Here is a 111,721-nt window from a genome sequence, read left to right on the forward strand (position 1 = left end):
TCGGTCACGTCGCCGATCTCGGTCCAAGTCAGCGCTTCGAATTCGGCTTTGGTATCGGCCGACGACTCGCCGTGAATGTAGACCTTCGTAAGCGTCGTGGAGGTGACGTTCGAAACAGTGGCTTGAGTTGTCATGATCGTGCGCCCCTTACTTCACCTTGAGGAAGCGGAAGGCTTCGGCCTTGGAGACCGCGCCGCCGACACGACGACGCGCACGGAAGCGAACCTCGCCAGTATCTGCAACCGTGTACGGGTCACGCTGTACCGACAGTCCGACACGATCGAAAATGCGAAAATTTGAGAAGTCCGCGAACACGATCGGGACGGCGCCAGCCGCTACGTCGGGAAGATCGGGGAATTCGACAACAGGGCGGCCGAGGATGGTCGGCGGATTGCCCGAAACGAAAGAGTCAGTCCAGAGATACCGGCCGTCAGCATCCTTGAGCTTGCGCACGGCGCCGATGGTGGCGCGGTTCATGGCGAACACGGCATTCGCCGCATAGTAGCCAGGAAGCGAATGATAGAGGTCGATAAGATCGTCGGTGCTGACCTTGGCGGCAATCGCCGTGGAGAGGCTTTCAATCTCCGTGTTGGCCAGGAGGCCAGAAGGCTTTCCGTTGCCATCGCCGAGAATGAACGCACGACCCTCTTCCCGGCCGAACTGCTCGGAGAACTCACTAGAAAGCTCACCTTCCATGTTGAAAGCCGCGTCTTCGAGAAGGCGAAGCGACATATCGGTCATGGCCGCGAGTTCGAAAATCTCAAACTTCTGTTGACCATAGGCCGGCTGCGTCAGCGGACGCGCTTCGGTTTCACCCACCCACTTTGCGGTCACAGTGCCAGTACGCTTCGGAAGGATGATCTCGCCGGCTGTGGTCGATGCGACGCGAGCGAACTGGCGGATCGGCGAGAACCGAACGAGGTTCTTCTCGATCTCATTGAGGAACTGTTCGGGAGCAAGGTATCCGCCCGCCGAGTCCTGAGAGACGGTAAGTGCCTTCACTTCGTCGGCGCCCATTCGCTCGACGCCGCGACGGGCGAACGACTCGAAAGCCTTCCGTTCGATCTGGCCGTCAGTGTTCTCGGAAGAGCCGCCGAGATACGGGCGATTGAGCTTGGCTTCCAGCTTGTCGAGCCGGTCGGCCGCTTTTGTCTCGACGGCCTTGACGCGATCCTCGACGCTGGCCGTCAGGTCGGCAAGCGCCTTCGTAACGATCTCGTTCGCGGTCTCGTCGCCGCCCTCGTCGGCGCTCTTGAGTTCGAAAGCGTTCTCGATGAACGCCATGTGGTTGAGGTGCATTTGGTCTGTCCTTACTGATTTCGGATTACCGTCGCGGCGTTGTAAAGAGCCCCGACGAGCGCGACGGTGCTGCCGGAAGCTTTGGCGGTGTGAATTTGCGCCCCAGGGTGAGCCGGGACCGGCGTCACGCTGATTTCGTGAAGGTCCAGGCGCTGAATCGTGCGGCCGGCCCGAACGCTCTTCGTCGCGGCGCGGTGCATCCCCTTGGCGCCAGAGAACCCGATTGATAGGCCGGTAATGGCGCCAGCTTGGATAAGCGCGCGCATCTCGCGAGCGTCTGCGACATCATCAACGAGAAGCCGGCCCTTCACGACGAGCCCGGCGTTGGACTCTTCGATTGATGTCCAAACGCCGATTGGGCGCTTTGGGTCATGGTAGGCTAGCATCGGGATTGGGACGGAAGCGCCAGCGAAGGCGCCCTTCTCGATCATGTCACCGACGCGATCAGGCGTCCCGAACGGCCACGCAATGCCGGTGATCTCGCCGGCATCATCAACCGAAAGGGCGGCTTTGGTTTCGAGACGGTTCATCATGCGACGATGGTCTCGATTGCGGCGAGCGCGGTGCCGAACTCGTCAAAGGTCGCAAGCGTGAACGAGTAAGCGGCGTTGCGGCGCGCGATCTCAGCGCGAACGCTATTCATGAACTCCACCCGTTCGACCTGCATGGGGTGAGTGACGCCGGAGTCTTGCCGTCCCCAATGGAGCCAATCGTTGCTAGTGCCGCTGGTGAAGTGCTTCCGCATCATGACGGGCTTTCCATCCGCGCTGGTGAACGTCGCGACCATAGAAGGCGCGATGACGCGCTCGTTCTCGCCTGTCAGGACGACCCGGAGATTAGCGTTAAGCGCCCTTCCCCCGTTCAACACGCCATAGACGCGCCACCAGCCGAGACCGGGTTCATGAAATCCGTCGAAATAGCCGGTCGAAGCGTCAGCTTCCTTGAATCCACCGAACTGGTGCTGGTGCCAATTCGGGGTGCCGGTCGCCGGATCGATTGTCGAGCGCTCGACAAGAAAGCCGATGGCGCCAACAGTGCCAGTGATTGCGAGCTTCACTTTGCCCGCGAAGGGCTTCGCAACGGTCTGAAAGCCGACTCCCGAACCCTTGTAGGGAAGCGCGTCTTCGCTCAGCGAGACGAGTTCGGTCTCGCCATGGTCGGGCCTGTTGGTTGGAAGGCAGACGAAACGAGCATCAATCGCAGACGCGAACCGCTCAACGTCCAGGCTATTATCTGCCAAGATTCTCATGCCGACTTTCTCAACAAGCAGCGCTACACGGCCGCCGGTCTTCTCGATTGCGTAGGGAAGCGACTCGATGAGCAAAGCTCCATCGCGGCCGGTCAGAAGCGCGCCGTCTCTGCCGGTGAGGAAGCGAACGTCCTGCCGGGTGAGGGTTACGCGCCACCAGCCGGCGGGGCGCCGGTCAAACTGGTAAACCGCACTTTCGCCGCTGATCGTGCGCCCTTTCGGTTCGATTTCCGTCCACGGGAAGCCGTCCTCGTCAGAGCCGAAAGGCGCATATTCGAAGAGCAAGCCCATCGTGCCAGAAGACAAAAGTGTCATGTCGTCAGGGGCCGAAATGCGGATCGAAACCAAGCCAGAAAGGAAGGTTGGTTCGCTCGGCTCAAGAGGGCTGATAAGGTCGAACTCAGCGAAGGACGCGAGGTAATCGCTCATTGCGCTTCCTTCTCGCCTTCTGCGTCGGTCCCGAAATAGGCCGCGCCGACGATCGACAGCGTGAGAAGGCGAGCCTCGTTAACCGGGCGCGGATAGACGTATGCCGACAGGAGCGCAGCGGCTTCCTGCGGATCGGTGCCACCGCCGATCAAGGCTAGGCGAATGGTCTGGTGAAGATCGGCTAGGCTGTAGTCATCGGAAAGGATGCGCCGCGCCAGGGCGCCGAAGCCGGAGCCGGTCACGCGCTCAAGCTCGAATGCTTGCGCGTTCGGGAGCGCGAAATCCCGCTCTTCGTCACCGAAGAACTGACGATGCGTTGTGCCGGTCATTCGGCTTCCTTCGCCGGTGCCGTTCCGGTCGTCGTGTTGGGATTGAGAAAGGCTTGGCCGCCTTCGTATGGGGCGCGGTTCTCCATCGCCCGAACCTCGTTGGGGTTCAGGATGCGCGAGGCGATGGCCTTGCTGTAGGCTTCGAAGCGAGCGGTGGTGTCAGCCCGGAGAAGGTCGTCGGTGATGAACTCGACGGAGAGGTCTTCGTCGGTGCCAGGGTCGAGAAGGACACGCTCGTAAGCGTCCTGCCATGCTTCGATCCAAGGTAGGAGCGTCAGTTCGCGGAACTGGCGAGCCATTTCTTCCGAGTTGCCCCAGGTCGCCCGGCCGAGTTCGAAAAGAAGATGCGGCGGGATGCCGAAGGCGCGGGCGATCTCGTCAACGGCGAAGCGGCGAAGCTCAAGGAACTGCGCATCGACAGACGAGAAAGAGAAAGGCGTGACGGTCGCGCCATCGAAAAAGATCGCGGCCTTGCCGGAGTTGTCGACGCCTTCCAGGCCAGCGCGGGTGCGGGCGACGACATTCTTGCGGGTAGTCGAGCCGTCCCGGTCAGGGCCAGACGGCGCAGTCGCTTCGGGAGGATATACGATGCCGAATGACGGACGAGCGCCGTTCTGGAAGAGCTTGGCGCCATGCTTCTCCATCGCGAGGGCGAGCGCGATTGCTTCCCGCGCCAGCTTGATCGGAGCGAGACCCTTGAGCCCATCGTGATCGAATAGCAGGGCCGGAAGGTGAAGAACGTCCCGCGCCTCATAGGTGCGGACGCCATTGTTCGTCATCAGCCGATAGACAGGCTCGCCGAAGTCGTTTGCCTCGACGGTCATTGCGGCCGGATCAACGCGAAGGAACTCCACGACGGAGCCTTTCACGCGGTTCGCAATGGCGAAGCCGTTGCCATGCAAGAGCGCGTCCTGCGTCAACTGACGGCGAAGAGCGCCAGCCTGAACGAGCGGCGAGGCGCGACGATGAATAAGACGATAGGCCGGGTGATCGTCTGCGACTTCCTTGCCGCCATCGGTTCGCCGATAGAGCTTCGCCGGCATCGTGCCGAGCGCAGAAGAAATTCGCGTTACAGCGAGGTTCACTGCTGGAACCGTCAAAGAACTCTTAGCGGTTACGAACACGCCGCCATGAGTTCCAGGCGCAGAGATTAGAGCTTCCCAGCCATCATCTTGCGATACAGGCGCGCTCTTCTCTTCGATCCCGAAGAGCTTTCCGAACGACGCTAGGAAGGACAACTTTGACAACGAGAGACAACCGTGTTCATTACTTAACACTATTGTCTCATAGGCTGATTCGCGGCGGCAAGAAAAAAGCGACATAGGAAGTGAATCCCACGTCGCTTTTTATTGTGATCGAATGTGAGCCGCTACGGCATTAGGTGCGAGAGGTCGAGGCCGGGATAAGCGATCTTCTCGATAAGCTCGACACGCTGGGTAAGAGTACCCTGAGACAGCACCCCATAGATGTTGGTTGTAGAAGCTTTGGTATGGCCGAGGATATAACCGAAATCCTCGTTCATGTGACCCACCATGCGGAAGGCGTCAGCTACACCATGTCGAAATGAATAGAGCGAAAGGCCCCTACCCTTCTTCAAACCAATCCGTTCGAGGTAGCGTCCAAACTCGCGCGAGAAGTCGGCTATCATCTGGCCGCGAGCGTTGCGCTTCGCTTCGGGGAAGAGCTTGGCCTCGCCAGCTTCCTTCATGCGAACGTGATGGTCGAGGAAGCCCAGGCGCACAAGTTCCGAGTGGATCGGGACAACGCGCATGGATCCGCGCGTTTTCACGCTCTTCTCGTCGTCGCCTAAGATGGTGATGTGCATGAAGGGAATGCCGTCCTGCGTTCTGACGTCGGCAACGGATAGTTGGGCGATCTCACCGGGTCGTGCGCCGCTGTAGAGCATGATAATCGGCACCCAAAACCGATGGTCGCGGATTGCGACGTTCCCCGGCTTCGCGACGTTGCGCCATTCGTCAGAGCTTAGGCATCCGGTGAAGAGGGGTGACGAGAAGAGCGTCACAAGCTGGTCAGGCTTGAAGGGCGTCGTGGTGATTTTCTTCTCTTTCGCAAGGCTCATGCCTTGCGTCGGATTGATTTGCAGAACGCCGCGCTTCGTCAGCCAGTCGCAGAATGCTCCCAGGCTCGACAGATAGCGATTGATCGTCCGGGGCGTAAGCGTCGGCTTTCCGATGCGCTCGTTTTCCTTCACGATCTCCGGGAGCTTCATCCCAGCGAATGCCTTGGTTTCGGTCGCCTTCACAGGATAGAGTTCCAGAAGGTCCATCCACGCGGCGACGGCCGGCTTGTCGATCCGATGCGCAGGAAAGCCCGTGCCGTGAACCTCAATAAAGCTTCGAATGTCGCGCCGGGCCTGATTCAGAGTGTCGGGAGCCACGCCGTTGGGATTCTGACGCGCGTACTTCTCGAAAAGCTCCATGATCGTTTCGCCCGGCTTTGCGGTCTCGTGAGCCGTGCCGGTCGGCGGGGTGACAACGGGGTCTTTTGACGTGCCGGAATAGTCGCCCGCGTCCCGTTCTAACGAACGCTCAAGATATTGAATTTCAGCCCGCATGAAACGGCGAGCGAGGTCCGTATAGTCAGACGAACCGGGCTTAGTTAGAAGACGGTTTTTCCGAATGAACTCGTCTACCTCGTCGGCGATCAAGGCGAACTCGCCTTCTGTCAGGTGTCGCCGGAGAGTGTCCAGTTTCACGCGGCGAGCATGTGCGTCCCATTCGCGTCCGCCCTTCGTGACAAGGAAGTCAGTGCTTGCACTCAGAACGGCGAGACCATCGCCAAGGTCAAATCCCTCGCGTTGGATCGTCGCGATGGTATCTTCCCTCGCCTTCTCGATCTCGTCGGGCGTCGGCATATGCTGCCGTGCGATCTCGTCGCGTTCCAGCGCGCCGGAATAGTGATCCCAGCCGGCGCGCTCGCGATCTTCTGCCGAGACGTTTTGCCGGGACCGGAGGTCGTCAAACTCCCGGTTCCACTCTTCGATAACGGGCCACATGCGTCGCTTCGCTTCGTCCCGATCCTTCGTTCGGAGCGACTTCTTGCGGAACTCAGCCCCGACGATCTCGCGAAGGTCGAGCGGAACCCGAAGGCGAGCGTAGTAGCTCGCGCCGATCCGAATGAGGTAGGAAACTTGCGACATGTAAGCCCTATGGCTGGGTCGTGTGTACCAGCCGTGTGTACCAGTCGCTTGCGAAAAAGGTCAACGTCTGCAATAGTTTGAAGCGAAACAGGCGCTTAGAAAAAGTTGGATTATGTTCCAGGCGCCCCAGCCATATCTCCTTCAAACCGACCTGGGTTCCACGGAGCATGCGATCCGCAGAACCCTATCAAGCCCGCTAGATCTCATTGCCCGATAAGGTAGCGGCCGTCTGGATCAACGCGAGATGCGTCAGGCCTTGCGGCATGTTGCCGAGGAAGGTGCGCTTCTCGGGATCGATCATCTCGCTGTATATGCCGGAGCCGAGGTCCAGGCCATCCAGCAATGCTCGGAAGCGCGATTCGGCTTCTTCGCGGTGGCCGAGAAGCGCCAGCGCCTCGCAGATCCAGAAGGAACAGGCCAGGAAACAGCCTTCATCCTCTTCGACGCCATTGTAGCGGTAGTGGAACGGACCGGCGGCCAAGTTGCGGTCTATAGCGCGAATCGTCTTCTCCAGCCGATCCTGCCCGTCGAAGCCGAAGCGCACCGCCAATGCCAGGGAGGCGTCATAGGCGTCGCTGCCGGGGAAGAAGAGATAGGACTGCTTCTCCTCGCTCCAGCAATTCTGATCGATCCATTCGGCGATGCGATCGCGCGTGCGCTCCCAGCGGGGCTTGCAGGTGGAGGGAAGATGGCCGCCCCCGGCCAGCTCGGCGGCGCGCGCCATGCCCTGCCAGGCGCTGATCTTCGACATTGTGTAGTGTTCGGTCTCTTCCAACTCCCAGATGCCGGCGTCCTTCTTGCGCCAGCTGTCGGCGCAGATATCGGCCATGCGCGCCAAGACCTCGGCGCTGTGGGGGTCGATGATATGCCCGTCCGCGACGAAGCGGGCCGCCGTTTCGAAAATGTCGCCGAAGACGCCGAGCTGGAGCTGGCCGGCCGCCTGATTGCCACGCACGACGGGGCGGCTGTCGCGATAGCCCGGGAGGTCGATCTCGGTGACGTCCTCGACCAGCTTGCCGTTCAGTTCGTAGCAGACCTGCGGCCCATGCTCCTCCAGGCGGTGGATGAGCCAAGTGAAGGCCGCCTTGGCCTCGGACTTGGCGCCAATCCGCAGGAAGGCCTTGATCGTGTAGGAGGCGTCGCGCACCCAGGCGTAGCGGTAGTCGTAGTTCTTGTGATTGCCGATTCCCTCGGGCAGCGAGGTCGTGGCGGCGGCGGCGATCGCGCCGGTCGGAGAATAGAGCAGGAATTTCAGCGCCAGCGCGCTGCGCATGACCTCTGGCGCGAACTTGCCGTCGTAACCGATCTCCTCCGACCACTCGCGCCACTCCTTATCGGAGACATCGATGCGCCGATCGATCTCCTCCATGGTCGCGACGACCAACGGTTCGTTCTGGCCGGCCAGGATGGCAACGATCTCTCGCCTGCCCGCCTCCACGCGGAACCGCGCCTCGATCCCGTCGTCGCCCTCCTCGACCATTTCCACGCCATCGGAATGACGGAAGAGGCCGAGAACGTCTCCGGCATGAAAAGTCGTCGCGTTGTCGTTGCGGGAGAAGTAGGGGCAGATTGAATTGGCCCGCGTGCTGAACCGCAGGCGGACGCGGAACTCCACGGAGCCATCCAGCCCTTCGACCCGCCGAGCCAATTCGCACCAAGGCAGGCGACCGCCGGGGCCCGTGTTGACGGACTCGGTCAGGACGGCCCGTCCGCTGGCGGTGGTGAAGATCGTCTCGTGGACATTGCTGCCTTCGCGATAGCCGCGTTCGACGGAGAAGGGCTCCGTCGGCGTGACAGAGAAGGACCCGCCCTCACCTTCCGCCAGAAGTCGATCGAACATCGGAGGCGAGTCGAGATTGGGGACACACCACCAGTCGATGGAGCCGTCGGCGCCGGAAAGCGCGACGGACCTTCCGTCGCCCAGGGCGGCATAGGCGCAAAGCGGGAGATATCCGAGATCGGCACGATTCGGAAAAGGCCCCTTGCGGGGATAGGGCTTGAGCATGAAACGCCACTCGGCTCGACCGGACACGACTGAAAGAAGCCGACGCCGACTGTTGATCACGCAAGCCGAATGCCTGGAGGGCCGACCGGGTTTCACGAGCGCGCATCGGTCGCAGGGTTTGCGACGGGAACGCTTCAAACCGTCATTACATTCGAAAGCACGGCTCCGAAAATGCCTGCGAACATTCGATACAACAAGCAAGGAATTTTCGGAGAAGTGGTCGGAGCGAGAGGATTCGAACCTCCGACCCCCTGAACCCCATTCAGGTGCGCTACCAGGCTGCGCTACGCTCCGACTGATGAACTCCGTAGAAGATGGGGCTCTCGAAAGCAAGCGATTTCGGCGCGTTGTTCGAACCAACGGTGAGAAACCGGGGAAAGGTCGAATTGCTCTTGGCTGCGCTGTCCGGCTGCAGTGAGGCGGTGCATCGGCGGCCCACAAAACCGGGTCTGCAGACAACGGACATCTGGCGCAGGCGCACGCGCATGCGCAAAAGCTATGTCAGGGATGGGAAACGCGCAAAGCGCCATGGCGGGTCTCGACTCGAGACCCGCAGCCGTCAGCGAACCTGATCGAGCAGCCGCTTGAGTTCCAGCAGCTCGAGAATCACGCCGTTGAGGCGTGTCGCGGCGTCGCCGGACAGAGCGGGCGAACCGACGAGGATGTCGCCTTCGCGTTCACGCCGCAGAAGGTTGGACAGGCCGCCGCGCGGCTTTTCCGGCACGTAGACTGGCATGGATTCGTCTGCGGTCTCGTCGATTTCGTCCGGCTCGGAATTCGCCCCGCCACCCGCGCGGCCGGACTGAAGACGCTCCAGGCCGCTGAGATCGCCGCCACCGATCGCCATGACGGCGCGCGGCCCGCTTTCTCTCAAGATGCGCTGAACGCCGCGGATCGTGAATCCACGGACATAGAGGAGATATCGGATGCCCTTGAGCAGCTCGACATCGTCCGGGCGATAATAGCGGCGGCCCCCGCCGCGCTTCATCGGCCGGATCTGAGGGAAACGCGTTTCCCAGAAGCGCAGCACATGCTGCGGCAGGTCGAGATCTTCCGCGACTTCGCTGATGGTTCGAAACGCGTCGGCGCTCTTGTCGGTCATCCCGCGCGCGCCATCACTCGGCCGCCTTCAGAACCGGCTGGGCGGTGCCACTGCGCCGGTCATGCGCCGCGAGGATGCGGTCCTTCATGACGTTGGACGGCTTGAACACCGCGACGCGGCGCGGCGAGATCGGCACTTCCTCGCCGGTCTTGGGGTTGCGGCCCACGCGCTCGTTCTTGCTGCGCACGAGGAAGGAGCCGAAGGACGAGATCTTCACGGCCTCGCCCTTGGCGATCGTCGTGCAGATTTCTTCCAGAACCGATTCCACGAGATAGGCCGACTCGGTTCGCGAGAGGCCAATCTTCCGGAACACCGCCTCGGCGAGATCGGCCCGCGTCAACGTCCTGTCTCCCATGCGCTTCCCCTGCTCAACTGCCAAGCGCGCCACCGTCCCATGCCCCCAAAGCCAATCGGGAACGGTTCGCCCTGCTGATCGAAAATACCGAAAACCGTAGCGCAATCAAGCCTTCAGCTTACCAGCGGACGACCACCGCGCCCCAGGTGAAGCCGCCGCCCATCGCTTCGAGCAGCACGAGATCGCCCTGTTTGATGCGGCCGTCGCGGCAGGCGACGTCCAGCGCCAGAGGAATAGAGGCAGCGGAGGTGTTGCCGTGCCGGTCCACCGTCACCACCACCTTCTCCGGCGCGATGCCGAGCTTCTTGGCCGAAGCGTCGATGATCCGCCGGTTCGCCTGATGCGGCACGAACCAGTCGATGTCCTCGGCCGAGATGCCGAGCGTGGAGAAGGAATCCTCCACCACGTCGGTGATCATGCCGACCGCATGCTTGAAGACCTCGCGCCCTTCCATCCGAAGATGGCCGATCGTCCCGGTGGAGGAGGGGCCGCCATCGACATAGAGCTTTTCGAAATGGTTGCCGTCCGAGCGCAGCTTGGCGGTGAGCACCCCTCGCCCCGCCTCCTCGGCTTCCTCGCGCCGCTCCAGAACCACCGCCGCCGCACCGTCGCCAAACAGAACGCAGGTCGTGCGGTCGGTCCAGTCGAGGATGCGGCTGAAGGTTTCGGCGCCGATCACAAGCGCGCGGCGCGCCAGCCCCGAGCGCAGATGCAGGTCGGCTGTGGTCAGCGCGTAGACGAAGCCGCTGCACACGGCCTGCATATCGAAGGCATAGCCGGCCGTGATGCCGAGCCGGCGCTGGATCTGCACGGCCGAGGCGGGGAAGGTGTTGTCGGGCGTGGCGGTCGCCACGATGATCAAATCGATGTCGGTGGGCTGGAGGCCGGCGGCCTCCAGGGCTTGGCGCGCCGCCTCCTCGCCAAGCGAGACCGTGGTCTCGCCTTCACCCGCGATATAGCGCTGGCGGATGCCGGTGCGCTGCTGGATCCATTCGTCGCTCGTGTCGACCAGCGCTTCCATCTCGGCATTGGGCATCAGGCGGCGCGGCAGCGAGGAGCCGGTGCCCAGGATCACGGAACGGGTGACGGTCATTGAAGCGCTTCTTTCGATTCGGAGGCGGCGAGCGCTCCCAACTCGGCCGCCGCGGCGACCTGCGTGTAGACGTCGCTGATGTCGGCCTCGATCTTGGCCAGCAATCCGTTGGCCGCCATGGCATAGGCCACGTCGATCGCAGCCGCCGTGCCTTCCGCATCGGAGCTGCCGTGGCTCTTGATGACGACGCCGTTCAGGCCGAGAAACACGCCGCCGTTGACCTTGTTGGGGTCCATCTTGTCGCGAAGCCGGTCGAACGCGCTCTTGGCGAAGAGATAGCCGATCTTGGCCATCCAGGTCCGCGTCATCGCCGCGCGAAGATAGGATGCGATCTGCTTGGCCGTCCCTTCCGCCGTCTTCAGCGCGATATTGCCTGTGAAGCCCTCGGTGACGACGACGTCCACCGTGCCCTTGCCGAGATCGGTGCCTTCCACGAAGCCGCGATATTCGAGGCCCGCGATCGGCGTTTCCTTCAGGAGACGGCCGGCTTCCTTGACGTCGTCCTGGCCCTTCACCTCTTCCACGCCGATATTGAGGAGGCCGACGGTCGGCCGCTCGATATGGAAGAGCGCGCGGGCCATGGCCGCGCCCATCACCGAGAAGTCGATGAGTTGCTGGGAGTCGGCGCCGATCGTGGCGCCGACATCGAGCACGATGCTCTCGCCCCGGATGGTCGGCCAGATGGCGGCGATGGCCGGCCGCTCGATATTGGCCATGGTGCGCAGGCAGAACTTGGCCATGGCCATGAGCGCGCCGGTGTTGCCGGCCGAAACGGCGACATCCGCATCGCCCGTCTTCACGGCCTCGATGGTCTTCCACATGGAGGACTTGTTACGCCCCTGGCGCAGCGCCTGGGACGGCTTGTCATCCATGCGAATGGAAACGTCGCAGTGATGGAAGACCGAACGTTCGCTGAGCTTGGGCAGGCGCGCGAGAACCGGGCGCACCGCCTCTTCCTGTCCGAACAGAATGAAGCGGACATCGGGGTGGCGCTCCAGGGCGATCTGCGCTCCTGCCAGGACCACTTCGGGCCCGTGGTCGCCGCCCATGGCATCCAGGGCGAGAGTGATGGAGGCTTTCGAATCCAAGATTGGCTCGCTTTCAACAATCCGGCATCCGGCCGGCCTTAGAAACAGGCGCGATCGCGCGCCCTCGCAGCTGGCGGCGCTCGCGGGCGCCGCCCGAATTCACTTGGGCGTCTTGAACTGGCTGAGCGCGGCGAAGGGGGAAACCCGCCCTCCATCCGGCTCGGGGTCCGTGTCGATCTCCTCAAACTCGACGCCCTCGGAGCGAGGATAGGGATCGAGCGCCAGACCCACGATCTCCGTGAGATAGGCCCCGAGATCGATCCGGTCGCCGGTGAAGGTCTCGGGGATATCGGCGCCTTCCGGGTCGAGATGCAGCTCGCCATCGTCCTGCGGCGCGATGCGCGACAGCCGCGAGCCTTCAGGCACGAAGATCACTTCGACGCGCTCGTCCATCTTTTCCCGGACGGGGTCGGTGGTGACGACGCAGGCCTGCGTCACCTCGGCCTTGAACCGGCCATCGACTTCGACGCCGTCGCGCTTCCAGCGGCGAACCGTGAGATCGGCCTCCAGCTTCTCGACGGACAGGATGCCGAGCAGATCCGCCAAAGCCGCGCGCTCGTCCGCGCTTGCCTCGAATCGAACCGGCATCCCGTTCTGCGGCAGCTTGGTGACGGCGACCTCCAGCTTGAGAGGGGCCGGCTCAATGGTCGGGTCGGGGCGGTTCATGGAGCGTTCGTTCCGTTCTGAGACTCAAGTCGTCCGGCCAGAAGCCGGTCGGTGGGGATGGCGGCGTACCACGTCGCCTCTTCCATCATATGGTGAGCGAGGTCGGGTGCCGCATCCGGGTGCCCGCCCGGGGCGTCGACGAAGGCTCCAGCCCGCAGGACCTCTGCAAGAGCCGACCTATCACCTGCCGAAAGCGGCCCTTCCATGGCGCCGACGCGGGAATAGAATCGCGCCGCCAGCGCCCGCATCCGCTTGGGCACGGCGAGATAGCCGATGCCGATCTCGCGCAGCGAATGGTCGAGATCGGTCATGAACCGGTCTACCAGGTCTTGCGACAGCGCCGAGAGCGCGGGCTCTTCGCCGCATCGACGCAGGAGAAGAAACACCTCAATGCATAGGGATTCGAAGCGGCCCATCACCGTGTCGGGAAGGCCGCCCGCCTCGAAACGATAGGCACGACGCGCCCGGGCGACGACCTGTTCCCAGATCGCCTCGACGACCACGCGGTTCCGACGCCTGCGACGGAAGGCTTCGAGCATTCCGCCCCCTTTTTCCTGATCCTCAATCCGGTTCGCACGGGCGCGGCGCGATTGCAACGTTTCCCAAGGTGCTTTACCAAGACGCCATGTTTTTCAGGGGCAATTGCCTCAATTTCCGACCAAGTCGGGCCTATGCGGCGAAGAGTGCCTTATGCGTCCGGGGGAGTAGCGCCAGCGTGAGCGAACAGAAAAGACCTTTGCGTTGCGTGGCTCTGGTGGCCGGACTTGGAGCCAGCCTGGCGCTCGGCGCCTGCCAGACCTCGCAGGTCTACAATCAGGGCTACATTGTCGACGAGCAGACGCTCGCGCAGGTCCCCGTCGGATCGAGCCGTGAGCAGGTGCTGCTGGCGCTCGGCACGCCCTCCACCACGGCGACGTTCGACAACGAAGTGTTCTACTACATCTCACAGAAGCGCGTCCGCCCGGTCGCCTTCATGAACCCGCGCCTCGTCGAGCAGCGGGTGCTGGCGATCTACTTCAGCAAGAACAACACGGTCGATCGCATCGCCAATTATGGGCTCGAGAACGGTCGCCTGTTCGACTTCATCTCGCGCACCACGCCGACCGGCGGTCGCGACACCAGCTTCCTCGGCTCGATCCTGTCCGACAGCGGCCCGAGCGGCGGCGACATTCTGGACAAGCTCGGCAAGTCGAGCGTTTCGCCGGGACGCTGAACGACTGTTGGGCGGCGTGAAGCCGCCCTCTTCATACGAAAAAGGCCGCCGGCTTCGTGCCGCGCGGCCTTTTTTGCGATTCGATGAGAAAACGGTTTGAGGGAGGCTCGGCCTCCCCGCCCGATCAGTCCACCGAGCGAGCTTCCTGCCCCCGGCCTTCGCCACGCGAACGGCGCGCCACGCGGTCGAGCACCGCGTTCACGAGGCGCGGCTCGTCTTCGCTGTAGAAGGCCTTGGCGATGTCGACATATTCGCTGACGATCACGGCGGTCGGCACGTCCTTGCGGCTCGTCACCTCGTAGGTGCCGGCGCGCAGGATGGCGCGCAGCGTCGTGTCGAGGCGCGACAGCGGCCAGTCGGAGGTCAGCGAGGAATGAATCAGCGGGTCGATCGTGGTCTGCGCGCGCACGACACCCGATACGATGTCGCGAAACCAGGCGGCATCCGCCTCGCGATAGGTGTCGCCGTCGAGCTCCTGGCCAAGACGGAAGGACTCGTATTCCGCCACGGTTTCCAGGAGGCTCGTTCCGCCAACATCCATCTGGTAGAGCGCTTGAACGGCGGCGAGGCGGGCGGCGCCGCGCTTGTTGGCGGGGCGGACGTTCTGGGGGTCGGACATCGATCAGGCCCCGAATCGCTGGCGAAGGGCGATCATGGTCAGAGCCGCTTCGGCCGCTGCCGCGCCTTTGTTCTTGCGATCGGGCCGGGCGCGCTCAAGGGCCTGCTCCTCGTTCTCGACCGTCAGGATGCCGTTGCCGATGGCGACGCCGTCCTGCACCGTCAGATCCATGATGGCGCGGCTGGATTCGTTGGAAACGACCTCGAAGTGATAGGTCTCGCCGCGCAGCACGGAGCCGAGCGCGACGAACCCGTCGAAATCGCGCCCACCCTCTTCCGCGCCGGCCAGGGCGAAGGCGATGGCGGCCGGGATCTCCAGCGCGCCGGGAACGGTCACGACGTCATAGGTCGCGCCGGCGGCGTCGAGATGCGCCTTGGCGCCTTCCAGCAGGAAGTCTGCGAGGTGGTCGTAGAACCGGGCTTCGACGATCAGGATATGCGGCGCGGACATGGGCGAGGACCTTCCAATGAGCAAAGCGGCGACGCTCGGCTACGGGAGGGACCGGGTCGGCACGCGAATTTCCAACAAACGCAAGGGCCGGCCGGCATAGCCGATCGGCCCTGAACTCATGGGGCGCCAGGGCGACCCGCGATCAGGCGGGCCGGCCGGCGCCGAACAGACGCTCGGCATAGCGTGCAATCTGGTCCACCTCAAGGTTCACCGAATCGCCAACCTGCTTTTCACCCCAAGTGGTTACTTCGAGCGAGTGGCGAATGAGGAGCACGTCGAAGCGGTCACCTTCCACGCCATTCACCGTCAGCGAGGTGCCGTCGAGGCAGACCGAGCCCTTGGGGGCGACGTAGCGCGACAGGTGCGGTGGCGCCTCCAGCGTGAAACGAACGGCCTCACCTTCGTCTTGGCGCGCGACGATGCTGGCCTGCCCGTCGACATGGCCGGACACGAGATGGCCGCCGAGTTCGTCGCCGACTTTCAGCGCGCGCTCCAGATTGAGCCGCGTGCCTTCCGCCCAGCTGCCGGCGGTGGTGAGGCGCAGCGCCTCTTCCCAGGCTTCCATCTCGAACCAACGGCTGTTGGTGCCGGTTTCCGGCAGCTTGGTCACGGTGAGGCAGACGCCGGAACAGCTGATCGAGGCGCCGATCAGGATGGTTTCGGGATCGTAGACGGTCTCGACCCGGAAGCGCCGTCCCTCGTCCAGCGCCTCCGTGGAAACGACGCGCCCCACATCGGATACGATTCCGGTAAACATCAGACTCTCGTCCTTTTCCATTCGACCCAGCGATCGGGTCCAAACTCTTCGCTTCGCTCGGGCGTGAAGCCGCCAAGCGAGGCAAGTTGCGCCGGCACGGGAATGCCTGGCCCGCCGATCGCGCGCTCGGAACGAACCGAAACCACCCGGTCCACGAGATCGGCTCGAAGGAAAGCCTCCGCCAGGAGCGGCCCGCCCTCCAACAGCAGGGAGGAGATCCCGAGCGGAACGAGGCTTGCCAGGAAGTCCCCCAACCCGCTCTCAGTCAGGGGCAAGATGGTGCAGCCCTTCGCCTTGAACGGAGCGAGGCGCGCCGCCCCGGTTTCGCCCGTCGCGATCAGCGTCGGCACGAGGCCCGCCGTTTCCACAAGTGGGTGATCGAGAGGCAGCCGCAAGCGGCGATCGAGCACGATGCGGCGCGGCGAGCGCGACTCAAGCCCTGGCAGGCGGCAGGTCAGAAGCGGGCGATCAGCAAGGGCCGTGCCGGCGCCGATCAAAATCGCGTCGTTTTCCGCCCGGAGGAGATGCGTCTGCCGGCGGGCGACCGGCCCGGAAATCGCGACCTGCCCTTGGCCAACACGGCCGACGAACCCGTCCGCCGACACGGCCATCTTGAGGGTCACGAAGGGTCGAGCGAGGCGCAGGCGCGACAGGAAGCCCTCGAAGGGTCGTTCGCCCTCAGTGCCGGACGGGCACTGCTCGACCTCCACGCCGGCGGCGCGGAGCATGGCGGCACCGCGTCCGTCGACGCGCGGATCGGGATCGGACGCGGCAAAGACGACCCGGGCGATCCCGGCTTCGATCAACGCCTCGGCGCAAGGAGGGCTGCGGCCGTGATGGGCGCAGGGCTCCAGCGTGACATAGGCGGTCGCGCCGCGCGCGGCCGATCCAGCCTGCGCCAGCGCCACGCGCTCCGCATGAGGCCGACCGCCCGGCGCCGTTACTCCGCGCCCGACGATGTGACCGTCCGGCGCCACGATGATGGCGCCAACGGACGGGTTGTCGGCGGTCAGTCCGACATGGCGCCGCGAGAGCCGGATGGCGGCTGCCATCCATCGCTCGTCAACCGCCCTCACCTCAAGCCCGTTCATCTTCGGCAGAGACGATCGGGTCGCTCTTCAATTCCTCGATCACCGATTCGAAATCGCGCGCCTCGCGGAAGTCGCGATAGACCGAGGCGAAGCGAACATAGGCCACGTCATCGAAATGACGCAGGGCATCCATCACGAGGCGGCCGATCAGCTCGGAGGGAATGTCGGTCTCGCCGCTCGATTCGAGCTGGCGCACGATGCCGGAGATCAGACGCTCGACGCGCTCGGTGTCCACCGGGCGCTTGCGCATCGCGGTGTGGACGGAACGCGCCAGCTTGTCGCGCTCGAAAGGCACGCGCCGGCCGGACTTCTTCACCACCATGAGCTCGCGCAGCTGCACGCGCTCGAACGTGGTGAAGCGCCCGTTGCAATCAGGGCAGACCCGCCGGCGACGGATCGCCCCGCCATCCTCGGCGGGGCGCGAGTCCTTCACCTGGCTGTCCTGCGATCCGCAGAAGGGACAGCGCATGAAGCGCCGTCAGCCGAGGCTGGAATAGATGGGGAAGCGCGCGGTCAAAGCCTCGACCTTCGCCTTCACCCCGGCCTCGATCGTGGCATTGCCCTCTTCCGAGTTCGCCGCCTTCAGGCCGTCCAGCACTTCGACGATCAGGCGCCCGACCTCCTCGAACTCCGCGACGCCGAAGCCGCGCGTCGTCGCCGCCGGGGTGCCGACGCGGATGCCGGACGTGATGGTCGGCTTTTCCGGATCGTTGGGAACGCCGTTCTTGTTGCAGGTGATCGCGGCCCGGCCGAGCGCGGTTTCCGAGACCTTGCCCGTCAGCATCTTCGGGCGCAGGTCCACCAGCATCAGATGCGTGTCCGTGCCGCCCGAGACGATGTCGAGGCCACCCTCGCGCAGCACGCCGGCCAGCGCCCGCGCGTTGTCCACCACGGCCTTGATGTAGGTGCGGTAGCTCGGCTGCAGAGCCTCGCCGAAGGCCACGGCTTTGCCGGCGATCACATGCATGAGCGGGCCGCCCTGCAGACCGGGGAAGATCGCGGAATTGATCTTTTTGGCGATGTCCTCGTCGTTGGTCACCACCAGGCCGCCGCGCGGGCCGCGCAGGGTCTTGTGCGTCGTGGACGTCGCGACATGGGCGTGCGGGAACGGGCTGGGATGCTGGCCACCGGCCACGAGGCCGGCGAAATGCGCCATGTCCACCCAGAAGAAGGCCCCAACAGCATCCGCGATCTGGCGGAAGCGGGCGAAATCGATCTGGCGCGAATAGGCCGAGCCGCCGGCGATGATGATGTCGGGCTTGTGCTCATGCGCGAGACGCTCGACCTGATCGTAGTCGATCAGCCCGGTTGCGAGATCCAGCCCGTACTGAACGGCGTTGAACCAGCGGCCGGAAAGATTGGGCTTGGCGCCGTGCGTGAGGTGGCCGCCCGCGTCGAGGCTCATGCCGAGGATCGTCGCGCCGGGCTTGGACAGCGCCATGAGCACGGCTTGGTTGGCTTGGCTGCCGCTGTTGGGCTGCACGTTGGCGAAGCCGCAGTTGAAGAGCTGCTTGGCGCGGTCGATCGCCAGCTGCTCCACCACGTCGACGAACTCGCAGCCGCCGTAGTAACGGCGCCCGGGATAACCCTCGGCGTATTTGTTGGTGAGAACCGAGCCCTGCGCTTCCAGGACGGCGCGGGAGACGATGTTCTCCGAGGCGATGAGTTCGATCTCGTGCTGCTGGCGATGCAGTTCGTCGCGCATGGCAGCGAAGAGATCGGGGTCCAGCGTCGCGATGCCGTCGCTGAAGAACGGGTCGTGACGGGTCGACGTGTCCAGGGCATGGGCTTGCGACATTGAGACCTCCTGATCGCGGCCGGAAACGATCTTCTCCGGCTGAGTTCGGCGCCTTACCATGTTCCCGCGACGTGGCCAACCGTCTGGCGCGCAAGTAAAAAAGCCGGGCTTTTCAGCCCGGCGTCGCCTTTATCCTTGTGCCCGCATTCAGTAAGGCAGGTCGGCGCTTGCCTGCTCGCCCGCCGAATAGGCGGTGGTCTGAAGCCGGTTCATGGCGAGCTGCGCGTCGCCGTCGAGATGGTAAATGTCGTCGCGGAACTGCACCACCGTCGGCTCGGTCGCCCAGGCCGTCAGATAGGTGAAGTGCAGCGGCACCGGGTTGGTGAAGTTCACATCCTGGCGCGTGCGGGCCGAGATGGTCTTCTCGATCGCGGCGCGGTCCCAGCCCGGCGTGTCGCGCGCCAGCCAGACAATGAGATCGCGCACGTTCTGAACGCGCACGCAGCCCGACGACTCGAAGCGCATGAGCTGCGAGAAGACGCTCTGCTGCGGCGTGTCGTGCATGTAGACGGAATAGGGGTTCGGGAAGTTGATCTTCACCGAGGACATGGCGTTCATCCGGCCCGGATTCTGGCGGAACAGATATTTCACCGCCTCCTCGGAATGCCAGTTGATCGACTCCGGCGGGATCACGCCGCCATCGGGACCATAGATCACGATGTCGTTGCGCGTGAGATAGGTCGGGTCCTTCTGCATGAGCGGGATGATGTCCTTGCGGACGATCGAGGCCGGCGCATGCCAGTAGGGATTGAGGTTGAGATTGGTGATCTTGGAATCGAGGATCGGCGTCTGCCGGTCGATCTTGCCGACCACCGCCGTGTGGCGCTGCACGACGCGGCCGTTCTCGACCGCCTCGATCGCCGCCGCGGGAATGTTGACCATCACGAAGCGGCCGGGATCCAGCTGAATCTTCTGGAGGCGATCGATGTTCTTGTAGAGCTGGTTCAGGCGCACGTCGGCGGGCACGTTCAAGGCCTTGAACGTGTATTCGCCCACCGCGCCGTCCGCCGGGAGTCCGTGGCGCGCCTGGAAGCGCTTCACGGCCGCGTCGACATAGGTGTCGAAGGCGGTGGAGCCGCCGGCCTGGCGGTCGAGATCGCCAGACACGGCCAGACGCTGGCGAAGCGCGGCGACGGCCTGACCCTGCGCGCCGATCTCCATCTTGCCTTCGGCCGGAACGCTGGGCCAGCCGCCGGCCGAGACGATCTGCTGATAATGGCCGACCGCCGACTGCATGGCCGAGATCGTGTTGGGCGAGAAGACCGGCTGATACGAGGCGACGTTGCGCACGCTGGCGGCGCGCGTGTCGAACTGGTCCGTCCAGCCGCCGCGATTGGGCGCGGCCAGAACGCCGTCGAGCGCGCTCTGGGCGCGCGCCGTCCCGGCAAAGGCCGCCGCCCCGGCCGCCGTCGCCGCACCCGCCAGGAAACGGCGCCGCGACATGCCTTCAAGCACCCGGTCGGACCTGCTCTTCGTCATGAAATCCCCTCGATACGTTTCTCGCCCGTTCGCGCAGACCCTTCCATAAGGGCCGCGTGGTAAACCAACCGGAAACAGGCGGCACACGAACTCGCGAGCGGAAGGCCGCGAGTGACATGGCCTTGAAAGCGCATCGAAATAGGGCGAAAGCGTGGATCAGGGGCGACGAGACGGCGCCCCGCTCAAGAGTTTGACGCCCTGTTGCCCAAACGCCCCGGAGAACGGGTCGTCGAACATGGAAAGGCCCTGCAACCGGGAGGCCGGTCGCAGGGCAAGTTGGAAGAGGCACGGACTGGAGGACGTGCCCGTCCCGCACGCCTTACAGGCGATACATGATCGAATCGTTCCAGAAGCGGTCGAGGCGCTGGAGGGACTTGTTCATCTTCTGGAACTCCCCCTCGTCGAGCCCGCCCACCTTGTCGATCGAGCCGATGTGGCGATCGTAAAGCTCGGCGACGATTTCGGCGACTTCGCGGCCGGCCTTGGTGAGCGAGACGCGCACCGCGCGGCGATCGACACGAGACTTCTGGTGGTCGATGAAGCCCAGCTCGACCAGCTTCTTCAGATTGTAGGACACGTTCGAGCCGAGATAAAAGCCGCGCGAGCGCAGCTCGCCGGCGGTCAGGACCGCGTCGCCGATATTGAACAGGAGCAGGGCCTGGACGGCGTTGATGTCGGTGCGCCCGTTGCGATCGAACTCGTCCTTGATGACGTCAAGGAGCCTGCGGTGCAGGCGTTCCACCAGCTGGAGCGTTTCGAGATAGAGCGACTTCAGTTCCACCTTCTCGACCGGGGGCTGAATCTCGCGGCGGGCGGGCGTCGATGACATGAGAACGGCTCCGTTGTTGCTTGGCGTAGGTCTCTTTCGACCTCTTCTTGTGTCCCAAGCTACAGAACCCCTCTAAAATTCGACTTAAACGTCGGCGTTAACGAAATCTAGCCTTGGCCGTTTACGATTGTTGCTTAACAAGCCCTAACCGTGTTCGGTCGAATTTCGTCAGGACTGTCGGCGCGATTCGAAGTAGGCGACGATGCGCAGCATGGCGAGCAGGGCCAACCCCGTGAGGTTCAGCGAAACCGGCAGGATGTCGGCGCCAAACAGCTGCGGAAAGGCGAAATGCATGGTCCCTTCGACCAGCGTAAGCAGCACCCAGATCACCGATCCCCAGGAGGCCAGCATCCAGAGGCCGATGCCGGCAACGGGATAGAGCACCGCCAGCGTCGGCGCGGCGAAGCGCCACCAGACAGGCATGAGGTCGAAGCGCCAGAGCGGCCCGTCGAACACGCCGATCAGCCGCGCCCAGTAGAAGAGGCCCATGCCGAACAGGGCAAGCCCCGCGATCCGGCAGAGCCAGACCGTCAGGGTCCGGTTCAGCGTCTTCTCGCGGTCCTGTTTGAAGGGTTCGATCGTCATCGCCGCCGTCCGTCACCTCCCCGACGGACGCTCGAAACGTCGAAACTCGCTACTGCCATGCATCTGTCCCGTCTCGCGGCCGACCTTCAAGCTCGGTCCGCCTTGCGCAAGAGGTAGACCATATCCCGGCGGGATGGCAGGGCGGACGCGATTTTTCCCGGTGCACGGTTTCGTCAGGCGGGTCCGGTCGCTAAAGAAGCCCTGAGAGTTCGAGGCAGGCCTTCGCCCCCTTCTCCGACGCCTGTTTGCCCGACATCAGCATGAGCGGCCCGACATGAAGAACGACATCACGCTTTCGCGCACCATCGATCAGGTCACGGGCGGCACACGCCTTCGACGCCTGCGCCAGACGGAATGGGTTCGCCGCCTCGTGCGCGAGAGCGATGTCGGCGTCAACGACCTGATCTGGCCGATCTTCGTACGCGAGGGCGAAGGCGAGCCGGAGCCCGTGCGCTCCATGCCCGGCGTGTTCCGCTATTCCGTGCGCGGCTGCGTCGAGGCGGCGGAGCGCGCCGCCGAGCTCGGCATTCCCGTGATCGCCCTGTTCCCCTTCACCAACCCGGACCTTCGCGACGAAAACGGCACGCAGGCGCTCAACCCGGACAATCTCGTGTGCCGCGCCACGCGCGCCATCAAGGCCGCCGTTCCCGAGATCGGCATTCTCTGCGACGTGGCGCTCGATCCCTATACCAGCCACGGCCATGACGGGTTGGTTCGCGCCGGGCGCATTCTCAACGACGAGTCGGTCGAGGTTCTTTGCCGACAGGCCTTGGTGCAGGCCGAGGCGGGCTGCGATATCATCGGGCCGTCCGACATGATGGACGGACGCGTCGCCTGCATCCGCTCGGCGCTGGACGGCGCGGGGCTGCGCGACACGATGATCATGTCCTATGCCGCCAAATACGCCTCGGCCTTCTACGGCCCGTTCCGCGACGCCGTCGGCTCCACCGGCGCGCTGAAGGGCGACAAGCGCACCTATCAGATGGACATGGGCAACCGCGACGAGGCCCTGCGCGAGGCCGCGCAGGACATTGCCGAGGGCGCCGACATGATCATGGTGAAGCCCGGCCTGCCCTATCTCGACATTCTCGCCAAGCTGGTCGAGGAGTTCCGGATGCCGACCTTCGCCTATCAGACCTCGGGCGAGTATTCCGTCATCATGGCGGCGGCCGAGAATGGCTGGATCGACGGCGACCGGGCGATGTTCGAATCGCTCCGGGCCTTCAAGCGCGCCGGCGCCAGCGGCATCCTCAGCTATTTCTCGCCGCGCGTCGCCGAGGCGCTCCAGCAGCGCTGAAGCTCTATCAGCCGCGCCGAACGTGTTGAGTTTCGGCGATGGGGTTCCCATTTCCTACAGCGAAGGACATTGGAACCCCGCGCCCATGAGCAACGCCGCCACCTACAATCCCGCCTCCACCTGGCTCGACGAACCGCGCGCCTATCGCAGCGTGCGCACGCGCCGGAGCTTGGCCTTCCTGGTGGACTACACCATCGTCCTGATGCTCTGTGTCCCCGCCGTCTTCGTGATCGGCCTTCTCGGCGTGCTGACGCTGGGCCTGGGATGGATGCTCTATGCGATTCTGTTTCCGCTGGTGGCGCTGCCCTATGTGACCTTCACGCTCGGCAGCGCGTCGCAGGCGACGCCCGGAATGCGGATGTTCGATCTGCGCCTGGAGCGGCTGGACGGCAAGCCGGTGGACCCGGCGCTGGGCGCCGCGCACAGCATCCTCTTCTGGGCCGCCGGCGCTCTGACCTCGGGCTTCATCGTGCTCGTAGCGCTTTTCACGCCGCGCAAGCAGCTGTTGCAGGACCTCCTGCTCGGAACTGTGGTGGTGCGTCGGGGCTGAGAGTCCCTGCGTCGGAAAGGCCGTCCCTTACGGTCTTTCCAACACGCGCGTCAGGTCTCACATTGGTATGACAGGCCGGCGCGCTTCTTGCGCCGGCGGACAGACGACGAGGCGGTCGCAGATCCATGACGGCGCATCCCCAGACCCCGCAGTTCTTCCTGACCTCGCCTTCGACCTGCCCCTATCTCCCCGGCCAGCTCGAGCGGAAGGTGTTCACCCACCTTGTCGGACACAGGGCGCCCGATCTTCTGGATCTCCTGACTCAAGGCGGATTCCGCCGCTCGCAGAACATAGCCTATCGCCCGGCCTGCGAGCGCTGCCGGGCCTGCGTCTCGATTCGGATTCTGGTGGACGAGTTCCGGCCGACCAAGTCGATGAAGCGCGTGCGGCAGACGAATTCCGATCTGGTCGGCCGCATGGCCGAGGCGGAACCGACCTCCGAGCAATATGCCCTGTTCCGCCGCTATCTCGACACGCGTCACACCCATGGCGGCATGTCGGAAATGTCGGTGCTGGACTACGCCATGATGGTGGAGGACAGTCAGGTCGACACGCGGCTGATCCAGTATCGCCTCAAGGGGCCGGACTCCGCCTTCTCCACGCGCTCGGACGGCGATCTGAAGGCCGTCGCCCTGACCGACGTGATGGGCGACGGCCTGTCGATGGTCTATTCCTATTTCGACCCCGACGAGGCCGACCGGAGCCTGGGGACCTTCATGATCCTCGACCACATCGAACGGGCGCGCGAGATGGGCCTGCCCTATCTCTATCTCGGCTATTGGGTCGATGGGTCCCGCAAGATGGACTACAAGATCCGCTACCAGCCGCAGGAACATCTCCTGCCCAAGGGCTGGGAGCGCTACGACCCCCAAGCCCAGCGCCAGCCGGCGAGCCTCGAGGCGCCCGCCGAGCCGGCAGCGGTTCCGCCGATCAGGTGAAGCGGCCGCTCTTGGGGAAGCCCTTGGGAACGAGGCGTCCAGCCTGCGCCCTGTCGCCCCGCCATTCCAAGAGATCGGCTTCCGAGCGCTGGTGCTGGCGACCGGCTGTATCGGTCCAGGTCAGGCCTTCCGCTAGGCTGAAAATTTTTACGTCGAGCAGCCCGCCATCGGCGTAGCGCTGGAGGCGTACGCCTTTGCCGCGCAGCATTTCCGGTACCTGCGCCAGCGGGAAAACCACCATCTTGCGGTTCTCGCCCACCACGGCCACCATGTCGCCGGTGATGCGCTCGGCCTTGGCGAGGCGCGCGGGCTCGCCGACGTTCAGCACCTGCTTCCCCTTGCGCGTGCCCGACACCAGTTCGCCCTCGGGCACGACGAAGCCGTTGCCGTCGGTCGAGGCCAGAAGCCTCTTTTGCGCGGGGTCGGCGACGAAGCCGAGCACGAGATCCTGGTCGTCCTCCAGCTCGATGAGGAGGCGCATCGGATCGCCCTGCCCGCGCCCGCCCGGCAGTTTGTCGGCCGACAGCGTGAAGGCGCGGCCGTTGGTGGAAAGGAACACGAGCTTGTCGGTGGTGAGCGCCGGGAAGGCGAATTTCAGCGAGTCGCCCTCGCGGAAGCCGAGCGTAGAGAGATCGACCCCGTGCCCCTTCATGGCGCGCAGAAAGCCCTTCTGAGACAGGACGACGGTGATCGGCTCCTTCTCGATCAAGGCGACGGCGATGTCGTCCAGCGAGCGCTCGGGCGCGTCGGCATAGACCGTGCGGCGCTTGCCGAGCTTGGTCTTCTTGGAGAAGGTCTCGCGAACCTCGCGGATCTCGCCGGCAACGCGCTGCCATTGCAGTTCCGCCGAGGCGAGCAACGCCTGCTTGTCGGCGCGCTCCTCCGAGAGCTGGTCGAATTCGCGCTTCAGTTCGAACTCCTCCAGCTTGCGCAGCGAGCGCAGGCGCATATTGAGGATTGCTTCGGCCTGCATGTCGCTGAGCTCGAAGGTCCGCATCATGACCTGCTTGGGCTCGTCCTCCTCGCGGATGATGCGGATCACCTCGTCGAGGTTCAGGAAGGCGATGATGTAGCCGGCCAGGATTTCCAGCCGCCGCTCGATCTGGTCGAGCCGATGCTGCGAACGGCGGATCAGCACCTCGCGCTGATGCGCCAGCCATTCGCTCAGCACCTCCTTCAGCGACAGGACCTTCGGCACCTTGCCGCCCGACAGGACGTTCATGTTCAGAGGAATGCGCGATTCGAGGTCCGTCAGCCGGAACAGCGATTCCATCAGAAGTTCGGGATCGACCGTGCGGGATTTGGGCTCCAGCACGACGCGCACGTCCTCGGCCGATTCGTCGCGAATGTCGGCGAGAAGCGGCAGCTTCTTGGCCATGAGCAAGTCGGCGATCTTCTCGATCAGCCGCGACTTCTGCACCTGAAACGGAATTTCGGTGACCACCACGACATAGCCGCCGCGCCCCTGCTCCTCGCGCTCCCACTTGGCGCGCACGCGGAACGAGCCGCGCCCCGTCGCATAGGCTTCGCGGATCACCTCCGGACCGTCCACCACGACGCCGCCGGTCGGAAAGTCCGGCCCCTGAATGAAGCGCAGCAGCGTGTCGAGATCGGCCTCGGGCTGCTCGATGAGCTTGAGCGCCGCGTCGCAGATCTCGGCCGCGTTGTGCGGCGGGATCGAAGTCGCCATGCCGACGGCGATGCCCGATGCGCCATTGGCCAGGAGATTGGGGAAGGCGCCGGGAAGAACGATCGGCTCCTCGTCCTCCTCGTTGTAGGTCGGCTTGAAGTCGACGGCGTTCTCGTCGATGCCGCGCAGGAGGAGCGTGGCAACCTCTGTCATGCGCGCCTCGGTGTAGCGCATGGCAGCCGCGCTATCCCCGTCGATATTGCCGAAATTGCCCTGCCCGTCGATCAGGGGATAGCGGATCGAGAAGTCCTGAGCGAGGCGCACCAGCGCGTCGTAGATCGAGGCGTCGCCATGAGGATGGAACTTGCCCATCACATCGCCGACGATGCGGGCGCATTTCTTGTAACCCTGGTCTGGGTCGAGCTTTAGAACGCGCATGGCGTGAACGATGCGTCGATGCACCGGCTTCAACCCGTCGCGCACATCCGGCAGCGCGCGACCCATGATGGTCGACAGCGCATAGGCGAGATAGCGCTCTTCCAGCGCCGTCTTGAGGTCGATCGGTTCGATGTCGCCGCCGCTGGCGGGAGGATCCACAGGCTTGCCCATGCGGGCTCGTTACCGCAAAGCCCGGCCGCGAACAAGGGAAGAACAAATCGGGACCAGAGCCTGCGGCCGGGGTCGACAACCATGGGAAGACAAAGCCTGGGCGCGGGCTTACACTTGCGGTGGAATCGGCCATATTACGGCCGAGTTCGTGCTTTGCATCAGCCAGGGCCGCCCCGTGCCGGCGCGATGCCTCGTTGATCCGTTCGAAAGGGTGTCTCCTTCATGACTGCTTCGCGCTCCCGCAGCCTTCTGGCGGGTCTCGCCCTGGTGCTCGCAGGCTCCTCGTCGGCCTTCGCAGTGGATGGGCAGGCCTTCGCCGATCGACTGAAAGCGGTCATGGCCGACCAGTCCACGGCCCTTGCCTATACCGGCGTCTCCACGGACGACGACGACGTGGTTCTCAAGGGCGCGCAGGTCACCCCGAAGGGTGCGGGCGCGCAGCCCGTGTCGCTCGGCGACATTCGCTTCGAAACCGTGACGGGCTCGACGCCGGACGGCTGGCGCGTCGCCCGCGTGCAGCTTGCCGATGTCGACCAGAGCGAGGACGGCACGCGCGTCACCCTTTCGGGAATCGCCGCCGAAGGCATCCAGATCAAGGGCACCAACGACAAGGCGGCCGCCCTGTCTCCGATCTTCTTCGACCGCGCGCAGATTAACAATGTCGCGGTGGAGCGGCAGGGCAAGACCGTCGCGACCGTCGAGAACGGCCGGGTCGAGAATCTTCCGACGGCAGGCGGTGGCTATCGCGCCAATTTCGGCATCGGGCGCTTCCTGCTGGACGCCACGGCGGCGAGCGACGGCCCCGAGCCCTCGCCTCTCGTGGCGCTCGGCTATCCCCAACTCACCGGCGATCTCACCGGCTCGGGCGCCTGGGACCCGGCGACCGGCGCGCTGACGCTCGACCCGCTTCAGCTGGAGGTCGACAATGCCGGCGCCCTGTCCTTCTCCTACACGATCACCGGCTACACGCCGAGCTTCATCCAGTCCCTCGCGCAGCTGTCCGACCAGATGAAGGCCTCGCAGGGCGCCAGTGACGGAACGGGCATGGCGGTGATCGGCCTGATCTCGCAGCTCTACCTTCGCTCGGCCGAGCTTTCCTTCACGGACCGCTCGCTGACCGGCAAGCTGCTCGACTACTATTCGGCTCAGAACAAACAGACTCGGCCGGAGCTGGTGGACCAGCTGGTCAGCGCCCTGCCGCTGGCCCTGGCCTATCTGCAGAACCCGGAGTTCCAGGCGCAGGTGACGGCGGCGGTGCGGGACTTCCTGCAGAACCCGCGCACGCTCAACATCTCGATCGCTCCGCAGAACCCCATTCCCGCGACGCAGATCCTGGGCGCGGCCATGGGCGCGCCGCAGACCCTGCCGCAGGTCCTGAACCTGTCGGTGCGTTCGGGCAACTAAGCCTCCCTGCCTCAAGAGACATGACGCCGCGTCCGGGAAACCGGGCGCGGCGTTTGCGTTCGGATGGGATGACCGACGCACCCCTTATCCTCACTCTCGACATGGACCCGGCGAGCTTCCAGCGCTTTGACACCGAGCGCCGCCGCTTCTTCCCGCCTGAGCGCAACGTCCTCGCGGCGCATCTCACGCTGTTCCATGCCCTGCCCGGCGCGGAGGAGCCAGGCATCGTCCGCCATCTCGCCGCGCTCGCGGCCCGAACGGACGCGCTGCCTTTCACCGTGCCGGGGCTTCGCTCGCTGGGGCGCGGCGTCGCCTACGAGGTGGATTGCGACGGGCTTCTGATGCTGCGACGCGGCCTCGCAGCCGAGTGGAAACACTGGCTAACCCCGCAGGACGCGCAGGGGTTTCGCCCGCATGTGACGGTACAGAACAAGGTTTTGTCGGACGAGGCGCGCCACCTTCTGGAGGCGCTGCGCGCGGGCTTCCAACCCTTTGAAGGCTCCGGTACGGGCCTTCGTCTCTGGCGCTATCGCGGCGGCCCGTGGGAGGCGGCCGGCACCTTTCCCTTCGCGGCGCAGGCGGCATGAAAAAGGGCGCAGAAGCGCCCTTTCTCGTCCATCAGTCGGCAGGCTCGCTCAGGCCTTGGGTGCCTGCGGCATCGGGCGAAGCTGAAGCTCGCGCAGCTGCTGCGGCGCGGCCGGGGACGGCGCGTTCATCAGGAGATCGAAGGCCTGCTGGTTCATCGGGAACAGCGTGATCTCGCGCAGGTTCTTGGCGCCGCACAGAAGCATCACCACACGGTCGATGCCGAAGGCGCAGCCGCCATGCGGGGGAGCGCCGTACTGGAACGCGCGGTACATGCCGCCGAAGCGATCCTCGACGTCCTGCTTCGACAGGCCGACCATCTCGAAGGCCTTGACCATCAGATCGGGCGACTGGTTGCGGATCGAGCCGGAAGCGATCTCGAAGCCGTTGCAGACCGCGTCGTACTGATAGGCCTTGATGGTCAGCGGGTCCTGGCTCTCAAGCGCTTCCATGCCACCCTGCGGCATCGAGAACGGGTTGTGCGCGAAGTCGATCCGCTTCTCGTCTTCGTTGTATTCGAAGAAGGGGAAATCCACGATCCAGCAGCATTCGAACCGGTCGCGGTCGACGAGGTTCAGCTCCTCGCCGGCGCGCGTGCGCGCCTCGCCCGCGAACTTGTAGAACTTCGAGGGCTCGCCCGCGACGAAGAAGCAGGCGTCGCCATCGCCGAGGCCGAGCTGGGCGCGGATCGCGTCCGTGCGCTCGGGGCCGATATTCTTGGCGAGCGGCCCGGCGCCTTCCAGCGTCTCGCCTTCCTTGCGCCAGAAGATGTAGCCGAGGCCCGGCTGGCCCTGGCCCTGCGCCCAGCCGTTCATGCGGTCGCAGAAGGCGCGGCTGCCGCCGGTCTTGGCCGGGATCGCCCAGACCTCGACCTTCGGGTTCGCGGCGATCATGCCGGCGAAGACCTTGAAGCCAGAGCCCGCGAAATGATTGGTGACGGCCTGCATCTCGATCGGGTTGCGCAGGTCCGGCTTGTCGGAGCCGTATTTGCGGATCGCCTCGTCATAGGCGATGCGCGGCCACTCCTTGGTGACCGGCTTTCCTTCCGCGAACTCCTCGAAGATCTGGGTGATGACCGGGGTCATCGTGTTCCAGACATCGTCCTGCGTGACGAAGCTCATCTCCATGTCGAGCTGATAGAACTCGCCCGGCAGGCGGTCGGCGCGGGGGTCCTCGTCGCGGAAGCAGGGCGCGATCTGGAAGTAGCGGTCGAAACCCGCCACCATCAGAAGCTGCTTGTACTGCTGGGGCGCCTGCGGCAGCGCATAGAAACTGCCGGGGTGGATGCGGCTCGGCACGAGGAAATCGCGTGCCCCTTCCGGCGAGGAGGCCGTCAGGATCGGCGTCGTATATTCGGCAAAACCCGCCCCCGACATTTCGCGGCGCATGGCGGCGATGATCTGCGTGCGCTTGACGATGTTCTTGTGCAGCGTGTCGCGGCGCAGATCCAGGAAGCGATACTTGAGACGCACGTCTTCCGGGTAGTCCGGCTCGCCGAAGACCGGCAGCGGCAGTTCCTGCGCCTGCGCCAAAACCTCGATCTCACGGGCGAAAATCTCGATCTCGCCGGTCGGCAGCTTGGTGTTGACCGTCTCGGGCGTGCGGGCCTTCACCTCGCCGTCGACGCGGATCACCCATTCCGAGCGCACCGTCTCGGCGGTCTTGAAGGCCGGGGACTCGGGGTCCACGACGATCTGCGTCAGGCCGTAGTGATCGCGCAAGTCGATGAACAGAAGCCCGCCATGGTCGCGCACGCGGTGGACCCAGCCCGACAGGCGAACGGTCTGGCCGACCTCGGACGGGCGCAGGGCGGCGCAGGTGTGGCTGCGATAGCGGTGCATGGCGATCTTTCTCCGAGCCTCGGGATGGGCGAGGCGCTCCGTGGCCGCGCCCTCGAGGACGCCACCTGTTTTTGCGCGGGAAAAGCACATCAAGCGCCCGCCCTGTCAAGTTTTGCGCGCAAGCGCGGCTTTCCTTCGCGCTCGCGCATCGTTTAAGGATCGAAGCATGGAGCCGATCACCACCACCGCCGCCCTTTCCGATGCCTGCCGCACCCTCGCCCGGGCCGAGTTCGTCACCGTGGACACCGAGTTCATCCGCGAGACCACCTTCTGGCCCGAGCTCTGCCTCATCCAGATGGCGTCCGACGAGCTCGCCGTGCTGGTGGACCCGCTGGCCGAGGGAATCGACCTCAAGCCCTTTTTCGAGCTGATGGCCGATCCGTCGGTTCTCAAGGTCTTCCATGCCGCGCGGCAGGATCTCGAAATCATACACAAGCTCGGCGGGCTCATTCCCGCGCCGCTGTTCGACACCCAGGTCGCCGCCATGGTCTGCGGCTTCGGCGAGTCGATCGCCTACGACCAGCTCGTCGCCCGCACCACCAAGGGCCATATCGATAAGACCTCGCGCTTCACCGACTGGCGCCGCCGGCCGCTCTCCACCGAGCAGCTGGAATACGCGCTGGGCGACGTGACCTATCTCCGCGACGCCTATCGCTTCCTCGCCAAGGCGCTGGCGGTGGAGGAACGCGAAAGCTGGCTGGCCGACGAGATGGCCATCCTGTCCGATCCCGGCACGTACGACATCCACCCCGACGACGCCTGGAAGCGCCTGAAACTGCGCATACGCAAGCCGATCGAGCTGGCGGTGCTGAAGGAGATCGCCGCCTGGCGCGAGCGCGAGGCCCGGACGCGCGACCAGCCGCGCTCGCGCGTGTTGAAGGACGACGCGCTTTACGAGATCGCCCAGCAGCAGCCGCGCGACGAACAGGCGCTGTCGCGCCTGCGCACGGTCTCCAAAGGCTTCGAGCGCTCCTCGGCGGGCCGCGAGATCCTGGCCGCCGTCGCGCGCGCCAACGCCATTCCGAAGGCGCAGCTGCCCCCCATCCCCAAGCCCCCGGCCCTGCCCGAAGGCACGGCGGCGGCGGTGGAGTTCCTGCGGGTTCTCCTCAAGATCGTGGTGGAGGAGCGCGGCGTCGCCGGCCGCCTGATCGCCTCGAGCGACGACTTGGAGAAGCTCGCCGTGGACGGTGACAAGGCCGACGTGCCGGCGCTCCAGGGCTGGCGGCGAGACCTGTTCGGCGCCCGCGCGCTGGAACTTTTGGCCGGTCGCACGGCGCTGGTCTACCGCAATCGCAAGGTCGAGATCGTCCAGCTCTGAACGAAAAAAGGGGCGGTGCCCGTGGCGCCGCCCCTTCTCAAATCATCATTCTCGCGGTGCGCTCAGCGCACGTCGAAGCGCAGCGTCCGCTCCACGACCTTGGCGAAGGCCTGCAGGCGTGCATCGGGGCGCTCTCCGAGCAGCGGCTCCAGATCGCGCGGCACCACGAGCGAGAAGCCGCCGCGCGGGTCTTGCTTCCAATAGAGGCGGCCGAGAACGCCGGGCATGGCCGCAGTTAGCAGGTAGCTGACCCGGAACAGCGAGGCGAGAACGCGCGCGAGATAGAGAAGGCGCGGGTCGAGCACGCTGCCGATGGATTCCAAGACGCCCGCATCGAACTCGCCTTCGTAGCGATAATAATTAGCGAGCGCGAGATAGACGCGGCCGGGATGGTCCACCGCCGGGATATTGGCGTTCACGATGATCGACAGGCTCTGGCGGCCGCGATAGTCGGGATGGGCGCGCCAGGAAATATCGGTCAGCAGACAGGCCGCCTTGCGCAGGCGCGATTCGTAGAGCGTCTCGTTGATCGACAGCGCCTCGAAGGTGCGGGTCGACCAATCCACCAGTTCCTCGTTGTGAATGGGCGAGCGCGAGCGCAGGAAGGACAGCTCGATCGCCGATTCCAGAAGCGGGTCCCGCGCCTTCTCGTCTTCGCTGAGGCGCGAATGAAGATAGCCTTCGCGCACGCCATAGGCGGACAGCACGATTTCTGACGGCTTCAGCTGAGAGATCACCGCCTGCATAGCGACGGCGCCGAAGGCGAGCAATTGCCGGCGATTGCGCGAGATTGCCCCGATGCCCGGCAGCTTGTCCGGGTCGTTCTTGGCGACATTGGCGAGGAAGCTCTCGACTTCCGCCGGCCGAACCCGGTAGCCATGCATGACATGGACGGGATAATTCGACTGCTCCATGTGCAGCTTGAACAGGTTCCGCCACGTGCCGCCCACGGCATAGAAGGGCCGCCCGGCGGCGATCGCCGCGAAGTCCGAGTTCGCCACATGGCTCTCGGCAATGGAGCGCGCCTTCGCAATGTCGTTGCCCGAGAGGTCCTGCAGGCGCAGGCCGCCCAGGGGCATGGTGATGCCCTTGCCGATCCGTCCGTCGGCGACCTCGACGATCTCCAGGCTCCCGCCACCAAGATCCCCGGCGATGCCGTTCGGCGAATGGAAGCCGGCGATCACGCCTTCGGCCGCGTAATGCGCCTCGTCGGCGCCGGAGAGAATCGTGATGGGGCAGCCGAGCGCAGCTTCCGCCGCAGCCACGAAGTCCGGTCCGTTCGCCGCCTCGCGCGCGGCGGCCGTGGCGATCGGATGGATCTCGGTCACGCCGCTCTGATCGCACAGGGTGCGGAACCGCCGCAGCGCGGCGAGCGCGCTGGCGACGGACTTGTCGTCCAGCCGGTTGGTCTGCGCGATGCCGCGCCCCAGACCGCTCAGGACCTTTTCGTTGAAGAGGGTGGTGGGGGCCCGGACATTGCCCTCGTAGATAACGAGTCGAACCGAGTTCGATCCGATATCGACCACCGCCACCGGGGCACGGCCGGGTATCCGGCCGTGCGGGTGGAGGAGATCAATCGAAGCGTGAGTGCTCGGCACGCTGCCTTGCGATGAGCTTGGGTGCATTCGACTTCAGGGCCTTCCCCCGACCCGAGAGGCTCGGATTGGTCATGAAATAGCGCTGGGCGTTGAACGGCTGCTCACCCTCGGAAGGCGCGATCCGTCGCGACGTACCGTCGGCAAGGACGGACCAGCTCTGTTGGTTGTCGAGAATATTGGCGAGCATGATCTGCGACAGGACCTGGCTGTGGACGGTCGGCGTCGTGATCGGAATCAAGGTTTCCACTCGCCGGTCCAGGTTGCGCGGCATCATGTCCGCCGAACCCATGTAGACGATCGCCTTTTCCGAAGGCAAGCCGTGCCCCGCGCCGAAGCAGAAGATGCGGCTGTGCTCCAGGAAGCGGCCGACGATCGACTTGACGCGGATGTTCTCCGACAGGCCGGCCACGCGCGGCTTGAGGCAGCAGATGCCGCGCACCACGAGATCGATCTCGACGCCGGCCTGGCTGGCCCGATAGAGCGCGTCGATGATCTGCGGGTCGACCAGCGAGTTCATCTTCATCCAGATCTGGCCCGGACGCCCCGCCTTCTCGTGCTCGATCTCCTCCTCGATGTGCTGGAGGATGCGCTTGCGCAGCGAGAGCGGCGACATGGCGAGCTTGCGAAGCTCCGTCGGCTCGGCATAGCCGGTGATGTAGTTGAAGATATGCGCGACATCGTAGGCGATGTCGGGGTCGATCGTGAAGTAGCTGAGATCGGTGTAGATCTTGGCCGTGATCGGATGGTAGTTGCCCGTCCCCACATGGACGAAGGAGGTCAGCTTGCCCTCCTCCCGGCGCACCACGAGCGAGAGCTTGGAATGCGTCTTCTTCTCGATGAAGCCGAAGACGACCTGCACGCCGGCGCGCTCCAGATCGCGCGCCCAGCGTATATTGGCCTCTTCGTCGAAGCGCGCCTTCAACTCCACCAGCGCCGTCACCGACTTGCCGGATTCGGCGGCGTCGATCAGCGCACGCACGATCGGCGAGTCGTTGGAGGTGCGGTAGAGCGTCTGCTTGATGGCGACGACGTCGGGGTCCCGCGCGGCCTGGCGCAGGAACTGCACCACCACGTCGAAGCTCTCGTAGGGGTGGTGAATCACGATATCCTTTTCGCGGATGGCCGCGAAACAATCGCCATTGTGCTCGCGAATCCGCTCGGGGAAACGCGGGATGTAGGGGTCGAACTTCAGGTCGTCGCGCGGCAGCTTGACGATCTGCGAGACCGAATCCAGCGCCAAGAGGCCGTCCATCACGGAGATGCGGTTTTCCGCGACGCCGAGTTCGCCGGCCACGAAATTGCGCAGCGATTCCGGCATGACATGATCGAACTCGATGCGGATCACGGAGCCGCGACGGCGCCGCTTCAACGCCGTCTCGAACAGACGCACGAGATCCTCGGCCTCTTCCTCGACCTCGATGTCGGAGTCGCGGATGATGCGGAACGTGCCCTGGCCCTTCACCCGGTAGCCGGGGAACAGCTTGGAGATGAAGGTCGCGACGACGCTTTCGAGCGGTACGAAACGCGCCTCGCCCTCTTCCGTCAGCGGCAGTTCCACGAAGCGCTGGAGCGCAACGGGCAGGCGCAGAAGCGCGTTCATCCCTTGCGAATCACGCTCGCGAACGAGCGACAGGGCCATGGTGAAGCCGAGATTGGGAATGAAGGGGAACGGGTGCGCCGGGTCGACCGAGAGCGGCGTCAGGACGGGGAAGATCGACTCGTTGAAATGGCGCTCCAGCCAGGCCCGGTCCTCGCGCTTCACGTCGCCCGCCCCGACGATCGAGATGCGCGCGGCGCGCAGGTCCTTCACCAGCGAGGCGAGCGAGGCCTGCTGGTCCTGCTGCAGGCTGGTGACTTCGGCTAGGATACGATCGAGCTGCTCCTGCGGCAGCAGCCCGTCCATGCTGCGCACCTCCACCTTCTCGCGGACCTGACCGGCGAGACCGGCGACGCGCACCATGAAGAACTCGTCCAGATTGCCGGCCGAGATCGACAGGAAGCGCACGCGCTCCAGAAGCGGATGCGCGGTGTTCTGCGCTTCTTCCAGCACACGGCGGTTGAACTGGAGCCAGGAAATCTCGCGGTTCACGTAGCGGTCGGACGGCAGTTCGCTGACGGCAGGCTCGGCCGCCGGCTGCGACACCGGGATAATGCCGATCGCTTCCATCAGCGGCTGATCGGGCAGCGGCTCGTCGTCGAAGCCTTCCGATTCGAGCTGGTCTTCCTGATCGAGTTCCGAGGCTTCGAGAGCGTCGTCCCCCTCGCCCGCGCCGTCCATGAAGGCGCCCAGCCCTTCGGCTGCGTCCTTGGCGGGCTCCGCCTGGGTCTGGCTCTGCGGATTCTCGGGAGTGATCACGTCGCTCATGCTCAGCCGTCGCCTCAAAAGATACAGTTGGATATTGCCTTAGGGGACCTGCGCGACTGTTTCATGACTGCAGCGCCCTTTCCTCTTCCATTTCCGTCAAGATGCGCCCCACGAGCGTGCGGGAGATGCGCTCCTTGGACGCCAGGGCCTCCAGGTCAAGGCGGCGGATCAGCTCCGCCGCCGCCTCCAGGGAGCGCTCCATGCGCGCCACGGCATAGTCGATCAGCTTGGGCTCAAGCTCGATCTGCCGATCGGCGGCGAGCTTCATCAGGACGCCGGAGAGCAGCATCTCGTCGGGCGCGAGAAGATCCACCACCGTCGCCGCGCGAAGGCGCGACAGGAGATCGGGCAGTTGGAAAGGCAGCGCGGAGGCCGGCAGGCGCGACGTCAGGAGCACGCTGCCGCCGCCGAGCCGAGCCGCGTTCAGGAGCTGGAACAGCTCGGTCTCGTCGAAGCCCGCACTATCGACATTCTCCACCAGCACGGCGAAGGGCGTCTGGCTGATGAGCGTCGCGGCCGGCTCGCGCGGGAGGAGCGGTGTCGCGCCGGCCATTTCGGCCCAGGCCGTGGCGAGATGCGTCTTGCCCGACCCCACCGGGCCGACCACGAGCAGCACGGGATGCGGCCATTCCGGCCAGGCGTCGATCGCCCCTGCGGCCAGGGCATTCCCTTCGCCCACGACCAGATCGTCCCGCGCCAGCGAAGGGGTCGGCGACAGATCGAAGGGGATCTGCGAGGGAGGCCGCCCGGTCAAACCGAGCGCCCCGACTTCGGGTCGAACTGGTTCTTGAGCGCGAGTTCCAGATTGCCTCCCTCGATTTCCTTCGGGGCGCCGACCTCGATCGAGCGCCCGAAATACATCTCGCTTTCCAGATATTTATGAATGGCGAAGCGCACGAGAACCCCGACTGCGGCCGCCGCCGGCACCGCCATCAGCAGCCCGACGAAGCCGAAGATGGCGCCGAAGGCGAAAAGCGCGAACATCAGCCAGACCGGATGCAGGCCGACCGAGGCGCCGACGAGCTTGGGCTGGAGGATGTTTCCTTCCACGAACTGGCCGGTGAAGAAAACGCCGGCCGTGGCCGCGACCCAGATCCAGTCCGGCGCGAACTGGACCAGCGCGACGCCGACGGCGACGATCAGCCCGATGGCCGACCCGACATAGGGAACGAAGGAGATGATGCCCGCGAAGAAGCCGATCAGCAGCCCGAAATTGAGGCCCACCAGCGTCAGCCCGACGGCGTAATAGGTGCCGAGAATGAGGCAGACGCTGCCCTGCCCGCGCACGAAGCCGGCGACGGCGCGATCGATCTCCCGCGCCAGCCGGCGCACGGTGCCGACATGCTGGCGCGGCACGAGCGCGTCGATCTTGGCGATCATCCGGTCCCAGTCGAGCAGGAGATAGAAGGCGACCACAGGCGTCACCACGAAGAGCGAGATGAAGTTGACCACCGCAAGGCTGGACGACCAGAGCGAGGCCACCAACGCCGTCGTGTAGCCGGAGAGCTGGCGCACCAGCGTCTGGAAATCCTGCCGCAGGGTCTGATCATCGCCATTGAAGAAGCGCGAGAGCGATCCGGTGCGAAGTTCCAGCGCCAGTTCCTGCAGCCGGCCGAGATATTGCGGCAGGCGGTCGGCGAAGCTCGAGACCTGTCCGCCGATCACCGGCACGACGATCAGGATCACCAGCGCGATGACGATCACGAAGGCGACCAGGATCAGAAGGCTGGCGGCCAGCCGCGACAGGCCGCGCCGCACCAGCCAGTCGGCGATCGGGTCGAGGAAATAGGCCATGACCATGCCCAGCACGAAGGGCAGGAGGATACCCCGGAACAGCCAGAGCGAAAGGCCGAGGGCCAGCGCCGCCAGACTCCAGAAGAGGACCTGGCGTTTCAGGAGCTTGGCGCGATCATGAACCATCGAAACGGGGCTCCGAAGCGCGAACCGGCGCCGGTGGCGGCCGGCGCGGAACGGCCGGGACTTCGAGATAGGCAGCCGCTCGGTAGGGGGTCAAGCCCTCCGCCCGGTCCTGTGCAGATGGGGGAAAACCAGGGCGTGGCAACCACAAGGCCCGCCGAGCGCCCCGCTCGTTTACCTCGCCTTAACCCAGGCGCGCCGCCGCTTCGACGGATCGGGCGCCGAATGGCCTCTTTCGCGCGCAGAATTGCATTGCGGCCTTGCACGGAAAGTCTTGCCCGCGCGGTTCGATCATGCGAACTCGCCCCAAAGGGGAAAAGCTGCCATGACCGCCGAAACCACGAACGGTTTGACCTATGCCGAAGCCGGCGTCGACATCGACGCGGGCAACGAACTCGTTCAACGCATCAAGCCGCTGGTGCGCTCCACCCGCCGCCCCGGCGCGGACGGGGAGATCGGCGGGTTCGGCGGCTTGTTCGACCTGAAGGCGGCAGGTTTTAAAGATCCCGTCCTTGTCGCGGCCAATGACGGCGTCGGGACCAAGCTGAAGATCGCGATCGACACCGGCCGGCACGACACGATCGGGGTCGATCTCGTCGCCATGTGCGTCAACGACCTCGTCGTGCAGGGCGCCGAGCCGCTGTTCTTTCTCGACTATTTCGCGACCGGCAAGCTGGACCCCGCGCAGGGCGAGGCGATCGTAGCGGGCATCGCGGACGGTTGCCGGCAGGCCGGCTGCGCGCTGATCGGCGGTGAAACCGCCGAGATGCCCGGCCTCTACGCGGAGAAGGATTACGACCTGGCGGGTTTCGCCGTGGGCGCGGCCGAGCGCGGCCGTCTGCTGCCGAGCGCCGAACTGACGGCGGGCGACGTGATCCTCGGCCTTGCCTCTTCCGGCGTTCATTCCAACGGCTATTCGCTGGTGCGCCGCATCGTGGAGCAGGCGGGCGCCGTCTATGACGCCCCCGCCCCGTTCGACGCCACGCGCACGCTGGCCGAGGCGCTGCTGGAGCCGACCCGCATTTATGTGAAGCCGCTTCTGGCCGCGATCCACGCCGGTGACGGCGTCAAGGCACTGGCACACATCACCGGCGGCGGCTTCCCCGAGAACATTCCGCGCGTGCTGCCCGAGCATCTGCGGGCCGACATCGATCTTCAAGCCGTCGCCGTGCCGCCGGTCTTCGGTTGGCTGGCGCGCCAGGGCGGCGTCGCCGAGGCCGAGATGCTGCGCACCTTCAACTGCGGCGTCGGCATGATCGTCGTGGTTGCCGAGGCCGAAGCCGAGGCGGTCGCCGCCATTCTGCGGAACGAAGGCGAGAGCGTCTTCCCGCTCGGCCGCATTCTGCCGCGTGACGGCGAACTGGCTGTCACCTTCAACGGAACGCTCGCCCTGTGAGCGAGACCTTGCCCAAGAAGCGCGTCGCGGTCCTGATCTCGGGCCGCGGCTCCAACATGAACGCTCTGTTGCAGGCGACCGACTTCGCCGGCTTTCCCGGCGAGATCGTCGCCGTCCTGTCCAACAAGGCGGATGCGGGCGGCCTGCGGACGGCCGAGGCGCGCGGCATCGCCACCGTCGCCATCAGCCACAAGGGCTTCGGCTCGCGCGAGGCGCATGAAGAGGCGCTGATCGAAGCACTGGACGCGTTTCGACCGGATGTCGTCTGCCTCGCCGGCTACATGCGGCTGCTCACGCCCCGCTTCGTCGGCCATTACAGCGGGCGGATGATCAACATTCATCCCTCGCTCCTGCCGCTCTTTCCCGGCCTGCACACGCATGAACGGGCGCTGGAAGCGGGCATGCGCCTCCACGGCTGCACCGTGCATTTCGTGACCGAAGACATGGACGAAGGGCCGATCATCGCGCAGGCCGCGATCGCCATCGAGCCAGGCGACACCCCGGACAGCCTGTCCGCCCGCCTTCTTGCCGCCGAGCATCGGCTGTATCCGCACGCGCTCCGGCTGGTGCTGGACGGGCAGGTGCGGATGGAAGGCGGCCGCGCCGTCTTTGCGCATCGCGACGTGGCGTCGGACGCGACGCCGGGCTCGATCCTGGTTTCGCCCTTCGCCTGAACGGTTCGGCCGCCGGTGCGATCCGACGGCCGATGGTTCTCAGAGCGCCCGAACCCAGACGTGATTGTCGTGGAAAGCCGCGCCGCCGAAGGGCGCCGCCGGATCGGCCCCGGTCAGGACATTGATCCCCTCGCCGCGCTCGAAGGCGCCGTTCGGCCAAAGCCCTTCATGGATGAGAACGCCGGCTTTGGCCGCAGCGTCCACCTTCAACGGCAAAACGACCTCGCCACGCCGATTGCCGATTTCCACCCGCTGCCCGTCGATCAGCCCCAGCCGCTCGGCGTCCTCCGGATGCATCTTCAGCTCGGGCTTTCCTTCGCGCTTTCGCGAGCCGTCGGTCTCGGCAAAGGTCGAGTTCAGGAACTGGCGCGCGGGGGGCGTGGCGAGACGGAACGGATGGTCAGCATCGGCCTCCTCGATCAGTTCCGCGTGGTCGGGAAAGCTCGGCAGCTTCTCCACCGGCCCGAGCAGGCCCATGGATTCGGGCGGCCGATTGGGCGCCGAAAGGCCCGCCCAGTCGACACGGAAGCGAAAGCGCCGGTCCGGCGTCTTGAAGCCGCCGATGTAATGCGCCTCCTCGAAGCCGGGCTGCACGTCGAGCCAGCGTTCGGCCTCCAGCCGATCCAGCCCCTCGTAGCCGCTGCGAAGGAGGAGATCGTCGATCAGCTGGCGTTCGGTCAGCCCGAACCCCGGCCGGTCGGCGACGCCGAGCCGCTTGGCGAGTTCCTCCACCACGAAATGGTTGGTGCGCACCGTGTCCGAGGCGTCGATCAGCTTGGGGCCGAACAGGATGTGGCTCTGCCCGCCGCCACGATAGATGTCGTCGTATTCCATCGAGGTCGCGGCCGGCAGAACGAGATCGGCCAGCCGCGCCGTGTCGGTCATGAACTGCTCGTGGACCGCGACGAAGAGATCCTCGCGCAGCAGGCCGCGCACCACGTCGCGCTGCTCGGGCGCGACATTGGCCGGGTTCGTGTTCTGCACCAACATGGCCGTGACGGGCGGCCCGCCGGCCAGCGCCCCGGCATCACCCGTCAGCACCGCGCCGATGCGCGACTGATCGAGATGGCGGATCGAGGGGTCCTCGTCGCCGAGCCCTTCGATCAGCGCCTTATCGAAGCGCCAGAGCGCGCCGTTGTTGTGGAAGGCGCCGCCGCCTTCGACCTGCCAATGGCCATAGACGGTCGGCACCGAGAGCGCGGCATGCATGGCGACCGCGCCGTTGCGCTGGCGCGAGAAGCCGTAGCCGAGGCGGAAGAAAGTCCGCTTGGTGCGGCCAATCAGGGCGGCGAACCGTTCGATCTCGTCGACGGACAGGCCGGTGATGGCGCTCGCCCAGGCCGGCGTGCGGCTTTGTAGATGGGCCTCCAGCCCGACCGGATCGTCGCCATATTGCGCGAGATAGGCCCGGTCGGCCGTGCCGTCGCGAAAGGCGATGTGCATGAGCGCGCAGGCCAGCGCCCCGTCCGTGCCCGGCCGCAGCTTCAGCGCGATGTCGGCCTGTTTCATGGTCGGGTTGTCGTAGATGTCGATCACGACGATCGGGGCGCCGCGCTCCTTTCGGGCGCGGATCGCGTGGGTCATGACGTTGACCTGCGTCGCCACCGCATTGGTGCCCCAGATCACCAAGCAGTCGGATTTGGCCATCTCGCGCGGATCGACCCCAGCCAGATGCCCCGTCCCGGCGACGAAGCCGGTCCAGGCCAGATTGGTGCAGATCGTGTCGAACTCGCCGCTATAACGCTTGGCGTGGCGCAGCCGGTTGATCCCGTCGCGCTGCACGAGACCCATCGTCCCCGCATAATAGTAGGGCCAGACCGCTTCCGAGCCGTGTCGCGCCTCGGCTGCAAGGAACTTCTCGGCGACGAGGTCCAGCGCGTCGTCCCAGCCGATCTCGCGCCAGCCGCCCTCGCCCTTGGCGCCGACGCGCTGCAAAGGCTTCAGGAGCCGGTCGGGATGGTGGACGCGCTCGGCATAGCGGGCGACCTTGGCGCAGATCACGCCCGCCGTGTAGCTGTTGCCCTCGGCGCCGCGCACGCGGCCGATGCGGTTGGGAGCCAGGATCTCCACCTCGAGCGCGCAAGTCGAGGGGCAGTCGTGCGGGCAGGCGGTGAAGCCGATCTTGGGCGGGACGTGCTGGTTCATGGCGCGATCCTATCGCATGGGGCGTGAGGGACCCCAATTCAATTTGCGAATGCGAACCATGAAAATGAGGCCGCCCCTTTCGCGGGAGCGGCCTCTCCGAACCTGAGATCAGGCGGCGTGGGCGTAGCGCGCCACTTCCTCGGGTGTCAGCGAGGGGTAGTCGGTGTAACCGTGCTCGTCGCCGCCGTAGAACGTGTTCTGATCCCACTCGTTGAGCGGGGCGCCGATGCGCAGGCGCGCCACGAGGTCGGGATTGGAGATGAACAGCTTGCCGAAGCAGACGAGATCGATCTCGCCCGCGTCGAGACGCTGTTTGGCGAGGTCCACGTCGTATTCGTTGTTGCCCATATAGGTGCCCTGGAAACGCTGGCGCAGGGCGTGATAGTCGAACCCGTCCTTGCCCCGGTCGCCGCCGGTCTGCCCCTCGATTACGTGGAGATAGAGCAGGCCGCGCTTGTCGAGTTCCTCGACATAGGCGTTGAACAGCGTCTGCTGGTCGCTCTCGCTGGAACCGCCCATCACGGTGACCGGCGAAATGCGGATGCCGACATGTGCCTTGTCCCAGGCCGCGACCACCGCGTCCACGACTTCGAGAGGCAGGCGCATCCGGTTCTCGATCGTGCCGCCGTAGCGGTCCGTGCGCGTGTTGGTGCCGTCGCGCAGGAACTGGTCGAGCAAGTAGCCATTGGCGGAATGGACCTCGACGCCGTCGAAGCCGGCCGCGCGGGCGTTGCGCGTCGCCTTCACGTAGTCCTGAATCAGGCGGGGAAGCTCAGCTTCCTCCAGCGCGCGCGGCTCGACATGGTCCTTGAAGCCTTCTTCCGTGAAGGCCTTGCCGCTCGGCTTCACCGCCGAGGGCGCCACGGGCAGCGCGCCGCCCGGCTGCAGGTCAGGATGCGAAATACGGCCGACATGCCAGAGCTGAAGAACGATCTTGCCGCCCTCGGCGTGGACGGCGTCCGTCACCTTCTTCCAGGCCGTCACCTGCTCGTCGGAATAGATGCCGGGCGTCCAGGCATAGCCGCGCCCCTCAACCGAAATGTTCGTGGCCTCGGAAATGATGAGGCCGGCGCCCGCCCGCTGGCGGTAGTATTCGACATGCATCTCTTTCGGCACGCCATCCGGCGTGGCGCGCGATCGCGTCAGCGGTGCCATGACGGTTCGGTTCGAAAGATGCAGGGGCCCCAGATCGAACGATTCGAAGAGCTTGGTATGGGCCATGGAAAATCCTTTGCGATCGTTTCGCGCGAAGCCGCGCTATCGGCTATCAGAAGCGGATATGGGGGTTCGGGTTCCGCACTGCGGTATGCGACCTGTGAACGCTGCGTCTTCGAAACGGGAAAGAGAACGACGTGAACTACCGCCACGCCTTCCATGCCGGAAACTTCGCCGACGTGGTGAAACACGCCCTGTTCTGCCGGCTGATCAGCTATCTCCAACGCAAGGAGAAGCCGTTCCGCGTCATGGACACCCATGCCGGACGTGGCCTCTACGACCTCGATGCCGACGAGGCGCGGCGCACGGGCGAGGCTGTGGAAGGCATCGACCGGCTCGTGGCCTCCCCCGCCTGGGACGACCCGCTTCTGGCCGAGTATCGCGCGGCGGTGGAAGCGGCGCGGGCGCGCTTCGGCGCCGACACCTATCCCGGCTCGCCCCTGATCGCGCGCCATCTCCTGCGCCGGCAGGACCGGCTCAGCGCCTACGAGCTGCATCCCGTGGACGCCGGGGCGCTGGGCGAGCTCTTCGCTGGGGACAGCCACGTGAAGGCGATCGAGCTCGACGGCTGGCTGGCGCTCGGCGCTCATGTGCCCCCGAAGGAAAAGCGCGGGATCGTGCTGATCGACCCGCCCTTCGAGCGCACCGACGAGATCGAGACGATCGTGGAGCAGCTGGCGCGCGCGCATGCGCGCTGGCCGGGCGGCGTCTATGCCGTCTGGTATCCGATCAAGCGGCCGGCCCAGCACCGCCGCTTTCATGACCTGCTGCGCGAAAGCGGCATTCCCAATATCGTGGCGGCCGATTTTTGGCGCGAGCCGCACACGGCCGAGGAGCGGCTGGTCGGCACCGGTCTCGTGGTCGTGAACCCGCCCTATACGTTCGCGGCCGAGGCGGAGGCGATTTTTGCCTTGCTCCAACCCGTCCTCACCCTTTCGCCGGGTGCGGAATGTGGCATTCATGTGCTGGCCGAAGAATGATTCGGTGCAATATGATGGCGAACTGATGATTCCCGCGCGCCACCCCGCCCGCATCCGAGGAAGCCGCACCATGCGCCGACACCTTTCCGCCCTTGTCAGCCTCGCGGCCTGCGCCGCTGGCACCGCCCCCGCCTTCGCGGCCGACTACTATCAGGCGCCGCCCGAGCGGGCCGTGGTGGTGACCAACGCCCTCGTGCCGGCCTGCGAGAACCCGCGCGTGCTCGCGCAGGTCGAGGACCAGTTCGAATACGGCGCGCCGAACACCGTCCACGCCGCGCTCCAGGTCGTGGAATTTTCCGGCCTCTACGAGAAGGCCTATCAGCCGCGCGCCGGCACCAAGCTGATTGAGCGGCGCTATTGCCAGGGCACGGCGCTGATCTCGTCCGGTGAGCATCGCACGCTCTACTACGTCATCGAATATCCGATGGGCTATGCCGGGGTCGGCTGGCGCGCGGAAGGCTGCGTTCTCGGCCTCGATCCGTGGAAGGTCTACGGCGCGAACTGCGAATCGCTTCGCCGCTTCTGACGGGAACCGTCATGCGCCTGCTTTATTCCAAGCCTTCGCCCTATTCGTCGAAGGTGCGCATGTCCGCGCATCTTTGCGGCCTCGCGCTCGACTGCGTGCCGACCGACACCGGCGCGGAGGGCGACGATCTCCTTTCCACAAACCCGCTCGGCAAGATCCCCGCGCTGGAGCTGGACGACGGCTCGGTTCTCTACGACAGCCGGGTGATCTGCGAGTATTTCGACCGCGCTAGCGGCAATCTCCTGATCCCGCAGACGCTGGAAGGTTGGACGATCTGCAAGCGCATCGAGGCGCTGGCGGACGGGCTGACGGAAGCGGTGATGGCGACGCTCTATGAGGTGCGCTATCGCCCAGAGGAAAAGCGACATCAGCCCTGGGTCGACAAGCAGTGGCGCCGCGCCCATCGCGGGCTCGACGCGCTGGAAGCCGATGTCGCGAACCTGCCCGAGGCGCCGAGCCTGGCGCATTTCGCGGTCGCGAGCGATCTGGGTTGGATTCATCTGCGCTATCCCGGAGCCTTCGAAGAGAAGAACCCGGGCCTCGTGCGCTGGCTGGACGGCTTCTATGCCGCGAACCTGGCCTATGCCGACCTGAAGCCGGTGGCCTGAGAAAAAATCCACCCGCTCAAACACCAACGGCGCCCCGCGGCGCCGTTTTCGTCTTGTGCATCAGGTTCGTTCAGAATTTCAGCGCGAGACCGGCCCGTATCGAATGCTCGTCGAAGCCCGAGGAAACCGACACGTTGCCGAGATCGTAGGTTTTGTTTTCGAAATTCGAGTAGCGATACTCGACGCGCGAGGTGACGCCGTTTGCCACCTTGGCCTCGACGCCAGCGCCGACGGTGTAGCCGACATGGGTCTGGTCGTCGTTGGCGCCTCGCAGCGTCAGCTCCTTGTTGGACACGGCGACGCCGCCCGTCGCGAACAGGAGAATCGGATCGTAGTCGACGCCGACGCGGGCGCGCAACGAGCCGAAGGCCGTGGAATCGGCCGAGATGGGAACGCCGGTCGCGACATTGAACCCACCGGCATCCACGTCGGAAGCGCCGATATCACCTTCGAGACCATAGACGAAGCGCTCGGTCTGCAAGCTGTAGCCGGCATAGACGCCGCCCACGACGCCCTCGCCATTGAAGCTCGCGCCGCTGCTCTGGTCGAAATGGGCGAAGTTGTAGCCGACGAAGCCGCCGGCATAGGGACCGGACCAGGTATAGGCGGGAGCGGCCGGCGCGACGGGCGCGGCCGCCTCGGGCAGGACGGCATCGGCCGCATAGGCACCGGAGGCCAGCAGCGTCAGCGTTGCACCAAGGGCAAAGGTGCGGAACACCTTCATCGATCCCACTCCATTTCCGGCGGGCAGCCCGCCGATCCATCAGGTCTGGTCGGAACGTGCGTTTTCCCGCTCCGTTCCCGAACCTTGGGCTTGCCTCAAAACCTTCGCGAGAAGGTGATTGACAAAGCCCGTGTCCGCTCCATGCGATATAAGCGCGAAGCTTGGGCCTCGCCAATTGCAGCGGGGTGACACCCCCGGGTCAATCGCGCGCAGTCCACCGCCGCGAGTTCGCCATCATGCCCCTCCCATTGCGGCGTCGAAGAATCATATAAGGAACGACCTTGGCCAACGGCCGAACGCGGCGCCGGCGCGGCGCCGCCTTGCGACACAAAGGGCGCGGGCTGGCACCGCGCTTCGGCAGCGAAGACGACATGACCGACGAAGTGATTCCCGAGATCGACGACGAGGACGAGGATTTCGCAGGCGACGAGTTGGAGGCCGATGTCGCCGCCGAGCCGTCCGCCGCAGCGTCGCTGATCGCCGCGATCGAATGGGACGACGGCGGGCGCGACGTCGACCAGACTCTGGTCGGCGCCGAGCTGATCTCCGAATTTCAGAAGCGCCTGCCCAACAGCCCCGGCGTCTACCGCATGTTCGACGAGGCGAACGAAGTCCTCTATGTCGGCAAGGCGAAGTCGCTGAAGAAGCGCGTGGCGAGCTACACCCGCCTCGTCGGCCACACCAACCGCATCATGCGCATGATCCGCGCGACGCGGCACATGGAGTTCGTCACCACCCGCACCGAGACCGAGGCGCTGCTTCTCGAAGCCAACCTCATCAAGCGCCTGCGCCCGCGCTTCAACGTGTTGATGCGGGACGACAAGTCCTTTCCCTACATTCTCGTTTCGGACGATCACGAGGCGCCGGCGATCTTCAAGCATCGCGGCGCACGCTCGCGAAAGGGCAGCTATTTCGGCCCCTTCGCCTCGGGCGGTGCGGTCGGCCGGACGGTCGCCTCGCTGCAACGAGCCTTCCTGCTGCGCACCTGCACCGACTCTGTCTACGAGACACGCTCGCGCCCATGCCTCCTCTACCAGATCAAGCGTTGCGCGGGCCCCTGCACGCGTGAGATCCCGCTGGAGGACTACCAAGCGCTGGTGAACGAGGCGAAGGGCTTCCTCTCCGGCCGCTCCAGCCAGGTGAAGCAGGGCATCGCCAGCGCCATGCAGGAAGCGGCGGAAAATCTCGACTTCGAGCGCGCGGCCGTGTTCCGGGATCGTCTGTCGGCGCTGGCCCATATCCAGGGCCATCAGGGCATCAACCCGCATGGCGTCGAAGAGGCCGACGTCTTCGCCATCCACCAGGAAGGCGGACTGACCTGCATCCAGGTCTTCTTCTTCCGCACCGGACAGAACTGGGGCAACCGGGCCTATTTCCCCAAAGCCGATTCGACGCTTGAGCCCGGCGAGGTTCTGGGCGCCTTTCTCGGCCAGTTCTACGACGACAAGCCGCCCGCCTCGCTGGTGCTGCTGCCGGTCGAGGTGGAGGACGCGACGATCCTGGCCGAGGCGCTGGCAATCAAGGCCGGACGCCGGGTGCAGATCGCCGTTCCCCAGCGCGGCGAAAAGAAGGATCTGGTGGACCACGCCACCGCCAACGCCCGCGAGGCGCTGGGCCGGCGGCTGGCCGAGACCTCCTCGCAGGCGCGCCTCCTCGCCGGTCTCAAGGAGACCTTCGCGCTCGACCAAGTGCCGCGCCGCATCGAAGTGTTCGACAATTCGCACATCATGGGCACCAACGCCGTCGGCGCGATGATCGTCGCCGGGCCGCAGGGCTTTGCGAAAAGCCAGTATCGCAAGTTCAACATCAAGGGCACCGACATCACGCCGGGCGACGATTTCGGCATGATGCGCGAGGTCATGACGCGCCGATTCTCGCGCCTCATCAAAGAGCATGGCGAAGATGGACCCGCTCCCGCCCCCGCGCCGACCGAAGGCGTCGAGCCGGAGGACGCGGTGGAGGCGGCCGACATGCCGGCTTGGCCCGATCTCGTTCTGGTGGACGGTGGCAAGGGACAAATCTCGGCGGTGCGAAAAATCCTCACCGAGCTTGGTATCGCCGACAAGGTGACGACGATCGGCGTCGCCAAGGGCGTCGACCGCGACGCCGGGCGCGAGCGCTTCATCGTGGAAGGGCGCGAGTCCTTCTCGCTGCCGCCGCGCGATCCCGTGCTCTACTTCGTTCAGCGCCTGCGCGACGAGGCGCATCGCTTCGCCATCGGCACCCACCGGGCCAAGCGCAAGAAGGAGCTGACCGCCAACCCGCTGGACGAGATCGGCGGCATCGGCCCCTCTCGAAAGCGCGCCTTGCTGCATCATTTCGGAACGGCGAAGGCGGTGTCGCGCGCGGCCTTCGACGATCTCCTGAAGGTGGAAGGCATTTCGGCCGCCATGGCGAAGACGATCTACGACCATTTCCACGAGCGTCAGTAACCACGCTGGGCGGGGAAGCGCGCTTTCCCGGCGTCAAAAGCCGCCGGCGATGTTGACGCAGGCGCCCCGCCGCGTTTGAACAGGCAATCAGCCAGCCCCTGGCAGGCGCATTCGCCTTCTGCCGCCCATCCGAACCGGACCGAACCCATGGCCTCCAAGGCGCTGAACCTTCCCAACATCCTCACCTATGCGCGAATCGTCGCCGTTCCCTTGGTGGTTCTCTGCTTCTTCGTGGAAGGCCGGCTGCATGGTTCGGACGCGGCGCGCTGGTGGGCGCTCGGCCTCTTCGTCGTCGCCAGCGTGACCGACTGGCTGGACGGCTATCTCGCCCGCGCCTGGCAGCAAACCTCGACCATCGGCCGGATGCTCGACCCGATCGCGGACAAGCTTCTGGTCGCGGCGGCCCTGCTGGTGCTGGCGGCCGACGGCACGATCGCGGGATGGACGATCTGGGCGGCGATCGTCATCCTCTGCCGCGAGATCCTCGTGTCTGGCCTTCGCGAATATCTGGCCGAGCTGAAGGTTTCCGTGCCGGTTACGCGCCTCGCCAAGTGGAAGACGGCGACTCAGATGGTCGCGATCTCCTTCCTCCTGGCCGGCCCGGCCGGCGACGTGATCCTGCCCTTCGTGACGAAATCCGGCATCGTCCTCCTTTGGATCAGCGCCATCATCACGCTCTACACCGGCTACGATTACTTTCGCGCCGGCCTGCGCCATATCGACGTTTAGAGCGTTTTTCCAAGCAAGACTGGCAGGCTTCGCCGCTGGAGAATGCGGCACAATCGAAGACTGCGGGCATTTGCGGTGGATCGTAATCCACCGAAGACGCTCCAGAGTTTCGCGGCGCCTTCCCTTCGCGCCGCGCGCCAGAGGAGGACGGGCATGAAGATCGTTTATTTCGCCTGGATTCGCGAGCGCATCGGCCTCGACGAAGAGGAAGTCGCCCTTCCCGCCGGCATCATCACCGTCACCGACTTTCTCCACTGGCTGAAAGGCCGGGGCGAGAACTATGCTAGCGCGCTCCAGGCGCCCGAGACGGTGCGCGTCGCCCTCGACCAGGAACACACCGAGCATTCCGAGCCGCTGGGCAACTGCCGCGAGGTCGCCGTGTTTCCGCCGATGACGGGCGGCTGAGATGGAGGCCGCCCGCAATTCCGTCCGAGCCGAGCGGATCGATCTCGCAGCCGAGCTGGAGCGCTTCGCGCCGGGGGGCGATGCCGGCGCGGTGGTCACCTTCACCGGCTATTGCCGCGACGAGGGCGGCCGGCTCGCCGCGCTGGAGCTCGAACATTATCCCGGCATGGCCGAACGCGAGATCGGGCGCATCGCCGCCGAGGCGATGGACCGCTGGGAGCTGATCCGCATTCTCTGCATCCATCGCCACGGGATGATCCGGCCGGGCGAGGAGATCGTGCTCGTCGCCTGCGCCTCCATGCATCGCAGGGCGGCCTTCGAAGCGGCGAGCTTCGTCATGGACTTCATGAAGACCCGCGCCCCGTTCTGGAAACGCGAGCATCTCAAGGATGGCACGATCGGCGGCTGGGTCGAGGCCAAGGATACGGACGACGCGGCGAGCGACCGCTGGCACCGGCTCTGATTCCAAAAACAAAAACGCCGGCCCGAGGGCCGGCGTCGCAACAGTCAAATCGATCGGGCTGGGATCAGCCGACGATCTCGGTCTCGGAGAACCAGTAGGCGATCTCTTCCTTCGCCGTCTCGGCGGCGTCGGAGCCGTGCACCGAGTTCTCGCCGATCGACAGGGCGTGGACCTTGCGGATCGTGCCCTCGGCGGCCTGGGCCGGGTTGGTGGCGCCCATCAGCTCGCGGTTGCGCGAGATGGCGTTCTCGCCTTCCAGAACCTGCACGATCGTCGGGCCGGCCGACATGGACTCGACCAGCTCGCCGAAGAAGGGGCGCTCCTTGTGGACGGCGTAGAAGCCTTCCGCCTCGCGGCGGCTCATCCACACGCGCTTGGAAGCGACGACGCGAAGGCCACCCTCTTCCAGCATCTTGGTGATCGCGCCGGTCAGGTTGCGACGGGTCGCATCGGGCTTGATCATGGAAAAGGTGCGTTCGATCGCCATAGGCTCAGGTTCCCTGGGGGTTGTGGGTCGGCCGCTCTATAGCCGCGCCCCCGCGCCTCGGCAAGGACGCGCGCTCAACGCGCTGCCGGAACCCGGCGCGCCGCGCCGTCGTGCAGGTCGAGGCAGCGCTCCACCCAATCCGCGATCGGGTCGCCTTGCTCCAGCAGCTGGAAGGTCGAGACGATACGCACCCACTGGAACGGACTGAAGACGATATAGTCGGCGAAGCGCGGGCTCTGACCGCCCAGAAAGGGCTGGCGCTTCAGTGTCGCGCGCAGGGGCTCCAGCGAGCGACGGAAGGCAGCGAGCTTCTCTTCGGTTCGGCCGTCCTGAATGTCTTCCAGCTTGCGCCCGAAGGCGGCCTCGCGCTTGGCCCGGAAGAAGGTCTGGTTCGGCTGGTCCAAGATGGCGTGGATATCGAGAACCGCGACGGACACGACATAGGGATGGATCGTGCGCTGGGACCAGCTTTCCACGAAGCGCGTGACGCCCTCGCCCGCTTCGCCGCCGAGCAGCGCCGGCCGGTCCGCATGATGCACGTCGAGATAATGGGCGATGGCGAAACTGTCCTGCACCACGGCCTCACCGTCGCGCAGCACCGGCACCGTCCGGTCCACGCCGTTCTCGACGCTGGACACTTCGGTGAAGGAGACCGGCCGCATCTCGTAAGGGAGACCCTTGTGCGCCAGCGCCATGCGCGCCTTCCAGCAATGGGGCGAGAAGGGCCGAGCCGAATCGCGACCGACGAGTTCATAGAGTGCTAGGGTCATAGGCGCCTCCGAAAGAGATCACCCGATGTATCACGAACAACTCGTCACGTTTGCGGCCTATAATCGCTGGGCCAACCAACGGCTCTTCGAGGCGGCCGCCGCTTTGGGGCCGGAGCGGTTCGCGGCCGATCGCGGCGTGTTCTTCCACTCCATGCTGGGAACGCTGAACCATCTCCTCGCCACCGACCGCATCTGGATGCAGCGCTTCACCGGCGCGGGCGAGGCGCCGAGCCGGCTGGACACTGTCCTGTTCGAGACATTCGAGCCGCTGCGCGAAGCGCGAGCGGCGGAGGACGCGCGGATCGAGGCCTATATCGGCTCGCTCAGCGAGGCCGCCCTCGCCGGCACCTTCCGCTACACGCCGATCTCTAAGCCGGTGCCGGTGGAGGGCCGGCTCGGCCCCGCGCTGTTCCACCTCTTCAACCACCAGACCCATCATCGCGGGCAGGCCCATGCGATCCTGACCGGCTTCGGGCTTGCCGCTCCGGGGCTCGACCTCATCGCCTTTATCCGCGAAACCGGGCGCGACTGAGCGACCTTTCGCGCTGCGGCCAAACATGGCACAAGCGCGACCATGCTTCAGATCAACGACTTGTCCGCCCGCGTCGCGGGGCGCCTACTTATCGACCACGCCAGCCTGACGATCCCGAGCGGGACCAAGGCGGGCCTCGTCGGCCGCAACGGCGCGGGCAAGTCGACCCTGTTCCGCGTCATTACCGGCGACCTCGCCTCGGAAAGCGGCAATGTCTCGTTTCCGCGCGGCACGCGCCTCGGCCAGGTGGCGCAGGAAGCGCCGGGCACGCACGAGTCGCTGCTCGAAATCGTGCTGAAGGCCGACGAGGAGCGCGTCGCGCTTCTGGCCGAGGCCGAGACGGCGAAGGACCCCGACCGCATCGCCGACATCCATCTGCGGCTCGCCGACATCGAAAGCCATTCGGCGGAAGCGCGCGCGGCCTCGATCCTGTCCGGCCTCGGCTTCGACGCCGAAGCGCAGGCACGCCCGGTCGGCAGCTTCTCGGGCGGCTGGCGCATGCGCGTCGCGCTCGCGGCCGTTCTCTTCTCGCGGCCCGACCTACTGCTCTTGGACGAGCCGACCAACTATCTCGACCTCGAAGGCACGCTCTGGCTGGAGAATTTCGTCTCCCGCTATCCCTACACCGTGCTGATCATCAGCCACGACCGCGACGTTCTGAACAACGCCGTCAATGCGATCATCCATCTCGACCAGCGCAAGCTCGTCTTCTATCGCGGCGACTACGACAGTTTCGAGCGCCAGCGCGCCGAGAAGATGGAGCTGCTGCAGAAGTCGATCACCAAGCAGCAGGCCGAGCGCAAGCATATGGAAGCCTTCGTGGAGCGCTTCCGCGCCAAGGCCTCCAAGGCGCGCCAGGCGCAGTCCCGCCTCAAGGCGCTGGAGCGTATGAAGCCGCTCGCGGCGATCGTGGAAGAGCATGTCACGCCCTTCACCTTCCCCGCGCCGGAGAAGATCCTCGCCTCGCCCATCATCCGCATGGAAAACGTCGCGGTCGGCTACTCCGCCGAACGCTCGATCCTCAAGGGCCTGAACCTGCGCATCGACGCGGACGATCGGATCGCCCTGCTCGGCGCCAACGGCAACGGCAAGTCGACTTTCGCCAAGCTGATCGCCGACCGGCTCCGCGAGCAGAGCGGCTCGATCACCCGCGCGCCGGGGCTGAAGATCGCCATGTTCGCGCAGCACCAGATCGACGATCTCAGGCCCAACGAGACGGCGGTCCAGCATGTGCGCCGGCACATGCCGGACGCGACCGAGCCCAAGGTGCGTGCTCGCGTCGCGCAGATGGGCCTCGTCACCGAGAAGATGGACACGGTGGCCGACAATCTGTCTGGCGGCGAGAAGGCGCGCCTCCTGATGGGCCTCGCCACGCTCGATGCGCCGAACCTCCTGATCCTCGACGAGCCGACCAACCACCTAGACATCGAAGCGCGCGAGAGCCTCGTGCGGGCGCTCAACGACTATAGCGGCGCCGTGATCCTCATCAGCCACGACCGGCACATGGTGGAAGCCACGATGGACAGGCTCTGGATCGTCGGCGACGGCACGGTGTCGCGCTACGACGGCGATCTGGAGGACTACAAGAAGCTGATCCTCTCCGGCACGCGGGCGGGCGGCGGCAACCAGGGCGAGACGATCGCCGTGGTGGAGTCCCCCACCCTTTCCAAGGTGGATCAGCGCCGCGCGGCAGCCGAGCGGCGCGAGGCGCTGAAGCCCCTCAAGAAGAAAATCTCCGCGCTGGAAATCCAGATGACCCGGTTGCAGCAGACGTTGGCCGATCTCGACGGCAAGCTCGCCGACCCCGCGCTATACACCAAGGAGCCGGCCAAGGCGGCCGACCTCGCCAAGCAGAAGGCCAGTGTCGAGCGCACGCTGCAAAAGTGCGAAGGCGAGTGGCTGGAGTTCACCGAGGAGCATGACGCCGCGATGACGGCTGATTAAAAAAGTTAAGATCGCGTAAGTTGCGAAAAGTTAAGGCAAGCTTGGCCCTCTAGAGCTTGAGCGGGATGGAACCTCCCGTTTATTCTCCCGTTCAGCGCTCGATCGACATGCCTCGATGGCGCGGTCGATTCGGGGTTAGGACCATGCTTCGATCCATTGCGACCTTCTCGCTCGCCTTTCTGGTGGCGGCCGTCCCGGCGACGAACGCGCCGCTGGCGTTCGCCAACGGGCCGATGCCGAATCAGACCGGATACGCGTCGGTCAACGGCATCGACATGTTCTTCCGCGTCTACGGCAAGGGCCCCCCGATCCTGCTGATCCATGGCGGCCTGTCGGACAGCCGCGTGTGGCGGGCGCAGATCGGCGCTCTGTCGGCGGACCACACGATCATCCTCGCCGACAGCCGGGGCCAGGGTCGCTCGACCCGCACCAGCGACCCCATCACCTACGACCTGATGGCCGAGGACTATCTCGAACTGCTGGATCAGCTCGGCATCGAGCAGACCGACCTCGTGGGCTGGAGCGACGGCGGCATCATCGGACTCGATCTCGCGATCAAGCATCCCGAACGCCTGTCCCGCATCTTCATCCAGGCGGCGAACGCGACGCCGGCGGGCGTGAAGCACTACGACCCGAAGACGGCGATCGTCCCCGAGCTCAAGCATTACGACAATGTGGCGGACGAGATACAGGCGCTCTGGGCGAACGAGCCGAACTTCTCGGACGACGATCTCGCCTCGATCAACGTGCCGACCGAGATCGTGATCGGCGATCATGACGAGGCGATCAGCCGCCGCCACACCGAATATCTCGCCAACACCATTCCTACGGCGCGGCTTCTGGTGCTGCCCGATGTCGGCCATTCCGCCCCGCTGGAAGACCCGGAAGGCTATGCCGAAGCTGTGCTCGCCTTCATGGACAAGGAGAGCCCGGTGCTGGATGCCAGCCAGACCGGGTCGATCCGGCAGGCTACGCTTTCTTTACCCAGCGACGATCTTCCGTCTGCTGCCAATAGGTGACGGCATGGCCGGCGGATTTCTCCGCCGTCCACCGCGCCCGCGCCGAGGCGAGCTGCTCGCCGTCGTGCCCGTCGAAGAGATAGACCCCGCGCTCGTAGCCCTCCAGGCTCGATGGCACCGCCCCCTCCACCATGAAGCGCACATGCGGATCGTTGGCGCGCTGTTCCGCCTCGGTGGTGAGGAGAATCGGCTGCAGCGCGCCGGAACTGTCGGCATCGGTGCCGTGCGGTAGGAAACTGTCCTCCCGGTAGACCCAGAGATGCTGATCCAGCGCATCGCGCCGCTCCACCGTCACGGTCTGGACGATCACCCGCCAGCCGCGCGCGACGGAGCGTTCGAGGAGGTCCGGCAGGGCCTCCTCCATCCGGCTTTCGGTGAGATGGTAGAACAGGACCTCCGCCATATCAGCGGGCTTCGTAATGCTCTTCCACCAGACGGTTCAGAAGGCGGACGCCGAAGCCCGAGGCCCAGGACTGGTTGTACTCGTTGCTGGGCGAGCCCATGGCCGTGCCGGCCACGTCGAGATGGGCCCAGGGCACGTCGTTGACGAAGCGCTGGAGGAACTGCGCGGCGGTGATCGACCCGGCGGAGCGCCCGTTGCCGACATTCTTGATGTCGGCGAACTTGCCCTCGATCATCTTGTCGTAGTCCTTGCCGAGCGGCATGCGCCAGACCTTCTCGCCCGTTTCCAGGCCGGCCGCCAGAAGGCGGTTCGCGAGCTCGTCGTTGTTGGAGAAGAGGCCCGCATGCTGGTTGCCGAGTGCCACGATGATGGCACCCGTCAGCGTCGCCAGATTGACCATGAAGCGCGGCTTAAAGCGCTCCTGCGTGTACCAGAGCGCATCGGCCAGAACGAGGCGCCCTTCGGCGTCCGTGTTGATGACCTCGATCGTCGTGCCGGACATTGCGGTGACGATGTCGCCCGGGCGCTGCGCCAGCCCGTCCACCGAGTTTTCCACAAGACCGACCACGCCGATCGCGTTGACTTTGGCCTTGCGCCCGGCCAGCGCGCGCATGAGACCGACAACGGCGGCCGAGCCGCCCATGTCGCCCTTCATGTCCTCCATGCCTCCGGCCGGCTTGATCGACACGCCGCCCGTGTCGAACACCACACCCTTGCCGACGAAAGCGACCGGCGCCTCGCCCTCCGCCCCGCCGTTCCAGCGCATGATGCAAAGACGCGGCGGCGTCGGCGATCCCTGCGAAACGCCGAGCAGGGCGAACATCTTCAATTCGCGTAGGCGAGTCTCTTCGAGAATTTCGATCTCAAGGCCAGTGGCGCCGAGCGCCTCGATCCGGCTCGCATATTCGGTCGTGGTCAGGACGTTGGCCGGCTCGTTGACGAGGTCGCGCGCCAGCCGCACGCCCTCGCCCACGGCTTCCAAGGTCTCAAAATGGGTCTGCGCCGCTTGCGCGTCTGCGAGCGCGATCGTCACGGCGAGCGCGGTGTCGGGCGTTTCGTCCTCGCCGTCCTTGCTCTTCTTGGACTTGTAGCGGTCGAACTTGTAGCCGCGCAGGAGAAGGCCCAGACCGATCGTCGCGGCCTCCCTGGCGCCGGGCTCTGCGCTAGCCCCTTCCGTCCAGATCGTCGCCTGAGTCGCGCCGTTGAGCTTGCCGGCGATCGCGCCGCCGAGCTTCAGCCAGTCCTCTTCGCCCAAGGGCTCACTCGACGCGGTGCCGACGAGGAGGATCTTGTCGAGACCGCTGTCCGCGGGCGCGATCGTCTCGGCGAAGGACAGGCTCTTGCCCTTGAACTTGCCGAGCGAAGCGGCCCTCTCCGCCGCGCTGCGCACGCCCTCCGGCAGCCCCGGCGGGAGCGCCCCGTCCTTGCCAGCCAGAAGCACCAGAACGCCGGACGAGGGAAGGACGGGCGCGGCGAACTGTACGGTCGGCAGAATGGACATGAACACCTCGGTGCGGAAGCAGGGAGCCGGACGGCTCGAAGGAACGGGAACGGCCTTCAAAAGACCGTTCGCCTCTTGCGCATTCTGGCCGTGGAGGGCGCGATTGCAAGGGTGGTCAACATTATAAGAAAGCGGTAACCATTTTTGTTCGCCCTTCTTTAGCCAAGCTGGAGCAGTCTACCGCAGCCAGACATGTCGAACGAACGGGTTCGAGAGCTGCGCCGACAACCGGCGCCCGAAACGGGACTGCCGGAACCAAGAAACGCATGAAGCTTATCGAACGCTACATCTTCAAGCGAGTCGCGCTCTACACCGGTGGCTCGCTGGCCGCGCTCGTCATGATCGTGTGGATCGTCCAGGTCCTCCAGCGCCTCGACATCGTGCGAACCAGCGCCACGGCGGCGGGCGACATCGTCTGGATCGCCCTCATGCTGATGCCGGATCTGGCGGCGGGCGTCATTCCCTTCGCGCTTCTGATCGGCGCCATCCAGGCCCTGAACTCACTGAACGCCGATTCCGAGCGAGCGGTGATCGCGGCGGCCGGCGGCTCGCGCAAGGTGATCTTTAAGCCGATCCTTTATCTCGCCTTCGGCGCGGCGGCGCTGATCGTCATCAACTCGAACTTCGTCGGACCGGCCGCGTCCAGCGCCTTCCAGAACGGGATTCGCGCCATCAATGCCGACGCGATCAGCCTCTTCCTGCAGCCGGGCCGTTTCGAGCGGGTGCAGGATGGGCTGGTGATGAGCATCGACGAGGCACGAGGCCCGAACGTGCGCGGCCTGTTCCTGTCCGACACGCGCGATCCCACGCTGGATCTCACCTATTTCGCCAGGGAAGCGCAGGTCGTGGAACGCCAGGGCCAGTCCTATCTCGTGCTGGACGACGGCCAGCTGCACCGCCGCAACAACGCGGACGGCACGGTCTCGATCATTGAATTCCAGACCTACGCCTTCGACCTCGCCAATCTGCGGCCGGTGGAAACGGGCGACTGGATCCGCATGTCGGAACGCACGACGCGCGAACTCCTGAACCCCGACCCGAACGACAAGGTCTTCCAGCTTCACCCGAACCAGTTCGTGGAAGAACTGGCGCAGCGGCGCACCGACTGGCTCTTTCCCATCGCCTTCGGGCTCTGGGCGCTGGTCGTCGCGGCCCATCCGCGCACCAACCGCCAGGGGCCGGGTGCGGCCATGGCGCTCGGCCTGTCCGGCGCACTGGCGCTCAAGGCGATCGGCTTCGTGTCGCTCTCCTTCATCAACAAGGACCCGCGCTACGCCGCGCTGATCTACTCGCTGCCGATCTCGGCCATCCTGTTCGACATCTGGCTCCTATGGCGCGACGTGAACGTGACGGAAAGCGCCATCGTGCGCCGCACGAGCGACGGGTTCCGCTGGATCGGCCGGCAGCTGGCGCGGCTCCTTCCCTCCGATCGCCGCCAGGCAGGCGCGGGTGGCGCATGAAACGCTCGACCATCAACTTCTACTTCCTGCGCCGCTATCTCGTCAGCTTCATCTCGACGCTGACGGCCGTCTTCGCGCTGACCTATCTCATCGACATGATCGAGGTCAGCCGGCGCGGCGCGGCGGCGGATGTCGGCTTCGCCACGATCGCCACGATCTCGGCGCTGCGCGTGCCCGCCTTCATCGAACAGGCCTTTCCCTTCATCATCCTGTTCTCCTCGATTTTCACGCTGGTGACGCTGAACCGGAAGCTGGAACTCGTGATCGCGCGGGCCGGCGGCATGTCGGTCTGGCAGATCCTGGCGCCCTTCGCCTTCGGCTCGTTCCTGATCGGCCTCGTCGCCGTCGGGCTCTACAATCCGATCGCCGCCTCCGCGCAGGCCCACTCGGCCAAGCTCCAGACGGCAGCGGCCGGCGTCGTCAGCCAGAACTCCGATCGCTCGCCCTGGCTGCGCCAGACGGGCAAGGGCGTCGAATCCATCATCGGCGCCAAGGCGGTGTCGGACGGCGGCGCGACGCTGGGCGGCGTCACGGCCTTCATCATGCGCGAGGAGGGCGTCGTGTCCGAGCGCATCGACGCCGGCCAGGCCCATCTCGAGAACGGCGCATGGCGGATCGAGAATCCGCTGGTCACCCGCGTCGGCTCGCCGCCGGTGCGCGAGGACCTCGTCCTCCTGCCCACCACGCTCCTGCCCGAGTTCATCGAGCAGCGGCTGGCGAATCCGGATGCGATCTCCATCTGGCATCTCGGCAGCAAGATCGAAGTGGCCAGGAGCCTGGGTTACAACGCCGACGCTTTTGCCATGCGCTTCCATGCGCTTCTCGCCCGCCCTGCCCTGTTCGTGGCCATGACGCTCGTCGCGGCCACCGTAGCTGTGCGCTACACGCGATTGGGACAGTCGAGCGGCACGATCGTCGGTGGCGTCGCTGCGGGCTTCGTGCTTTACGTCGTAACGTTCCTGGCGCAGGCGCTGGGAAGCAACTCCGTGATTCCGGCTGTCGTGGCAGCTTGGTTTCCGGTCGTGGCGGCGGGATTGTTCGGGACGACAATCCTGCTCCATCAGGAGGACGGATAGAATGACAGCGAGGGGGAACTCGCGCCGATGGGGGGCCGGGGGTCGGTCGCTTCTCAAGGGCGCTCTCCTGACGGGCGCCGCGATCTCGGCCGTCATGGTCGGGGCGATGGACGCGCGCGCGCAGACATCGCTCGGCGATCTCGGCACTTCCGTCTCGGTGCCCGAGGGAACGCAACTGTTCCTGGAAGCCGACACCGTCACCTACGACAGTGACAAGCAGGTCGTCACCGCTTCGGGCGGCATCCAGATCGACTATGGCGGCTACAAGCTCGTCTCGCGCAACATCACCTACGATCAAGCCGCGCGCCGGCTCGTAGCGTCGGGCGATGTCGAGCTGATCGAGCCCTCGGGCAACAAAATCTATGCCGATTCGATCGACCTGACCGACGATTTCGCCAATGGCTTCATCCAGGCGCTGCGCATCGAGACGCCCGACAACACGCGCTTCGCCGCGGGCCAAGCCGTGCGCCAGAACGGCGACACGACGACCTTCGAGCGCGGCGTCTACACCGCCTGCGAAGCCTGCGAGAAGCATCCCGAGCGCCCGCCCCTGTGGCAGGTGAAGGCGCGCCGTATCGTCTGGGACCAGAAGAACAAGGTCGTGCGCTATTACGGCGCGCGCTTCGAGCTGTTCGGCAAGCCGCTCGCCTATCTCCCCTATTTCGCCTCGCCCGACCCGACCGTGAAGCGCCAGAGCGGCCTGCTTCCGCCGAGCGTCAAATCGACATCGAAGATCGGCGTCGGCCTGCGCGTTCCCTATTACATCGCGATCGACGAAAGCTCGGACGCGACCGTCGCCGGCACTTATTTCACCAAGCAGGGATTCCTGGCCGAGGCGGAATACCGCAAGGCGTTCGAGAACGGCTATTTCACGTTGCAGACCGCCGGCATCGCCCAGCTCGATCCCGGCCGGTTCAGCGACTTCCGTTCCGACACGGTGATCACAAATCTCGATCCGGCCGATCGCGACCGGGGCATGATCGGCACGACCGGCCGTTTCGCCCTCAACGACCAGTGGACCTTCGGCTGGGACGTGCTCGCCCAACGCGACACGAATTTCAGCCATGTCTACCAGATCGAGAATTTCGACCAGCTCTACCGCACCAACGAGATCTACCTCACGGGCCTCGGCGATCAGAGCTTCTTCGACCTGCGCGCCCAGAGCTTCGACGTCCAGACCGAGAACACGCTGACGAACCGCGTGCAGCCCTATGTGCTGCCCTCGCTCGACTATCAGTACATCAACGAGAATCCGGTTCTCGGCGGCCAGCTGCAGGTGGACGCCAACGTCACCAACCTACGGCGCGAGGCGACGAGCCCGGGCTACCTTCTCCTGTGCGACCCTAGCCGCTTCAACGCCGGCACCTGCAACGCGTCGCTCGGATTCCCCTACCGCTCGGACGTGTTCCGGCGGAACGTGCTGGAGGGCGACTACACGCGCTCCAGCGTCGACGCCAAGTGGAAGCGGACGCTGACCACCGATTTCGGCCTTCAGGTCACGCCTTCGGCCAGCCTGCGCGGCGATCTCTACCGCGCCGACATGGAAGCCCAGGGTATTCCCGCGCTCACGACCTCCAGCCTCGGCCTCGGCGGCATCGAGGTGGACGAGTCCGGCGCGCGCGGCATGGCGACGGCTGGCGTCGACGTTCGCTATCCCTATCTGATCGAGACGGCGAATGCCTCGCATGTCATCACGCCGATTGCGCAGCTTCTGGTGCGCCCCGACGAGATGAAGTCCGGCCAGCTGCCGAACGAGGACGCGCAGAGCCTCGTGTTCAACGCGGCCAATCTCTTCGAGGATGACAAGTTCTCCGGCTACGACCGGATCGAAGGCGGCACGCGCGCCAATGTCGGCGTGCAGTATGGCGGCGTCTTCGGCGCGGGCTATGCGATCGACGCGCTGTTCGGCCAGTCCTTCCACCTCGCGGGCGAGAACCCGTTCGCGCAGCCGGACCTCGCGCTGGTCGGATACGAGTCGGGCTTGGAGCACGACCGATCGGACTACGTCTCCTCACTCGCCGTCTCGACGCCGATCGGCGTCAATTTTGGCGCGCAGGGTCGTTTCGACAAGGATGATTTCAGCGTTCGCCGCACGGACTTCATGTCCGGCCTGACCTACAAGCAACTCGATGCCTCGGTGGTCTATTCGCAAATCGCCGCGCAGCCGATCTACAGCTTCCCCGAGGACCGCAAGCAGGTCTCGATCGCCGCGAACTACAAGGTGACGGACCAGATCCGCACCTTCGGCTCGCTGACCTACGACCTCGAGAACGAGACGATGATCAACCGCACCTTCGGCATCGGCTATGCCGACGAGTGCTTCAGCCTCATCGCGCAGTACCAGAACACCGACGACCAGTACCGCCTGACGGATTCGCGAACCAAGCTCATGGTCACGCTTTCGTTCCGCACCCTGGCCCAGGTCGGATACAGCTATGGTCTTGGCTCCACGAATTGATCTGTTAAAAGACCATTGTTTCGCCAAAGCCGTCGCATAGCAGCGATGACGTGCGGCCGGATGACCGGCCGCATTCAGAGCGGGAGATAGGCACACCATGACCGCACGCACCCTTGCCCGACAGTTCGCCGTCTGTTCGGCTCTGGCTGCCCTTCTGCTCACGGGCGGAGTGTCCGCCGCGCCGGCCCAGGCCGCGTCGGAGATCAAGGTCATCGTCAACAAGCAGGCCATCACCAGCTTCCAGATCCAGCAGCGCGCCGCCTTCCTGAAGCTGCGCCGCGCGCCGGGCGGCACGCAGGCGGCGACCGACGAACTGATCGACGAAGCGCTGAAGTCGCAGGAGACCCGGCGTCGCGGCATCCAGATCCCGGATGCGGCGGTGGATGAGGCCTTTGCCCGCTTCGCGCGCGATAACAAGCTGACCGAAGCCCAGCTCGCCGAAGTGCTCGGCCGCGCAGGCTTCTCGGCCAAGGGCTTCAAGGATTACATCCGGGTTCAGATGGGCTGGGGTCAGGCGGTCATCGCCAATGTCCGCCAGACCGAGCGCCTGACCGAGCAGGAAGCCGTGCAGCGCATGATCCAGCAGGGCGGCAAGAAGCCGACCACGACGGAATACACGCTGCAGCAGGTCATTTTCGTGGTGCCGGAGGACAAGCGGGCCTCGCAGCTCGATAAGCGCATGAGCGAAGCCAATGCCATGCGCCAGCGCTTCACCAGCTGCCCCGCGACCTACGACATCGCCAAGGGCTTGCGCGACGTGACCGTGCGCGATCTCGGCCGCATCCCGCAGCCCGAACTGCCGCCACGCTGGAAGGACGATGTCGTCAACGCCTCGCGCGGTCGCACGACCAAGGCGCAGGCGACCGAGCGCGGCGTCGAGTTCATCGCCATCTGCGACAGCCGCTCCGTTTCGGACGATCAGACGGCCGCCATGGTCTTCCAGGCCAACGACATGGAAGCCATGGGCAAGAAGGAGCCCGACAAGGCGTTCCTGAAGAAGCTGCGCGACAAGGCGGCGATCATCCGTCGATAAGCCGATCTCCATGCCAAGCGAACTCGCCGCCGGGCCGGATGGCCGCGCACTTCTGGTCACGGTCGGCGAGCCTTCGGGCGTCGGGCCGGACGTCACGCTTCTGGCCTTTCGCGACCGCGAGACGCTCGACCTTCCCCGCTTCGTGCTCCTGGCCGATCCCGACATGATCGCCAAGCGCGCCGAGCGACTGGGGATCGAGGTGTCGATCCATCGGATCGCGAGCGTGGCCGAAAGCGCGTCCGTGCCGGCTTCCGAACTCGCCGTTCTGCCGCTCGTGAACCATCATCTGGAAGAGCCCGGCCAACTCGACCCGGCCAACGCCGCCGGAACGATCGAGGCGATCGACCGGGCGACGCGGCTCGTCCTGTCGGGCGAGGCCGATGCGCTGGTCACCAATCCGATCGACAAGAAGGCGCTCTACGACGCCGGCTTCGCCCATCCCGGCCATACGGAATATCTCGCGGAACTCTGCGGCACGCTGACGGGCGAAACGCTCCAGCCGGTCATGCTTCTGACCGGCCCCGAGCTATCCTGCGTTCCCGTGACGATCCACATTCCGCTGGCCGAGGTTCCGGCCGCGCTGTCGACCGACCTCATTCTCTCGACCGCCCGCATCGTGATGGCCGATCTTCAGGCGCGGTTCGGTCTCGACGCGCCGCGTCTTGCAATCTCAGGCCTCAATCCGCATGCCGGCGAGCGTGGAGCCATCGGCAGCGAGGACGAGACAATGATACGCCCGGCGGTCGCGATCCTTCAGGCCGAGGGGTTCGATGTGGTCGGGCCGCTGCCCGGCGACACGATGTTCCATCCCGAGGCGCGTCGGCGCTACGACGTGGCGCTCTGCATGTATCACGACCAAGCACTCATCCCCGCCAAGACGCTGGCCTTCGACGAAACCGTGAACGTGACGCTCGGCTTGCCCATCATCCGCACGTCGCCCGATCACGGCACGGCGGGCGACATCGCTGGAACCGGCACGGCGCGGCCCAACAGCTTCGTGGCCGCGCTTCGACTTGCCAGCCGCATGGCGAAGATCGCCCGCGAGACCGGCCTCGACACGCTTGAGGCGGCGTCTTGACCCTCGCCTTCGACGGCCTGCCGCCGCTGCGCGAAGTTCTGGCGGACCACGGCATCGATCCTCGTAAGGCGCTCGGGCAGAATTTCCTTCTCGATCTGAACCTGACAGGGCGGATCGCCCGACAGGCCGGCCCGCTCGAAGGGCAGACGGTGATCGAGATCGGCCCCGGCCCCGGCGGCCTGACGCGCGCGCTTCTCGCCCATGGCGCCGCCCATGTGATCGCGATCGAGAAGGACCCGCGCTGCCGACCGGCGCTGGAGGCGATCGGCGCGCATTATCCTGGCCGCGTCACGCTGGTCGAGGGCGACGCGCTGGAGATAAATCCCGCCAGCCTGACGGACGGCCCCTTCAAGATCGTCGCCAACCTGCCCTACAATGTCGGGACGCAGTTGCTCCTGAACTGGATCACGGTTCCCGTCTGGCCGCCGCGCTGGATCGACCTGACGCTGATGTTCCAGAAGGAAGTGGCCGAGCGGATCGTCGCCGGTGCCGACGACGATCATTATGGCCGTCTCGGCGTGCTCGCGGGGTGGCGTACCCAGGCCGAAATCCTGTTCGACGTGTCGCGCGAGGCTTTCACGCCGCCGCCGAAGGTGACCTCGGCTATTGTCCAGATCGTGCCACGCCCGGAGCCCCTGCCCGTCTCGCTGGCCGATCTGGAAAAGGTCACTGCCGCCGCCTTTGGGCAGCGGCGCAAGATGCTGCGCCAGAGCGTGAAACCGGTCGGCGGCGAGGCGCTGCTGGCCCGCGCCGGCATCGACCCGACACGGCGGGCCGAAACGCTCGAAGTCGCGGAGTTCGTGCGCCTCGCGAACGCGCTTCAATAGAGCAAACGAAAACGGCGCCCGAAGGCGCCGTCAGTCCATTGAGCGCGAAGCCGAACCCTTAGCGTTCCGACGCCTTCGCCGCTTCATCCAGAAGCTGTGTGGTGAAGTCGAACAGGCCAGGCCGCCGATCGCGCCGCAGCCGTTCGGCATTGACGATCGAAAGGACCGCCGAGAAGGCGCGGTCGAGATCGTCGTTGATCACCACATATTCGTAGTCCCGCCAGCGCTCGATCTCGATGCGGGCGTTCTTCAGCCGCATGGCGATCGTGTCCTTGGAGTCCTCGGCCCGGCGCGTCAGGCGCTGGGCGAGCTCGTCCATGGAGGGCGGCAGAATGAAGATCGAGACGATGTCGGTCTTGGCCTGCTCCTGAAGCTGCAATGCGCCCTGCCAGTCGATGTCGAAGAGCATGTCCCGCCCCTCGCGCATCGCCTGCTCGGCCGCCGCGCGCGGCGTGCCGTAGAAATTGCCATGCACTTCGGCCCATTCTAGAAGCGCATCGGACGAGCGCAGCCGCTCGAACTCCTCCACCGTGATGAAGTGGTAATGCACGCCGTCGATCTCGCTCGGCCGCCGCTTGCGCGTGGTTACGCTGATCGAGAGCGAGAACTTCTTGTCGAGTTCGAGGAGATTGCGCGCGATCGTGGACTTCCCGGCGCCGGACGGCGAGGAAATCACCAACATCAGCCCCCGTCGCGCGATCGGCGGATTCGTTTCGACATCCAAGAGAGGCTTCATTCTAGATTCTGAACCTGTTCGCGAAACTGATCGACGACGACCTTGAGCTGCAGACCGATGGCGGTCAGCGAGGCCGCATGAGACTTGGAGCAGATCGTATTCGATTCCCGGTTAAATTCCTGCGACAGGAAATCGAGACGACGACCGACGGCGCCGCCTTCGCCAAGAAGCGCACGCGCGGCGACGATATGAGCGTTCAGCCGGTCGAGCTCTTCCTGGATATCGGCCTTGGCCGCGATCACCGCCGCCTCCTGATGAAGCCGCGCGGGGTCGAGCCCCGTCTCGGTGCCCAGCAAGTCCGTGACCTGCCGGCGCAGTCGCGCCTGGATCGCTGTCAGCGAGCGAGCGGGATCATCACTTGCAGCCTGCGCCAGCGTCTCGATCTCGTCGACCCGCGCCTCAAGAATGGCGCGCAGGGCCGCGCCTTCGCTCTGCCGGGCCGCGACCAACGCGTCGATCGCGGCATCGAGCCCGTCCAGAATGGCCGGCGCGCGCTGGGTAAACCAGTCCGCCGTGTGCGCCTCGTCCGACACCTCGATCACGCCGCGCAGCGCCAGCAAGCCGTCGGCGCGCGGCGGCGCGGCACGGCCGGCCTGTACCAACTCGTCCGAAAGGCGAAGCAGTTCGTTCAGGAAGGCCTGGTTGATACTGAAGTTGGAGAGGTTCTCCGGCCGGTCCAGCGTCAGCGAGACCTGCAGATTGCCGCGAGACAGCCGGGCGCCGAGACGCTTTCGGGCCTCCGCCTCCAGGCTCTCAAAACCCTGCGGCAGGCGCAGCCGCGTCTCCAGACCCTTGCCGTTGACCGAGCGCAGCTCCCAGACGAAGGCCGCGTCGTCGGCCTGTCCCTCGAAACGGGCAAAGCCCGTCATGCTACTGACGGGCATTGTGGGATGTCCTCTCAAGCTCGAAGGGGGCGAGACGCGAAAGTCGCCTCATTCGACCGCCGCTTCCGGTGGCGCCGGTTGGCCACGGCTGGCGGCGGCGCGGCGTTCAATGTCGCGCAGGCGCCGCACGTTGTTGTTGTGCTCGTCCAGCGTGCGCGAGAAGGCGTGCCCCCCGGTGCCGTCCGCGACGAAATAGAGATCGTCCGTGGCGAGCGGATGCGCCACGGCTTCCAACGCCGCGCGGCCGGGATTGGCGATCGGGCCGGGTGGCAGGCCGCGAATGACATAGGTGTTGTAGGGCGTCTCGCTGGCGATGTGCGACTGGCGGATCGGCTCGTCCGACGGCTTTCCCGCTCCGCCCCAGATCCCGTAGATGATGGTCGGGTCGGACTGAAGACGCATGTTCTTCTTCAGCCGGTTGACGAAGACCGAGGCGACATGGGGTCGCTCGGCGTCGATGCCGGTTTCCTTTTCCACGATCGAGGCGAGCGTCACGAACTGGCCGACGTCGGACACCGGCAGCCCGTCCTGCCGCCCCTTCCAGATCTCGGCCACGAGCTTGGACTGCGCCGCCGACATCTGCGACACGAGTTCGGCGCGGCTGAGGCCGCGCGTGAACTTGTAGGTTTCGGGCAGAAGCGAGCCTTCCGGCGCTTCGGGCGGCAGATCGCCCACCAACGCCTCGTCGGCGGAAAGGCGCGCGTAGATCTGCGCCACGGTCCAGCCTTCGGGAATGGTGATCGCGTGGAGGATCGAGTTGCCAGAGCGGATCGTGTTCATCACGTCGCGCATGCTGGCGCCAGGCGCGAACGCATATTCGCCGGCCTTGAGCTGGCCGGCGGCACGCTCGAAGCGCGTCCCGTATTCGAAGATGCGTGCGTCGCTGACGATGCCGTTGCGCTCGAGCGCCGCGGAAATGCCTTCCAGACCACCGCCCTTGGGAACGAGAAAGGTCGCTTCCGTCTGCAGCGGACCCGGCCCGTCGAACTGCGTCTTGCCCCAATAGACGACCGCACCCGCTGCCAGAACCAGCGCCAGGGCGCCACTGAAGCAGAAGCTTAGAAAGGCGACAAAGCTGTTCTTGGCGGATTTGGAGCGGATGCGCCGCTTCGCGGCGGTATCGTCCGCCTGGGAAGGCCGCTCATGGAGGGATTCGTCAGAACCGGTCATCATGAGGTTCCCTTCGACTTGGACCGGACGAGACGCGGCGGCGCCCGGCGCCCCGCTCCTCGATCGCTGAATAGGTCAGGCCAGCGGAAGGCCGAAGGCCCGCGCGGCAAAGCATCCGAACCATCATTCGAATGTGGCAAAAGCCGGTTCGAACGAAGCGCCCGCGTTCACGCCTTGTAGCGGCGCAGGACGAGCGAGGCGTTGGTGCCGCCGAATCCGAAGGAATTCGAAAGGGCCACGTCGATCTGCTTCTCGCGCTTGATCTTGGGCACGAGGTCGATCTGCGTTTCCATCGACGGATCTTCGAGATTGAGCGTGGGCGGCGCGACATTGTCGCGGATCGCCAGCGCGCAGAAGATCGCCTCCACCGAACCAGCCGCACCTAGGAGGTGGCCAATGGATGATTTGGTCGAGGACATCAGCACGTTGGGCGCGGACTCTCCCAGCACGCGCTCGATCGCGCGCAGCTCGATCTCATCCCCGAGCGGCGTCGAGGTGCCGTGCGCGTTGACATAGTCGATCTCGGAAGGCGCGATGCCGGCGCGCTTCAACGCCATGGTCATGCAGCGGAAAGCGCCGTCACCGCTCTCGGCGGGGGCTGTGATGTGATGGGCGTCACCTGACAGACCGTAGCCGATCACCTCGGCATAGATGCGCGCGCCGCGCGCCTGGGCATGTTCCAGCTCTTCGAGGACGACGATACCCGCGCCCTCGCCCATGACGAAGCCGTCCCGACCCTTGTCGTAGGGCCGCGAGGCGACGGTCGGGTTGTCGTTGTAGCTGGTGGAGAGCGCCCGGCAGGCCGAGAAGCCGACGATGGACAAGCGGCCCACCGGCGATTCGGCCCCGCCCGCGACCATGACGTCGGCATCGCCGAGCATGATGAGGCGCGCGGCGTCGCCGATCGCATGGGCGCCGGTCGAACAGGCGGTGACCACGGAATGGTTCGGTCCGCGCAACTTGTTGCGGATGGAGACGTGGCCGGACGCCAGATTGATGAGGCTGCCGGGAATGAAGAAGGGGCTGATGCGACGCGGCCCCTTCTCCGCAAGAAGGAGCGCATTGCGCTCGATGCCCTGGAGACCGCCGATGCCGGAGCCGATCATCACGCCGGTGGCGCACTGATCCTCGTCCGTTTCGGGGTGCCAGTCGGCATCGTCCAACGCCTCGGAGGCGGCCGCCACGGCGTACACGATGAAATCGTCGACCTTGCGCTGCTCCTTGGGCTCCATCCAGAGATCTGGATTGAAGGTGCCCTCGGTGCCATCGCCTTTCGGGATCTGGCAGGCGATCTGACACGGCAGGTCAGACACTTCGAAACCTTCGATTCGACCGGCCGCGCTGCGGCTTTCGATCAAACGTTTCCAAGTGACTTCGACACCGGCGCCGAGAGGGCTGACCATACCGACGCCGGTAATGACGACTCGTCTCATTCCGTACTCATGTGCAGCGGCGGACGCATCCGCCCGAGCGTTAGGCCTGGTTCTTCTCGATGAACTTCACCGCGTCGCCGACCGTCAGGATGGTCTCGGCCGCGTCGTCCGGGATTTCGACGCCGAACTCTTCCTCGAAGGCCATGACGAGCTCGACCGTGTCGAGGCTGTCGGCGCCGAGATCGTCGATGAAGGAGGCGTTTTCCGTCACCTTCTCCTGCTCGACGCCGAGATGCTCGACGACGATCTTCTTAACCCGTTCAGCGGTATCGCTCATAGTCATTCCTCAGTTGGATTGGCTTCCGTCGCTTCGTTAGACGCCGGAGTGTGGTTAATCAAGAAGCGCGCCCAAGTCGGGCGCGCCCGAAATGCCGAACGACGGAGATCGCCCACCTCGGCGGCTTAGCACGGCGCCGCCCCCCATCCAAGGCGGGAGACCGGCGCTTGGGACGCTGGAAACCGTTTGCAAACAACGTGTGCGTTCGCCCCGACTCCAATGCACGGTCAGATCATCGCCATGCCGCCGTTCACGTGCAGCGTCTGCCCCGTGACATAGGCGGCCTGGTCGGACGCAAGATAGAGCGCGGCGGCGGCGATGTCCTCGCCCGAGCCCATGCGACGCATCGGAATGGCGCCCATGATCGCCTCCTTCTGCTTGTCGTTGAGCTTGTCGGTCATGGCGCTCTGAATGAAGCCGGGCGCGATGCAGTTCACCGTCACGTTGCGCGAGGCGATTTCCTGCGCGAGCGACTTGGAAAAGCCGATCATGCCGGCCTTGGCCGCGCAGTAGTTCGCCTGACCGGGATTGCCGGTGACGCCGACGATCGAGGTAATGTTGATGATGCGGCCGTAGCGGCGGCGCATCATCTGGTGCGTCAAGGCGCGCGTCAGGCGGAAGACAGAGGTGAGATCGACCTCGATCACCCGGTCCCAGTCCTCGTCCGACATGCGCACGAAGAGGCCGTCCTTGGTGATGCCGGCATTGTTGACCAGAATGTCGACGCCGCCGAGCGCGGCATCGGCGGCTTCCGCCAGCCCCGCCTGCCCATCGCGCGCGCCGAGATCGGCCGGCAGGACGTGAACCCGGTCTCCGAGCGAGGTGGCAACCTCGTCCAGCTTCTCGCGCCGCGTCCCGTGCAGGCCGACGCTGGCGCCCGCGCCGTGCAGCGCGCGGGCGATCGCCTCGCCCAAGCCGCCGCTGGCGCCGGTGACGAGAGCCTTGCGGCCGGTGAGATCGAACATGGATGCGTCCTCGATTTCGAGTGGAGCCGGCGGGGCGGCTCGAGAAACGTGGCTTAAGGAAGCTGGGCCTAAACGGCGACGAGCTTAGCGAGCGCGGCTTCGACATCGGCCGGCGCGCCGATCGAGACAGCCGACAGGCGCTTGTCGATGCGCTTGGCGAGCCCGGCCAAGACCTTGCCATTGCCGACCTCGAACAGGAGATCGACCTCTGCGTCCGCGAGATAGGTCATGCTTTCGCGCCATCGCACCTGGCCCGTGACCTGCTCGACCAGCCGCTCGCGGATTTCGTTCGGGTTGGAAATCGCCGAGGCCAGGACATTGGCGACGAGCGGCACGCGCGGCGCCTCGATTCGCGCCTCAGCCAAAGCCTCGCGCATCCGATCGGCGGCGGGCTGCATCAGCATGGAGTGGAACGGCGCGGAAACGGGAAGCGGAATGGCGCGCTTGGCGCCCTTTTCCAGCGATAGCGCCATGCCGCGTTCGACGGCGGCCTTGGTGCCGGAAATGACGATCTGCCCGCCGCCATTGTCGTTGGCGATCTGGCAGACGCCGCCCTGCCCGGCCTCAACACAGACCTCGGCCAGGGCCGTCTCGTCCAGCCCGAGAATAGCCGCCATCGCGCCTTCGCCTGGGGCGACGGCAGCCTGCATGGCCTCGCCACGGATGCGAAGAAGGCGCGCGGCGTCGGCCACGGTCAGCGAACCGGCGGCGGCAAGCGCGGAATATTCGCCCAGCGAATGACCTGCGACGAAGGAGGCGCGCGCGCCGAGATCGAAGCCGGACGCCTCAAGGGCTCGCATGGCCGCGACAGAGACCGCCATGAGAGCGGGCTGGGCGTTGGCCGTCAGCGTCAGCTTGTCTTCGGGTCCATTCCAGATCGTCTCGCTGAGCTTCTCGCCGAGCGCTTCGTCGACCTCCTCGAAAACGCGGCGGCTTTCGGGAAAGGCATCCGCTAGATCGCGGCCCATGCCGACGGTCTGGCTACCCTGGCCGGGGAACACTAAGGCAAGCGACATCGCCATCCCATTTGCGGTTGAATTTTCGGGGTGAATGGGGGCAGGCTCGCGGACTGTCAAGTTTGAGGCGAGATTTAAGGGCGCAGGCGGCGCATCGAGACACCGCTCCTTTACCGGTCGAAGGGGTGAGAAATGGCGCTCTCCACGCCCGGCCGATTCGCGCGCCGTCCTTGCCAAGTCCTCCGAAATCGGCTAAGCGCCGCCCGGTATTGTCCGAACCAGCCGGGGGCTGAACGGAAGACGGCTTGCTTTTGCCCGTTGGATGCTTCGCGCATCCGCTTCCCGTGTCCCCGCTCTCGACCGTCTCTAAGAGCGCGCCTTTCCCCATTCGGCCACCCGGCCAACAGGAGAGTCGCAGAGGCTTAGCCGCTGGTTCGACGCAATCGCAACCGAAGGAAAGGCGACACGATATGGCGCTCTACGAGCACGTATTCCTTGCCCGACAGGACATCAGCGGCCAGCAGGTCGACGCACTCGTGGAACAGTACCGCGGTGTGATCGAGGCCAATGGCGGCAAGGTCGGCAAGATCGAGAATTGGGGTCTCAAGACCCTCACCTACCGGATCAAGAAGAACCGGAAGGCCTATTACACGCTGATGAACATCGACGCGCCGTCGGCGGCCGTCGAGGAGATGGAGCGCCAGATGCGCTTCAACGAGGACATCCTGCGTTACCTCACCGTGCGTGTCGAAGCGCACGAAGACACGGCCTCGGCCATGATGCAGAAGCGCGACGACCGTCCGCGTCGTTCGGACCGTGACGGCGGCGACCGCCCGCGTCGCGACCGCGACGACCGTCCGCGCCGTGACGACGACGATCGTCCGCGCCGTCCCCGCACCGAGGAGGCCGCATAATGGTTGACGTGGCTCAGCTCCCGACCCGGCGTCCTTTCCACCGCCGCCGCAAGTCCGACCCGTTCGCGGCGAGCGATTCGCCGAACATCGACTACAAGGACGTCCGTCTCCTGCAGCGCTACATCTCCGAGCGCGGCAAGATCGTTCCGTCCCGCATCACGGCGGTTTCCCAAAAGAACCAGCGCGCCCTGGCCCAGGCCATCAAGCGCGCCCGCTTCCTGGGCCTCCTGCCCTACGTCCTGAAGTAAGCTCAGACCCCTCGGGGGTTCGGCTTGGAATTCGGCGCGCGGCGGCCTGTCCGCCGCGCGCCGAGGCTTTGACGAAACGCTCGCTTTCGGGCGTTTCGTCAAAGCCTCCCGACGATCCGGTTCCGTTAGGCGCCTCCGGTTCGTGACGATCAGCCGAGTTGGGGCCCAGCCGGAAGGCATGGCCCCTAACTGCCATGATGCAGGACAGCGAACCCAAGTCGATGAATCCAAGAGCCCTCCTGATCGGACTGCTGGCCGGCCTCGCCTCGGCCCTTCTGTTCGCCGGCCTGGTGACCCATGCGTTGAGCGCGGTCGGGCTTGCCTTCGTCGCACCGGTTCCGATCCTGATCGCCAGCCTCGGCTGGGGCAGCACCGCTGGCTTCGTCGCCGCGCTGTCCGCCTTCGGTGCGGTCGCCGGTGCGCTCGGCTCGGTCTATGCCGGCCTCTCGATCCTCCTCAGCGTCGGCCTCCCCGCCGCCATTCTCGGCCATATCGCCGGCCTGGCGCAGCCGATCGAGGCCCCGGCGGGCTGGAAGGACAAGGGACCGGCGCTCCTCTGGTTTCCCCTGTCGCGCATCCTCTTCGCGACATGCCTTCTCGCGGCGCTGGGCTGCCTCGCGATGGGCTGGCTGATCGGCTACGACCCGAGCGATCTGGCGCCAGCCGTCGCGCAGGCCCTGTCGAGCGAGGCCGCTTCCTCCGTGCCGCCCGAACAGCTGGCGGAGTTGGCGCGCTTCGTCGTCAACGTCATCCCCTATGCGCAACCGGCCTTCCTGGTGCTGACGCTGGTCGTCTGCCTCTTCGTGTCGGCTGCGATCGTGCGGGCCAGCGGACGACTGCCGCGTCCCAAGGACGACATTCCGGCCAGCGCCGGTCTGCCGCGCATGGCGCTCTTCGCCTTCGCCTTCGCGCTGGCGCTCTGCTTCACCGGCGGCTCGGCGGCGCTGGTGGGCGCCGTGTTCACTGGTGCGCTGGGCTGCGCCTTCACGCTTGTCGGCCTCGCCGTCATGCATCGTCGCTCGCGCGGCCGCGCGGCCCGCGGTCTGCTGCTCTTCACCGCCTATGCGGCGATCGTACTCCTATCGATCCCGCTTCTCGCCTTCCTGGCTCTCGGCTTGTTCGAGACCGCGAAATCGCCGGCCCAAGCGGCCGACACCAACCAACCCCGCTAACCCTTAGGAAAAAGACCATGGACGTCATTCTTCTCGAGCGCATCAACCGTCTAGGCGGCATCGGCGACACCGTTCGCGTCCGCGACGGCTTCGCCCGCAACTACCTCCTCCCGACCGGCCGTGCGCTGCGCGCCAACGAGGCGAACCGCGCTAAGTTCGAGTCGCAGAAGGCCTCGCTCATCGCCCGCAACGAAGAGCGCCGCACCGAAGCCCAGGGCATCGCCGGCACGCTCAACGGCAAGACCTTCGTGATCGTGCGCTCGGCCGGCGAAACCGGCCAGCTCTACGGTTCGGTCTCGGCGCGCGACATCGCCGACCTGCTGCGCGACCAGGGCTTCGCCGTGAACCGCAACGCGGTCGAGCTGAACCTGCCGATCAAGACGATCGGCCTGCACACGGTTTCGCTGGTTCTTCACCCGGAAGTCGACACGGCGATCAAGGTCAACGTCGCCCGCTCGCCGGACGAAGCCGAGCGCCAGGCGCGCGGCGAGCTCCTGACCTCGGCCGAGGCGATCTACGGCAACGACGAGGACGAACTCCTCGAGGACGAAGCCGAAGAGACCGAAGGCGAGACCGAAGAAGAGCAGGCCTGATCCTTAAGATCGGCTGAGCGATCGACCCGGCGGCATTCCGCTGGGTCAAAAATTTCAGGGAAGGCGGGCTGAAAACCATCAGTCCGCCTTCCCTTTTTTGTGAGTTGCGTCATCCTATTCACGATTCGGCCCACACGGCCGCCGGGTGGTCAGGAGGCATTCGCATGTATCCTCTGCTCTCGCTTTTCCTGCGTCGACTCATTCGCAGGGGCGATCTCGTGCTTCAAACCGTGGACGGGACGCGCCATCGGTTCGGAGATGGCAGCGGCCCGCCGGTGGTCATGCGCCTCAACTCTCGCCGCGCCGAGCGCCTGCTGGCGCACAACCCGGCCTTGACGCTGGGCGAGTGCTACATGAACGGCGAGCTCGACATGACCGAGGGCGGGATCATGGGTCTCCTGACCCTCGTCTCGGAGAACGCGGGGGCCGATCCCACGAACGAGGTCTGGATGCGCGCCTGGGAGCGGCTGCGCCTCGTCTGGCGCCGCGTCGTCCAGAACAACGTCCCCGCGCGGGCCCGTCACAACGTCGCCCATCATTACGACCTGTCGGCCGAGCTTTATTCGCTCTTTCTCGATCCCGACCGGCAATATTCCTGCGCCTATTTCGAGCATCCGGACCAGTCGCTCGCCGAAGCGCAGCTCGCCAAGAAGCGCCACATCGCCGCCAAGCTCCTGCTCGACCGGCCGCATCTCGACATTCTCGACATCGGCAGCGGCTGGGGCGGTCTGGCGCTGTATCTCGCCGATGTCGGCGACGCGCGCGTCACGGGCATCACCCTTTCGGAAGAGCAGCTGTCCTGGTCGAGGCGGCGTGCGGTGGAAGGCGGGATCGACGATCGCGTCTGGTTCGAGATGCAGGACTATCGCCATGTCCAGGCGCGTTTCGATCGGATCGTCTCGGTCGGCATGTTCGAGCATGTCGGACGGGATTTCTACGACGCGTTCTTTCGGCAGGCGCATCGCATGCTCAAGCCCGATGGGGTCATGCTGCTGCACACTATCGGCCGGCTGGACGTGCCCGCAAACACCAACAGCTTCATCAGCCGCTACATCTTTCCCGGCGGCTACATCCCCACGCTCTCCGAGATCACGCCGTCACTGGAGCGGGCGGGTCTCTTCGCGACCGATATCGAGGTGCTGAGGCTCCACTACGCCGAGACCTGCCGCGCCTGGCGCTTGGCCTTCGTCGCGCAGTGGGACCGCGCGCGGGCGCTCTACGACGAACGTTTTTGTCGCATGTGGGAGTTCTATCTCGCGATTTCCGAAGTCGGCTTTCGCTGGCAGGGGCTGGCCGTGTTCCAGATCCAGATCACGCGCCGGATCGACGCCCTGCCCATCACGCGGGACTACATGGTGGACGCCGAGCGGCGGCTGCGCGAGCGGGACGCGGTGGCCCTTGCGCCGTCGCTGGAGCGCACCGGCTGAAGGCTTGCGAAATTCACAGCTTATCCACCGCTTGTCCCCGCGTGCGGCGTGGGGACGCGGTGAATCTTTTCCGCCGGGCCTCGCGAAATTGGTCCTCGATGCCGATCTCCTGTAGAAGGGTTCCCTACCCTACGCATGGAGTGCAAGAGAATGGCGGAAGCCGCGCGCAAGTTCGAGGAGGAGCAGCCGCTCTATCGGGAAGCCCCCGCGAACATCGAGGCGGAGCAGGCCCTCCTGGGCGCCATCCTGGTCAACAACGACGCCTATTACATCGTCCATGACTTCCTGAGGCCCGAGCATTTCTTCGAGCCGATCCACCGCGAGATCTTCTCCAAGGCGGGCACGATGATCCGCATGGGCAAGGTCGCGACGCCGATCACGCTCAAGACCTTCCTTCCGGCCAACGACCGCGTCGGCGACATGACCATGGCGCAATATGTGGCGCGCCTCGCCTCCGAAGCCACGACCATCATCAACACGGCCGACTACGGCCGCGCCATATACGATCTCGCCATCCGCCGCTCGCTGATCTCGATCGGCGAGGAGATGGTGAACGTCGCCTTTGACGCACCGGTGGACGCCGAACCGCGCAAGCAGATCGAGGAGGCCGAGCGCGCGCTCTATCAGTTGGCCGAGACCGGGCGCTACGACGGCGGCTTCCAGTCCTTCGGCGACGCCATGGCCCAAGCCATCGAGATGGCGGGCGCGGCCAAGGATCGTGACGGAGGCCTGTCGGGCATTTCCACCGGCATTCGCGAAATGGACAAGCGCCTCGGCGGCCTGCAGCCCTCCGACCTTATCATCCTGGCCGGGCGACCGGCCATGGGCAAGACCTCGCTCGTCACCAACATCGCCTTCAACATCGCCTCGGCCTACGAGCCGGCCGAACAGGCCGACGGCTCGCACAAGGCCAAGAACGGCGGCGTCGTCGCCTTCTTCTCGCTGGAAATGTCGGCCGAGCAGCTGGCGACCCGTATCATTTCGGAGCAGAGCGAAGTCTCCTCCTCGAAGATCCGGCGCGGCAACATCACCGACGCGGAATATTCCAAGCTCGTCGCCTGCACCGAGATGATGCAGAAGGCGCCGCTCTATATCGACCAGACGGGTGGCATCTCGATCGCACAGCTCGCGGCTCGCGCCCGGCGCCTCAAGCGCCAGCGCGGCCTCGACGTGATGGTGATCGACTACGTCCAGCTCATGCAGGGTTCGGCCAAGACGTCCGGCAACCGCGTGCAGGAAATCACCGAGATCACCACCGGCCTCAAGGCTCTAGCCAAAGAGCTGGAAGTGCCGATCCTCGCCCTGTCGCAGCTCTCGCGTCAGGTCGAATCGCGCGATGACAAGCGGCCCCAGCTCTCCGACCTTCGCGAATCGGGCTCGATCGAGCAGGACGCGGACGTGGTGATGTTCGTCTATCGCGACGAATATTATCTTCAGAGCAAGGAGCCCAAGCCCGGCACGGACGATCACATGAAGTGGCAGCAGGAGATGAACGAGGCCAGGGGCAAGGCCGAGGTCATCATCGCCAAGCAGCGCCATGGCCCGACCGGCACCGTTCCCCTCGCCTTCCAGGCGGAGTTCACCCGCTTCTCGGATCTGGCGGAGGAAAGCCATCTGCCCGAGCGGTTCGAGTAGCAAGCAGACCAGACTGACAGCCATGATGCATCCCGTTCTGTCCGCCGTTCCGTTGAGCGGTCGCGGCCCGTTCGTCACGATCGACGGCTGGGCGCTGAAATCCAACTGGCGCCATCTCGCCAATCTCGCTGGCGGCGCGCGCACCGGCGCGGCCGTGAAGGCCGACGGCTACGGGCTCGGCGCGCCGCTGGTCGCCAAGGCGCTGTTCGCGGCGGGCTGCCGCGAGTTCTTCGTGGCCTGGGCCAGCGAGGGCGTTCAGGTGCGCGAAGCGCTGGCCAACACCAATTGCCGCATCTTCGTGCTGCAAGGCATGGACGCGGAAGCGGCCGAGCTGTGCCGGCGCTTCCGGCTCATTCCCGTGCTTTCGACGCTAGAGGACGTGCGCCTCTTCGCGGAGGCCGGCGCCAGCGCCCTGCCCGCGCCGGCCGCGATCCAGTTCGAAACCGGCATGAACAGGCTCGGATTGGACGAGGCGGATGCGCGCAAGGCGCTCGCCGTCGCGCGCCAGGGCGGCTTCGACGTGGCCTTGGTCATGAGCCATCTCGCCTCCGCCGACGATCCTACGTCGGGGCAGAACGAGGAGCAGCGCCAAAGCTTTGAGCGGCTGGCGGCGCTGTTTCCTCACACGGCGCGTTCGCTGGCCAATTCCGGCGGCGTGTTCCTCGGCGCGCCCTTCCATTTCGATCTGACGCGGCCGGGCATCGCGCTCTATGGCGGCGAAACGCGGCTCGATCCGACCGGCGCCCTGCGCCCGGTCGCGACGCTCCATGCCCGGGTTCTGCAGGTCCACACGGCGACGCGCGGCGAGGCGGCAGGCTATGGCGCGACGGCGCGGCTGGACCGTGCGACCCGCATCGCGACGGTCGGCATCGGTTATGCCGACGGCTATCCTCGCACGGCCTCCGGCGTCACCCCCTGGCGCACTGAGGAGCCCGCGCCGGACATGGCGATCGCCGGCCATCGCGCCCCGGTTCTCGGACGGATCTCCATGGACATGACGCTTCTCGACGTGACCGATCTGCCGGAAGACGCCGTGCAGCCTGGCGAGGTCGCGGAGGTCTTCGGCCCGACCATTCCGCTGGACGAAGTGGCGCGGCGCTGCGGCACGATCTCCTACGAACTCCTGACCCAGCTCGGCGCTCGCGTCCAGCGCTTCGCGGTCTGACCGGATGGCGAAGCTCAAGACCTCCTTCATCTGCCAGAATTGCGGTTCGGTCTATTCGCGCTGGATGGGCAAGTGCGAGGCCTGCGGCGAGTGGAACACGATCGTCGAGGAGAACGACACGGGCGGCATCGGCGGCGGTCCGCTGAAGTCGCGCCGCAAAGGCCGCCCGGCCGCGCTGCTGCCGCTGTCGGGCGAAATGGAGGAAGCGCCGCGCATCGTCTCGGGCATTCCCGAGCTCGACCGGGTGACCGGCGGCGGTTTCGTGCGCGGCTCAGCGCTCCTGGTCGGCGGCGATCCCGGCATCGGGAAATCGACTCTCCTGATGCAGGCCGCGGCCGCTCTGGCGCGCGGCGGGCACCGGGTCGTTTATGTTTCGGGCGAAGAAGCGGTGGCGCAGGTGCGCCTGCGCGCCCAGCGCCTGAAAGCCGACGACACCAGCGTCATGCTGCTGGCCGAAACCAATATCGAGGACATCCTGGCGACGCTCGGCCAGGAGAAGCGGCCCGACCTCGTCATTATCGATTCGATCCAGACCGTCTGGACCGACATGGCGGAATCCGCGCCGGGCACGGTGACGCAGGTGCGCTCCGGCGCGCAGGCGCTGATCCGCTATGCCAAGTCGAGCGGCGCGACGGTGATCCTGGTCGGCCATGTCACCAAGGAAGGCCAGATCGCCGGCCCTCGCGTGGTCGAGCACATGGTGGATGCCGTTCTCTATTTCGAGGGCGAAGGCGGGCATCACTATCGCATCCTGCGCACGGTGAAGAATCGCTTCGGCCCGACCGACGAGATCGGCGTATTCGAGATGGGCGACGGCGGCCTTCGAGAAGTGCCGAACCCGTCCGAGCTGTTTCTGGGCGAGCGCAACGGCAAGTCGCCGGGCGCGGCGGTCTTCGCCGGCATGGAGGGCACCCGCCCCGTGCTGGTGGAGATCCAGGCGCTGGTCGCGCCCTCGCCGCTCGGCACGCCGCGCCGCTCGGTTCTGGGCTGGGACGCGCCGCGTCTTGCTATGGTGCTCGCGGTACTGGAAGCCCATTGCGGCGTGCGTCTCGGCCAGCACGACGTCTATCTCAACGTTGCGGGCGGCTATCGCATTCATGAGCCGGCGGCCGATCTCGCCGTCGCGGCTGCGCTCGTGTCGTCGCTGTCGGGTCGGCCGCTTCCGTCCGACTGCGTCTATTTCGGCGAGATCAGCCTGTCGGGCTCGGTGCGTCCGGTGAGCCACGCCGCACAGCGCATCAAGGAAGCCGAGAAGCTCGGCTTCCGGCGCTCGGTCATGCCTTCGACGTCGGGCGAAGCGCCCAAGCCGAGGGACGTGGAGACGCTGGAGATCGAGACCCTGCCGCATCTCGTCGCGGAGGTTGCGGGTCGCCAAATCGAAGTCGAGACTTGATTTTTCGCCGCATCGCACGGCAAAGAACCCTGATCGGGCGGACTGACGCCACCAACAGCCCGCCGAAGGCACGGAACCGATGACCCTGACGCTTCTCGATGCGATCCTCGTCGCCATCATGCTCGTTTCGGCGCTGCTCGCCATGGTGCGCGGCTTCTCCCGCGAGATCCTGTCCGTCCTCAGCTGGGTGGCCGCGGCGGCGGCAGCCTTCTTCTTCTACAAGCAGCTGACGCCCTTCGCCTCGCAATATATCCACAACGAGAAGCTGGCGATGGCTGCCTCGGCCGCCGGCATCTTCTTCGTGACGCTGCTGATCGTCTCCTTCATCACGCTGAAGATCGCGGACTTCATCATCGACAGTCGGATCGGCGCGCTGGACCGCACGCTCGGCTTCGTGTTCGGCGCCGCGCGCGGGCTGCTGCTCGTGGTGGTCGCCATGGTGTTCTTCAACTGGCTGACCCCGCCCGAAGGCGGCAACCAGCCGGCCTGGGTCATGCAGGCCCGCTCGAAGCCGATGCTGGACGAACTCGGCACCAAGCTCGTCGCCGCCCTGCCCGACAATCCGGAAGCCACGATCCGCCAGCGCTTCGAGGGCGCAGCGCAGCAGCCCGCCGGTACGGCCACCCCGGGCAGCCCGGCGGCGTCCGACCAGCCCGCCTCGATCGAGGATGCGATTCAGCAGGAAGAGGAACAGCCGGCGGAAGCACCGGCCAACTGACAGGGCGTCCCGACGATCCGGCGCGCCTGATCGCCGCCACGCGGGACGAACAGCGAGGAAGCGGCGAGCGCCCTTCCTTCCGAACGAAGAGCGGCTCGGGGCGCCAAGGTCCCGGGCCTTTTAGGTTTTTCATTCGTGTTTCAGGAGCCGACCCCCTATATGACAAATGGGTGGCGGCCAGTCGGAAACGGCGTGCAGGGAAAGTTCGAGCGCATGGACGAGACACCTTTCGACGATGACAGCCTGCACGAAGAGTGCGGCGTTTTCGGCATTTTCGGCCGTGCGGATGCGGCGGCGGTGGTGACGCTCGGGCTTCATTCCCTCCAGCATCGTGGCCAGGAAGCGGCGGGCATCGTCTCGTTCGACGGGAAGCAGTTCCATGTCGAGCGCCATGCCGGCCTGATCGGCGACACGTTCACCAAGCAGTCGGTGCTCGAACGCCTGCCGGGCGAGGCCGCGATCGGCCACACGCGCTACGCCACGACAGGCGGCGGCGGCCTGCGCAACGTGCAGCCCTTCTTCGCCGAGCTTTCGGCCGGCGGCTTCGCCGTCGCCCATAACGGCAATCTAACCAACGCCATGACCGTGCAGCGCGAGCTGCAGCGGCGTGGGTCGATCTTCTCCTCCACCTCCGACACCGAGACGATCCTGCATCTGGTGGCCACCAGCGCGGCGCGGCATTTCAACGAGAAGCTGATCGACGCCTTATCTCGGCTTGAGGGCGCCTATTCGCTGGTCGGCATGGCGCCCGGCCGCATGATCGGCGTGCGCGATCCGCTCGGCATCCGCCCGCTCGTACTCGGCGAGCTCGAAGGCTCGCTGATTCTCGCCTCCGAAACCTGCGCGCTCGACATTATCGGCGCCGATTTCATCCGCGACATCGAGCCGGGCGAGATGGTGACGATCACCGACACCGGTCTGGAATCCACCTTCCCGTTCCAGTCGCGCCGCTCGCGCTTCTGCATCTTCGAATATGTCTATTTCGCCCGGCCCGACTCCAATGTCGAAGGGCGCAATGTCTACGAGATCCGCAAGCGGATCGGCGCGGAGCTTGCCCGCGAGAGCAAGGAGATGGGCGACATCGTTGTGCCCGTTCCCGATTCGGGCGTGCCCGCCGCGATCGGCTATGCCCAGGAGGCCAAGCTCCCCTTCGAGCTCGGCATCATCCGCAACCACTATGTCGGCCGCACCTTCATCCAGCCGACCGACTCGATCCGCCACATGGGCGTGAAGCTCAAGCACAATGCCAACCGATCGATGATCGAAGGCAAGCGTGTCATCCTGGTGGACGATTCGATCGTTCGCGGCACCACCTCGCAGAAGATCGTGCAGATGGTGCGCGAGGCCGGCGCCAAGGAAGTGCACATGCGCATCGCCTCGCCGCCGACGCGCGCATCCTGCTTCTACGGCGTCGACACGCCGGAAAAGTCCAAGCTCCTCGCCTCGCGCATGACGATCGAGGAAATGCGGGACTATATCCAGGTCGACAGCCTCGGCTTCGTCAGTATCGACGGCCTTTATCGCGCCTCCTTCGAGCCGGAGCGCAACCCGCACGCGCCGCAGTTCTGCGACGCCTGCTTCACGGGTGACTATCCGACCGCGCTGACCGACTTCGACGGCGCGGACAATGTGCGCCAGCTCTCCATGCTGGGCGGCAACGGCTGAGCGGGTTCAAACCCGCCCTGCCATGAGCTAGACAGGCCGCTTGAAGGCGGCCACCGGGCCGCCCCGAACCGGGGGGCTCAGCGGCTCATGGCAGGACAACTCGAAGGGCGCGTCGCGCTGGTCACCGGCGCGTCGCGCGGCATCGGCTATCACCTCTCCAAGCTTCTGGCGGCGGAAGGCGCGCATGTCGTGGCCGTCGCCCGCACCGTAGGCGGATTGGAAGAGTTGGACGACGAGATCAAGGCGGCCGGCGGCTCGGCGACGCTGGTGCCGCTCGACCTCACCGACATGGCCGGTATCGACCGGCTCGGCGGCGCGATCAACGAGCGCTGGGGCAAGTTGGACGTTCTGGTCGCCAATGCAGGCGTGCTCGGCATCCTGGCGCCGATCGGCCATATCGAAGCCAAGACCTTCGACAAGACGATGACGATCAACGTCAACGCGACCTGGCGCGTCATCCGCTCGGTGGACCCGCTCCTGCGCCTGTCGGACGCCGGGCGCGGCATCGTCCTCTCCTCGGGCGCGGCCCATTCCTGCAAGGCGTTCTGGGGGCTCTATGCCGCGAGCAAGGCGGCGGAGGAAGCGCTCGTTCGCTCCTGGGCCAACGAGACCGTCAACACGCCGCTGAGGGTCAATTCCGTCAACCCCGGCGGCACCCGCACGGCGATGCGCGCCCTGGCCATGCCAGGCGAAGACCCGGCGACGCTGCCGAGCCCGGCCGATGTCGCAGCCAAGATCCTGCCGCTCGCCTTCCCCAGCCTCGCTGAGACGGGCCAGCTGTTCGACGTGCGCAAGAACCGCTTCCTGCGCTATCGCGATCCGGAATGAGTAGGCTCCTCCCGGCGGCCTACGGCAGCCGGGAGGCCCCAACCTGATCGATCAGGCTTCCTCGAAGCCGGTCGGCAAGCCGTCCATGCTGATGAGGTTCTTCTCCCGGCGATAGGCGCGCAAGCCATCCTCGCCCTTGGCGGCGGCCCAGCGATCCAGCGTCGGCCGCTCGCCGGCTGGCTCGAACAGGGGCACGCCGAAACCGCAGGAGGTCTGCACGAGATCCACCGCAAGGAAGACGACCTGCCGGGCGCCAAGCGGCTCGTCGCCACCATAATGGGCGTCGAGAAAGGCGCGGTAGCGCTCCGACCCGCGAAAGGCCACGTCTCCGCTCCCATAAAGGCGCAGGATCAGCGGCGGGCCGTCGAAGGCGCAGAACATGATCGTCAGCCGCCCGTCGGCTTTTAAGTGCGCGGACGTTTCGCTGCCCGAGCCGGTCAGGTCGAGATAGGCCACCTCGTTCGGCCCGAGGCGATGCAGATGGTCGGTCGGGCGCGGCGAGATGTTGACGCGCGTTCCCTCCGCCGCGGAGGCGGTGAAGAAGATGCGCTGCCGGTCGATGAACTCGGCTAGACGCTCGTCGATCGCGGGAAACTGCTTGGCCATGGATGCGACCTCAGGGGTTGGCGCCGGCGTGCGCCTGCTCCTGCCGGCGATAGGCACGGATGGAGAAGGGAATGGCGGCGTAATAGGCGATGGCTGACACCGTCAACGTTTCCCAGAAGAAGCTGAGTAGCAGGCCGATATAAAGAACCACGACCAACACGATCCAGACGAAATGATCGCGCCGCACCGGCAGGCCGATCGTCTTGCCCGAGAAGGTCGGGATGCGGCTCGCCATCAGGAGACCGACGCAGACGAGATAGATCGAGGCGAAGGCGCCCGAGACTTCCGGCATGTTGAAGTTGCCGGCAAACGTCAGATAAACCGGAAACAGCGCGAGTCCCGCTCCCGCCGGCGAAGGTACGCCGGTGAAGTAGGCGCTCTTCCAGGCCGGCCGGTTCGGCTCGTCCAGCATCGTGTTGAACCGCGCGAGACGCAAGGCGCAACCCGCGATGTAGAGGAGCGCTGCGATCCAGCCGATCGAGCCGACCGCGTGCAGCGAATGGGCATAGAGCAGGAGCGCCGGGGCGACGCCGAAGTTGACGATGTCGGCGAGAGAATCCATTTCCGCGCCGAAGCGGCTCTGGCCGTTGACGAGGCGGGCGATGCGCCCGTCGATCCCATCCAGGAAGGCCGCGCCGAGAACCAGCCCCACCGCCAGCTCGAACCGGCCTTCGAAGGCGAAGCGAATGCCCGTCACGCCGGCGCAGATCGACAGGATCGTGATGATGTTCGGCAGGACCTGCCGGAAGGTGACGCGCGAAGCGGGCGCGCGCTGCGTGATCTCGTCGCCCGGGGGGATCGCTCCGCTCATCGGATCAATCCTTGCGCCAGGAGACATGAGCCGTGTTGACGGCGAATTCGGCGATCACCGTTTCTCCGGCGATCGCCGTCTGGCCTTCCGCGACGCGCGCCACCGTGCCGTCCGGCAGGTAGACGTCGAGGCGCGAGCCGAAGCGAATGAGGCCGAAGCGCTCGCCCGCTTCCAGATGGTCGCCGGTATGAGAGAAGACCACGATGCGCCGCGCGATGGCGCCCGCGATCTGGACCACGCCCACCTCGCCGCGCGGGCTCTCGACCACCATGGAGGACCGCTCGTTCACCTCGCTCGCCTTGTCGAGCTCGGCATTGGCGAACTTGCCCTCCTTGTAAGCGATGCGCGCGATGCGACCGCGAACCGGAACGCGGTTCACGTGGCAGTTGAAGACATTCATGAAGATCGAGATGCGCAGCAGCGGCTCTTCGCCGAGGCCGAGCTCGGCCGGCGGCACGACATGGCCGACCAGCGACACGCGCCCGTCCGCCGGGCTCACGACAAGATGATCGGCCACCGGCGTCACGCGCTCGGGGTCGCGGAAGAAATAGGCGCACCAGAGGGTGAGCACGAGGCCGATCCAGAACAGCGGCTCCCATAGGAGCCCGAGCAGAACCGAAGCGACGAAGAAGCCGGCGATGAACGGGTAGCCCGCCCGGTGGATAGGCACCAAGGCGTTTCGGATCGAGGCGATCATGTCCATCGGGGAATTGGTCCTTCGCTGCGCGGCGCGGCAACGAGGCCGTTGCCGCCGGGAACCGACACATAGGGAGAAACGGGCCGGCGCTCAACGCCGTCCCGTCGGGTTTGGCGGCCTGGGACCGCCTTGCGGTCAGACCGTCTCGGCGGGCCGCTTGCGCTCCAGCACACCCAAGGCGTCCGCCTCACGGGCGCGGCGAAGCGTTTCTTCGGCTTCGCTTTCCTCGCGCTGCATGCGCCACATCTCGGCATAAAGCCCGCTCGCGGCGAGCAGGTCGCGATGCGAGCCGCGCTCCACGATGACACCGGCCCGAAGCACGATGATCTCATCGGCGTCCACGATGGTGGAGAGCCGGTGCGCGATGGTCAGCGTCGTGCGCGAGCGCGAGACGAGCTGGAGCGCGCTCTGGATCTCCTGTTCGGTGTGGGTGTCGAGTGCCGAGGTGGCCTCGTCCAACACGAGGATCGGCGGGCTCTTCAGGATGGTTCGCGCGATCGCCACGCGCTGCTTCTCGCCGCCGGAAAGCTTCAGGCCGCGCTCGCCCACCATCGTGTCGAACCCGTCCGGCAGAAGCTCGATGAAGCGTGAGATCTGCGCCAGATCGGCGGCGCGCGTCACATCCTCGTCGCTCGCCGAGGGCCGGCCGTAGCGGATGTTGTAGCGGATCGTGTCGTTGAACAGCACGGTGTCCTGCGGCACGATGCCGATGGCCTTGCGCACGCTTTCCTGCCGGACCTCGGAAATGTCCTGCCCGTCGATCGTGATGCGGCCGGAATCCAGATCGTAGAAGCGAAAGAGAAGCCGCGAGATGGTGGATTTGCCGGCGCCCGAGGGGCCGACGATCGCCACCGACTTGCCGGCAGGCACCTCGAAGGAAACGCCGCGCAGGATCTGCCGCTCGGGATCGTAGCCGAAGCGCACGTCCTCGAAGCGGATGGCGCCCTGCCCGACCACGAGATCCCTCGCGCCCGAACGGTCCTGCACCTCCTGCCGGATATGGAGGAGGTTGAACATCTCCTCCATGTCGGTCAGGCCCTGGCGGATTTCGCGATATACGAAGCCGATAAAGTTGAGCGGCACGGAAAGCTGCATGAGCAGCGCGTTGATGAAGACGAAGTCGCCCAGCGTCTGTGTGCCCGCGCGCACCTCCATGGCCGACATGACCATGGCGATGCCCATGCCGGCGGAGAAGATGACGCCCTGGCCGAAGTTCAGCCAGCCGAGCGAGGTCCAGGTTTCCGTCGCGGCCTTCTCGTAGCGCGCCATGGATCGATCGTAGCGCTCGGCTTCCATGGTCTCGTTGCCGAAATACTTGACCGTCTCGAAATTAAGGAGCGAGTCGATCGCCTTGGTGTTGGCGTCGGTGTCGCTGTCGTTCATCTCGCGGCGGATGGTGATGCGCCAGTCGCTCGCCTTGATGGTGAACCAGCCGTAGAGAACCACGGTTGCGGTGATGACGACGAGATAGGACAGGCCGTAGGTGAAGCCGAAGATCGCCGCCGTCAGCGCGAATTCCAGAAGCGTCGGCAGCGTATTGAGGATCGTGAAGCGCACGATCGTCTCGATGCCCTTGGTGCCGCGCTCGATGATGCGGCTAAGGCCGCCCGTGCGCCGCTCCAGATGGAAGCGCAGCGAGAGCTGATGCATGTGAACGAAGGTTTGGTACGCCAGAATGCGGACGGCGTATTGCCCGACGCGGGCGAAGAGCGAATCGCGCAGCTGGTTCAGCGCGACGGAGACGACGCGGGCAATATTGTAGGCCACGACCAGCGTCACCGCGCCGGTCAGCACCAGCGGCAGCCAGCCGGAGGCTGAGTTCACGCCGTTCAGCGCGTCAGTCGCCCATTTGAAGAAATAGGGAATGCCGACTGTCAGGATCTTGGCCAGCACGAGATAGAAGGTCGCCCAGAGAACGCGGGCTTTGAGATCGGGTCTCTCCTGCGGCCACATATAGGGCCACAGGTTTTTCAGTGTGCGCCACATGGCGCCGCTGTCGCCGGAAACGGCTTGGGGCTTCGTGTCGGACAAGGGGACGATCCAATATGAAGGCGGCAAAGGCCTCGCCGCACCGGCGGCTCCTGCGCCGCCCGCTTTGGATCGGTTCTAGTCCCGCGCCCGGCGGGAGGCCAGTCCCCTTCGCGCTCGGTTTGATGAACGCACCGGCACGCCCACTAAGCCAGAGGGCTCAGCCGTTCTTGTCGGGAACGCGGAAGACCTGGCCGGGATAGATCCGGTGTGGATTGCGGATCTGATCGCCATTGGCGAGATAAATCACGGTGAACCGGCTGCCCTGCCCATAGGCGTTGCGCGAAATACGCCAAAGCGTGTCGCCCTTGCGGATGATGACGCGTGCTTCGACGCGCTTCAGAGCCGGCTGGAGGGTGGCGCCGGATGTGGCCGCGACATCGGCGCTCGCCTCGCCTGATGCAGCAGCGACAGTCGCCTCGGAGGGAGCCGGCGCGATTGCAGCGAGCGGGGCTGTGTCCGGGCGATTGAAGGGAACTTCGACGCGCGCCACGACGCGGCCCGCACCGTCCACCTCGTCGGCGCGCACGACATGATCGCCGACCGCGACGCCCGCCAGGGCACTCGCGATGAACCGATCGCCCGCGCCGCCCTCGGTTTCGGAAACCAGCGCGTCGTCGAGATAGATGCGCACCTTCGAGCGCTCGCTCGCGGCCCCGGCCACGAAGAGCTTGCCGTTCTCGGCCTCGACGGCCTCGACCGACAGCGTCCTCGCCGGAGCGCCAGCGGAGACCGGTGGCGTCGCATCCGGCGCCGGCTGCGCGGAGGAGACCTGCATGCCCGCACCCGACGGGGCGGCCGGCGTCCGATCCTTGGTGGCGGCGGGCTCGGAGGCGGGCTTCACCAGAATTTCCGAAGCCTCGCCCGGCCGCTGCAGCATGACCAGCAGCTCGCTCTCGCGCCCCTTCTCGGGCACGTTGACGATGGCGGTCTCGCCCGACGCGGCGTCGGAGGCGCGGCCGGTGTCGTTCAACGCCAAGCGATGCTGGCCGACGGGAAGCGTGAGATCGAGGGCGAAGGCGCCGCTGGCGTCAGTCTTCACCTCGGCCAGTTGCTCGGTTCCGTTTTGGAGGCGCACGGTGGCATTCGGCGCCGCGCGCCCCGCAACCACGGCCGCGCCATCGGGCTCCACGCGCACGATGTCGAAACTCGGCGCGGGGGCCGTCGTCGCTTCGGCCGCCTGTTCGGCTGGCGCAGTTGCCGAGGGAGCGACCGTCGAGGATGGCGCGACACTCGCCGGCGCCGGCTTCTCGGTCGAAGCGAGCTCCGTGCGCGGTGCTTCGAACAGGCCGAAATGCCAGCCGCCGGCAAACGCGGCGACCGCAATGGCCAATATCGAAACTCCCATACGCGCGTTCATGCTCTTGCCGCCAATTTGAGGTAAAAAATTGATTACTAAGGGAGTTTATCCCCGCAACTTTCCTACGGCAATGCGTTTTGGCGCGGTAAGGTTATCGCGGGGAAGCCGGGCAGTTGCTCGGGTCTTCTCTCACCTCGTCATGGTGACAGCCAAGCAACACGGGCTTGCCTGGATTCACCTTGTCTTCCGTTGCTTGTCACGCCGGGCGGAAACCGCCCTGGACTCCCACCCGGTCGCCAACAGGAGCATCCATGCCTCAGCCCGCCCGTGCGGCCATCCTCTCTCTCGCTCGCGCGCTTGGGTCAAGCGCGATGCTCCTGGCCTGTGTCTCGGTTGCTGAAGCCGAGATGGTGGAGCGGCCCGGACGCTGGATCGGGCGCGTGAATGAGAGGGAGCGCTTGTTCAGCTGGCCGGGCAGCGGCTTCGCCCTCAGATTCCAAGGTCGCCGGTTGGAACTCCGCCTCCAGACCGATGGCGAGAACAGTCTCGTTGCCCAGATCGACGGGGAGCGGCGGCGGATCGACCTCGCGCCCGGCGCTCGAAGCTACACGCTGTTCGATGGTGCTGCCGGTCGACACGACGTGCGGCTATTCAAGCGCACCGAAGGCGATGTCGGCCAAGTCGGCTTTCTCGGCGCCGAAACGGACGGGCATTTCCTTCCGGCCCAGGCGCCGGAACGGCGCGTTCTCGTGATCGGCGATTCGATCTCGGCGGGATACGGGATCGAGGGCGCTGGACCGGACTGCCCGTTTTCGCCGGGCACGCAGGACCAGACGCAGACCTATGCCGCCCTGGCCGCGGCGCGCTTGGAAGCGGAGACCACGACGCTGGCCGCCTCGGGCCGCGGCCTCGTTCGCAATTACAGCGGCGCCCGCACCGGGACGATGCTTGCGCTGATGGACCGCGCCCTGCCCGGCGAAGCGCGGCCGACCGCGCCTGCCCCCGGTCCGTTCGATCTCGTTCTCGTGCATCTCGGCACCAACGATTTCAGCGGAGAGGACAAGCCGGAGGGGTTTGAGAAAGCCTATGTCGAGCTTCTGCAAACCCTGCGCCAACGCTACCCCGAAGCGCCGATCTACGCTCTGCTGGGGCCCATGCTCGGGCCCGAGCCTTTCACTGAAGCGAGCCGGGCGATCGAGGGTGCGGTGGCGAGCCGGCGCGGAGCGGGGGACGAGGCGGTGCGCTTTCTCGCCTTTCCCCCGCCCCCGTCTTCATTCGGCTGCGACTGGCATCCCGGCTTGGCGGCGAACCGCGAAATGGCCGATCGTCTGGTTGCGCGCCTGAAGGCCGATCTGGGCTGGTAGCGCCGGCGGGTAGGGTCGTCGCGCCTAACCCTGCACCGCGTCAGTTCCCGGCTTGGCGAGCCTTGCGTCCGGCCGATGCGCGGCGAGGTTCCGGCCGAGGGCCTGACCGGGTTTCTCGATCAGCCGCCACGTTATCGCCGAGAGGATCAGCGTGCCCACGAGAATGACGAGCAAGACGGCGATCTCGCCGGCCCAGTTATTGGCCATGACCTTGGTGTCCGGCGACACGTCGACAAAGAGCGAAAGCCCCAAGCGCTTCTCCAGCAGCGTTCCGACATTGGTCAGCCGCGCGATGACGAAGGCATGGGTCATGTAGATGGAATAGGACAGGAGCCCGAGAAGCGCGAACGGCCGCGTCTTCAATGCCCGACTGATCGCCCCGCCCTCATGGGCGAAGACGAAGATCGCGGCGGCGAAGACCAGCGGCGCGGCAACGGAAACGCCCGACGTGCCGTAGAGGCTGACGAAGGCGGCGACATACGCGACCGTGGCCAGTTCCGCGACGGTCCAGCGCGCGGCGCGATCCGTGCGGACTTCTATGCGCAACGTGTCCCACAGACGCAGGCGAAGAAACGCGCCGAGCGCGAAACCGGCGAGGCAACGAAGCCAGCCGAAGTCCACATGCGCTTCGATATGACCAAGCCTTGCCAGAAGGAACGCCAGCCCGCCGAACGCGATCACCGGCAGGAGAAACAGCAACTGCCGGGGCAGCCAGACCGCCAACGCGGCGAAGACGAGGTAGGAGACGAATTCGGCGGAGATGCTCCAGCTCGGATAGTTCCAGCCGAGACTCGGCACGAAGCCGAGCGAATGGGTCAGAAGCGCATTGTGCAGAAGGGCGATCGGCGTGCTGCCGCCTTCGCTGGGTATCCCCCGGACGCGAAGGACCTCGAACAGCAGGAACACTAGCAGCATCGCCAGATGCAGGGGGTAGACACGCCAGAAGCGGGATTGGATGAAGGAGGCCCAACGTTTCTGGACGATCAGACGCTCGCCCCAGGCATGGGCAATGACGAAGCCGGACAGGACGAAGAAAAAGTCCACGAACAGGAAGCTGTGGCGCACGAATCCCAACTGCCCGATCGGCCCCGCGATCGGCGCATGGAGAAAGATCACCATCACGGCACAGACGCCGCGCCAGCCGTCCAGCGCGTCGAAGCGCGTGTCCTGTTTCGCGATCACGACAGGCTCGCTCCCTTTGGCTGCTTTCCCTGGAAGCCGCCCGGCGCGGCCGGCGAGGAGCGGGCCGACAGACGCGTGGTGAAGCCGAGCAGAGGCTTTTCGAGCAGTCGGTAGCAGACGATGCCGGCCAGCGCAGCGACGACGGTAAGGAAGGCGACGAAGGGCAAGCCGCCCACAAGCCCCAGCAGCAAGCCGGTGGAACTCCAGACCTTGGCCATGGCCGGCAGGACGATCGCCTGCGTCAGGTACAGCGAGTAGGACGCGTCGCCCAGAAGCAGCATCAGCGGATGGCCGGCCCGGCCGGGGGCGCGCCGGCCCAGCGCCGCACCGCCGACGATCAGCGCCGCCGGCAGGCCGGCTTTCAGAAAGCGCGAGAGCTCGACCGGTTCGAGCCAGACGAGAGCGACGAAGCCGACCAGCGTCACGATCATTCCGGCCCCGGCGTCGATCCGCAAGTTGCGGCGGTAGGCCATACCGATCAGAAGGCCGAGCCCGAATTCGAGAAGGATCGGTTGGGCATAAAAGGCGGGGATCGCAATCCCGGCCTGCCCCAGCCCAACCAGGAGAAGCAGCACGGCAAGGATGATCCAGGCGCGGGCACCGCGAGGCGCGAACAGCGCCGCCGCCATGACGAGATAGAAGGCCATCTCGTAGTTCAGCGTCCATCCCGGAATCAGAACCGGGAAGAGTTCGCCAAGCTTGGGATGGGCCATCGGCACGAAGAAGAGCGAAGCGAGGAGGTGCTTGGGATCGAAGACGGTGGACGACAAAAGGTCGGGCCGCAGCAGCGAGACACCGGCGATGAGGAGCGTCAGCGCCCAGTAGAGCGGCACGATCCTCAAGATGCGCCGTATCATGAACTCGGCAGGACGGGGCTCGGACTTCTCGGCGGCGACGAAGATGATGAAGCCGCTGATGACGAAGAAGATGTCGACGCCGAGCGCCCCCACGCGAAACGGATTGTCCATTCCCGTCTCGCGCCCGAGCAGGTCGAACGCGTGGAACACCACGACCATCAAGGCGGCGATCCCGCGCAGATACTGGATCTGGATGATCATGACGTGCCAGCCTCGTGATGAAGGGAAAGGCTAGCGCAGGATCGTTAACGGGCATTCAATCCCGAAGCGCTACTTGGCGTTTCACCTTCCGCGACGGTTCGGGACAAGATCATGCTGGGAACACCGCCTATCCAAGCTGCAGGGGCCGCCGCGTGACAGCCAGTCTTCGCCGCTGCAAAGCGGTCGTCGCATGATCCGCAACCGGACGATCCTGTTCCTGCACCAGAACTTTCCCGGCCAGTTCCTGCATCTCGCCCGGCATCTGTCGCGCGAGAACCGGGTCCTGTTCCTCAGCCGCAAGACGCCGAACCGCTTGGCGCGGGTGCGGCTGGTCGAATACGATCTGCATCGCGAGCCCGACGCGCGCATCCATCCCTATCTCTCGGGGCCGGAGCGCGGCATCCTGCATGGGCAGGCGGTGGTGCGCGAACTCTTGAAGCTCAGGCGGGAGGGCATCCGGCCGGACCTCATCGTCGGACATACGGGCTGGGGGGAAACGCTCTTCGTCAAGGACGTCTTCCCCGACGTGCCGCTGCTCAGCTATTTCGAATTCTATTACAGCACGCTCGGGGCGGATGTCGGCTTCGACCCGGAATTTCCATCCGACCCGGATCTCAAGTTCCGGCTGCGCATTCGCAACCAGGCCATTCTCTCCTGCCTGGAGGCGACCGATCGCGGCCTGTCGCCGACGCGCTGGCAGCAGGAACGCCTGCCCGCCCCCTTCCGGTCGAAGGTCGCGGTGATCCATGACGGTGTCGATACGGACGCGGTTCGCCCCGGGCAGGAGGCGAGCGTCACGCTGCCGAACGGGCGCAGCTTCGATGCCGCGACGCCTGTCGTCACCTATGTCGCGCGTAACCTGGAGCCCTATCGCGGCTTCCACATCTTCATGCGGGCGGTGCAGCCGATCCTAGATCGCAACCCGGCAGCGGAGGTGATGATCGTCGGAGGCGACGATGTCAGCTATGGCTCGCGCCTGCCCGGCGGCGAGACCTATCGCGAGCGAGCCCTGCGCGAGACGCAAGTCGATCTCTCGCGCGTCCACTTCACCGGGAAGCTGCCCTACGCGACCTATCTGAACCTGCTGCAGGTCTCGGCCGCGCATGTCTATCTCACCTACCCGTTCGTCCTGTCCTGGTCGATGATCGAGGCGATGGCGACGGGTTGCCTGCTGGTCGCCTCGCGCACGCCGCCGGTCGAGGAGGTGATCCGCGACGGCGAGAACGGGCTTCTGGTGGATTTCTTCGATGTCGATGCCATCGCCCAGCGCGTCACGCAGGCGCTGCAGGACCCGGAGCGTTTTCGCCCGTTGCGCGCAGCGGCACGGCGCACGGCGGTGGAGCGCTACGATTTGTCGCGGGTCTGCCTGCCGCAGCACGTCGGGCTTCTGGAGGAGATGCTGGGGTAGCTCGATGGGCTCCCCTTCGATCCCAACCGGCAGCCTGCTAGTTCAGCGCGGCCGCCAGAGCCGGCGCTGGTGCGGGCACGCCGAGGCCCAGGCGATGATGGATGGCGCCGCTGGAATTCACCAAGCCTTCGATCGTGTAACCGCCGAGCGTATTGAGGAAGGCGTTCAAGGCTTCACGCAGCGCCGCGTTCAAGGCGCAGCTGTCGATCAGCGGGCAATCCACCGCGCCGGTCTCGAAGCATTCCGCCATGGCGAAGCTTTCCTCCGTCACTTCCACGACAGCGCGCAACGTGATCTCCCGCGCCGGCCGGGCAAGCCGAATGCCGCCGTTGCGACCGCGCACCGTCTGCACGAACTTGGCCTCCACGAGGGGCTGAAGGATCTTGAACAGGAACAGCTCGGAAACATTGTAGGCCGACGCGATCTCGCCCACCCGGCTCAGCCGATCGGTGTTGGCGGCGCAGTACATGAGAATGCGAATGGCATAATTCGTCTGGCGGGTCAGGCGCATGGCGCACTCCATCGAGGCGCGCCGTATCGAACGGCGAACGCGGTCGTTGATCCCATCATTAGAAGAATTCCAAGTTGAAGGGAAGACGCCCGTACCCGCATGGGGTTGGCGCGGCTTTTGCACGCCGATCGTGACACTTCCGTGTCGCACCGATGCGTTTTCCACGATGCCGGGGCCACGACCCATTGGCGAAGCATTCACTGATTGCTAAGAAATTCGCCATGCCTCTTCGAAGGGCGCGCCTTTCATTCCGCGCAGCGCCCGAAGTTCGAACGAGTTTGGCGCGAAACAAAGGCGTTTCATGGATTATTTTCTTCAACAGCTCATCAACGGAGTGACGCTCGGCTCCATCTATGGGCTGATCGCCATTGGTTATACGATGGTCTACGGCATTATCGGCATGATCAACTTCGCCCATGGCGAGGTCTTCATGATCGGGTCGTTCATCGCGCTGACCGTGTTCCTGATCCTGACCGCCGTCGGGCTTACCTTCCTTCCGCTGGTGCTGCTCATCATGGTGGTCGTCGCCATGATCTTCACCGCGCTCTGGGGCTGGTCGATCGAGCGCATCGCCTATCGGCCGCTGCGCGGCTCCTTCCGCCTCGCGCCGCTCATCACCGCCATCGGCATGTCGATCTTCCTGCAGAACTTCGTGCAGCTTGCCCAGGGCGCGCGCGTCAAGCCGCTGCCGCCGCAGGTTCAGGGCTCGATCGTGCTGACGGACGGCGTGCAGGTCTCCTACATGCAGATCGTCATCGTGCTGACGACGCTCGTTCTCATGGCGGGCTTCACGATCCTGATCACACGCACGCCGCTCGGCCGCCAGCAGCGCGCCTGCGAGCAGGACGCCAAGATGGCCTCGCTGCTGGGCGTCAATGTCGACCGCACGATCTCGCTGACCTTCGTCATGGGCGCCTCGCTCGCCGCCGTCGCCGGTACGATGTACCTTCTCTATTACGGCGTGATCGACTTCTACATCGGCTTCCTCGCCGGCGTGAAAGCCTTCACCGCCGCGGTTCTGGGCGGCATCGGCTCGCTGCCGGGCGCCATGCTCGGGGGCCTCGCCATCGGTCTCATCGAAACCTTCTGGTCGGGCTACTTCTCGGTGGAATACAAGGACGTCGCCGCCTTCTCGATCCTGGCGATCACGCTGATCTTCCTCCCCTCCGGCCTTCTCGGCCGCCCGGAAGTGGAGAAGGTCTGAGATCATGGCCACCACGCCCAACACCCCCTCCTCGTCGCCGGTCGGCGCCGAGCGCGAGTTCGAGAACCAGCGCGACGCCGTGCGGGGCGAAGCGCCCTTCACGCCCGAGCCGGAATTCCGTCTCTCCTTCCCGCAGGCCTTTCGCGAAGCCGCCATCACCGCCGCCATCGTCGGCTTGCTGACCTTGTTCTTCGTGGCGGTGCGCAGCGACATCGCGCCCGGCGGCCTTCTCCTCTACACGCGCTGGGACCTTTGGCTGACCTTCGTCGCCATCGCCTTCGGCGTGCGGCTCGTTCTGAGTCTCGCTTTGTTCCAGCGCCGCGCCGCCGGCGCCTCGGGCAAATCCGCGAAGACGGTGAAGAGCGTCAAGGCCAAGGGCGGCCTGACGATCGGCAGGGTGCTGAGCGCGCTCTTTCTTCTTGTGGCGCTCGTCCTGCCCTTCCTGATTCAGCTCGTCTTCCCCTCCAGCTCGCGCTACCTGATCGATCTTTCGATCCTGATCCTGACCTATGTCATGCTCGGCTGGGGCCTCAACATCGTGGTCGGGCTCGCAGGCCTTCTCGACCTCGGCTATGTCGCCTTCTATGCCGTCGGCGCCTATTCCTTCGCGCTGCTGGCCATCAATTTCGAACTGGGCTTCTGGGTCTGTCTTCCCATGGCCGGCCTCTTCGCCGCTCTCTGGGGCATCATTCTTGGCTTCCCCGTGCTGCGCCTGCGCGGCGATTATCTCGCCATCGTCACGCTGGCCTTCGGCGAGATCATCCGCGTCGTGCTTTTGAACTGGGGCGCCTTCACCGGTGGCCCGAACGGCCTGCTCGGCATTCCCCGCCCGACCTTCTTCGGCCTCGATTTCGGGCGCGGCGAAGGCTCGTTCTCGGCCTTCTTCGGCATTCCCTACGACAGCCTGCACCGCTTCATCTTCCTTTATTACATCATCCTGGCCCTGGCCCTTCTGACGAACTTCGTGACGCTGCGCCTCCGCAAGATGCCGGTCGGCCGCGCCTGGGAGGCGCTTCGCGAGGACGAGATCGCCTGCCGCGCGCTCGGCATCAACACCACGAACGTCAAGCTCACGGCCTTCGCCACGGGCGCCATGTTCGGCGGCTTCGCCGGCTCCTTCTTCGCCACGCGCCAGGGCTTCATCTCGCCTGAAAGCTTCACCTTCCTGGAATCGGCGATCATCCTCGCGATCGTGGTTCTGGGCGGCCTCGGCTCGCAGCTCGGCGTGGTCTTCGCCTCGCTGGTGATGATCGGCGGCATCGAGCTGATGCGAAACCTCACCTTCATCCAGGACATTCTGGGTAACGACTTCGACCCCGGCCGCTACCGCATGGTGCTGTTCGGCGTCGCCATGGTGGCGATCATGGTGTGGAAGCCGCGCGGCCTCGTGTCGTCCCGCCAGCCCTCGGCGGTCTACAAGGAACGCAAGGCCATCGGCGCCGACATGGTGGCGCAGGGCGAGGGACACTGACGATGACGAACGCACAGCCCATCCCCGCCCCCCTCGGTGCCGAGCCGCGCCGCTGGCTCGACGATCCCGTGCTGACCGTCGAGCATCTCACCATGCGCTTCGGCGGCCTGGTCGCCATCAACGACCTGTCCTTCTCGGTCGGGCGCGGCGACATCACCGCGCTGATTGGCCCGAACGGCGCCGGCAAGACCACGGTCTTCAACTGCGTCACCGGCTTCTACAAGCCGACCGAGGGGCGCATCTCGCTGCGCCGCGGGCGCGGCATCACCGACGAGGCCGTGGCCGAGCTCACCCGTTCGGGCGCGCAGAGCCGCAAGACGCCGCAGGGCGAGGTCTTCCTGCTGGAGCGCATGAGCGACTTTCGCATCACGCGCACGGCGGGCGTCGCCCGCACCTTCCAGAACATCCGCCTGTTCGGCGGCATGACCGTGTACGAGAACCTGCTCGTCGCCCAGCACAACGCGCTGATGCGCGCCTCCGGCTTCACGATCGCCGGCCTGTTCGGTCTGCCGGGCTACCGGCGGGCGCGCGAGGCGGCGCAGGATCTGGCGGTGGACTGGCTGAAGCGCACCGCGCTGCTGCATCGGGCCGACGACCCGGCTGCCGACCTTTCCTATGGCGACCAGCGCCGACTGGAAATCGCCCGCGCCATGTGCACCGGTCCCTCGGTCCTGTGCCTGGACGAACCGGCGGCGGGCCTCAACCCGCGCGAATCGGCCGAGCTGAACGAGCTCCTGCGCTCGATCCGCTCCGAGTTCGACACCTCGATCCTCCTGATCGAGCACGACATGGGCGTCGTCATGGAGATCTCGGACCACATCGTGGTTCTCGACTACGGCAAGAAGATCTCGGACGGCACGGCCTCCGAGGTGCGCAACGATCCCAAGGTCATCGCCGCCTATCTCGGCGTCGACGACGAGGAAGTGGAAGCGGTGGAAGAGAAGCTGGACAAGGGCGATGTCGAGGGCGCGGTGCAGAGCGTCCACCTGAGCGGAGGGCCCGAGGCATGAGCATCGCCGACGCGACCCAGAGCCCCGCCATCGTAACGCCCGCCACCCAGCCGCTTCTCAGCATTCGCGGCGTCGAAACGTTCTACGGCAAGATCCAGGCGCTGAAGGGCGTCGATCTCGACGTGAACGAGGGCGAGATCGTCACGCTGATCGGCGCCAACGGCGCCGGCAAGTCGACCCTCATGATGACGATCTGCGGCAATCCGCGCGCCCGCGCCGGGCAGATCCTCTATGCCGGCGAAGACATCGCGCAGCTTCCGACCCACTCGATCATGTCGCGGCGCATCGCGCAGTCTCCCGAAGGACGGCGCATCTTCGGCCGCATGACCGTTCTGGAAAATCTCCAGATGGGCACGACGCTGGTCGGCCCCGCGCATTTCGATGAAGACCTGCGCCGGGTGTTCGACATGTTCCCGCGCCTCAGGGAGCGCGCCTCGCAGCGGGCGGGAACCTTGTCGGGCGGCGAGCAGCAGATGCTGGCGATCGCCCGCGCCCTGATGGGCCGCCCTCGCCTGCTGCTTCTGGATGAGCCCTCGCTGGGTCTGGCGCCCATCGTGGTGAAGCAGATCTTCGAGGTGATTCGCGAACTCAACCGCACGGAAGGGCTCACGGTCTTCCTGGTGGAGCAGAACGCCTTCCACGCGCTTCGCCTCGCCCATCGCGGCTATGTCATGGTGAACGGGCGAATCACCATGAAGGGAACGGGTCGCGAACTCCTCGCCCGCGAGGAGGTGCGCAGCGCCTATCTGGAAGGAGGGCACCACTGATGAATCCCGAAAACGCCCTCCTATGGGAAGTCTCGCTCGTCGAGTTCGTAATCGTGACGCTGGTGATCGGCGGCGGCCTCGCCTTTGCCGTGGGCCGTTCGTCGGCGCGCAGCTGGGGCGGCTGGAGCTTTCTGGTCTTCGGTGTCGCGCTTCTGACGCTGGCGATCCGCTTCCTGCACTTCAGCCTGTTCCACGGCTCGTTCTTCCTGCCGCCGGCCACGTTCGGCACGGCGCTTCATTACGGGCTGGTGGATTTCGTCATCCTCCTCGCCTTCGCGGCGGCCGGGCGGGTGACGATGCGCTCGGCCCAGATGGCGCGGCAGTACCGCTTTCTCTCGGCCACCGAGCGGCGCTGAGCCTCGACTTCACTTTTCGCGCAAAAACGCGTCGAAAACAGGTTTTGCCTATTTTCGACGCGGGAAAGCTGGTCTTTAATCCCTCGACCGCAACAGCTTGAATCCGCTCATGAAGAGCGGACGGGGCGGCCTGAGATCCAATGGGGAAGTTCGACATGAAAAAAGCGTTCCTGGCCGGTGTGGCCTTCAACGTCCTCCTTTCGGGTGCCGCCTTCGCCGACATCACGATCGGCGTCGCCGGCCCGATGAGCGGCCAGAACGCGGCCTTCGGCGAGCAGCTCCGCATCGGCGCCGAGCAGGCGGTGGCCGACATCAACAAGGCGGGCGGCGTCAACGGCGAGCAGATCAAGCTCTCGGTCGGCGACGATGCCTGCGACCCGAAGCAGGCGGTCGCCGTGGCGAACCAGTTCGCCTCGCAGAAGGTGCCGTTCGTGGCCGGCCATTTCTGCTCGGGCTCCTCGATCCCCGCGAGCCAGGTCTATGCCGAAGAAGGCATCGTCCAGATCTCGCCGGCCTCGACCAACCCGGACTTCACCGACAAGCGTGCGGGCGACGGCATCTATCGCGTCTGCGGCCGTGACGATCAGCAGGGCGAAGTCGCCGGCAAGTACATCGCCGAGAACTTCAAGGACGGCGCCGTGGCCGTGCTCGACGACAAGTCGGCCTATGGCAAGGGCCTCGCCGACCAGACCACCAAGTTCATGGAAGCGGCCGGCAAGAAGCCGACGATTTCCGAATCCTACACGGTCGGCGAGAAGGACTTCTCCTCGCTCATCACCAAGATGAAGCAGGCCGACGTCAAGCTGATCTATATCGGCGGCTACCAGACCGAAGCCGGCCTTATCGCCCGTCAGGCGAAGGAACAGGGCCTCAAGGCCAAGGTCATGTCGGGCGACGCGATCGTGACCGACGAATACTGGGCGATCACCGGCGACGCCGGCGAAGGCACGCTGATGACCTTCTCGCCCGATCCGCGCCGCAACCCGCAGGCCGCGCCGATCGTCGCCGAGCTGGAGAAGCAGGGCAAGACGGCCGAAGGCTACGTGCTCTACACCTACGCCGCGATCCAGGCCTGGGCAGAAGCCGCCAAGAAGGCTGGCTCGACCGACTTCGACAAGGTCACCGCCGCGCTCAACAGCGACTCGCTGCCGACCGTCATCGGCGACCTGAAGTTCGACGCCAAGGGCGACGTGACCCTGCCAGGCTACGTCATCTACGAGTGGAAGAGCGGCAAGTACGACTACCTCAGCGCTTCCAAGTAAGCATCGGTTCTCCGGGCGGCGCGCAAGCGTCGCCCGTTCCGGTCTGAGACGAAAAAGCCCGGCCGCATCGCAGCCGGGCTTTTTCGTGTTGTCCGTTCAGCTTGTCTGCCGGGAAAGTCTCCCTCGCCCGTCAGACAAACGCGTTCGTATCAGTGACGCCGCGCGGCATCCTTCAGCGCGGGATAAAGCGCCTGATAGCGTTGGTGCGCGGCGGCGAAGCTTTCCACCAGCGCCGTCTCGGGCTCGAAGCGCGCCGAGATCGGGGGGTCGACCATGACGCTGGCCGGGTCCGCCCCGGTGGCGGCGCAAAGGCCGAGACGCGCAGCGCCGAAGGCCGCGCCGAAATCGCCCGCCGCCGGCAGCGCGATCGGCGTTTCCAGAACGCTCGCCATCATCTTCAGCCAGAGTTCAGAGCGCGAGCCCGCGCCAACAGCGATGAGCTGGCGAACCCAGGAGGCATCGGGCGCGGCGTCGAGACAATCGCGGATCGAGAAGGCGACGCCCTCCATGACGGCCCGCGTCATGTCCTCACGCGTCGTGTCCGCTTCGAGGCCGATAAAGGCGCCGCGCACGGCCGAATCATTGTGCGGCGTCCGCTCGCCCGAAAGGTAGGGCAGGAACAGGAGCCGGCCCGGCGCTTTCAGCTCAGACCCGACCGCCGCCGTCAGCTCGCCCGGTTTTTCCTTCATGACATGCGACAGCCATTCGATGGAGCCGGCGGCCGAGAGCGTCACGCCCATCTGGTGCCATAGGCCGGGAATGGCGTGGCAGAACGTGTGGAGCGCGGTGTCGGGCACCGGATCGTAGCCCGCGCTCGCCGTGAACAGGACGCCGGACGTGCCGAGCGACAGGAAGCCCGTGCCCGGCCGCGTGACGCCGACGCCGCAGGCCGAGGCCGCGTTGTCGCCGCCGCCGCCCGCCACGACGACGCCGGAGCCAAGGCCCCAGCGCGCGGCCAGTTCGGCGCGCAGCGTGCCGCTGACCTCGGTGCCTTCCACGAGGCGCGGCATCTGCTCGACGGTGAGTTCGGTGCGCTCCAACATCTCGCTGGACCAGTCGCGAGCGCCGGTGTCGAGCCAGGCAGTGCCGGCCGAATCCGACATGTCCGACACGGCCTCGCCGGTCAGCCACAGGCGCAGATAATCCTTCGGCAGGAGAACGCGGCGGACCTTGGCGAAGATCGCCGGCTCGTTGCGCGCCACCCAGAGAAGCTTGGGCGCGGTGAAGCCGGGGAAGACGATGTTGCCGGTGATCGCCCGCGACTCTTCGTCGTCGAGCTCGTCGGCTTCCTCGTGCGAGCGCGTGTCGTTCCACAGGATGCAGGGACGTAGCACCGCGTCGTCGGCGCCGATCAGCGTCGCCCCGTGCATGTGTCCGGACAGGCCGATGCCGGTCACGCCGGCGAGCAGCTGCGGATCACGCGCGTTGAGCTCGGCGATCACGGATTCGCAGGCCGCGATCCAGGACGCCGGGTCCTGCTCGGACCATCCGAAATGGGGCCGCTCCACCGTCAAGGCGGCCGTGGCGCTGGCCAGCGGCTTCTGGTTCTCGTCGATCACCAGCGCCTTCAGGGACGAAGTGCCGAGGTCGAGCCCGAGATAATGACCCATGCGAACGCGAAGCCTCCAAAGGCCCGCTTCTTGCCGCGGGCAGATTGCCGTTCCGATCGGCGAGGAAGGGGTCGGCGCGCCATTCCGCGGCCCGGCGCCTTCCCTCGCCCTGCTCTTTCCATAAGGACTTTTCTTTCGCGACGCGACTCTTCGCGCTACAGCAGCCGTCGAAAGACCGGACCGCCGGAAAGCAAGGGATAAGCGCCCATGAGCCGCATAGTCTACGTCAATGGCGCCTATGTGCCGGAAGAAGAGGCCAAGCTCTCGATCTTCGATCGTGGGCTCCTCTTTGCCGACGCGGTCTACGAGGTGACGGCGGTGATCGAGCGCAAGCTGCTCGACTTTCCCGGACACATGGCCCGGCTGCGCCGCTCGCTGGCCGAGCTGAGGCTGCCCTCACCGGCCACGGACGAGGAGATCCTCGCCATTCACCGCGAGCTTCTCCAGCGCAACGCCCTCACCTTCGGCCACATCTATCTCATGGTGACGCGCGGCGCGGCCGATCGCGACTTCGTCTGGCCGAAGGACGGCACGCCGCCGAGCTTCATCCTGTTCACGCAAGCGCGGGACGGCGTAGAATCGCGCGAGGCGCGCGAGGGCCTGCGGGTCGTCAGCGTTCCCGACCTGCGCTGGGCGCGGCGCGACATCAAGACCGTGCAGCTTCTCTACCCCTCGCTTGCCAAGATGGAGGCCAAGCGCCAGGGCAAGGATGACGCCTGGATGGTGGAGGACGGGTTTGTTACCGAAGGCACGTCTAACAACGCCTATATCGTGACCGAGAGCGAGCGGATCGTCACCCGCGCCCTGTCCAACGCCATTCTTCATGGCATCACCCGGGCCGCCATCCTGCGCGGCGCGGCGGAAGCCGGGCTGGAGGTCGAGGAACGGCCCTTCACGCTGGCGGAAGCGCAGGGCGCGCGCGAGGCCTTCGTCACCTCGGCCGGCGCCTTCGTGACCCCGGTGGTGGAAATCGACGGCTTGCCCGTGGGCGACGGCGCGCCCGGCCCGATCGCCCGGCGGCTCCGCGCGATCTATCTCGACGAGGCGCTGCGCACAGGGCTTTGACGCCTTCACCCGCTCTCCCTATGAAGACTTCGTGAAGTGGCCCATTCCGCCGGAGACCCGCCCGTGAGCACCCGCGACATCGTCCTGATCGCCCTGTTTGCCGCCATGATGGCGGTTCTCGGCGCCTTCCCGCCGCTCATGCTGCCGCTGATCGCGATTCCGATCACCGCGCAGTCGCTCGGCCCCATGCTGATGGGCGGCATTCTCGGCGCGCGGCGCGGCGTGCTCGCCATGCTGCTCTTTCTCGTTCTGGTCGCCATGGGCCTGCCGCTCCTGTCGGGCGGCCGCGGCGGTCTTGCGCCCTTCGTCGGTCCCTGGTCGGGCTTCATCTATGGCTGGGTCGCGGCGAGTTTTGTGATCGGCTGGCTGGTGGAGCGGCGCTGGGATCGGCTCGGTCCGGTGTCGGCCTTCGCCATCTGCGCGCTCGGCGGCATCGGCGTCGTCTATGCCGTGGGCGTGCCCTGGTATGCGATGATGGCCAAGCTCGATCTCGTCACCGCCTTCGCTTCGTCCGCGATCGTCTTCATTCCCGGCGATCTCGTGAAGGCCGCGCTGGCGACGGCCGCGATCCTGATCGTCAAGCGCGCCTATCCGCTGATCCAAGGCGGCTCGCTGCGCGCCGCCCGGTCCTGACGCGCGAAAAGGGACATCGCATGATCGAGTTCGATTCGGCGTCGCTCGAGCGGGGCGGCCGCGTGGTTCTCGATCGGCTGGACCTGACGTTGAGCGAGGGGCGGATCGGCGTGATCGGGGCCAACGGCTCCGGCAAGTCGAGCTTCGCGCGGCTTCTCAACGGGCTTCTGCTGCCGACCACGGGCACGGTGCGCGTCTTCGGCCTCGACACGGCCGAGAAGGGGCGCGAGGTGCGGCGCCATGTCGGATTCGTTTTCCAGAACCCGGACAACCAGATCGTCTATCCCACGGTGGGCGAGGATCTCGCCTTCGGCCTGAAGCCGCTGAAGCTGCCCAAGCCCGAGATCGCCGCCCGCGTTTCGCACGCCCTCACCGACGCCGGCCTCGGCGGCTTCGAGGAACGGCTGACGCATGAACTCTCGGGCGGCGAGCGCCAGATGGTGGCGATCGCGGGCGTGACCATTCTTCGCCCCGATCTTCTGGTGCTGGACGAGCCGACGACGCTTCTCGACCGGCGCAACAAGCGCCGCGTCATGGACGCGCTCGCCGTCATGCGACGCCATGTCGTCATGGTGACGCACGATCTCGACCTTTTGGATGGCTTCGACCGGGTCCTGGTGTTCGAGGACGGACGGCTGGCCGACGATGCCCCGCCGGCCCAAGCCATCCAGACCTATCTGGCGCTCACCGCATGATCGGGAGCCTCTACCGGCCGGGGGCAAGCCCGCTTCACCGCGCCTCGCCGGGGGGAAAGCTCGCGGCGCTGGCGCTGTGCGGAACGCTCGTGGTCCTCGTCGGCGATCCGCTTCTGATGGTGGCGCTGTTCTGTCTCAGCCTCGCGCTGTTTCGCGCGGCCGATTTCTCGCTCGTCACGGCGTTGCGGCAGATGCGCCCGGCCCTTCCCGTGCTCGCCGTCCTGTTTCTTTTCCAGCTCTGGGCGGTGGATGTGTCGGCAGCCGCGCTCGTGGTCCTGCGGCTTGGAACATTGCTTCTTCTGGCCGCGCTGGTGACGCTGACGACCCGCGTTTCGGACATGACGGAGACGCTGGAGCGGGCGCTCGGCCCTTTTCGGCGCTTCGGTATCGATCCCGAGCGGGTCGGGCTCGCGATCTCGCTCGCGATCCGTTTTTTGCCGGCGCTCGGCAGCGTGCTCGCCGAGGTGCGCGAGGCGCAGCGGGCGCGCGGGCTCGATCGCAGCATGCTGGCGCTCCTCGTGCCGCTTCTCCTGCGCACCCTGAAGATGGCGGACGAAGTCGCCGAGGCGATCGATGCGCGAAGCTGACGCGGCGCAGCATTTTGGCTGAAAGCGCCTTGACCCGAAGGCCGAGCCGGCCGACTTTCAGGGCATGACGACGATTCGATCTCTCTGCGTTTACTGCGGCTCCGCTTCGGGCCGCGATCCTTCCTACGTGGTAGCGGCCCAGGCGCTCGGCACCGCCATGGCGCATCGCGGCATCCGCCTGATCTATGGCGGCGGCACGCGCGGCATCATGGGCGCGGTGTCCGACGCGGTGATTGCCGCCGGCGGTCAGGTGACTGGCATCATCCCGCGCTTCCTGATCGACATGGAAGCCACGGAAAGCGAGTTGAAACGGCTGGACGAGCTGGTGATCACCGAGGACATGCATGAGCGCAAGCACATGATGTTCGAGCGTTCGGACGCCTTCGTCGCCCTGCCCGGCGGCATCGGCACGCTGGAGGAACTGGTCGAGATCATGACCTGGAGCCAGCTCGGCCGCCATCGCAAGCCGATCGCCATCGCCAATGTGGACGGGTTCTGGGACCCGTTCTCCAGCCTGCTCGACCATATGCGCGAGGCCGGCTTCATCCACACTGCGCATCAGGTTCGCCCGATCATCCGCGATCGGATCGAGGATCTGCTTCCGGCCATCGAGGCGGCGGCGGTTCCTGCCGAGCGCGCCGGCGTCGAAGCGGTGATCGAGCGTCTCTGACGGGCAATCGCAGACGGATACAAAAAGGGCGGCCCGCGAGCCGCCCTTTTTCGTTGAGGCTCGACTATTCCGCCGGGCAGGCTTGGCGAATCGAAACTCGCGCGGGGCGCCGTGCCGCGAACATCGACCAGGTGTAGAGCGCGAGCGCCGCCCAGATGAAGGCGAAGGCTACACCCTGCCACACGCCGAAGGGCTCGCCGAAAACGAACACCGCCGTCAGCGCGATGAAGGTCGGCGCGATGTATTGGAGCAGCCCGACCGTGGTGAAGCGCAGCATGCGAGCGGCGGCGGCATAGAGGATTAGCGGAATGGCGGTGACCGCGCCGGCGCCGATCAGAAGCAGCGTTTCGGGCGCATTCTCAGCAAAATGCCCCTGCCCGCCATTCGCGACCCAGCCGGCCAAAAGCAGCGCCGGCACGAAGAGAATCGCGATCTCGAGAAAGAACCCTTCGCTTGCGCCGACAGGCACGGTCTTGCGCATAAGGCCATAGAGGCCGAATGAGCCGGCCAGCAGCAGCGAGATCCAGGGCAGGCCGCCGGCCTTCACCGTCAGGATCAGGACGCCGAAGGCGGCCAGCGCGATTGCGGCGGCCTGCGTGCGATTGGGCCGCTCGCCGAGGAAGACGGCCGCGAGAAGCACGTTGATCAACGGGTTGATGTAATAGCCGAGCGCAGCTTCGACGCCATGACCGGTGACGATCGCGACGACATAGGTGCCCCAGTTGATCGAGATCAGCCCGGCCGTGATCGTCATCAGCCCGAGAATGCGCGGCGTGACCAGCTGGCCGATCGTCCTGAGCTGACCGCCCTTTGCCAGAATGAGGACGGCGAAGGGCAGAGCCCAAAGAATGCGATGGGCGACGATCTCCACCGGCGAGACATGCGAGAGCGCCTTCATATAGATCGGCAGCACCAGGCCCCAGATCAGAAAGGCGGAGATCGCGTAGACATATCCGCGCGGCGTTTCGGCGGGTTGGTCCGACATGGCGTCACCTTCGGGGCTTTGGGGTCGCGACCCGACTTCTACCAGCCGGGGTGAGCGACGACACCCGATTTCCCGTGATGGATCCATCAACGAAACGAATGGATCAGGCCGGGCAGCGGCGTCTCAATCGTGGTCGGGATGCTGGAAGGATCGGATATCGGCGAGATAGGGATGCTCCCCCGCATCCTCCTGCGTGCTGCGCACCGGCAACGACGGGAGCTCGTCGACATAAGGCAGCTTGCCCTCGCAGCCGAACTGGATTTCAGGACGAACGGCGGACGGGTCGTCGAAGGCGCCGATGCTGAGCGCCGGCCCCTCGGGCGCCTCGTAGGTCAGCGGCGTGCCGCAGTCCGAACAGAAGCCACGCAGCACGTCCGTCGACGAGCGAAACCGATCGGGCTCACGCTTCGTCCAGCGAAGCGTGGCGGGATCGACCGACACGAGCGGGGCGTAGAAGGCGCCGAACGCCTTCTGGCACATGCGGCAATGGCAGATGGAGGCCTTGCCGAGCGCGCCTTCGATGCGAAAGCGCACGGCCCCGCATTGGCAGCCGCCGGTGTGGATGGGTCGGTTGTCGAGGGTCATGGTCGCGCTTCCCGTTGGACAGGCCTTCAGTTGGCGAAACGATCCGTCGCGGCCAGGAGCCGGTCAAGGGTACCGGGCTCGGAAAAGGCGTGACCGGCGTCTTCCACGATCTGCAGTTCCGAGCCGGGCCAGGCGCGGTGCAGGTCCCAGGCCGTCACCGGCGGCGTCACCACGTCGTAACGCCCCTGCACGATGACGGCGGGGATGCCGACGAGGCGTCCGGCCTCGCGGATGAGTTGCCCTTCCTCCAGCCAGAGATCGTGGATGAAAAAATGGTTCTCGATGCGGGCGAAGGCGATCGCCGTGTCGCTGGCGCCGAAGGCCCCGACCCCGTCGCGGATCGTGCGCATCGAGACGGTGCGCGCTTCCCAGTCCGTCCAGCTGCGCGCCGCCTGGGCGCGCACCGCGCGGTCGGGATCGTCCAGCCGGCGATGATAGGAGCGGATCGGGTCCCCCCGCTCTTCCTCGGTGAGCGGCGCGATGAAGTTTGCCCATTCGTCCGGGAAGAGGCGGCTCGCGCCTTCCTTGTAGTACCAGTCGAGTTCGGCGCGCCGCCCGGTGAAGACGCCGCGCAGCACCATTTCGCTCACACGCTCGGGCCGGCTCTGCGCATAGGCCAACGCCAGGGTCGAACCCCAGGAGCCGCCGAACAGCATGAAGCGGTTGAGACCAAGATGGTCCGCGACCCGATCGACATCGGCGACGAGATCGGGCGTCGTGTTGGCGTCCAGCGAGCCCAGCGGCATTGAGCGGCCACAGCCGCGCTGGTCGAACAGGGTAACGCAGTAGCGCGCGGGGTCGAAAAGGCGTCGATGGGCCGGGCTGCATCCGCTGCCCGGCCCACCATGCAGGAAGACCACCGGCTTGCCGGCCGGATTGCCGCATTGCTCGACATAGAGCGTGTGCCCGCCGCCGACCGGCAGCCGCTCAGTGCGGAACGGCTGGATCGGCGGATAGAGCACGCGCGGCGGCTGGATCAACGCTTCAGTTCCCAGGTGGTGACGCGCTCGCCGGTCGCGGGGTCCTTGCCGTCCTTGAGGAGAACGCCTTCCTCGGCGAGCTCGGCGCGGATGCGGTCGGCCTCTGCGAAGTCCCTGGCCTTGAGATGGTCGAGGCGCGCGGCGATGCGCTGGGCGACGTCGTCGCTGACGCCGCTCTCGCGAACCGGATGGATGCCGACCAGCGCCAGGCTCGCCAAGGCCTCGCCCGCCCGCCCCTCGTCGAAGAGCTGGTGAATTCGGCTGATCGCCACCGAACCCGAAAGATCGTCGCTGAGGGCGGCGAGAAACGCCTCGTCCGGCGCCTCGGCGGCCCGGGCGTCGGCCTCCCGGGCGAAGCGCTCCCAGCGGTCGAGTTCGCGCACGGCCTCCTCCAGCCGCGCGGCGGTGAAGTCGATCGGCTCGCGGTAGTGCGTCTTCAGCATGAGGAGGCGCACGGCTTCGCCCGGCCAGCGCCGGCCGCCGACCTTGTCGGTCTCCAGCACGTCAGCGATGGTGACGAAATTGCCCTCGCTCTTGGACATCTTGCGTCCGTCCACCTGCACGAAGCCGTTGTGCAGCCAGACCTCGGCCATCTTCTCGGTGCCATGCGCGCAGCAGCTCTGGGCGATCTCGTTTTCGTGGTGCGGGAAGATCAGGTCGAGCCCGCCGCCATGAATGTCGAAGGTCCGGCCGAGATAGGCCTCGCTCATCACCGAGCACTCGATATGCCAGCCCGGGCGGCCGCGACCCCAGGGGCTGTCCCAGCCCGGCTCCTCGGCGGACGAAAGCTTCCACAAGACGAAATCGCCCGGGCTGCGCTTGTGCGCTTCCACGGCGATCCGCGCGCCGGCCTGCTGCTCGTCCAGCTTGCGATGCGAAAGCGCGCCGTAGCTTGGCATGGAGGAAACGTCGAACAGGACCTCGCCGCCCGCGACATAGGCGTGGCCGCGTTCGATCAGCGTCTCGATCATCGAGACCATGTCCGGCAGGCCGTCGCCGCGCGGCGTAACGAAGCTGGTGGCACGCGGCTCGACGCTGGGCGGCAGCGTGCCGAGCGCGGCCACGTCCTTGTGGAACTGCGCGGCGGTTCCCTCGGTCACGCGCGCGATCGCTTCGTTGAGCGGTAGGTCCGGGTGGTCCCGCAGCGCACGCGCGTTGATCTTGTCGTCCACGTCGGTGATGTTGCGGACATAGATCACCCGCTCCGCACCGTAGAGATGGCGCAGGAGGCGGAACAGGATATCGAAGACGATCACCGGCCGCGCGTTGCCGATATGGGCGAAGTCGTAGACGGTCGGCCCACAGACATACATGCGAACGCGCCGCTCGGCTTCCGGCACATCGTGCGAAGCATGCCAATCCAGCGGCAGGAAGCGCTCCTTGCGCCGCGTCAGGGTGTTGGTCAGGAAAAGACCCCGAAATCCGTCGTCCAAAACCACGTCTCCAGCTGAGCCCGACCGGGCTGAGGCCGTCCTGCTACAGCCAAACGGCCTCGGGCACAAACACCGCGAATTCATCAGCCGGGGGTCGCGGCCGCCTCAAATTCGCCGCGAAGCATTGCGCCGCACTGCGCAAAGTCTTTCGCAGTGCATCATGTCACAATCACGCAACATTCCCGCGCTGCAACGATTTGTTAAGTATAGATTTAGGGATTTTTCAGTCCGACGCCCCTAAACTGTCGCAATCGGAATGCTTCTTTCTTTCATCGCATTAGCAGTGAGCCGCCGTTATGACCCGCGCCAACATCGTCTTCAAATCCCGCAGCGAGCGTGAGCGGGAACGCGAAAACGATCTCCTGAAGAATTATCGCGAGATCGGGATCGCCGCGATCGCCGCCGCCGCGCATGTGTCCTGCCGCAAGGACAAGGGCGCCGAGCCGAAGCGCAAGGCCGCCAACGGTTCGCATACCGACTGATATCTATCGAAGAGCATCGAACCCGCGCGGACCGCATGAACCCCCGCGCGGGTTTGGCGCGCTTTCAGCCCGCCCAGATCGCGTAGATCCCTTCGAACAGGGTGACGCCCGCCAGCGGTCCGACGAAAAGCAGCAGAAGATTGAGGCCCAGGAGCCACATCAGCACCGACTCTTGACGCTCCGTCAGCCGGCGCGGTGGCTTTTCCGGCCATTCCGGCGGCACCCATTCCCGCTTGGTGTCGAGATACATCGGCTCTCTCCCCTCGATGCGGACGAGGCGGAAGGGACACCGCGAGCCCCAGGGGTTGCGGCTTCGCCGGGCGGTACGAGCCGGCGCACCTTCAAACCTTCGTGACACTGAGAGCTAGGCCGTGGGGCAGCCGTCGCAAGGCGCGGCATGGTGCCGCCCCGCGATGGGGAAAGACAGGGGAAGCGCCGAGGCCCTTCCCCCTTTGCGCTCAATGAGAGGCGATGAAGGCGGCCAGAAGATCGCGGGCGGCGAGCGCGTCGCGCCGGTCGATCATCTCGCCGACCGTGTGGATGTAGCGCGTGCCGACCACGATGCCGATGGCGCGTGCGCCGCTGGCGGCTTGCTGCAGCGAAGCACCGTCCATGCCGCCGCCGGCGAGGATCGTGCGCTGCACCGGGATCGACCCGGCCTCGGCCACCGCTTCGAACTCCTCCACCAAGGCGACGTCGGCGATGAAGGACCCATCCTTCAGATGCAGGCCGGCGCCCTTGCCGAGTTCGGTGGTGCGGTCCTTCTCCGGCACGCCCGGCGTGTCGCAGGCGAGCGTGGTGTCGACGCCGATGCCAATATGCGGGCGCCTGGCGAAGGCGACCGTCTTGGCGCCGCGCAGCCCGACCTCCTCCTGCACGGTGAAGGCCACGATCAGCTCGCAGCGATGCGCGCGCTTCTCGTCCACCAGCTTGCGCACGGCCTCCAAGCCCAGCCAGCAGGCGATGCGATTGTCGATCGCCTTGGAGACGATGCGCTCCTCGCCGAGTTCGAGGAAGGGCTCGTCCATCACCACGAAGTCGCCGACGCGGACCTTCTTCTTGGTTTCCGCGCCGAGGCCGAGATCGACGAAGAACTCCGTCGGCTCGGGCACCTTTTTTCGGTCTTCGGGCGAAACCGTGTGGATCGGCTTGCCTTCGGCCATCATGACGCCCTTGTAGTCCCCCTTCGGGGTGCAGACGCGAACGCGCCGGGCAAACAGATTGCGCGGATCGAAGCCGCCCACGGGCGAAACGTTGATGAAGCCCTTGTCGTTGATATGGCTGACGAGAAAGCCGATCTCGTCCATGTGGCAGGCCAGCATGATGCGCTCGGGATTCTCGCCCTCGCCCTTTCGCGTGCAGACGAGATTGCCCATCACGTCGGTTTCGATCGTGTCGAACAGGCCCTTCGCCTCGGCGGCGATGAGGTCGCGCACCCGGTGCTCGTGGCCGGGCACGCCGGGCGTCTCGCACAGGCGCTTGAGAAGATCGATGTTCATGCGGGCAGGCCTTCCTCAACCTATCGGCCCGGCGTGCGCTGCGGCCGGCCGGATCGAGCAAAACGGAAGGGGACGGAGCCAACGGCGCGCGTCCCCCAAGACAAGGTTCTAGAACAAGGACCCCTGCGCGGCCGGCGGCGCGGCGCCCGGGGGTGCGGCGGGTTCCTGCACCTCCGGTCCCATATTGGCAACCGCGTTCACGCGCTCGGACACGGCCATCGCCTCGAAGAGATCGTCCGGCGCCGGCACCATGAGATCGGCGACGTCCCGCACCTCGCTCTCGCGGCAATCCAGCCAGCGCTCGGCGTGATCGGGCGCGATCGTCACCGGCATGCGCTCGTGGATCTCGGACAGCGCCGCATTGGCCGATGTGGTCAGGATCGTGGCCGTGTCGATCTCGCTTCCGTCGGCCGCGAGATAGGTTTCCCACAGGCCGGCAAACGCGATAGGCCCTGGCTGGCGCGGCCGGATGAAGAAGGGCGTGCCGCGCCGGCCGCTTTCGCGCCGCCATTCGTAGAAGCCGCTGGCCGGCACCAGACAGCGACGATGGCGCATCGCGGCCTTGAAGCTGTTGCGCTCATGCGCGCTTTCGGACCGGGCGTTGAATAGAAGCGGAATGGCCGAGGGATCCTTGGTCCAACCCGGAATGAGTCCCCAGCGGGCGAGATGCGCCACGCGGCGCACGCCCCCGTCCTCGGACCGTCGATGCTCGTCCGCTCGCAGGATCAGGATCGGCTGGGTCGGCGCGAT

The 111,721-nt window shown here is 65.8% G+C and carries 108 protein-coding genes, 1 tRNA gene and 1 pseudogene (2 of these 110 cut by a window edge); 50 read left to right on the top strand and 60 right to left on the bottom strand.

Features of this window, described 5'->3' with window-relative positions; all coding sequences use genetic code 11:
* The 15 genes from M673_RS12395 to M673_RS12465 all read right to left on the bottom strand — a co-directional run.
* Nucleotides 1-134, bottom strand: partial view of a hypothetical protein gene (locus M673_RS12395; protein WP_061976346.1) — the 5' portion only. Its footprint begins 364 nt before the window's first position; the window shows 134 of its 498 coding nt (coding positions 1-134); the start codon lies at nt 132-134; its stop codon lies off the left edge, out of view.
* A gap of 13 nt (nt 135-147) precedes the next feature.
* Complete coding sequence (locus M673_RS12400) at nt 148-1,299, bottom strand: phage major capsid protein (RefSeq protein WP_061976347.1); 1,152 nt, start codon at nt 1,297-1,299, stop codon at nt 148-150.
* A gap of 11 nt (nt 1,300-1,310) precedes the next feature.
* Nucleotides 1,311-1,832, bottom strand: coding sequence for an HK97 family phage prohead protease (locus M673_RS12405; RefSeq protein ID WP_148640063.1), 522 nt, complete (start codon nt 1,830-1,832; stop codon nt 1,311-1,313).
* Nucleotides 1,829-2,977, bottom strand: a complete 1,149-nt coding sequence (locus tag M673_RS12410; RefSeq protein ID WP_061976348.1) for a hypothetical protein — start codon at nt 2,975-2,977, stop codon at nt 1,829-1,831. Before M673_RS12410 ends, M673_RS12405 begins: the two co-directional genes overlap by 4 nt.
* Entirely contained in the window at nt 2,974-3,306 is a 333-nt protein-coding gene (locus M673_RS12415; protein WP_061976349.1) for a gene transfer agent family protein, read from the bottom strand. The genes M673_RS12410 and M673_RS12415 overlap by 4 nt, the downstream gene beginning before the upstream one ends.
* Nucleotides 3,303-4,553: a phage portal protein gene (locus tag M673_RS12420; protein WP_187301264.1), complete on the bottom strand. Its 1,251-nt coding sequence runs from the start codon at nt 4,551-4,553 to the stop codon at nt 3,303-3,305. Before M673_RS12420 ends, M673_RS12415 begins: the two co-directional genes overlap by 4 nt.
* Nucleotides 4,554-4,675: 122 nt before the next feature.
* Entirely contained in the window at nt 4,676-6,466 is a 1,791-nt protein-coding gene (locus M673_RS12425; protein ID WP_061976351.1) for a site-specific integrase, read from the bottom strand.
* A gap of 196 nt (nt 6,467-6,662) precedes the next feature.
* Entirely contained in the window at nt 6,663-8,672 is a 2,010-nt protein-coding gene (locus M673_RS12430; protein ID WP_148640064.1) for a glycoside hydrolase family 15 protein, read from the bottom strand.
* 16 nt (nt 8,673-8,688) lie between these two features.
* Nucleotides 8,689-8,765, bottom strand: a tRNA-Pro gene (locus M673_RS12435).
* 265 nt (nt 8,766-9,030) lie between these two features.
* Nucleotides 9,031-9,573 carry a MerR family transcriptional regulator gene (locus tag M673_RS12440; RefSeq protein ID WP_061976353.1) on the bottom strand — a complete coding sequence of 181 codons (543 nt, stop codon included), beginning with the start codon at nt 9,571-9,573 and terminating at the stop codon, nt 9,031-9,033.
* 13 nt (nt 9,574-9,586) lie between these two features.
* Nucleotides 9,587-9,928, bottom strand: a complete 342-nt coding sequence (locus M673_RS12445) for an integration host factor subunit alpha (RefSeq protein WP_061976354.1) — start codon at nt 9,926-9,928, stop codon at nt 9,587-9,589.
* A 118-nt stretch (nt 9,929-10,046) separates the two neighbouring features.
* A complete protein-coding gene (locus M673_RS12450; RefSeq protein ID WP_061976355.1) occupies nt 10,047-11,021 on the bottom strand; it encodes a beta-ketoacyl-ACP synthase III in 975 nt (324 codons plus the stop codon).
* The gene (plsX, locus tag M673_RS12455) at nt 11,018-12,070 is read right to left on the bottom strand and encodes a phosphate acyltransferase PlsX (protein WP_061977821.1); all 1,053 of its coding nucleotides are present in this window, start codon (nt 12,068-12,070) and stop codon (nt 11,018-11,020) included. The genes M673_RS12450 and plsX overlap by 4 nt, the downstream gene beginning before the upstream one ends.
* A gap of 138 nt (nt 12,071-12,208) precedes the next feature.
* The gene (locus M673_RS12460) at nt 12,209-12,775 is read right to left on the bottom strand and encodes a YceD family protein (RefSeq protein WP_061976356.1); all 567 of its coding nucleotides are present in this window, start codon (nt 12,773-12,775) and stop codon (nt 12,209-12,211) included.
* Entirely contained in the window at nt 12,772-13,314 is a 543-nt protein-coding gene (locus M673_RS12465; RefSeq protein ID WP_061976357.1) for a ubiquinol-cytochrome C chaperone family protein, read from the bottom strand. The genes M673_RS12460 and M673_RS12465 overlap by 4 nt, the downstream gene beginning before the upstream one ends.
* 176 nt (nt 13,315-13,490) lie before the next feature.
* Between M673_RS12465 and M673_RS12470 the strand changes: the two genes are divergently transcribed.
* Complete coding sequence (locus M673_RS12470) at nt 13,491-13,988, top strand: outer membrane protein assembly factor BamE (protein WP_061976358.1); 498 nt, start codon at nt 13,491-13,493, stop codon at nt 13,986-13,988.
* Between the two features lie 124 nt (nt 13,989-14,112).
* On the opposite strand, the gene nusB is transcribed toward M673_RS12470, so the two are convergent.
* The 9 genes from nusB to M673_RS12515 all read right to left on the bottom strand — a co-directional run bounded on the left by nusB (nt 14,113) and on the right by M673_RS12515 (nt 21,596).
* Nucleotides 14,113-14,607: a transcription antitermination factor NusB gene (nusB, locus tag M673_RS12475; protein WP_061976359.1), complete on the bottom strand. Its 495-nt coding sequence runs from the start codon at nt 14,605-14,607 to the stop codon at nt 14,113-14,115.
* 3 nt (nt 14,608-14,610) lie between these two features.
* Nucleotides 14,611-15,057: a 6,7-dimethyl-8-ribityllumazine synthase gene (locus M673_RS12480; protein WP_061976360.1), complete on the bottom strand. Its 447-nt coding sequence runs from the start codon at nt 15,055-15,057 to the stop codon at nt 14,611-14,613.
* Between the two features lie 142 nt (nt 15,058-15,199).
* Entirely contained in the window at nt 15,200-15,814 is a 615-nt protein-coding gene (locus M673_RS12485; protein ID WP_061977822.1) for a riboflavin synthase, read from the bottom strand.
* Complete coding sequence (gene ribD, locus M673_RS12490; protein ID WP_061976361.1) at nt 15,814-16,905, bottom strand: bifunctional diaminohydroxyphosphoribosylaminopyrimidine deaminase/5-amino-6-(5-phosphoribosylamino)uracil reductase RibD; 1,092 nt, start codon at nt 16,903-16,905, stop codon at nt 15,814-15,816. The genes M673_RS12485 and ribD overlap by 1 nt, the downstream gene beginning before the upstream one ends.
* Entirely contained in the window at nt 16,892-17,374 is a 483-nt protein-coding gene (gene nrdR / locus M673_RS12495) for a transcriptional regulator NrdR (protein WP_061976362.1), read from the bottom strand. The genes ribD and nrdR overlap by 14 nt, the downstream gene beginning before the upstream one ends.
* Before the next feature lie 9 nt (nt 17,375-17,383).
* A complete protein-coding gene (gene glyA / locus M673_RS12500) occupies nt 17,384-18,703 on the bottom strand; it encodes a serine hydroxymethyltransferase (RefSeq protein ID WP_061976363.1) in 1,320 nt (439 codons plus the stop codon).
* A 147-nt stretch (nt 18,704-18,850) separates the two neighbouring features.
* Nucleotides 18,851-20,182 carry a L,D-transpeptidase family protein gene (locus tag M673_RS12505; protein WP_061976364.1) on the bottom strand — a complete coding sequence of 444 codons (1,332 nt, stop codon included), beginning with the start codon at nt 20,180-20,182 and terminating at the stop codon, nt 18,851-18,853.
* A 319-nt stretch (nt 20,183-20,501) separates the two neighbouring features.
* Entirely contained in the window at nt 20,502-21,011 is a 510-nt protein-coding gene (ldtR, locus tag M673_RS12510; protein WP_061976365.1) for a transcriptional regulator LdtR, read from the bottom strand.
* 168 nt (nt 21,012-21,179) lie between these two features.
* On the bottom strand, nt 21,180-21,596 hold the full coding sequence (locus M673_RS12515) for a DUF6163 family protein (RefSeq protein ID WP_061976366.1): 417 nt from the start codon (nt 21,594-21,596) through the stop codon (nt 21,180-21,182).
* 274 nt (nt 21,597-21,870) lie between these two features.
* Between M673_RS12515 and hemB the strand changes: the two genes are divergently transcribed.
* The 3 genes from hemB to M673_RS12530 all read left to right on the top strand — a co-directional run bounded on the left by hemB (nt 21,871) and on the right by M673_RS12530 (nt 24,381).
* Nucleotides 21,871-22,893 (top strand): porphobilinogen synthase, encoded by a 1,023-nt coding sequence (hemB, locus tag M673_RS12520; protein WP_061976367.1) that lies wholly within the window; start codon nt 21,871-21,873, stop codon nt 22,891-22,893.
* Between the two features lie 85 nt (nt 22,894-22,978).
* Complete coding sequence (locus M673_RS12525) at nt 22,979-23,443, top strand: RDD family protein (protein ID WP_061976368.1); 465 nt, start codon at nt 22,979-22,981, stop codon at nt 23,441-23,443.
* A 125-nt stretch (nt 23,444-23,568) separates the two neighbouring features.
* Nucleotides 23,569-24,381 carry an arginyltransferase gene (locus tag M673_RS12530; RefSeq protein ID WP_061976369.1) on the top strand — a complete coding sequence of 271 codons (813 nt, stop codon included), beginning with the start codon at nt 23,569-23,571 and terminating at the stop codon, nt 24,379-24,381.
* Here the strand turns inward: M673_RS12530 and parC are convergent.
* The gene (gene parC, locus M673_RS12535) at nt 24,374-26,620 is read right to left on the bottom strand and encodes a DNA topoisomerase IV subunit A (RefSeq protein WP_061976370.1); all 2,247 of its coding nucleotides are present in this window, start codon (nt 26,618-26,620) and stop codon (nt 24,374-24,376) included. The genes M673_RS12530 and parC overlap by 8 nt on opposite strands.
* A gap of 222 nt (nt 26,621-26,842) precedes the next feature.
* Between parC and M673_RS12540 the strand changes: the two genes are divergently transcribed.
* Together M673_RS12540 and M673_RS12545 are read left to right on the top strand one after the other, a co-directional pair.
* On the top strand, nt 26,843-28,024 hold the full coding sequence (locus M673_RS12540; protein ID WP_061976371.1) for a hypothetical protein: 1,182 nt from the start codon (nt 26,843-26,845) through the stop codon (nt 28,022-28,024).
* 68 nt (nt 28,025-28,092) lie between these two features.
* The gene (locus M673_RS12545; RefSeq protein WP_082639426.1) at nt 28,093-28,611 is read left to right on the top strand and encodes a 2'-5' RNA ligase family protein; all 519 of its coding nucleotides are present in this window, start codon (nt 28,093-28,095) and stop codon (nt 28,609-28,611) included.
* A gap of 48 nt (nt 28,612-28,659) precedes the next feature.
* On the opposite strand, the gene aspS is transcribed toward M673_RS12545, so the two are convergent.
* Complete coding sequence (aspS, locus tag M673_RS12550) at nt 28,660-30,450, bottom strand: aspartate--tRNA ligase (RefSeq protein ID WP_061976373.1); 1,791 nt, start codon at nt 30,448-30,450, stop codon at nt 28,660-28,662.
* Nucleotides 30,451-30,616: 166 nt separating this feature from the next.
* Between aspS and rnd the strand changes: the two genes are divergently transcribed.
* Nucleotides 30,617-31,768, top strand: coding sequence for a ribonuclease D (gene rnd, locus M673_RS12555; RefSeq protein WP_061976374.1), 1,152 nt, complete (start codon nt 30,617-30,619; stop codon nt 31,766-31,768).
* Between the two features lie 62 nt (nt 31,769-31,830).
* On the opposite strand, the gene M673_RS12560 is transcribed toward rnd, so the two are convergent.
* The 4 genes from M673_RS12560 to M673_RS12575 all read right to left on the bottom strand — a co-directional run bounded on the left by M673_RS12560 (nt 31,831) and on the right by M673_RS12575 (nt 37,651).
* Entirely contained in the window at nt 31,831-33,366 is a 1,536-nt protein-coding gene (locus M673_RS12560) for a Ppx/GppA family phosphatase (protein WP_443111185.1), read from the bottom strand.
* Nucleotides 33,341-35,731, bottom strand: coding sequence for an RNA degradosome polyphosphate kinase (locus tag M673_RS12565; protein WP_244493166.1), 2,391 nt, complete (start codon nt 35,729-35,731; stop codon nt 33,341-33,343). The genes M673_RS12560 and M673_RS12565 overlap by 26 nt, the downstream gene beginning before the upstream one ends.
* Nucleotides 35,732-35,792: 61 nt before the next feature.
* Nucleotides 35,793-36,485 carry a hypothetical protein gene (locus tag M673_RS12570; RefSeq protein ID WP_061976375.1) on the bottom strand — a complete coding sequence of 231 codons (693 nt, stop codon included), beginning with the start codon at nt 36,483-36,485 and terminating at the stop codon, nt 35,793-35,795.
* On the bottom strand, nt 36,482-37,651 hold the full coding sequence (locus M673_RS12575; RefSeq protein WP_061976376.1) for an AI-2E family transporter: 1,170 nt from the start codon (nt 37,649-37,651) through the stop codon (nt 36,482-36,484). Before M673_RS12575 ends, M673_RS12570 begins: the two co-directional genes overlap by 4 nt.
* Nucleotides 37,652-37,973: 322 nt before the next feature.
* Here M673_RS12575 and purM point away from each other — a divergent pair, with 322 nt between their 5' ends.
* Complete coding sequence (purM, locus tag M673_RS12580) at nt 37,974-39,044, top strand: phosphoribosylformylglycinamidine cyclo-ligase (protein WP_061976377.1); 1,071 nt, start codon at nt 37,974-37,976, stop codon at nt 39,042-39,044.
* Entirely contained in the window at nt 39,041-39,718 is a 678-nt protein-coding gene (gene purN / locus M673_RS12585; protein WP_274534659.1) for a phosphoribosylglycinamide formyltransferase, read from the top strand. Before purM ends, purN begins: the two co-directional genes overlap by 4 nt.
* A gap of 39 nt (nt 39,719-39,757) precedes the next feature.
* Here the strand turns inward: purN and M673_RS12590 are convergent, their stop codons facing one another.
* Nucleotides 39,758-41,863, bottom strand: coding sequence for a molybdopterin-containing oxidoreductase family protein (locus tag M673_RS12590; RefSeq protein WP_061976378.1), 2,106 nt, complete (start codon nt 41,861-41,863; stop codon nt 39,758-39,760).
* 108 nt (nt 41,864-41,971) lie between these two features.
* A complete protein-coding gene (locus M673_RS12595) occupies nt 41,972-43,084 on the bottom strand; it encodes an alkene reductase (RefSeq protein ID WP_061976379.1) in 1,113 nt (370 codons plus the stop codon).
* 131 nt (nt 43,085-43,215) lie between these two features.
* Between M673_RS12595 and M673_RS12600 the strand changes: the two genes are divergently transcribed.
* The 3 genes from M673_RS12600 (at nt 43,216) to M673_RS12610 (ending at nt 45,192) form a co-directional block, all read left to right on the top strand.
* A complete protein-coding gene (locus M673_RS12600; RefSeq protein ID WP_061976380.1) occupies nt 43,216-44,058 on the top strand; it encodes a 23S rRNA (adenine(2030)-N(6))-methyltransferase RlmJ in 843 nt (280 codons plus the stop codon).
* A 70-nt stretch (nt 44,059-44,128) separates the two neighbouring features.
* Nucleotides 44,129-44,584: a hypothetical protein gene (locus tag M673_RS12605; protein ID WP_244493167.1), complete on the top strand. Its 456-nt coding sequence runs from the start codon at nt 44,129-44,131 to the stop codon at nt 44,582-44,584.
* An 11-nt stretch (nt 44,585-44,595) separates the two neighbouring features.
* Complete coding sequence (locus tag M673_RS12610) at nt 44,596-45,192, top strand: glutathione S-transferase family protein (protein WP_061976381.1); 597 nt, start codon at nt 44,596-44,598, stop codon at nt 45,190-45,192.
* A gap of 70 nt (nt 45,193-45,262) precedes the next feature.
* On the opposite strand, the gene M673_RS12615 is transcribed toward M673_RS12610, so the two are convergent.
* Complete coding sequence (locus M673_RS12615; RefSeq protein WP_061976382.1) at nt 45,263-45,916, bottom strand: outer membrane protein; 654 nt, start codon at nt 45,914-45,916, stop codon at nt 45,263-45,265.
* Nucleotides 45,917-46,287: 371 nt separating this feature from the next.
* Between M673_RS12615 and uvrC the strand changes: the two genes are divergently transcribed.
* From uvrC to M673_RS12635, 4 genes are all read left to right on the top strand, one after another.
* Nucleotides 46,288-48,348: an excinuclease ABC subunit UvrC gene (gene uvrC, locus M673_RS12620; RefSeq protein ID WP_244493168.1), complete on the top strand. Its 2,061-nt coding sequence runs from the start codon at nt 46,288-46,290 to the stop codon at nt 48,346-48,348.
* Nucleotides 48,349-48,495: 147 nt separating this feature from the next.
* The gene (pgsA, locus tag M673_RS12625) at nt 48,496-49,077 is read left to right on the top strand and encodes a CDP-diacylglycerol--glycerol-3-phosphate 3-phosphatidyltransferase (RefSeq protein ID WP_061976383.1); all 582 of its coding nucleotides are present in this window, start codon (nt 48,496-48,498) and stop codon (nt 49,075-49,077) included.
* 153 nt (nt 49,078-49,230) lie between these two features.
* Complete coding sequence (gene moaD, locus M673_RS12630) at nt 49,231-49,482, top strand: molybdopterin converting factor subunit 1 (RefSeq protein ID WP_061976384.1); 252 nt, start codon at nt 49,231-49,233, stop codon at nt 49,480-49,482.
* Nucleotide 49,483: 1 nt separating this feature from the next.
* A complete protein-coding gene (locus M673_RS12635; RefSeq protein WP_061976385.1) occupies nt 49,484-49,945 on the top strand; it encodes a molybdenum cofactor biosynthesis protein MoaE in 462 nt (153 codons plus the stop codon).
* A gap of 64 nt (nt 49,946-50,009) precedes the next feature.
* On the opposite strand, the gene ndk is transcribed toward M673_RS12635, so the two are convergent.
* Both ndk and M673_RS12645 read right to left on the bottom strand, forming a co-directional pair.
* Nucleotides 50,010-50,432, bottom strand: coding sequence for a nucleoside-diphosphate kinase (gene ndk / locus M673_RS12640; RefSeq protein WP_019995658.1), 423 nt, complete (start codon nt 50,430-50,432; stop codon nt 50,010-50,012).
* Nucleotides 50,433-50,506: 74 nt separating this feature from the next.
* Entirely contained in the window at nt 50,507-51,202 is a 696-nt protein-coding gene (locus M673_RS12645; protein WP_061976386.1) for a glutathione S-transferase family protein, read from the bottom strand.
* 25 nt (nt 51,203-51,227) lie between these two features.
* Here M673_RS12645 and M673_RS12650 point away from each other — a divergent pair, with 25 nt between their 5' ends.
* The 3 genes from M673_RS12650 (at nt 51,228) to M673_RS12660 (ending at nt 54,697) form a co-directional block, all read left to right on the top strand.
* Entirely contained in the window at nt 51,228-51,734 is a 507-nt protein-coding gene (locus M673_RS12650) for a DinB family protein (protein WP_061976387.1), read from the top strand.
* A 42-nt stretch (nt 51,735-51,776) separates the two neighbouring features.
* A complete protein-coding gene (locus tag M673_RS12655) occupies nt 51,777-53,678 on the top strand; it encodes an ABC-F family ATP-binding cassette domain-containing protein (RefSeq protein WP_061976388.1) in 1,902 nt (633 codons plus the stop codon).
* Between the two features lie 143 nt (nt 53,679-53,821).
* The gene (locus M673_RS12660; protein ID WP_061976389.1) at nt 53,822-54,697 is read left to right on the top strand and encodes an alpha/beta fold hydrolase; all 876 of its coding nucleotides are present in this window, start codon (nt 53,822-53,824) and stop codon (nt 54,695-54,697) included.
* On the opposite strand, the gene M673_RS12665 is transcribed toward M673_RS12660, so the two are convergent.
* Together M673_RS12665 and M673_RS12670 are read right to left on the bottom strand one after the other, a co-directional pair.
* Nucleotides 54,648-55,100, bottom strand: a complete 453-nt coding sequence (locus tag M673_RS12665; RefSeq protein ID WP_061976390.1) for a DNA polymerase III subunit chi — start codon at nt 55,098-55,100, stop codon at nt 54,648-54,650. The genes M673_RS12660 and M673_RS12665 overlap by 50 nt on opposite strands.
* 1 nt (nt 55,101) lies before the next feature.
* Complete coding sequence (locus tag M673_RS12670; protein WP_061977828.1) at nt 55,102-56,601, bottom strand: leucyl aminopeptidase; 1,500 nt, start codon at nt 56,599-56,601, stop codon at nt 55,102-55,104.
* A 266-nt stretch (nt 56,602-56,867) separates the two neighbouring features.
* On the opposite strand from M673_RS12670, the gene M673_RS12675 reads away from it, so the two are divergent.
* From M673_RS12675 to rsmA, 6 genes are all read left to right on the top strand, one after another.
* Nucleotides 56,868-58,061 carry an LptF/LptG family permease gene (locus M673_RS12675; RefSeq protein ID WP_061976391.1) on the top strand — a complete coding sequence of 398 codons (1,194 nt, stop codon included), beginning with the start codon at nt 56,868-56,870 and terminating at the stop codon, nt 58,059-58,061.
* Nucleotides 58,058-59,137, top strand: a complete 1,080-nt coding sequence (gene lptG, locus M673_RS12680) for an LPS export ABC transporter permease LptG (RefSeq protein ID WP_061976392.1) — start codon at nt 58,058-58,060, stop codon at nt 59,135-59,137. Before M673_RS12675 ends, lptG begins: the two co-directional genes overlap by 4 nt.
* Nucleotide 59,138: 1 nt before the next feature.
* Entirely contained in the window at nt 59,139-61,595 is a 2,457-nt protein-coding gene (locus M673_RS12685; RefSeq protein ID WP_244493169.1) for an LPS-assembly protein LptD, read from the top strand.
* Nucleotides 61,596-61,692: 97 nt separating this feature from the next.
* The gene (locus M673_RS12690; protein WP_061976393.1) at nt 61,693-62,628 is read left to right on the top strand and encodes a SurA N-terminal domain-containing protein; all 936 of its coding nucleotides are present in this window, start codon (nt 61,693-61,695) and stop codon (nt 62,626-62,628) included.
* A gap of 10 nt (nt 62,629-62,638) precedes the next feature.
* On the top strand, nt 62,639-63,706 hold the full coding sequence (pdxA, locus tag M673_RS12695) for a 4-hydroxythreonine-4-phosphate dehydrogenase PdxA (protein ID WP_061976394.1): 1,068 nt from the start codon (nt 62,639-62,641) through the stop codon (nt 63,704-63,706).
* Nucleotides 63,703-64,533: a 16S rRNA (adenine(1518)-N(6)/adenine(1519)-N(6))-dimethyltransferase RsmA gene (rsmA, locus tag M673_RS12700; RefSeq protein ID WP_061976395.1), complete on the top strand. Its 831-nt coding sequence runs from the start codon at nt 63,703-63,705 to the stop codon at nt 64,531-64,533. The genes pdxA and rsmA overlap by 4 nt, the downstream gene beginning before the upstream one ends.
* Before the next feature lie 58 nt (nt 64,534-64,591).
* Here rsmA and gmk read toward each other — a convergent pair whose 3' ends face one another.
* The 7 genes from gmk to fabD form a co-directional block, all read right to left on the bottom strand.
* The gene (gene gmk, locus M673_RS12705; protein WP_061976396.1) at nt 64,592-65,269 is read right to left on the bottom strand and encodes a guanylate kinase; all 678 of its coding nucleotides are present in this window, start codon (nt 65,267-65,269) and stop codon (nt 64,592-64,594) included.
* On the bottom strand, nt 65,266-66,153 hold the full coding sequence (locus tag M673_RS12710; RefSeq protein WP_061976397.1) for a YicC/YloC family endoribonuclease: 888 nt from the start codon (nt 66,151-66,153) through the stop codon (nt 65,266-65,268). The genes gmk and M673_RS12710 overlap by 4 nt, the downstream gene beginning before the upstream one ends.
* A 48-nt stretch (nt 66,154-66,201) precedes the next feature.
* Nucleotides 66,202-67,326, bottom strand: coding sequence for an endolytic transglycosylase MltG (gene mltG / locus M673_RS12715; protein ID WP_061976398.1), 1,125 nt, complete (start codon nt 67,324-67,326; stop codon nt 66,202-66,204).
* Between the two features lie 164 nt (nt 67,327-67,490).
* Nucleotides 67,491-68,756, bottom strand: coding sequence for a beta-ketoacyl-ACP synthase II (gene fabF / locus M673_RS12720; RefSeq protein ID WP_061976399.1), 1,266 nt, complete (start codon nt 68,754-68,756; stop codon nt 67,491-67,493).
* 40 nt (nt 68,757-68,796) lie between these two features.
* Nucleotides 68,797-69,033: an acyl carrier protein gene (locus M673_RS12725; RefSeq protein ID WP_026358398.1), complete on the bottom strand. Its 237-nt coding sequence runs from the start codon at nt 69,031-69,033 to the stop codon at nt 68,797-68,799.
* Between the two features lie 227 nt (nt 69,034-69,260).
* Nucleotides 69,261-69,998, bottom strand: a complete 738-nt coding sequence (fabG, locus tag M673_RS12730) for a 3-oxoacyl-[acyl-carrier-protein] reductase (protein ID WP_061976400.1) — start codon at nt 69,996-69,998, stop codon at nt 69,261-69,263.
* 68 nt (nt 69,999-70,066) lie between these two features.
* Nucleotides 70,067-71,014 (bottom strand): ACP S-malonyltransferase, encoded by a 948-nt coding sequence (fabD, locus tag M673_RS12735; protein WP_061977830.1) that lies wholly within the window; start codon nt 71,012-71,014, stop codon nt 70,067-70,069.
* Between the two features lie 410 nt (nt 71,015-71,424).
* On the opposite strand from fabD, the gene rpsF reads away from it, so the two are divergent.
* The 11 genes from rpsF to M673_RS12790 all read left to right on the top strand — a co-directional run bounded on the left by rpsF (nt 71,425) and on the right by M673_RS12790 (nt 82,712).
* Nucleotides 71,425-71,868 carry a 30S ribosomal protein S6 gene (gene rpsF / locus M673_RS12740; protein WP_061976401.1) on the top strand — a complete coding sequence of 148 codons (444 nt, stop codon included), beginning with the start codon at nt 71,425-71,427 and terminating at the stop codon, nt 71,866-71,868.
* On the top strand, nt 71,868-72,116 hold the full coding sequence (rpsR, locus tag M673_RS12745) for a 30S ribosomal protein S18 (protein ID WP_061976402.1): 249 nt from the start codon (nt 71,868-71,870) through the stop codon (nt 72,114-72,116). The genes rpsF and rpsR overlap by 1 nt, the downstream gene beginning before the upstream one ends.
* A gap of 221 nt (nt 72,117-72,337) precedes the next feature.
* Nucleotides 72,338-73,288 (top strand): hypothetical protein, encoded by a 951-nt coding sequence (locus M673_RS12750; RefSeq protein WP_061977831.1) that lies wholly within the window; start codon nt 72,338-72,340, stop codon nt 73,286-73,288.
* A 17-nt stretch (nt 73,289-73,305) separates the two neighbouring features.
* Nucleotides 73,306-73,881 carry a 50S ribosomal protein L9 gene (gene rplI, locus M673_RS12755; protein WP_061976403.1) on the top strand — a complete coding sequence of 192 codons (576 nt, stop codon included), beginning with the start codon at nt 73,306-73,308 and terminating at the stop codon, nt 73,879-73,881.
* A gap of 164 nt (nt 73,882-74,045) precedes the next feature.
* Nucleotides 74,046-75,308, top strand: a complete 1,263-nt coding sequence (locus tag M673_RS12760; protein ID WP_061976404.1) for an SAM-dependent methyltransferase — start codon at nt 74,046-74,048, stop codon at nt 75,306-75,308.
* A 150-nt stretch (nt 75,309-75,458) separates the two neighbouring features.
* On the top strand, nt 75,459-76,943 hold the full coding sequence (locus tag M673_RS12765) for a replicative DNA helicase (protein ID WP_061976405.1): 1,485 nt from the start codon (nt 75,459-75,461) through the stop codon (nt 76,941-76,943).
* A 22-nt stretch (nt 76,944-76,965) separates the two neighbouring features.
* Complete coding sequence (gene alr, locus M673_RS12770) at nt 76,966-78,108, top strand: alanine racemase (RefSeq protein ID WP_061976406.1); 1,143 nt, start codon at nt 76,966-76,968, stop codon at nt 78,106-78,108.
* A gap of 4 nt (nt 78,109-78,112) precedes the next feature.
* The gene (radA, locus tag M673_RS12775) at nt 78,113-79,501 is read left to right on the top strand and encodes a DNA repair protein RadA (protein WP_061976407.1); all 1,389 of its coding nucleotides are present in this window, start codon (nt 78,113-78,115) and stop codon (nt 79,499-79,501) included.
* Between the two features lie 79 nt (nt 79,502-79,580).
* Nucleotides 79,581-80,219 carry a CvpA family protein gene (locus M673_RS12780; RefSeq protein ID WP_061976408.1) on the top strand — a complete coding sequence of 213 codons (639 nt, stop codon included), beginning with the start codon at nt 79,581-79,583 and terminating at the stop codon, nt 80,217-80,219.
* 213 nt (nt 80,220-80,432) lie between these two features.
* The gene (gene purF / locus M673_RS12785; RefSeq protein ID WP_061976409.1) at nt 80,433-81,884 is read left to right on the top strand and encodes an amidophosphoribosyltransferase; all 1,452 of its coding nucleotides are present in this window, start codon (nt 80,433-80,435) and stop codon (nt 81,882-81,884) included.
* An 87-nt stretch (nt 81,885-81,971) separates the two neighbouring features.
* Nucleotides 81,972-82,712 (top strand): SDR family NAD(P)-dependent oxidoreductase, encoded by a 741-nt coding sequence (locus M673_RS12790; protein WP_061976410.1) that lies wholly within the window; start codon nt 81,972-81,974, stop codon nt 82,710-82,712.
* A gap of 51 nt (nt 82,713-82,763) precedes the next feature.
* Here the strand turns inward: M673_RS12790 and M673_RS12795 are convergent, their stop codons facing one another.
* The 5 genes and pseudogenes from M673_RS12795 to M673_RS12815 all read right to left on the bottom strand — a co-directional run bounded on the left by M673_RS12795 (nt 82,764) and on the right by M673_RS12815 (nt 88,187).
* Complete coding sequence (locus M673_RS12795; RefSeq protein ID WP_061976411.1) at nt 82,764-83,318, bottom strand: pyridoxamine 5'-phosphate oxidase family protein; 555 nt, start codon at nt 83,316-83,318, stop codon at nt 82,764-82,766.
* Nucleotides 83,319-83,328: 10 nt separating this feature from the next.
* On the bottom strand, nt 83,329-84,129 hold the full coding sequence (pssA, locus tag M673_RS12800; protein ID WP_061976412.1) for a CDP-diacylglycerol--serine O-phosphatidyltransferase: 801 nt from the start codon (nt 84,127-84,129) through the stop codon (nt 83,329-83,331).
* A gap of 4 nt (nt 84,130-84,133) precedes the next feature.
* Nucleotides 84,134-84,841: pseudogene (locus tag M673_RS12805) on the bottom strand (phosphatidylserine decarboxylase); the annotation flags it as partial.
* 120 nt (nt 84,842-84,961) lie between these two features.
* Nucleotides 84,962-86,812: an ABCB family ABC transporter ATP-binding protein/permease gene (locus M673_RS12810; protein ID WP_061977832.1), complete on the bottom strand. Its 1,851-nt coding sequence runs from the start codon at nt 86,810-86,812 to the stop codon at nt 84,962-84,964.
* 202 nt (nt 86,813-87,014) lie between these two features.
* Nucleotides 87,015-88,187: a LysM peptidoglycan-binding domain-containing protein gene (locus M673_RS12815; protein WP_061976414.1), complete on the bottom strand. Its 1,173-nt coding sequence runs from the start codon at nt 88,185-88,187 to the stop codon at nt 87,015-87,017.
* A 374-nt stretch (nt 88,188-88,561) separates the two neighbouring features.
* Between M673_RS12815 and M673_RS12820 the strand changes: the two genes are divergently transcribed.
* Nucleotides 88,562-89,518 (top strand): SGNH/GDSL hydrolase family protein, encoded by a 957-nt coding sequence (locus M673_RS12820; protein ID WP_244493179.1) that lies wholly within the window; start codon nt 88,562-88,564, stop codon nt 89,516-89,518.
* 24 nt (nt 89,519-89,542) lie between these two features.
* Here the strand turns inward: M673_RS12820 and M673_RS12825 are convergent, their stop codons facing one another.
* Nucleotides 89,543-90,700 (bottom strand): acyltransferase family protein, encoded by a 1,158-nt coding sequence (locus tag M673_RS12825; RefSeq protein ID WP_061976416.1) that lies wholly within the window; start codon nt 90,698-90,700, stop codon nt 89,543-89,545.
* Nucleotides 90,697-91,758: an acyltransferase family protein gene (locus M673_RS12830; RefSeq protein ID WP_061976417.1), complete on the bottom strand. Its 1,062-nt coding sequence runs from the start codon at nt 91,756-91,758 to the stop codon at nt 90,697-90,699. Before M673_RS12830 ends, M673_RS12825 begins: the two co-directional genes overlap by 4 nt.
* Nucleotides 91,759-91,948: 190 nt before the next feature.
* Here M673_RS12830 and M673_RS12835 point away from each other — a divergent pair, with 190 nt between their 5' ends.
* Nucleotides 91,949-93,166: a glycosyltransferase family 4 protein gene (locus tag M673_RS12835; protein ID WP_061976418.1), complete on the top strand. Its 1,218-nt coding sequence runs from the start codon at nt 91,949-91,951 to the stop codon at nt 93,164-93,166.
* A 37-nt stretch (nt 93,167-93,203) separates the two neighbouring features.
* Here the strand turns inward: M673_RS12835 and rirA are convergent, their stop codons facing one another.
* Entirely contained in the window at nt 93,204-93,677 is a 474-nt protein-coding gene (rirA, locus tag M673_RS12840; protein WP_061976419.1) for an iron-responsive transcriptional regulator RirA, read from the bottom strand.
* Nucleotides 93,678-93,978: 301 nt separating this feature from the next.
* Between rirA and M673_RS12845 the strand changes: the two genes are divergently transcribed.
* The 6 genes from M673_RS12845 (at nt 93,979) to M673_RS12870 (ending at nt 99,747) form a co-directional block, all read left to right on the top strand.
* Complete coding sequence (locus M673_RS12845) at nt 93,979-94,881, top strand: ABC transporter permease subunit (RefSeq protein WP_061976420.1); 903 nt, start codon at nt 93,979-93,981, stop codon at nt 94,879-94,881.
* A gap of 4 nt (nt 94,882-94,885) precedes the next feature.
* On the top strand, nt 94,886-96,352 hold the full coding sequence (livM, locus tag M673_RS12850; RefSeq protein WP_061976421.1) for a high-affinity branched-chain amino acid ABC transporter permease LivM: 1,467 nt from the start codon (nt 94,886-94,888) through the stop codon (nt 96,350-96,352).
* Nucleotides 96,353-96,354: 2 nt separating this feature from the next.
* Entirely contained in the window at nt 96,355-97,362 is a 1,008-nt protein-coding gene (locus M673_RS12855) for an ABC transporter ATP-binding protein (protein ID WP_061976422.1), read from the top strand.
* Nucleotides 97,359-98,129 (top strand): ABC transporter ATP-binding protein, encoded by a 771-nt coding sequence (locus tag M673_RS12860; RefSeq protein WP_061976423.1) that lies wholly within the window; start codon nt 97,359-97,361, stop codon nt 98,127-98,129. The genes M673_RS12855 and M673_RS12860 overlap by 4 nt, the downstream gene beginning before the upstream one ends.
* Nucleotides 98,129-98,485: a DUF6867 family protein gene (locus tag M673_RS12865; protein ID WP_061976424.1), complete on the top strand. Its 357-nt coding sequence runs from the start codon at nt 98,129-98,131 to the stop codon at nt 98,483-98,485. Before M673_RS12860 ends, M673_RS12865 begins: the two co-directional genes overlap by 1 nt.
* A gap of 155 nt (nt 98,486-98,640) precedes the next feature.
* A complete protein-coding gene (locus M673_RS12870) occupies nt 98,641-99,747 on the top strand; it encodes a branched-chain amino acid ABC transporter substrate-binding protein (RefSeq protein WP_061977833.1) in 1,107 nt (368 codons plus the stop codon).
* A 149-nt stretch (nt 99,748-99,896) separates the two neighbouring features.
* Here the strand turns inward: M673_RS12870 and xylB are convergent, their stop codons facing one another.
* Complete coding sequence (gene xylB, locus M673_RS12875) at nt 99,897-101,357, bottom strand: xylulokinase (RefSeq protein WP_061976425.1); 1,461 nt, start codon at nt 101,355-101,357, stop codon at nt 99,897-99,899.
* Nucleotides 101,358-101,564: 207 nt separating this feature from the next.
* Between xylB and M673_RS12880 the strand changes: the two genes are divergently transcribed.
* From M673_RS12880 to M673_RS12900, 5 genes are all read left to right on the top strand, one after another.
* Entirely contained in the window at nt 101,565-102,422 is an 858-nt protein-coding gene (locus M673_RS12880) for a D-amino-acid transaminase (RefSeq protein ID WP_061976426.1), read from the top strand.
* A gap of 63 nt (nt 102,423-102,485) precedes the next feature.
* Nucleotides 102,486-103,055, top strand: coding sequence for a biotin transporter BioY (locus M673_RS12885; RefSeq protein ID WP_061976427.1), 570 nt, complete (start codon nt 102,486-102,488; stop codon nt 103,053-103,055).
* A gap of 20 nt (nt 103,056-103,075) precedes the next feature.
* Nucleotides 103,076-103,750, top strand: a complete 675-nt coding sequence (locus tag M673_RS12890; protein WP_061976428.1) for an energy-coupling factor ABC transporter ATP-binding protein — start codon at nt 103,076-103,078, stop codon at nt 103,748-103,750.
* A complete protein-coding gene (locus M673_RS12895) occupies nt 103,747-104,337 on the top strand; it encodes an energy-coupling factor transporter transmembrane component T family protein (RefSeq protein ID WP_061976429.1) in 591 nt (196 codons plus the stop codon). Before M673_RS12890 ends, M673_RS12895 begins: the two co-directional genes overlap by 4 nt.
* Nucleotides 104,338-104,401: 64 nt before the next feature.
* Nucleotides 104,402-105,007, top strand: coding sequence for a TIGR00730 family Rossman fold protein (locus M673_RS12900; protein ID WP_061976430.1), 606 nt, complete (start codon nt 104,402-104,404; stop codon nt 105,005-105,007).
* Nucleotides 105,008-105,071: 64 nt separating this feature from the next.
* Here the strand turns inward: M673_RS12900 and rarD are convergent, their stop codons facing one another.
* From rarD to cysS, 4 genes are all read right to left on the bottom strand, one after another.
* Nucleotides 105,072-105,992, bottom strand: coding sequence for an EamA family transporter RarD (gene rarD, locus M673_RS12905; protein ID WP_061976431.1), 921 nt, complete (start codon nt 105,990-105,992; stop codon nt 105,072-105,074).
* A 123-nt stretch (nt 105,993-106,115) separates the two neighbouring features.
* Nucleotides 106,116-106,577, bottom strand: a complete 462-nt coding sequence (locus M673_RS12910) for a GFA family protein (RefSeq protein WP_061976432.1) — start codon at nt 106,575-106,577, stop codon at nt 106,116-106,118.
* A 26-nt stretch (nt 106,578-106,603) separates the two neighbouring features.
* The gene (pip, locus tag M673_RS12915) at nt 106,604-107,557 is read right to left on the bottom strand and encodes a prolyl aminopeptidase (RefSeq protein WP_374755554.1); all 954 of its coding nucleotides are present in this window, start codon (nt 107,555-107,557) and stop codon (nt 106,604-106,606) included.
* A complete protein-coding gene (gene cysS / locus M673_RS12920; RefSeq protein ID WP_061976433.1) occupies nt 107,554-108,990 on the bottom strand; it encodes a cysteine--tRNA ligase in 1,437 nt (478 codons plus the stop codon). Before cysS ends, pip begins: the two co-directional genes overlap by 4 nt.
* Before the next feature lie 296 nt (nt 108,991-109,286).
* Between cysS and M673_RS12925 the strand changes: the two genes are divergently transcribed.
* On the top strand, nt 109,287-109,472 hold the full coding sequence (locus M673_RS12925) for a hypothetical protein (protein WP_061976434.1): 186 nt from the start codon (nt 109,287-109,289) through the stop codon (nt 109,470-109,472).
* Between the two features lie 64 nt (nt 109,473-109,536).
* Here the strand turns inward: M673_RS12925 and M673_RS12930 are convergent, their stop codons facing one another.
* The 3 genes from M673_RS12930 to M673_RS12940 form a co-directional block, all read right to left on the bottom strand.
* On the bottom strand, nt 109,537-109,722 hold the full coding sequence (locus tag M673_RS12930; protein WP_061976435.1) for a hypothetical protein: 186 nt from the start codon (nt 109,720-109,722) through the stop codon (nt 109,537-109,539).
* Between the two features lie 208 nt (nt 109,723-109,930).
* Complete coding sequence (locus M673_RS12935; RefSeq protein WP_061976436.1) at nt 109,931-110,971, bottom strand: M42 family metallopeptidase; 1,041 nt, start codon at nt 110,969-110,971, stop codon at nt 109,931-109,933.
* A gap of 108 nt (nt 110,972-111,079) precedes the next feature.
* Nucleotides 111,080-111,721, bottom strand: the 3' portion of a protein-coding gene (locus M673_RS12940) for an SOS response-associated peptidase (protein ID WP_061976437.1). The gene runs 93 nt beyond the window's last position; only the last 642 of its 735 coding nucleotides appear in the window; the start codon falls outside the window, past its right edge — the gene reads right to left on this strand; the stop codon is at nt 111,080-111,082.

Source organism: Aureimonas sp. AU20 (assembly GCF_001442755.1).
Classification (GTDB): Bacteria; Pseudomonadota; Alphaproteobacteria; order Rhizobiales; family Rhizobiaceae; genus Aureimonas.

What these genes read in the sequence shown, in the direction of transcription:
- M673_RS12810 (WP_061977832.1), bottom strand. Translation starts at nt 86,812, where the DNA reads ATGTGGCGCACACTGAAAAACCTGTGGCCCTATATGTGGCCGCAGGAG.
- gmk (WP_061976396.1), bottom strand. Translation starts at nt 65,269, where the DNA reads ATGAAGCCTCTCTTGGATGTCGAAACGAATCCGCCGATCGCGCGACGG.
- M673_RS12675 (WP_061976391.1), top strand. Translation starts at nt 56,868, where the DNA reads ATGAAGCTTATCGAACGCTACATCTTCAAGCGAGTCGCGCTCTACACC.
- M673_RS12545 (WP_082639426.1), top strand. Translation starts at nt 28,093, where the DNA reads ATGACCGACGCACCCCTTATCCTCACTCTCGACATGGACCCGGCGAGC.
- nrdR (WP_061976362.1), bottom strand. Translation starts at nt 17,374, where the DNA reads ATGCGCTGTCCCTTCTGCGGATCGCAGGACAGCCAGGTGAAGGACTCG.
- rirA (WP_061976419.1), bottom strand. Translation starts at nt 93,677, where the DNA reads ATGCGCCTGACCCGCCAGACGAATTATGCCATTCGCATTCTCATGTAC.
- M673_RS12400 (WP_061976347.1), bottom strand. Translation starts at nt 1,299, where the DNA reads ATGCACCTCAACCACATGGCGTTCATCGAGAACGCTTTCGAACTCAAG.
- M673_RS12505 (WP_061976364.1), bottom strand. Translation starts at nt 20,182, where the DNA reads ATGACGAAGAGCAGGTCCGACCGGGTGCTTGAAGGCATGTCGCGGCGC.
- M673_RS12935 (WP_061976436.1), bottom strand. Translation starts at nt 110,971, where the DNA reads ATGAACATCGATCTTCTCAAGCGCCTGTGCGAGACGCCCGGCGTGCCC.
- glyA (WP_061976363.1), bottom strand. Translation starts at nt 18,703, where the DNA reads ATGTCGCAAGCCCATGCCCTGGACACGTCGACCCGTCACGACCCGTTC.
- M673_RS12760 (WP_061976404.1), top strand. Translation starts at nt 74,046, where the DNA reads ATGTATCCTCTGCTCTCGCTTTTCCTGCGTCGACTCATTCGCAGGGGC.
- uvrC (WP_244493168.1), top strand. Translation starts at nt 46,288, where the DNA reads ATGACCGACGAAGTGATTCCCGAGATCGACGACGAGGACGAGGATTTC.
- pgsA (WP_061976383.1), top strand. Translation starts at nt 48,496, where the DNA reads ATGGCCTCCAAGGCGCTGAACCTTCCCAACATCCTCACCTATGCGCGA.
- M673_RS12845 (WP_061976420.1), top strand. Translation starts at nt 93,979, where the DNA reads ATGGATTATTTTCTTCAACAGCTCATCAACGGAGTGACGCTCGGCTCC.
- M673_RS12425 (WP_061976351.1), bottom strand. Translation starts at nt 6,466, where the DNA reads ATGTCGCAAGTTTCCTACCTCATTCGGATCGGCGCGAGCTACTACGCT.
- M673_RS12645 (WP_061976386.1), bottom strand. Translation starts at nt 51,202, where the DNA reads ATGACCCTAGCACTCTATGAACTCGTCGGTCGCGATTCGGCTCGGCCC.
- M673_RS12685 (WP_244493169.1), top strand. Translation starts at nt 59,139, where the DNA reads ATGACAGCGAGGGGGAACTCGCGCCGATGGGGGGCCGGGGGTCGGTCG.
- M673_RS12590 (WP_061976378.1), bottom strand. Translation starts at nt 41,863, where the DNA reads ATGAACCAGCACGTCCCGCCCAAGATCGGCTTCACCGCCTGCCCGCAC.
- fabG (WP_061976400.1), bottom strand. Translation starts at nt 69,998, where the DNA reads ATGTTCGATCTCACCGGCCGCAAGGCTCTCGTCACCGGCGCCAGCGGC.
- M673_RS12440 (WP_061976353.1), bottom strand. Translation starts at nt 9,573, where the DNA reads ATGACCGACAAGAGCGCCGACGCGTTTCGAACCATCAGCGAAGTCGCG.
- M673_RS12725 (WP_026358398.1), bottom strand. Translation starts at nt 69,033, where the DNA reads ATGAGCGATACCGCTGAACGGGTTAAGAAGATCGTCGTCGAGCATCTC.
- M673_RS12655 (WP_061976388.1), top strand. Translation starts at nt 51,777, where the DNA reads ATGCTTCAGATCAACGACTTGTCCGCCCGCGTCGCGGGGCGCCTACTT.
- M673_RS12790 (WP_061976410.1), top strand. Translation starts at nt 81,972, where the DNA reads ATGGCAGGACAACTCGAAGGGCGCGTCGCGCTGGTCACCGGCGCGTCG.
- rplI (WP_061976403.1), top strand. Translation starts at nt 73,306, where the DNA reads ATGGACGTCATTCTTCTCGAGCGCATCAACCGTCTAGGCGGCATCGGC.
- rnd (WP_061976374.1), top strand. Translation starts at nt 30,617, where the DNA reads ATGGAGCCGATCACCACCACCGCCGCCCTTTCCGATGCCTGCCGCACC.
- nusB (WP_061976359.1), bottom strand. Translation starts at nt 14,607, where the DNA reads ATGTCCGACCCCCAGAACGTCCGCCCCGCCAACAAGCGCGGCGCCGCC.
- M673_RS12410 (WP_061976348.1), bottom strand. Translation starts at nt 2,977, where the DNA reads ATGAGCGATTACCTCGCGTCCTTCGCTGAGTTCGACCTTATCAGCCCT.
- plsX (WP_061977821.1), bottom strand. Translation starts at nt 12,070, where the DNA reads ATGGGCGGCGACCACGGGCCCGAAGTGGTCCTGGCAGGAGCGCAGATC.
- pssA (WP_061976412.1), bottom strand. Translation starts at nt 84,129, where the DNA reads ATGAGCGGAGCGATCCCCCCGGGCGACGAGATCACGCAGCGCGCGCCC.
- M673_RS12765 (WP_061976405.1), top strand. Translation starts at nt 75,459, where the DNA reads ATGGCGGAAGCCGCGCGCAAGTTCGAGGAGGAGCAGCCGCTCTATCGG.
- M673_RS12880 (WP_061976426.1), top strand. Translation starts at nt 101,565, where the DNA reads ATGAGCCGCATAGTCTACGTCAATGGCGCCTATGTGCCGGAAGAAGAG.
- M673_RS12450 (WP_061976355.1), bottom strand. Translation starts at nt 11,021, where the DNA reads ATGACCGTCACCCGTTCCGTGATCCTGGGCACCGGCTCCTCGCTGCCG.
- M673_RS12565 (WP_244493166.1), bottom strand. Translation starts at nt 35,731, where the DNA reads ATGAGCGACGTGATCACTCCCGAGAATCCGCAGAGCCAGACCCAGGCG.
- M673_RS12870 (WP_061977833.1), top strand. Translation starts at nt 98,641, where the DNA reads ATGAAAAAAGCGTTCCTGGCCGGTGTGGCCTTCAACGTCCTCCTTTCG.
- M673_RS12405 (WP_148640063.1), bottom strand. Translation starts at nt 1,832, where the DNA reads ATGATGAACCGTCTCGAAACCAAAGCCGCCCTTTCGGTTGATGATGCC.
- rpsR (WP_061976402.1), top strand. Translation starts at nt 71,868, where the DNA reads ATGGTTGACGTGGCTCAGCTCCCGACCCGGCGTCCTTTCCACCGCCGC.
- M673_RS12540 (WP_061976371.1), top strand. Translation starts at nt 26,843, where the DNA reads ATGACTGCTTCGCGCTCCCGCAGCCTTCTGGCGGGTCTCGCCCTGGTG.
- hemB (WP_061976367.1), top strand. Translation starts at nt 21,871, where the DNA reads ATGAAGAACGACATCACGCTTTCGCGCACCATCGATCAGGTCACGGGC.
- M673_RS12900 (WP_061976430.1), top strand. Translation starts at nt 104,402, where the DNA reads ATGACGACGATTCGATCTCTCTGCGTTTACTGCGGCTCCGCTTCGGGC.
- M673_RS12865 (WP_061976424.1), top strand. Translation starts at nt 98,129, where the DNA reads ATGAATCCCGAAAACGCCCTCCTATGGGAAGTCTCGCTCGTCGAGTTC.
- M673_RS12895 (WP_061976429.1), top strand. Translation starts at nt 103,747, where the DNA reads ATGATCGGGAGCCTCTACCGGCCGGGGGCAAGCCCGCTTCACCGCGCC.
- M673_RS12910 (WP_061976432.1), bottom strand. Translation starts at nt 106,577, where the DNA reads ATGACCCTCGACAACCGACCCATCCACACCGGCGGCTGCCAATGCGGG.
- M673_RS12660 (WP_061976389.1), top strand. Translation starts at nt 53,822, where the DNA reads ATGCTTCGATCCATTGCGACCTTCTCGCTCGCCTTTCTGGTGGCGGCC.
- M673_RS12690 (WP_061976393.1), top strand. Translation starts at nt 61,693, where the DNA reads ATGACCGCACGCACCCTTGCCCGACAGTTCGCCGTCTGTTCGGCTCTG.
- M673_RS12525 (WP_061976368.1), top strand. Translation starts at nt 22,979, where the DNA reads ATGAGCAACGCCGCCACCTACAATCCCGCCTCCACCTGGCTCGACGAA.
- lptG (WP_061976392.1), top strand. Translation starts at nt 58,058, where the DNA reads ATGAAACGCTCGACCATCAACTTCTACTTCCTGCGCCGCTATCTCGTC.
- fabF (WP_061976399.1), bottom strand. Translation starts at nt 68,756, where the DNA reads ATGAGACGAGTCGTCATTACCGGCGTCGGTATGGTCAGCCCTCTCGGC.
- ldtR (WP_061976365.1), bottom strand. Translation starts at nt 21,011, where the DNA reads ATGTCATCGACGCCCGCCCGCCGCGAGATTCAGCCCCCGGTCGAGAAG.
- M673_RS12780 (WP_061976408.1), top strand. Translation starts at nt 79,581, where the DNA reads ATGACCCTGACGCTTCTCGATGCGATCCTCGTCGCCATCATGCTCGTT.
- purM (WP_061976377.1), top strand. Translation starts at nt 37,974, where the DNA reads ATGACCGCCGAAACCACGAACGGTTTGACCTATGCCGAAGCCGGCGTC.
- M673_RS12615 (WP_061976382.1), bottom strand. Translation starts at nt 45,916, where the DNA reads ATGAAGGTGTTCCGCACCTTTGCCCTTGGTGCAACGCTGACGCTGCTG.
- M673_RS12795 (WP_061976411.1), bottom strand. Translation starts at nt 83,318, where the DNA reads ATGGCCAAGCAGTTTCCCGCGATCGACGAGCGTCTAGCCGAGTTCATC.
- M673_RS12890 (WP_061976428.1), top strand. Translation starts at nt 103,076, where the DNA reads ATGATCGAGTTCGATTCGGCGTCGCTCGAGCGGGGCGGCCGCGTGGTT.
- M673_RS12860 (WP_061976423.1), top strand. Translation starts at nt 97,359, where the DNA reads ATGAGCATCGCCGACGCGACCCAGAGCCCCGCCATCGTAACGCCCGCC.
- M673_RS12595 (WP_061976379.1), bottom strand. Translation starts at nt 43,084, where the DNA reads ATGGCCCATACCAAGCTCTTCGAATCGTTCGATCTGGGGCCCCTGCAT.
- M673_RS12930 (WP_061976435.1), bottom strand. Translation starts at nt 109,722, where the DNA reads ATGTATCTCGACACCAAGCGGGAATGGGTGCCGCCGGAATGGCCGGAA.
- M673_RS12750 (WP_061977831.1), top strand. Translation starts at nt 72,338, where the DNA reads ATGAATCCAAGAGCCCTCCTGATCGGACTGCTGGCCGGCCTCGCCTCG.
- M673_RS12610 (WP_061976381.1), top strand. Translation starts at nt 44,596, where the DNA reads ATGCGCCTGCTTTATTCCAAGCCTTCGCCCTATTCGTCGAAGGTGCGC.
- rarD (WP_061976431.1), bottom strand. Translation starts at nt 105,992, where the DNA reads ATGTCGGACCAACCCGCCGAAACGCCGCGCGGATATGTCTACGCGATC.
- M673_RS12830 (WP_061976417.1), bottom strand. Translation starts at nt 91,758, where the DNA reads ATGATCATCCAGATCCAGTATCTGCGCGGGATCGCCGCCTTGATGGTC.
- M673_RS12820 (WP_244493179.1), top strand. Translation starts at nt 88,562, where the DNA reads ATGGTGGAGCGGCCCGGACGCTGGATCGGGCGCGTGAATGAGAGGGAG.
- xylB (WP_061976425.1), bottom strand. Translation starts at nt 101,357, where the DNA reads ATGGGTCATTATCTCGGGCTCGACCTCGGCACTTCGTCCCTGAAGGCG.
- M673_RS12710 (WP_061976397.1), bottom strand. Translation starts at nt 66,153, where the DNA reads ATGCCCGTCAGTAGCATGACGGGCTTTGCCCGTTTCGAGGGACAGGCC.
- ndk (WP_019995658.1), bottom strand. Translation starts at nt 50,432, where the DNA reads ATGGCGATCGAACGCACCTTTTCCATGATCAAGCCCGATGCGACCCGT.
- M673_RS12925 (WP_061976434.1), top strand. Translation starts at nt 109,287, where the DNA reads ATGACCCGCGCCAACATCGTCTTCAAATCCCGCAGCGAGCGTGAGCGG.
- rpsF (WP_061976401.1), top strand. Translation starts at nt 71,425, where the DNA reads ATGGCGCTCTACGAGCACGTATTCCTTGCCCGACAGGACATCAGCGGC.
- M673_RS12445 (WP_061976354.1), bottom strand. Translation starts at nt 9,928, where the DNA reads ATGGGAGACAGGACGTTGACGCGGGCCGATCTCGCCGAGGCGGTGTTC.
- ribD (WP_061976361.1), bottom strand. Translation starts at nt 16,905, where the DNA reads ATGAACGGGCTTGAGGTGAGGGCGGTTGACGAGCGATGGATGGCAGCC.
- livM (WP_061976421.1), top strand. Translation starts at nt 94,886, where the DNA reads ATGGCCACCACGCCCAACACCCCCTCCTCGTCGCCGGTCGGCGCCGAG.
- M673_RS12605 (WP_244493167.1), top strand. Translation starts at nt 44,129, where the DNA reads ATGCGCCGACACCTTTCCGCCCTTGTCAGCCTCGCGGCCTGCGCCGCT.
- radA (WP_061976407.1), top strand. Translation starts at nt 78,113, where the DNA reads ATGGCGAAGCTCAAGACCTCCTTCATCTGCCAGAATTGCGGTTCGGTC.
- M673_RS12465 (WP_061976357.1), bottom strand. Translation starts at nt 13,314, where the DNA reads ATGCTCGAAGCCTTCCGTCGCAGGCGTCGGAACCGCGTGGTCGTCGAG.
- aspS (WP_061976373.1), bottom strand. Translation starts at nt 30,450, where the DNA reads ATGCACCGCTATCGCAGCCACACCTGCGCCGCCCTGCGCCCGTCCGAG.
- M673_RS12530 (WP_061976369.1), top strand. Translation starts at nt 23,569, where the DNA reads ATGACGGCGCATCCCCAGACCCCGCAGTTCTTCCTGACCTCGCCTTCG.
- M673_RS12665 (WP_061976390.1), bottom strand. Translation starts at nt 55,100, where the DNA reads ATGGCGGAGGTCCTGTTCTACCATCTCACCGAAAGCCGGATGGAGGAG.
- M673_RS12515 (WP_061976366.1), bottom strand. Translation starts at nt 21,596, where the DNA reads ATGACGATCGAACCCTTCAAACAGGACCGCGAGAAGACGCTGAACCGG.
- M673_RS12575 (WP_061976376.1), bottom strand. Translation starts at nt 37,651, where the DNA reads ATGGTTCATGATCGCGCCAAGCTCCTGAAACGCCAGGTCCTCTTCTGG.
- M673_RS12415 (WP_061976349.1), bottom strand. Translation starts at nt 3,306, where the DNA reads ATGACCGGCACAACGCATCGTCAGTTCTTCGGTGACGAAGAGCGGGAT.
- purF (WP_061976409.1), top strand. Translation starts at nt 80,433, where the DNA reads ATGGACGAGACACCTTTCGACGATGACAGCCTGCACGAAGAGTGCGGC.
- M673_RS12635 (WP_061976385.1), top strand. Translation starts at nt 49,484, where the DNA reads ATGGAGGCCGCCCGCAATTCCGTCCGAGCCGAGCGGATCGATCTCGCA.
- M673_RS12855 (WP_061976422.1), top strand. Translation starts at nt 96,355, where the DNA reads ATGACGAACGCACAGCCCATCCCCGCCCCCCTCGGTGCCGAGCCGCGC.
- parC (WP_061976370.1), bottom strand. Translation starts at nt 26,620, where the DNA reads ATGGGCAAGCCTGTGGATCCTCCCGCCAGCGGCGGCGACATCGAACCG.
- mltG (WP_061976398.1), bottom strand. Translation starts at nt 67,326, where the DNA reads ATGATGACCGGTTCTGACGAATCCCTCCATGAGCGGCCTTCCCAGGCG.
- M673_RS12480 (WP_061976360.1), bottom strand. Translation starts at nt 15,057, where the DNA reads ATGTCCGCGCCGCATATCCTGATCGTCGAAGCCCGGTTCTACGACCAC.
- fabD (WP_061977830.1), bottom strand. Translation starts at nt 71,014, where the DNA reads ATGTCGCTTGCCTTAGTGTTCCCCGGCCAGGGTAGCCAGACCGTCGGC.
- alr (WP_061976406.1), top strand. Translation starts at nt 76,966, where the DNA reads ATGATGCATCCCGTTCTGTCCGCCGTTCCGTTGAGCGGTCGCGGCCCG.
- M673_RS12650 (WP_061976387.1), top strand. Translation starts at nt 51,228, where the DNA reads ATGTATCACGAACAACTCGTCACGTTTGCGGCCTATAATCGCTGGGCC.
- pdxA (WP_061976394.1), top strand. Translation starts at nt 62,639, where the DNA reads ATGCCAAGCGAACTCGCCGCCGGGCCGGATGGCCGCGCACTTCTGGTC.
- moaD (WP_061976384.1), top strand. Translation starts at nt 49,231, where the DNA reads ATGAAGATCGTTTATTTCGCCTGGATTCGCGAGCGCATCGGCCTCGAC.
- M673_RS12460 (WP_061976356.1), bottom strand. Translation starts at nt 12,775, where the DNA reads ATGAACCGCCCCGACCCGACCATTGAGCCGGCCCCTCTCAAGCTGGAG.
- M673_RS12485 (WP_061977822.1), bottom strand. Translation starts at nt 15,814, where the DNA reads ATGTTTACCGGAATCGTATCCGATGTGGGGCGCGTCGTTTCCACGGAG.
- M673_RS12835 (WP_061976418.1), top strand. Translation starts at nt 91,949, where the DNA reads ATGATCCGCAACCGGACGATCCTGTTCCTGCACCAGAACTTTCCCGGC.
- M673_RS12670 (WP_061977828.1), bottom strand. Translation starts at nt 56,601, where the DNA reads ATGTCCATTCTGCCGACCGTACAGTTCGCCGCGCCCGTCCTTCCCTCG.